General features: G+C 52.0%; 108 protein-coding genes and 1 pseudogene (2 of these 109 running past the window's edge). 47 read left to right on the forward strand and 62 right to left on the reverse strand.

Annotation, left to right across the window (positions count from 1 at the left end; all coding sequences use genetic code 11):
- The 3 genes in view from OU421_RS02150 to OU421_RS02160 are tightly spaced (at most 42 nt apart) and all read right to left on the reverse strand, a layout consistent with a single transcriptional unit that may run on beyond the window.
- A protein-coding gene (locus OU421_RS02150) for a mechanosensitive ion channel family protein (protein ID WP_268186956.1) crosses the window boundary here: on the reverse strand, positions 1 to 528 show its 5' portion. It extends 312 nt beyond the left edge of the window; only the first 528 of its 840 coding nucleotides appear in the window; it begins with the start codon at positions 526 to 528; its stop codon lies beyond the left edge, outside the window.
- Complete coding sequence (locus OU421_RS02155; RefSeq protein ID WP_268186957.1) at positions 529 to 1563, reverse strand: hypothetical protein; 1035 nt, start codon at positions 1561 to 1563, stop codon at positions 529 to 531. It lies immediately after the preceding gene.
- A gap of 42 nt (positions 1564 to 1605) precedes the next feature.
- Positions 1606 to 2289, reverse strand: a complete 684-nt coding sequence (locus tag OU421_RS02160; protein ID WP_268186958.1) for a glycerophosphodiester phosphodiesterase — start codon at positions 2287 to 2289, stop codon at positions 1606 to 1608.
- 85 nt (positions 2290 to 2374) lie between these two features.
- Here OU421_RS02160 and OU421_RS02165 point away from each other — a divergent pair, with 85 nt between their 5' ends.
- Positions 2375 to 2617 (forward strand): hypothetical protein, encoded by a 243-nt coding sequence (locus OU421_RS02165; protein ID WP_268186959.1) that lies wholly within the window; start codon positions 2375 to 2377, stop codon positions 2615 to 2617.
- On the opposite strand, the gene OU421_RS02170 is transcribed toward OU421_RS02165, so the two are convergent.
- Complete coding sequence (locus OU421_RS02170) at positions 2614 to 2859, reverse strand: RNA recognition motif domain-containing protein (protein WP_268186960.1); 246 nt, start codon at positions 2857 to 2859, stop codon at positions 2614 to 2616. The genes OU421_RS02165 and OU421_RS02170 overlap by 4 nt on opposite strands.
- Positions 2860 to 3254: 395 nt before the next feature.
- On the opposite strand from OU421_RS02170, the gene OU421_RS02175 reads away from it, so the two are divergent.
- The 8 genes from OU421_RS02175 (at position 3255) to OU421_RS02210 (ending at position 7296) form a co-directional block, all read left to right on the forward strand.
- Positions 3255 to 3446 (forward strand): hypothetical protein, encoded by a 192-nt coding sequence (locus tag OU421_RS02175; protein ID WP_268186961.1) that lies wholly within the window; start codon positions 3255 to 3257, stop codon positions 3444 to 3446.
- A gap of 450 nt (positions 3447 to 3896) precedes the next feature.
- Entirely contained in the window at positions 3897 to 4556 is a 660-nt protein-coding gene (locus OU421_RS02180; RefSeq protein ID WP_268186962.1) for a class I SAM-dependent methyltransferase, read from the forward strand.
- A 699-nt stretch (positions 4557 to 5255) separates the two neighbouring features.
- Positions 5256 to 5708 carry a hypothetical protein gene (locus OU421_RS02185; RefSeq protein WP_268186963.1) on the forward strand — a complete coding sequence of 151 codons (453 nt, stop codon included), beginning with the start codon at positions 5256 to 5258 and terminating at the stop codon, positions 5706 to 5708.
- Positions 5709 to 5714: 6 nt separating this feature from the next.
- The gene (locus OU421_RS02190; protein ID WP_268186964.1) at positions 5715 to 6116 is read left to right on the forward strand and encodes a hypothetical protein; all 402 of its coding nucleotides are present in this window, start codon (positions 5715 to 5717) and stop codon (positions 6114 to 6116) included.
- Between the two features lie 5 nt (positions 6117 to 6121).
- Complete coding sequence (locus OU421_RS02195) at positions 6122 to 6427, forward strand: hypothetical protein (protein ID WP_268186965.1); 306 nt, start codon at positions 6122 to 6124, stop codon at positions 6425 to 6427.
- A complete protein-coding gene (locus OU421_RS02200) occupies positions 6424 to 6651 on the forward strand; it encodes a hypothetical protein (protein ID WP_268186967.1) in 228 nt (75 codons plus the stop codon). The genes OU421_RS02195 and OU421_RS02200 overlap by 4 nt, the downstream gene beginning before the upstream one ends.
- Positions 6648 to 6989, forward strand: a complete 342-nt coding sequence (locus OU421_RS02205; RefSeq protein ID WP_268186968.1) for a hypothetical protein — start codon at positions 6648 to 6650, stop codon at positions 6987 to 6989. Before OU421_RS02200 ends, OU421_RS02205 begins: the two co-directional genes overlap by 4 nt.
- A gap of 55 nt (positions 6990 to 7044) precedes the next feature.
- Positions 7045 to 7296 (forward strand): hypothetical protein, encoded by a 252-nt coding sequence (locus OU421_RS02210; RefSeq protein ID WP_268186969.1) that lies wholly within the window; start codon positions 7045 to 7047, stop codon positions 7294 to 7296.
- 198 nt (positions 7297 to 7494) lie between these two features.
- Here OU421_RS02210 and OU421_RS02215 read toward each other — a convergent pair whose 3' ends face one another.
- From OU421_RS02215 to OU421_RS02250, 8 genes are all read right to left on the reverse strand, one after another.
- Positions 7495 to 7851 (reverse strand): tetratricopeptide repeat protein, encoded by a 357-nt coding sequence (locus OU421_RS02215; protein WP_268186970.1) that lies wholly within the window; start codon positions 7849 to 7851, stop codon positions 7495 to 7497.
- 251 nt (positions 7852 to 8102) lie between these two features.
- Positions 8103 to 9800 carry a response regulator gene (locus OU421_RS02220; RefSeq protein ID WP_268186971.1) on the reverse strand — a complete coding sequence of 566 codons (1698 nt, stop codon included), beginning with the start codon at positions 9798 to 9800 and terminating at the stop codon, positions 8103 to 8105.
- Between the two features lie 267 nt (positions 9801 to 10067).
- The gene (locus OU421_RS02225; RefSeq protein ID WP_268186972.1) at positions 10068 to 10778 is read right to left on the reverse strand and encodes a hypothetical protein; all 711 of its coding nucleotides are present in this window, start codon (positions 10776 to 10778) and stop codon (positions 10068 to 10070) included.
- Between the two features lie 221 nt (positions 10779 to 10999).
- On the reverse strand, positions 11000 to 11221 hold the full coding sequence (locus OU421_RS02230) for a hypothetical protein (protein WP_268186973.1): 222 nt from the start codon (positions 11219 to 11221) through the stop codon (positions 11000 to 11002).
- A 131-nt stretch (positions 11222 to 11352) separates the two neighbouring features.
- Positions 11353 to 11925, reverse strand: coding sequence for an MPN domain-containing protein (locus tag OU421_RS02235; protein ID WP_268186975.1), 573 nt, complete (start codon positions 11923 to 11925; stop codon positions 11353 to 11355).
- 507 nt (positions 11926 to 12432) lie between these two features.
- Entirely contained in the window at positions 12433 to 13341 is a 909-nt protein-coding gene (locus OU421_RS02240) for a response regulator (RefSeq protein WP_268186976.1), read from the reverse strand.
- A gap of 719 nt (positions 13342 to 14060) precedes the next feature.
- Positions 14061 to 15269, reverse strand: a complete 1209-nt coding sequence (locus tag OU421_RS02245) for a peptidase U32 family protein (RefSeq protein ID WP_268186977.1) — start codon at positions 15267 to 15269, stop codon at positions 14061 to 14063.
- A gap of 420 nt (positions 15270 to 15689) precedes the next feature.
- A complete protein-coding gene (locus OU421_RS02250; RefSeq protein WP_268186978.1) occupies positions 15690 to 17330 on the reverse strand; it encodes a GAF domain-containing protein in 1641 nt (546 codons plus the stop codon).
- Positions 17331 to 17555: 225 nt separating this feature from the next.
- Between OU421_RS02250 and OU421_RS02255 the strand changes: the two genes are divergently transcribed.
- The 3 genes from OU421_RS02255 to OU421_RS02265 are packed head-to-tail and all read left to right on the forward strand — an operon-like array spanning position 17556 to position 19422.
- Positions 17556 to 18236 carry a DUF169 domain-containing protein gene (locus OU421_RS02255; RefSeq protein ID WP_268186979.1) on the forward strand — a complete coding sequence of 227 codons (681 nt, stop codon included), beginning with the start codon at positions 17556 to 17558 and terminating at the stop codon, positions 18234 to 18236.
- Positions 18237 to 18241: 5 nt separating this feature from the next.
- Positions 18242 to 19081: a DsrE family protein gene (locus OU421_RS02260; RefSeq protein WP_268186980.1), complete on the forward strand. Its 840-nt coding sequence runs from the start codon at positions 18242 to 18244 to the stop codon at positions 19079 to 19081.
- Positions 19082 to 19092: 11 nt separating this feature from the next.
- The gene (locus tag OU421_RS02265; RefSeq protein WP_268186981.1) at positions 19093 to 19422 is read left to right on the forward strand and encodes a DUF5400 domain-containing protein; all 330 of its coding nucleotides are present in this window, start codon (positions 19093 to 19095) and stop codon (positions 19420 to 19422) included.
- Between the two features lie 100 nt (positions 19423 to 19522).
- Here the strand turns inward: OU421_RS02265 and OU421_RS02270 are convergent, their stop codons facing one another.
- The 4 genes from OU421_RS02270 to OU421_RS02285 form a co-directional block, all read right to left on the reverse strand.
- Complete coding sequence (locus OU421_RS02270; RefSeq protein ID WP_268187853.1) at positions 19523 to 20065, reverse strand: MFS transporter; 543 nt, start codon at positions 20063 to 20065, stop codon at positions 19523 to 19525.
- Between the two features lie 21 nt (positions 20066 to 20086).
- Entirely contained in the window at positions 20087 to 20704 is a 618-nt protein-coding gene (locus tag OU421_RS02275; RefSeq protein WP_268186982.1) for an MFS transporter, read from the reverse strand.
- A 94-nt stretch (positions 20705 to 20798) separates the two neighbouring features.
- Positions 20799 to 22619 (reverse strand): hybrid sensor histidine kinase/response regulator, encoded by a 1821-nt coding sequence (locus OU421_RS02280; protein WP_268186983.1) that lies wholly within the window; start codon positions 22617 to 22619, stop codon positions 20799 to 20801.
- A 513-nt stretch (positions 22620 to 23132) separates the two neighbouring features.
- Positions 23133 to 23711, reverse strand: a complete 579-nt coding sequence (locus OU421_RS02285) for an NCS2 family permease (RefSeq protein WP_268186984.1) — start codon at positions 23709 to 23711, stop codon at positions 23133 to 23135.
- Between the two features lie 410 nt (positions 23712 to 24121).
- Between OU421_RS02285 and OU421_RS02290 the strand changes: the two genes are divergently transcribed.
- Positions 24122 to 24601 carry a hypothetical protein gene (locus OU421_RS02290; protein ID WP_268186985.1) on the forward strand — a complete coding sequence of 160 codons (480 nt, stop codon included), beginning with the start codon at positions 24122 to 24124 and terminating at the stop codon, positions 24599 to 24601.
- Positions 24602 to 24776: 175 nt separating this feature from the next.
- On the opposite strand, the gene OU421_RS02295 is transcribed toward OU421_RS02290, so the two are convergent.
- The 5 genes from OU421_RS02295 to OU421_RS02315 form a co-directional block, all read right to left on the reverse strand.
- Positions 24777 to 26075, reverse strand: a complete 1299-nt coding sequence (locus OU421_RS02295) for an NCS2 family permease (protein WP_268186986.1) — start codon at positions 26073 to 26075, stop codon at positions 24777 to 24779.
- Positions 26076 to 26834: 759 nt separating this feature from the next.
- On the reverse strand, positions 26835 to 27683 hold the full coding sequence (locus OU421_RS02300; RefSeq protein WP_268186987.1) for a DUF6544 family protein: 849 nt from the start codon (positions 27681 to 27683) through the stop codon (positions 26835 to 26837).
- A gap of 175 nt (positions 27684 to 27858) precedes the next feature.
- A complete protein-coding gene (locus OU421_RS02305; protein WP_268186989.1) occupies positions 27859 to 28857 on the reverse strand; it encodes a radical SAM protein in 999 nt (332 codons plus the stop codon).
- 125 nt (positions 28858 to 28982) lie between these two features.
- Positions 28983 to 29249, reverse strand: a complete 267-nt coding sequence (locus OU421_RS02310) for a hypothetical protein (RefSeq protein ID WP_268186990.1) — start codon at positions 29247 to 29249, stop codon at positions 28983 to 28985.
- 103 nt (positions 29250 to 29352) lie between these two features.
- Positions 29353 to 29619, reverse strand: coding sequence for a hypothetical protein (locus OU421_RS02315; protein WP_268186991.1), 267 nt, complete (start codon positions 29617 to 29619; stop codon positions 29353 to 29355).
- 181 nt (positions 29620 to 29800) lie between these two features.
- On the opposite strand from OU421_RS02315, the gene OU421_RS02320 reads away from it, so the two are divergent.
- Genes OU421_RS02320 through OU421_RS02335 form a run of 4 tightly spaced genes read left to right on the forward strand, consistent with a single transcriptional unit; the run spans position 29801 to position 32801 of the window.
- Positions 29801 to 30499 (forward strand): energy-coupling factor ABC transporter permease, encoded by a 699-nt coding sequence (locus tag OU421_RS02320; protein WP_268186992.1) that lies wholly within the window; start codon positions 29801 to 29803, stop codon positions 30497 to 30499.
- On the forward strand, positions 30496 to 30807 hold the full coding sequence (locus tag OU421_RS02325) for an energy-coupling factor ABC transporter substrate-binding protein (protein ID WP_268186993.1): 312 nt from the start codon (positions 30496 to 30498) through the stop codon (positions 30805 to 30807). The genes OU421_RS02320 and OU421_RS02325 overlap by 4 nt, the downstream gene beginning before the upstream one ends.
- An 18-nt stretch (positions 30808 to 30825) precedes the next feature.
- The gene (cbiQ, locus tag OU421_RS02330; protein ID WP_268186995.1) at positions 30826 to 31629 is read left to right on the forward strand and encodes a cobalt ECF transporter T component CbiQ; all 804 of its coding nucleotides are present in this window, start codon (positions 30826 to 30828) and stop codon (positions 31627 to 31629) included.
- Positions 31626 to 32801, forward strand: a complete 1176-nt coding sequence (locus OU421_RS02335; RefSeq protein ID WP_268186996.1) for an energy-coupling factor ABC transporter ATP-binding protein — start codon at positions 31626 to 31628, stop codon at positions 32799 to 32801. The genes cbiQ and OU421_RS02335 overlap by 4 nt, the downstream gene beginning before the upstream one ends.
- Before the next feature lie 155 nt (positions 32802 to 32956).
- Here OU421_RS02335 and OU421_RS02340 read toward each other — a convergent pair whose 3' ends face one another.
- The 8 genes from OU421_RS02340 to cbiT are packed head-to-tail and all read right to left on the reverse strand — an operon-like array spanning position 32957 to position 38649.
- Positions 32957 to 33538, reverse strand: a complete 582-nt coding sequence (locus tag OU421_RS02340) for a cobalt-precorrin-7 (C(5))-methyltransferase (RefSeq protein ID WP_268186997.1) — start codon at positions 33536 to 33538, stop codon at positions 32957 to 32959.
- Entirely contained in the window at positions 33535 to 34545 is a 1011-nt protein-coding gene (locus OU421_RS02345) for a cobalt-precorrin-5B (C(1))-methyltransferase (protein WP_268186998.1), read from the reverse strand. Before OU421_RS02345 ends, OU421_RS02340 begins: the two co-directional genes overlap by 4 nt.
- 3 nt (positions 34546 to 34548) lie before the next feature.
- Complete coding sequence (locus OU421_RS02350; RefSeq protein ID WP_268186999.1) at positions 34549 to 35181, reverse strand: precorrin-8X methylmutase; 633 nt, start codon at positions 35179 to 35181, stop codon at positions 34549 to 34551.
- Positions 35159 to 35935, reverse strand: coding sequence for a precorrin-3B C(17)-methyltransferase (cobJ, locus tag OU421_RS02355; RefSeq protein WP_268187000.1), 777 nt, complete (start codon positions 35933 to 35935; stop codon positions 35159 to 35161). The genes OU421_RS02350 and cobJ overlap by 23 nt, the downstream gene beginning before the upstream one ends.
- Positions 35919 to 36794 carry a cobalt-precorrin 5A hydrolase gene (gene cbiG, locus OU421_RS02360; protein ID WP_268187002.1) on the reverse strand — a complete coding sequence of 292 codons (876 nt, stop codon included), beginning with the start codon at positions 36792 to 36794 and terminating at the stop codon, positions 35919 to 35921. The genes cobJ and cbiG overlap by 17 nt, the downstream gene beginning before the upstream one ends.
- Positions 36791 to 37507, reverse strand: coding sequence for a cobalt-precorrin-4/precorrin-4 C(11)-methyltransferase (locus OU421_RS02365; protein ID WP_268187003.1), 717 nt, complete (start codon positions 37505 to 37507; stop codon positions 36791 to 36793). The genes cbiG and OU421_RS02365 overlap by 4 nt, the downstream gene beginning before the upstream one ends.
- A 5-nt stretch (positions 37508 to 37512) precedes the next feature.
- Positions 37513 to 38121, reverse strand: a complete 609-nt coding sequence (locus OU421_RS02370; RefSeq protein WP_268187004.1) for a cobalt-factor II C(20)-methyltransferase — start codon at positions 38119 to 38121, stop codon at positions 37513 to 37515.
- Complete coding sequence (gene cbiT / locus OU421_RS02375; RefSeq protein ID WP_268187005.1) at positions 38122 to 38649, reverse strand: precorrin-6Y C5,15-methyltransferase (decarboxylating) subunit CbiT; 528 nt, start codon at positions 38647 to 38649, stop codon at positions 38122 to 38124.
- A gap of 218 nt (positions 38650 to 38867) precedes the next feature.
- On the opposite strand from cbiT, the gene OU421_RS02380 reads away from it, so the two are divergent.
- The 4 genes from OU421_RS02380 (at position 38868) to OU421_RS02395 (ending at position 45800) form a co-directional block, all read left to right on the forward strand.
- Positions 38868 to 39584 (forward strand): DUF2162 domain-containing protein, encoded by a 717-nt coding sequence (locus OU421_RS02380; RefSeq protein ID WP_268187006.1) that lies wholly within the window; start codon positions 38868 to 38870, stop codon positions 39582 to 39584.
- Positions 39584 to 40201, forward strand: a complete 618-nt coding sequence (locus OU421_RS02385; protein ID WP_268187007.1) for a MotA/TolQ/ExbB proton channel family protein — start codon at positions 39584 to 39586, stop codon at positions 40199 to 40201. The genes OU421_RS02380 and OU421_RS02385 overlap by 1 nt, the downstream gene beginning before the upstream one ends.
- Positions 40198 to 40560, forward strand: a complete 363-nt coding sequence (locus OU421_RS02390; protein ID WP_268187008.1) for a DUF2149 domain-containing protein — start codon at positions 40198 to 40200, stop codon at positions 40558 to 40560. The genes OU421_RS02385 and OU421_RS02390 overlap by 4 nt, the downstream gene beginning before the upstream one ends.
- Before the next feature lie 188 nt (positions 40561 to 40748).
- Positions 40749 to 45800: a cobaltochelatase subunit CobN gene (locus OU421_RS02395; RefSeq protein ID WP_268187009.1), complete on the forward strand. Its 5052-nt coding sequence runs from the start codon at positions 40749 to 40751 to the stop codon at positions 45798 to 45800.
- A gap of 398 nt (positions 45801 to 46198) precedes the next feature.
- Here the strand turns inward: OU421_RS02395 and OU421_RS02400 are convergent, their stop codons facing one another.
- A complete protein-coding gene (locus OU421_RS02400) occupies positions 46199 to 47518 on the reverse strand; it encodes a cobyrinate a,c-diamide synthase (protein WP_268187010.1) in 1320 nt (439 codons plus the stop codon).
- A 131-nt stretch (positions 47519 to 47649) separates the two neighbouring features.
- Between OU421_RS02400 and OU421_RS02405 the strand changes: the two genes are divergently transcribed.
- A complete protein-coding gene (locus OU421_RS02405; RefSeq protein ID WP_268187011.1) occupies positions 47650 to 48369 on the forward strand; it encodes a hypothetical protein in 720 nt (239 codons plus the stop codon).
- Between the two features lie 142 nt (positions 48370 to 48511).
- On the forward strand, positions 48512 to 50011 hold the full coding sequence (locus tag OU421_RS02410) for an MFS transporter (protein ID WP_268187012.1): 1500 nt from the start codon (positions 48512 to 48514) through the stop codon (positions 50009 to 50011).
- 56 nt (positions 50012 to 50067) lie between these two features.
- Here the strand turns inward: OU421_RS02410 and OU421_RS02415 are convergent, their stop codons facing one another.
- The 4 genes from OU421_RS02415 to OU421_RS02430 all read right to left on the reverse strand — a co-directional run bounded on the left by OU421_RS02415 (position 50068) and on the right by OU421_RS02430 (position 54805).
- A complete protein-coding gene (locus OU421_RS02415; protein ID WP_268187013.1) occupies positions 50068 to 50919 on the reverse strand; it encodes a hypothetical protein in 852 nt (283 codons plus the stop codon).
- Between the two features lie 199 nt (positions 50920 to 51118).
- A complete protein-coding gene (locus tag OU421_RS02420; protein WP_268187014.1) occupies positions 51119 to 51991 on the reverse strand; it encodes an META domain-containing protein in 873 nt (290 codons plus the stop codon).
- A gap of 363 nt (positions 51992 to 52354) precedes the next feature.
- Entirely contained in the window at positions 52355 to 52834 is a 480-nt protein-coding gene (locus tag OU421_RS02425) for a HEAT repeat domain-containing protein (RefSeq protein ID WP_268187015.1), read from the reverse strand.
- A 111-nt stretch (positions 52835 to 52945) separates the two neighbouring features.
- Positions 52946 to 54805: a PAS domain S-box protein gene (locus OU421_RS02430; RefSeq protein ID WP_268187016.1), complete on the reverse strand. Its 1860-nt coding sequence runs from the start codon at positions 54803 to 54805 to the stop codon at positions 52946 to 52948.
- A 318-nt stretch (positions 54806 to 55123) separates the two neighbouring features.
- Here OU421_RS02430 and polX point away from each other — a divergent pair, with 318 nt between their 5' ends.
- Positions 55124 to 56881: a DNA polymerase/3'-5' exonuclease PolX gene (gene polX, locus OU421_RS02435; RefSeq protein ID WP_268187017.1), complete on the forward strand. Its 1758-nt coding sequence runs from the start codon at positions 55124 to 55126 to the stop codon at positions 56879 to 56881.
- 176 nt (positions 56882 to 57057) lie between these two features.
- Here the strand turns inward: polX and OU421_RS02440 are convergent, their stop codons facing one another.
- On the reverse strand, positions 57058 to 57528 hold the full coding sequence (locus tag OU421_RS02440; protein ID WP_268187018.1) for a hypothetical protein: 471 nt from the start codon (positions 57526 to 57528) through the stop codon (positions 57058 to 57060).
- 1068 nt (positions 57529 to 58596) lie between these two features.
- On the opposite strand from OU421_RS02440, the gene kamA reads away from it, so the two are divergent.
- The 4 genes from kamA (at position 58597) to OU421_RS02460 (ending at position 62951) form a co-directional block, all read left to right on the forward strand.
- On the forward strand, positions 58597 to 59910 hold the full coding sequence (kamA, locus tag OU421_RS02445) for a lysine 2,3-aminomutase (RefSeq protein ID WP_268187019.1): 1314 nt from the start codon (positions 58597 to 58599) through the stop codon (positions 59908 to 59910).
- Positions 59903 to 60745: a putative beta-lysine N-acetyltransferase gene (gene ablB / locus OU421_RS02450; protein WP_268187020.1), complete on the forward strand. Its 843-nt coding sequence runs from the start codon at positions 59903 to 59905 to the stop codon at positions 60743 to 60745. The genes kamA and ablB overlap by 8 nt, the downstream gene beginning before the upstream one ends.
- Before the next feature lie 50 nt (positions 60746 to 60795).
- Entirely contained in the window at positions 60796 to 62142 is a 1347-nt protein-coding gene (locus tag OU421_RS02455) for a deoxyribodipyrimidine photo-lyase (protein WP_268187021.1), read from the forward strand.
- Positions 62143 to 62261: 119 nt separating this feature from the next.
- Positions 62262 to 62951: a MarC family protein gene (locus OU421_RS02460; RefSeq protein ID WP_268187022.1), complete on the forward strand. Its 690-nt coding sequence runs from the start codon at positions 62262 to 62264 to the stop codon at positions 62949 to 62951.
- A gap of 81 nt (positions 62952 to 63032) precedes the next feature.
- On the opposite strand, the gene uvsE is transcribed toward OU421_RS02460, so the two are convergent.
- Positions 63033 to 64040, reverse strand: coding sequence for a UV DNA damage repair endonuclease UvsE (gene uvsE / locus OU421_RS02465; protein ID WP_268187023.1), 1008 nt, complete (start codon positions 64038 to 64040; stop codon positions 63033 to 63035).
- 38 nt (positions 64041 to 64078) lie between these two features.
- Here uvsE and OU421_RS02470 point away from each other — a divergent pair, with 38 nt between their 5' ends.
- A complete protein-coding gene (locus OU421_RS02470; RefSeq protein ID WP_268187024.1) occupies positions 64079 to 65497 on the forward strand; it encodes a HEAT repeat domain-containing protein in 1419 nt (472 codons plus the stop codon).
- A 38-nt stretch (positions 65498 to 65535) separates the two neighbouring features.
- On the forward strand, positions 65536 to 66297 hold the full coding sequence (locus tag OU421_RS02475; protein WP_268187025.1) for an MBL fold metallo-hydrolase: 762 nt from the start codon (positions 65536 to 65538) through the stop codon (positions 66295 to 66297).
- On the opposite strand, the gene OU421_RS02480 is transcribed toward OU421_RS02475, so the two are convergent.
- Together OU421_RS02480 and OU421_RS02485 are read right to left on the reverse strand one after the other, a co-directional pair.
- The gene (locus OU421_RS02480) at positions 66291 to 66692 is read right to left on the reverse strand and encodes a SpoIIAA family protein (protein WP_268187026.1); all 402 of its coding nucleotides are present in this window, start codon (positions 66690 to 66692) and stop codon (positions 66291 to 66293) included. The two genes, OU421_RS02475 and OU421_RS02480, sit on opposite strands and share 7 nt — an antisense overlap.
- A 221-nt stretch (positions 66693 to 66913) precedes the next feature.
- Complete coding sequence (locus OU421_RS02485) at positions 66914 to 67183, reverse strand: winged helix-turn-helix transcriptional regulator (RefSeq protein WP_326493516.1); 270 nt, start codon at positions 67181 to 67183, stop codon at positions 66914 to 66916.
- A gap of 61 nt (positions 67184 to 67244) precedes the next feature.
- Here OU421_RS02485 and OU421_RS02490 point away from each other — a divergent pair, with 61 nt between their 5' ends.
- The 5 genes from OU421_RS02490 to OU421_RS02510 all read left to right on the forward strand — a co-directional run bounded on the left by OU421_RS02490 (position 67245) and on the right by OU421_RS02510 (position 76571).
- On the forward strand, positions 67245 to 67637 hold the full coding sequence (locus OU421_RS02490) for a hypothetical protein (RefSeq protein WP_268187027.1): 393 nt from the start codon (positions 67245 to 67247) through the stop codon (positions 67635 to 67637).
- A 934-nt stretch (positions 67638 to 68571) separates the two neighbouring features.
- Positions 68572 to 69366: a polyphosphate polymerase domain-containing protein gene (locus OU421_RS02495; protein WP_268187028.1), complete on the forward strand. Its 795-nt coding sequence runs from the start codon at positions 68572 to 68574 to the stop codon at positions 69364 to 69366.
- Positions 69360 to 69959 (forward strand): DUF4956 domain-containing protein, encoded by a 600-nt coding sequence (locus tag OU421_RS02500; protein WP_268187029.1) that lies wholly within the window; start codon positions 69360 to 69362, stop codon positions 69957 to 69959. The genes OU421_RS02495 and OU421_RS02500 overlap by 7 nt, the downstream gene beginning before the upstream one ends.
- 14 nt (positions 69960 to 69973) lie before the next feature.
- Positions 69974 to 71881, forward strand: a complete 1908-nt coding sequence (locus OU421_RS02505) for a carbohydrate-binding domain-containing protein (protein WP_268187030.1) — start codon at positions 69974 to 69976, stop codon at positions 71879 to 71881.
- Positions 71882 to 72506: 625 nt separating this feature from the next.
- A complete protein-coding gene (locus OU421_RS02510; protein WP_268187031.1) occupies positions 72507 to 76571 on the forward strand; it encodes a PEGA domain-containing protein in 4065 nt (1354 codons plus the stop codon).
- An 89-nt stretch (positions 76572 to 76660) separates the two neighbouring features.
- Here the strand turns inward: OU421_RS02510 and OU421_RS02515 are convergent, their stop codons facing one another.
- The 14 genes from OU421_RS02515 to OU421_RS02575 all read right to left on the reverse strand — a co-directional run bounded on the left by OU421_RS02515 (position 76661) and on the right by OU421_RS02575 (position 99633).
- A complete protein-coding gene (locus OU421_RS02515; RefSeq protein ID WP_268187033.1) occupies positions 76661 to 77548 on the reverse strand; it encodes a cupin domain-containing protein in 888 nt (295 codons plus the stop codon).
- 134 nt (positions 77549 to 77682) lie between these two features.
- Positions 77683 to 88386 (reverse strand): PEGA domain-containing protein, encoded by a 10704-nt coding sequence (locus OU421_RS02520; RefSeq protein ID WP_268187035.1) that lies wholly within the window; start codon positions 88384 to 88386, stop codon positions 77683 to 77685.
- A 652-nt stretch (positions 88387 to 89038) separates the two neighbouring features.
- Entirely contained in the window at positions 89039 to 89506 is a 468-nt protein-coding gene (locus OU421_RS02525; RefSeq protein WP_268187037.1) for a hypothetical protein, read from the reverse strand.
- 580 nt (positions 89507 to 90086) lie between these two features.
- Positions 90087 to 90518: a hypothetical protein gene (locus OU421_RS02530; protein ID WP_268187038.1), complete on the reverse strand. Its 432-nt coding sequence runs from the start codon at positions 90516 to 90518 to the stop codon at positions 90087 to 90089.
- A gap of 256 nt (positions 90519 to 90774) precedes the next feature.
- Positions 90775 to 91095, reverse strand: a complete 321-nt coding sequence (locus OU421_RS02535; protein ID WP_268187040.1) for a hypothetical protein — start codon at positions 91093 to 91095, stop codon at positions 90775 to 90777.
- A gap of 184 nt (positions 91096 to 91279) precedes the next feature.
- Complete coding sequence (locus OU421_RS12995; protein ID WP_326493531.1) at positions 91280 to 91402, reverse strand: hypothetical protein; 123 nt, start codon at positions 91400 to 91402, stop codon at positions 91280 to 91282.
- 165 nt (positions 91403 to 91567) lie between these two features.
- Positions 91568 to 91795 (reverse strand): type II toxin-antitoxin system HicA family toxin, encoded by a 228-nt coding sequence (locus OU421_RS02540; RefSeq protein WP_268187042.1) that lies wholly within the window; start codon positions 91793 to 91795, stop codon positions 91568 to 91570.
- Positions 91792 to 91995: a type II toxin-antitoxin system HicB family antitoxin gene (locus OU421_RS02545; RefSeq protein ID WP_268187043.1), complete on the reverse strand. Its 204-nt coding sequence runs from the start codon at positions 91993 to 91995 to the stop codon at positions 91792 to 91794. The genes OU421_RS02540 and OU421_RS02545 overlap by 4 nt, the downstream gene beginning before the upstream one ends.
- Before the next feature lie 383 nt (positions 91996 to 92378).
- Positions 92379 to 93599 carry an ABC transporter permease gene (locus OU421_RS02550; protein ID WP_268187044.1) on the reverse strand — a complete coding sequence of 407 codons (1221 nt, stop codon included), beginning with the start codon at positions 93597 to 93599 and terminating at the stop codon, positions 92379 to 92381.
- A complete protein-coding gene (locus tag OU421_RS02555) occupies positions 93596 to 94270 on the reverse strand; it encodes an ABC transporter ATP-binding protein (RefSeq protein ID WP_268187045.1) in 675 nt (224 codons plus the stop codon). Before OU421_RS02555 ends, OU421_RS02550 begins: the two co-directional genes overlap by 4 nt.
- A gap of 12 nt (positions 94271 to 94282) precedes the next feature.
- Positions 94283 to 95545, reverse strand: coding sequence for a COG1361 family protein (locus OU421_RS02560; RefSeq protein WP_268187046.1), 1263 nt, complete (start codon positions 95543 to 95545; stop codon positions 94283 to 94285).
- Between the two features lie 94 nt (positions 95546 to 95639).
- A complete protein-coding gene (locus tag OU421_RS02565) occupies positions 95640 to 97979 on the reverse strand; it encodes a protein kinase domain-containing protein (RefSeq protein ID WP_268187048.1) in 2340 nt (779 codons plus the stop codon).
- 21 nt (positions 97980 to 98000) lie between these two features.
- Positions 98001 to 98861, reverse strand: a complete 861-nt coding sequence (locus OU421_RS02570; protein WP_268187050.1) for an FHA domain-containing protein — start codon at positions 98859 to 98861, stop codon at positions 98001 to 98003.
- The gene (locus tag OU421_RS02575) at positions 98854 to 99633 is read right to left on the reverse strand and encodes a PP2C family protein-serine/threonine phosphatase (RefSeq protein ID WP_268187052.1); all 780 of its coding nucleotides are present in this window, start codon (positions 99631 to 99633) and stop codon (positions 98854 to 98856) included. Before OU421_RS02575 ends, OU421_RS02570 begins: the two co-directional genes overlap by 8 nt.
- 197 nt (positions 99634 to 99830) lie before the next feature.
- Between OU421_RS02575 and OU421_RS02580 the strand changes: the two genes are divergently transcribed.
- A complete protein-coding gene (locus tag OU421_RS02580; RefSeq protein WP_268187053.1) occupies positions 99831 to 99995 on the forward strand; it encodes a hypothetical protein in 165 nt (54 codons plus the stop codon).
- A 117-nt stretch (positions 99996 to 100112) separates the two neighbouring features.
- Here OU421_RS02580 and OU421_RS02585 read toward each other — a convergent pair whose 3' ends face one another.
- The 3 genes from OU421_RS02585 to OU421_RS02595 all read right to left on the reverse strand — a co-directional run bounded on the left by OU421_RS02585 (position 100113) and on the right by OU421_RS02595 (position 102951).
- On the reverse strand, positions 100113 to 101309 hold the full coding sequence (locus tag OU421_RS02585; protein WP_268187054.1) for an ammonium transporter: 1197 nt from the start codon (positions 101307 to 101309) through the stop codon (positions 100113 to 100115).
- A gap of 232 nt (positions 101310 to 101541) precedes the next feature.
- A complete protein-coding gene (locus OU421_RS02590; protein WP_268187055.1) occupies positions 101542 to 101859 on the reverse strand; it encodes a P-II family nitrogen regulator in 318 nt (105 codons plus the stop codon).
- 384 nt (positions 101860 to 102243) lie between these two features.
- Positions 102244 to 102951, reverse strand: coding sequence for an HAD family hydrolase (locus OU421_RS02595; protein ID WP_268187056.1), 708 nt, complete (start codon positions 102949 to 102951; stop codon positions 102244 to 102246).
- A gap of 446 nt (positions 102952 to 103397) precedes the next feature.
- Here OU421_RS02595 and OU421_RS02600 point away from each other — a divergent pair, with 446 nt between their 5' ends.
- Positions 103398 to 103898, forward strand: coding sequence for a hypothetical protein (locus OU421_RS02600; protein ID WP_268187057.1), 501 nt, complete (start codon positions 103398 to 103400; stop codon positions 103896 to 103898).
- Between the two features lie 167 nt (positions 103899 to 104065).
- A complete protein-coding gene (locus OU421_RS02605) occupies positions 104066 to 104575 on the forward strand; it encodes a putative immunity protein (RefSeq protein WP_268187058.1) in 510 nt (169 codons plus the stop codon).
- 96 nt (positions 104576 to 104671) lie between these two features.
- On the opposite strand, the gene OU421_RS02610 is transcribed toward OU421_RS02605, so the two are convergent.
- Positions 104672 to 105511, reverse strand: a complete 840-nt coding sequence (locus OU421_RS02610) for a M23 family metallopeptidase (RefSeq protein WP_268187059.1) — start codon at positions 105509 to 105511, stop codon at positions 104672 to 104674.
- Positions 105512 to 105743: 232 nt separating this feature from the next.
- On the opposite strand from OU421_RS02610, the gene OU421_RS02615 reads away from it, so the two are divergent.
- From OU421_RS02615 to OU421_RS02630, 4 genes are all read left to right on the forward strand, one after another.
- The gene (locus OU421_RS02615) at positions 105744 to 105971 is read left to right on the forward strand and encodes a hypothetical protein (protein ID WP_268187060.1); all 228 of its coding nucleotides are present in this window, start codon (positions 105744 to 105746) and stop codon (positions 105969 to 105971) included.
- A gap of 146 nt (positions 105972 to 106117) precedes the next feature.
- Positions 106118 to 107071, forward strand: coding sequence for a Fic family protein (locus OU421_RS02620; protein ID WP_268187061.1), 954 nt, complete (start codon positions 106118 to 106120; stop codon positions 107069 to 107071).
- Positions 107072 to 107430: 359 nt separating this feature from the next.
- Positions 107431 to 107643, forward strand: a complete 213-nt coding sequence (locus tag OU421_RS02625; RefSeq protein ID WP_268187062.1) for a type II toxin-antitoxin system HicB family antitoxin — start codon at positions 107431 to 107433, stop codon at positions 107641 to 107643.
- Positions 107624 to 107860, forward strand: a complete 237-nt coding sequence (locus tag OU421_RS02630) for a type II toxin-antitoxin system HicA family toxin (protein WP_268187063.1) — start codon at positions 107624 to 107626, stop codon at positions 107858 to 107860. The genes OU421_RS02625 and OU421_RS02630 overlap by 20 nt, the downstream gene beginning before the upstream one ends.
- Positions 107861 to 107967: 107 nt before the next feature.
- Here the strand turns inward: OU421_RS02630 and OU421_RS02635 are convergent.
- Both OU421_RS02635 and OU421_RS02640 read right to left on the reverse strand, forming a co-directional pair.
- A pseudogene (locus OU421_RS02635) lies at positions 107968 to 108222 on the reverse strand (HepT-like ribonuclease domain-containing protein); the annotation flags it as partial.
- The gene (locus tag OU421_RS02640) at positions 108206 to 108508 is read right to left on the reverse strand and encodes a nucleotidyltransferase family protein (protein ID WP_268187064.1); all 303 of its coding nucleotides are present in this window, start codon (positions 108506 to 108508) and stop codon (positions 108206 to 108208) included. The gene OU421_RS02640 and the pseudogene OU421_RS02635, both read right to left, overlap by 17 nt.
- A gap of 501 nt (positions 108509 to 109009) precedes the next feature.
- On the opposite strand from OU421_RS02640, the gene OU421_RS02645 reads away from it, so the two are divergent.
- The 3 genes from OU421_RS02645 (at position 109010) to OU421_RS02655 (ending at position 110285) form a co-directional block, all read left to right on the forward strand.
- Positions 109010 to 109426 carry a hypothetical protein gene (locus OU421_RS02645; RefSeq protein WP_268187065.1) on the forward strand — a complete coding sequence of 139 codons (417 nt, stop codon included), beginning with the start codon at positions 109010 to 109012 and terminating at the stop codon, positions 109424 to 109426.
- A gap of 117 nt (positions 109427 to 109543) precedes the next feature.
- Positions 109544 to 109804, forward strand: a complete 261-nt coding sequence (locus OU421_RS02650) for a UPF0175 family protein (protein WP_268187066.1) — start codon at positions 109544 to 109546, stop codon at positions 109802 to 109804.
- On the forward strand, positions 109785 to 110285 hold the full coding sequence (locus OU421_RS02655) for a DUF3368 domain-containing protein (RefSeq protein ID WP_268187067.1): 501 nt from the start codon (positions 109785 to 109787) through the stop codon (positions 110283 to 110285). Before OU421_RS02650 ends, OU421_RS02655 begins: the two co-directional genes overlap by 20 nt.
- A gap of 390 nt (positions 110286 to 110675) precedes the next feature.
- Here the strand turns inward: OU421_RS02655 and OU421_RS02660 are convergent, their stop codons facing one another.
- The 4 genes from OU421_RS02660 to OU421_RS02675 form a co-directional block, all read right to left on the reverse strand.
- Positions 110676 to 111653 (reverse strand): hypothetical protein, encoded by a 978-nt coding sequence (locus OU421_RS02660; RefSeq protein WP_268187068.1) that lies wholly within the window; start codon positions 111651 to 111653, stop codon positions 110676 to 110678.
- A 108-nt stretch (positions 111654 to 111761) separates the two neighbouring features.
- Positions 111762 to 112493 (reverse strand): hypothetical protein, encoded by a 732-nt coding sequence (locus OU421_RS02665; RefSeq protein WP_268187069.1) that lies wholly within the window; start codon positions 112491 to 112493, stop codon positions 111762 to 111764.
- 33 nt (positions 112494 to 112526) lie between these two features.
- Positions 112527 to 113453, reverse strand: a complete 927-nt coding sequence (locus tag OU421_RS02670; protein WP_268187070.1) for a restriction endonuclease — start codon at positions 113451 to 113453, stop codon at positions 112527 to 112529.
- Positions 113454 to 113770: 317 nt separating this feature from the next.
- Positions 113771 to 114472 carry a uracil-DNA glycosylase family protein gene (locus OU421_RS02675; RefSeq protein WP_268187071.1) on the reverse strand — a complete coding sequence of 234 codons (702 nt, stop codon included), beginning with the start codon at positions 114470 to 114472 and terminating at the stop codon, positions 113771 to 113773.
- A gap of 302 nt (positions 114473 to 114774) precedes the next feature.
- On the opposite strand from OU421_RS02675, the gene OU421_RS02680 reads away from it, so the two are divergent.
- Positions 114775 to 115260 (forward strand): hypothetical protein, encoded by a 486-nt coding sequence (locus tag OU421_RS02680; protein WP_268187072.1) that lies wholly within the window; start codon positions 114775 to 114777, stop codon positions 115258 to 115260.
- Positions 115250 to 115343 carry the 5' portion of a hypothetical protein gene (locus tag OU421_RS02685; protein WP_268187073.1) on the forward strand. The gene runs 266 nt beyond the window's last position, so only the first 94 of its 360 coding nucleotides appear in the window; its start codon is at positions 115250 to 115252; its stop codon lies beyond the right edge, outside the window. Before OU421_RS02680 ends, OU421_RS02685 begins: the two co-directional genes overlap by 11 nt.

A 115343-nucleotide genomic window follows, 5' to 3' on the forward strand; every position in this document is an offset into this window, starting at 1 on the left:
TCCAGCGTTCTGACTTGCTGTAGCTTCCTGAAAGATGGCATAATTCGGGATGGAGACAACCGAATCGTCCGGTGTTACAACGCGGGTTGCCCGCAGGCCTATATCAGTGACCTCACCGTAGGTGCCACTCACCTCTATCTTGTCACCAATCTGGTAGGGTCGTTCAAACGCGATGACAATACCCCCGATGATATCAGCAAAGATATCCTTGAGTCCAAAACCAATTGCAGCGCCAAACAGACCGGAAAACAGGGCAAGTTCGGGGAGTCCGGGATCAAAAATGGTCAGGATAATGAAATACACCGCTGAGACATAGACGATAATCTTCAGAAGAGGAATAACCATCGTGACTGTTATGCGGTATCTTCCGGCACTCTCAGATATCCTGCGTAACAGGAAATCAGCGATTTTTACGATGAGATACGCACCAACCAGTATCAGAACGATGGTAATTATCTCGCCCATCTCAGGGATAGCCGATGCAATCTGTGAGGCATCGGTGCTGAGTGTTTCATTCAGAACCGCCATCTACCACACCATCCTGATACGTTTCAGATACCCTTTCACACAACCAAGTGCCTCGGGTTTGATCCCGAAATATCCCTTCTTCTCAAACACAAGCCCCTGATGTGTCAACCGAAAGAGCGTTTGTTTCAGGTTAATCTCGGGCCCTGCGATCTCTGCCAGATCAACGATACTAACCGACTCCATGGAAAGGATGATAGTGAGCAGGAATGATTCATTGATATCAAGACTGATTGCACAGGGAAGTTCCGGAATTTCTGCCACACGCAGAGTATTCCCGTCGAGAGAACCATCCCATATACGCTCGGCCACCCCATAATTGCCATCTGCTATCCGGATAATCTTATCAAATGCAATATCTTCTGCATCTTCCGGATGTACTCCGGTTCTTTTACCCGACTCTCCGTTTCCCCCAAAAAGATGCGGTAGTGAAATGGAATATTGTTTTTCGCAAAAAGGGAGTTTCACTATCCGGGCAGAATCTGTGGAGAGCAAATCATTCCCGGAAGGTTCTCCCGCAACAAATTCTATTTCATCCGTATATCGCGACAGCATGAGTTTTTTCAGGGTTTTACTATCAATTTCAGGAATAACAATAACAACCGGAAAGAATGTTTCAATATGCCGGGTGGCTTTGAGATATGACCAGGTAAAACTGTTCCACTGTGTGATAAAAAGACGCTCCGATGTTGAGAGATGATCAAGAAAGGCATCCACCATCGCAAACCCGCCAATTTTCCTCGTTGCAAGAAAATGGCAGTGATCCATCACCACAATATCCTTGTGCCCGGTGATCTGCGTCAGAAAATCTCTGCCTTTCACGACTGAAAAAAAGGGAAGATGAATCACACGGTCAGAATACCGCCGCAGGAGCCCTTTCATCAGGACATCCTGACCGGCAAACGGATCTGCAATGACAGCGATATGAGCTGGTCGTTCATTTTCAAATGCATCAACGACAGCTGTGATCCGGTTCCATTCATCTTCATGGAGAATCGGATGAGAGAGATCAGCTGCAAAGTCCGGTTCACTGCCCATATATCAGATAACGATAGCGAAGATTATATTCTTATGGTATTATTATTCCTCCACATGAGTCAGCCACGCCCGGAGACCACATGGATCATCGGTCACCCATCCGTCTGCACACGACGATCTGGCCCGCCGGTAGGCATCCGGAGCATTAAGGGTCCAGACGATCACAGAGAGTCCCTGCTGATGTGCCTCGCGAACCATCTCTGATGAGACCCTGTCGGTACGCGGGAGGATGGCATCCGCTCCCGCATCGCGGACGGGAGAAAAAGGATCACTGCAATCGGTAGAACAGATAAGCCCTGCCTTCACAGAGGGAAGCAGACGCTTTACTTTTCGGACGCTCTCCGGATGGAAGGAGACAATCCAGAGAGATACGGGATCATAATTACCAAGTATTGCACAGACAGCCTCTTCCGACCCCGGCTCTTTAATCTCGGTTACGATACCACAGGACGGCAGACAGAGGTCACATACCTCCTGCAATGTCGGAACCGGGTGGCCGTCCCCCGCATCAAACTCCCGCAGTTTCAGCAGAGTCATGCTATCCACCGGCCCGCTGCCGTCTGTCGTGCGGTCAAGGGTGGCATCGTGCAGAACCACCGGGACGCCATCCTTCGTCAGATGTATATCAATCTCCACAAAATCAGCGCATTTCATCCCTTCTTTCAGAGCGGTGATGGTGTTCTCCGGAAAAACGGCACATGCCCCCCGGTGTCCGATGATAAACATATCATTCCCTCTGTGTTTTCAGGCAATATGAACCAAACGCCTGAAAATCGATTGGTAATCGCGGACAGATGATAAGAGAGAAAAAATGCGGGCATCATGTCGGGGACTGATTGTAGAGAACCGGAGAAAAAAGCGGCCAGACAGCGACAGTACATCCGGTAACCTCCGGAAGAATGTATTTCTGAAAACCAGAGAAAGCCTTCGGCTCATCACCGGGGGGGGTTACAAATACGTTCCACACAAGCCGGTAACGCCTCTGCCGTGTTCGCCTGATGATATCCGCGATATCAGTGTCCCGGATACCAGAACGGCAAAAAAAGAAGATTAGTATCTTCTGTATTCGGTACGCGGCCTCTGAGGACGTGCTTCATCAATTCTAAGAGTGCGGCCTTCAAATTCGGTCTCATTAAGAGCTTCCATTGCCTTCTCCGCCTCTTCTACATTGCCCATCTCGACGAACCCAAATCCTTTGCGCTCAATGACACGGACGTCCTTTACATCGCCAAAATCTTCGAATAATTCTCTCAGCTGAGCTTCGGTAACTGAATACGTAAGATTGCCAACGTACAATTTGCTGCTTTCCATTTAAGTACTCCAATCTGAGATATAACCCAGATAGTATCTAACCTATTGGCTCTCATCTATTATATTATGTCGTGCCATAACCCGGTCCGACAATTTCGCAGGAAAAAGATACCGTGTGTGAATACTGACAATGAGACGATGTATCTCACGGCATACCAATCATCAAAACCAACAGGGGTAATCAATACACACCATACTTCATTGATATTCACTCCAAAAATGATGTAATACCGGCAATACCAATCGGAGATCGCTGCGGCATCATTATAGATCCCGCCCTCACTCTGATGAAAATTGAATCCGGTGCACATCAGGATTCTAAACCCCATTCCAATAATAGATAAATATGATGAGCCCCACAGAGAGGCATGGTGAAAACGATGATCTGTATGGGATATGCAAACCTCTCTGCCGGCGACATTGAGAAGGTAAAAACCATTGAAAAAGAGATGAACATAACTCTGCTCGCCTATGAAGTTCCAACCTACTCGAATCTGAAAGATGATGACCTGAAAAAGATCAAAGACCTTGAGAAAGATCTGGGTCTTTCCCTGGTTGCATACGAAGTGTAACCATAACGATTTACCAAAACGACTTTTTTTGATAATTCGGCCCATTCACTGAGATGATTATTCTCACAATCATGCGAACTGCCCGGAATACTTAGCGGCGCTGATATAACACAATAGAAAAAGCAATGATGCCATAACCAGGCAGTACTGAATTCCTTTCCGGCATCCGCACGCGACACATTTGGGCATCGAGAGATGCAATATCCATACCGGGCACTACCGATTACCGTTCAGGTAGTCAGGAAACTGCGATGAAACCGCATGCGTATGAAAATAGTCCTTCACAACCCACTTTCGGCGATTCCCATTCAGCAGTAATTCATGTTGTCCAAATCGTTATGCTTATGCCGCCCCTCCAACAATCCATCAGTTACCTGTATCCAATGTTAACAGCAATTGGTGTCTCACACTCAATCCCATGCAGAATACCTACACAAAGGGACTTGATTCATGCCAGATACTAAGAAAAAATTCGAAAAAAAAGGTTCACGCGGTATGGATGAGATTGCAAAAACCCTCTTTGCACCAATATATCCGGTCATTGCAGAAAACCTCATCCAGAAATTCGGGATTACCACAGGCACCTGCGTTGACCTTGGCAGCGGACCGGCATCACTTTCCATTGCTGTCGCACGCCAGTCATACCTTACTGTTATCGCACTCGACTACTCTCGCGACATGCACGAGGCAGCAGAACGCAATATCAATGAAGCAGGGCTTTCTGAGCGGATTCGTCTCCTCTGCGGCGATGTACATGCCATACCACTTGATGATGACTCTGCCGACCTAATCATCAGCAGGGGCTCCATGTTCTTCTGGGACGACATCCACACCGCCTTCCGGGAAATTTACCGCATCTTAAAACCCGGCGGGAAAACCTATATTGGCGGCGGATTTGGTAACAAAGACCTGCGGGATGAGATCGCAACAGCCATGATTAAAAAGAACCCGGATTGGGAGGAGTTTAACCGGAAGAACATCTCACCGGAGAATGTGGAACGGTTCCGCACAATGCTCGATGAAATCGGTGTGCCGGATTATGAGATCATTCTCGGAGATGAAGGATTCTGGATTGTAATCTCAAAGAAAGAACCCGGAGCTCTCCTATGAAATACCAGATTTGCGAGTACGGGTGGCTGCCATATCTCCGGACATTCCACTCCAGGTGATGCGGTTTGTGCCATTCGGAGAAGCGGCACCCGACCCTGAACCGACCATTGCCTCATCAGAGAATATATCCAATCATCTCATAAGGTGCTGCATCATGTCTATCTCTTCAACTCACCCGGACAGGCAATATATTCAATGTCCCTGGAGGATGGGATTTCGGCAGTCCCCGCTGGATACTGGGATTCATGCATATCGCAAACACCATCCATTCAGAGATATTCTCATTTGATCCGGAACAGGAAGAATGGGAATTCTACCGGAAAATTCTATGGTATCACGTCGGGTGAGATTTTGCAGAACCGTGATTTTCCCAACCGACTGTTGGGAAATTCCTACCTTTCCCCCATCATTTTTTATTTCTGCCAAAAAGAACTGCGGAAAAACGGATTCAACGGATGCCAAATACCATAAAAATTACCAATTAAACCCTATAATGCCATTTTTTTAAAAAACACAGTGAAATTCATCTTTCTTTGAAGAGTGAGATACAGAAATACCAACCGGAACTGCAAAGAAAATAAAACGATTGATTATGGCCCATTTCAGCACAGAATAACGAATTTTATAGCAGATATCCCCATTCAACACGCATTAACCCCGCATACATATAAATAGAATTGTCCCTTCATCCGTCACCATATGGAAGGAATTGAGTTAGCGATACAGACACGGTCATTCCCCAGCCACGGGCGGGCACGTGTCCATGAATCGATACTGCCTTTTCTGGAGGTTAAGGAAGGAGACGCAATTGAGGTAGAAAAACTGCCTCTGACAGAGGATGAAAAACCAAAAAAGATCACCGTCAGCATCTACGCAGATACCATGGTGGAAAAAGGCAGAATCCGGATGAGTCCCGAAGATATTGCCAAAATTGCTGCTGCAGAAGGTGAGACGGTAAACGTGCGGAGAAAAGTGCCCTTCACGGAAACTCTCGGAAAAAAGGCATCCGAGACGGGGAAAGCCGTCCAAGAAGGGGCGGGCCATATGGGGGAAACAATCCAAAAGGGTGCAAAAGACGTTGGTGCAAAGATCATGCCACATAAAGAAACAACGGAACACGAACCTGAGCCTGAACAAAAAGCCGGGGAGTGAACAGCAATGGCCACAGGATCCCTTGTTCTTGAATGGTGGACATGGTTTCAGTCTTTGTTATGGGTCATTCTCATCTTTATTGGTCTCATCATTCTCTATTACATCATCAAGGAGATACACGACGCCAAAGTGACACCCCGACTTGCAGAGATTGAACTGGAGAAAGAAAAACTACAGTTGATGAAACTCGATTATGCCCACAGGGGTCAGCCGTTTTTCCGCGTCACCCCCGAAAAAATCGAAGAGATCAACACCCTTGACCAGGAAAATATCAGACTTGAGGCCGACATCTTCGCGAAACAGAGCGCAGTTGATCGCAGAATTCAGCGGCTCGAAAATTCGGTAAAGAGCACAAAACTGGATCATATGGTCGAGAAAATAAAGGAAGAGGAACGTAAAATCCGGTGATGAATATGTATGAAACAAATGTACCCAAAACACAACGGAAATCTTCATTTACCCACTCACTCTCATCTGTGCCGCACACAATAGACAATACGCTGCCATCCATGGATAAGCGGCTTGGTCAATACTTTGATGCCCATATGACATCAATTATTTCTGAATGGGGGCTTGTCGCACGCTTTACCCTTGAAGACCTTGAACACCGCCTTGATGTAGTCAGCACAGAGATCAGTATCCTTGAAAAGGAGAAGGGTGCACTGGAAGGACGGGCATCTGCCCTTGATCTGGCCCTGCGTGAGTTGGAGGAGAAATGATGGCAGGATTTGACGATTACATGAATTCCTACCTCGACCGCAGAATGAAGCACATCATTGATGAGTGGAATCTGGGCACGATGCGGGATTTCGGAGATTATCATATCCGTTTGCAGTCAGTCGAATCGGAAATAACAAAAATGAGGCGATTCACCGAGATTGCCGGCTCAAAGCTTACAAATATGGAAGAGAGGGCTGAGAAAGTCAGGGAGGAGAAGCAATGACGACAGGTGAAATTCTCCTGATAATCATCGTTATCGCACTCATCGCATTCATCCTCTATTACTACCTCAAAGGGTCATCCGGCCATGTGTCAATACGCCGGCCGATGGAAAGCCGGGTGGATGAGTATCTGGACCGCCACTTTGAACAGATGGTTGACGAATGGTCATTGATGGATAAATACCAGGTATGGACCTTCCGGGAAAACAATGATCCGGCACTCGCCGAAGAAGAAAAACGGATGAATACACTCAAAGAATTCCGGCACGAGATGACGGATACCCTTGCAGGTCTGGAGGAACGCCTGAATGTTCTGGAAGCAGAAATCAACAGAGAGTAACAGGGGTCGGGGACCTGACCTGTTTTACTCACAGTTGAAAGGAAACATTCCATTGGTGAAAAAACAGGGGGAACCTCCGGAGAAAGACCCATCCTCTTTTTCAAAATACTACTGCGACCTCTGTAATGAGACCTTTTTTCTTACCAGATTACGCCAGTGCACGCTCTGCGGCAGATGGGCTTGTACTTCCTGCTGGACACAGGATTACTATGTCTGCAACTCCTGTCTTGGCATCTACAAACTTCATCTTCAGCCGTTTGTGCATTCAGATGTTGCCAATTCAGATACAACCGAAAACAATGAATAATGAATTGATAAACACGAAATTCCCTTCTTTTGCATAATTACCGATGGGAATGCCGTCATATTATCATGGCATGGGCTACCCTCCCAAAAAGATATCCCGTCGTCCCCAAAAAAGGACAATATTCATTCAAAACGCGAATAGTCCCGTACTCAGTCCCGACCAGTACTGGTCGGAATAATGCATCCGGAGAATTACGATCTATTCCCTCCCAAACGAAAGTGCAACAGCCTTTTCGATAAGCTTGTTCCCCTCTTCGGTTCTTCCGAGCCGGTTCAGCATCTCCCCTTTGTAATACCAGGCCTTCGAATGGTATGGATCGGCCTCGATTGCCTGCGAATACTGCTCAAGGGCATTTTCATCCAGACCCAGCTTTTCACTGCAGTGCCCCATCAGGCAAAAAGCGGAGGAAAAATTCGGCGTGAGACGGACAGCTTCGTTCAGGAGTTCAAGTGTCCGTTCATACTCTCCCTCATTGAAAAATTCATTTGCCTTACGGTAGAAATTAATCGATTCTGGGCGTATCCGAATCTGTTCTTTAGGTATAATCTGTTTCACCCCCCTCAACCAGACAGGTAATTCCATGTCACGGCGAGACACCGTTTCGTTTTCATAGTATGGAAAATATAATTAAGCGCTGCAACTCTGCATGGCAACAAAAAATGCAACACTGCATTTCTGATTTACCGATTAAAGGGATTTGATATCATTTCGATATCAAACCAAAATTCAATTCCGTCTCACTCTCCGGGACAGAAGTGCTTCCGAACAAACACAAGAACAGCACCCGAACGTCATCAGATTCAGATTTATACCGACAGAAGATTAAACCGTATAGCAGCGCCCTCTTCAGGCACTCCAGGCACCCGATCCTCCGCCTGAATCGAGCCACCATATTCTTCTACAAGTTTGTGGGTAATGAAAAGCCCCAGCCCTTTCCCGCTTCTTCTGCTGCGTCCCTTACAAAATCGATCAAAGATCAGAGATTTCATCTCATCCGGAATTCCCGGGCCATTATCGGCAACACAGACAAAAACATCCTGACCGACACGCTCCACAGCAATGGTGATCTCCGGATGAGGAGCAGCAAATTTAGCGCTGTTTCCTATTAAGTTCATGAATATCTGTCCAATCAGATCATCGGCGAGTACAACCTCATCGGTGCCGGAATAGGTAAATCTAACATTTTCATAGCGTTCCATCTCCATACGGATGACATCATCCAGACGAACTGGTTGGAGCGCAGTCGTTCGTTCCCGCATCATCCTGATGGTGGAGACATTCGCAATAATATCTATGCTCTGATTCACTGAAGAGAGAGAATTTTCTGCATACGTCTTCTCCTTTCCCTCCAGTTCCTCTGAGAGAATCTCCAGATAACCCAGTGCCGCAGCATTGGCATTGTTGATGTCATGCGTCATAATGTCAAGGTAGAGATTTGTCTCCTCGTTTGCTATCTCAAGCCGTTTGAGTAGTAGCACCTTCTCTACCACAGTCCCAATTTCAGAACAAACGGTTGAGAGGAAGGATTTCTCATCCCCCAAAGTCGGATGTTTTTTCCCATTGAGAAGGGTAATAACCCCAATCACCCCTCCATTACTCACCATCGGAAGAATCGCACAGTTTTCTATCTCCGGTCTCTGAATGATCACGCCACCCAGATCGTCGCCATCGCTATCAGATGAGAGAAACAGAGGGTCGCCACGAGTCAATGCAGCACGGATATGTTGATTTCTAAAATCAATTGGCCCGGATGTCTCGATAATTGCCCGGTCCTCCAGAGTAATTCCATAGGTATACCGAAGGTCTGCTGAATCTCTGTCATCATCCTTCCGTAAGAATATCCCCCCCATCCGGTATCCCAGCAGATTTACCGTCTTTTCAAGGAGCAAAGAGATGGTCGCATCCGGATCATCTGCATGATTCCCAATACTTATGATCTGATTGAGGGTATTGAGATTCTCATTCGAATGATGCAGACTTTTCTGTGCACGCTGGAGTTCGTTGTGCTGCATGATGGCTGCTTCATATGCTGAAAGGAGAAAGTCAAACACCTTCATGTGGTCGGCCGGGAGATGATATTTCTCACCATCATGAGAGAACGGGATGGATTTCAAATTATTATCTGTATTCGAGCGCCTCTTGGGAGCGGACAAAATGGTATTAACACGACCAATAAGATACTCTTCCGGATAGGGCTTGGTGATGAAATTGTCTGCCCCTGCCTGAAGAGCACGCGCTACATCCCTGGTATCATATAGAGCGGTAAGAAGGATACATGGAATATCCCGTAATCCGGGATCATTTTTCAGAGTGCTGCAGAGCTCATAACCGTCCATTACCGGCATAATAACATCACTGATGATCAAAGACGGATTTCTTACCCTGACCAATTCAAGAGCTCTTTTTCCGTCTTTGGCTATCACTGCCTCATATCCATGCTTCTTTAACATATCCCTCAGGACTTCGGCCTGAGTGCGGCTGTCTTCGACGATTAAGACATACATCTGTGCATCACATTTTTTCGCGTAAAAAACCAGAAATCTGGTAGATCATTTGAATATGCCGATATAAGTCAATTATGTATTCTGCATCGCAACTGAAATCCCATTTACTGCCAACATGAACAAATAAAACGTATTTAATGTCATTTATCGAAATATAAAGTCATATCAACTGAATTATCGGCAGAAAGGAAAAGGGCACAACAGAGAGGCTGAAGATCTGTTTTCACAGACCGTTTTGCGTCCGCCACCGGGTGATGGCACCCGTTCTCACCCGGCATATACACAGAGCAGTTCGCAATTTCTGCAGTGCTGAACCGACTTCTTCTCTGTCGTATCAGAATTCTCTGATCTCACAGCTGCCTTATCTGCATCCATACGGGACAGACACCGTTTGCGGCTGAAACGACCTCCGGGAAAGGCATCCTGCGGGCAGTGAGTCTGGCACGGCCTGCTGCATCCGGTGCATGGCGACAGGCATTCGGGAACACATTTTATCCCCACTTCAAGATCAGCCCATAATGCCCGAAACCGTATTCTCGAACCAAAACCAGGCACAATGACCAGATTATTTTTCCCAAATACGCCCAGACCGGCAAGCACCGCCGCATCTTTCAGATAGATCCCGCCTTCGGTGACATCGTATGGTATGTCGTGCGCAACCCTTCCGTGTTCGTCACCAAGCCACCGTGAGAGAGCAGTAGTAATTCCATAGAGAATTCTGTCACCTGGCGTACTTCTCCCCTCCTCCCACCAGTCCATTTCCGGGCAGGCTGGATCGTGATAGAGTCCAAGCACAATGACTGTACCTGAATTGCGGGCAAGTCCCTGCGGCCCGGCGCTCCGAACAGAGGGACAGTCTGCGAGCAGAGATACCGGAACATAACCTGCTACGCTTGCACCGAGAGTGAGAGCTTTTGCAAGGACGGCATTCATAATCCATTGATCAGGATCTCCCTCAGCTCCCCCTTCCCGTATCATATGATTCCCTCCATTGAACTCAATATGCAAAAAGTATGTATGGTACTGAAAAGTGCTATAGGAGCGCCGGACCACAGTTCTCGGAATGAACGTCCGGGAGATTCCTGCGATATAATCAGGAATCAAATCGATTTGCACCGGACCTCATACCAGAGTAATATAAAAAACAGACCTGCCTGATGCCAATCGCGATTTAAAGGGGGGATAATCGGATCTAACGATTAATCAGACCCGCCAAGGTCTTCAAAAAATTTCATTCCTGCCGGTGCGTGTTGCCCTACTTCTGCATAGAAGTATTTCACATATTCCGGGTCTGAGTCCTCAATTGACTGCTGTATTGTGCGTACAAGCCAGCTGGGAAGAATATCCTTTTCATCCAGCGAATTCATAACCACAACAACTGCTTCATCAACATCAGTCTTATTTCTCCATCGGTATCCCATGACACATCACCTGATATCCTGAGGGGGTATAATGTGATGGCTCTATAAATAGGTAGCGGCGGAGCGGAAGAAAATGGAGGCAGAAGAAATGAACGGGTATTTATCCGTGATTGTCCGGCGGTCAGAACCGTCTAGGCCTGAAGCACGGTATTGCCAGTATCTCTCCGGATAGATCTTCGATATGTCAGGTTCAGTGCTGTTGCAACCCGTTCGCAGAGAATGTCAGACAGGATTCTTTCGATGCCTGAAACGCTACCCTTTGCATACCTGAATTGGTTGGTCCGGAAGCGGAAATTATCAATCTCCGCCTGAAAATCCGGGTCATCTTCAATCGAAGTAAAAGCCTCCGCTATGACCCGCGGGGCGGGCCATCCCACTCCACCGGGTTTCATGGAGTAAATACCGAATCTCCCGACAACACGGATTTCCGCTAATGCGAAAAAGGAAGCCTCTTCCAGATCCCGCTTGGTAAAGGAACGGCCTGACGGATGATTATGCGTCAGAATGCATCCCTGAATCTGCTCTTTCATCTCAACCGGGATCACAGTAAAAAATCCCACTCCGGTATCGACAGCATGCAGGGTCAGAATATGTATGCCCTCCATGGAGAAAATGCCTGTTATTTCCGCATCTGTCAGGTTCCGGATGGTGCGTTCAAACTGGAGAACCGGAAGAGGAACAGAAAAAACAGTATCAGTATTCACGTGCTCCTCCAACGAATCACCGTCAGGCAGGTGCACTGCACAGGCATGTCTTTTCCGCGAATAATTCCTTTTGCCGAAATGAATGCTGCCATCATATCACACCACATACCCATACCGGGCTATTCGGCAATACTATCAGGCTCATGATATACAATGTTTGCGAGGACGCCAATGGTGTACAATTATGCACATCCCACACAACAAAAACGGAATCTAGAGCCAAACTGCTGTGGATCTTCCGGTTTCCGGGCCAGATTAAGAATTCACAGATTATACGGGCACCAGACATATCACCATACGGGATTTTTCCGGAATATGGCCCCGAAAGAACAGATTGTCGTATTCAATAACGGATATCTAATCTTTACAGGAGTATCCAGCACACCTGTCTCCTGAGCACTCATCTGGTTGTCTTCGAAAAACGTCATTTTTGGGCAAAAAGTGATTCCATATGAGAAAAATCAAACGTTTCTTTCCATCAAGGGGACCCGAAATCCCCGGATTTCCTTAATCGGAATTACCCTTCTGATCACCGGCAATAATCTGAATGGGAGAGTTCTCCGTAAGGGAACGGCAGTATTGTCCAATTCTCTTCAATTTCTCATCTGCACGCTTTCTTTGGGTAATATCCCGGGATACACCCAGTATTCCGGATATCATACCTTGTCCATCCCGCAGACAACGGACGGAATTTTCCACCCAGATCGTCGATCCGTCTTTACAATACTCTTCCGTCTCAAAGATTATTTCCCGGGTGGGGTCAGCAGTACCGGTCGCCTCAAGTGCCAGTTCCTCTTGAAACCGTTTTATTACCAGTTCACAGGACGCGGGTGTCATTTTCTCTTCAAGAGTCTGGGCGAGATCCTCTACAACCGTAAACCCACGCATCCTTTCGCCAGCAGGATTGACATATGTCAGTTTGAACTCCATATCAAACATCCAGATATTGTCTGCAACATTATCCGCGATGAAACGATATCGCTCCTCACTACGCCGCAAATCCTCCAGTGCACGCCTGCGGGAGACCGCATATTCTATTTTATTAACGAGTTCAGCAAACTGTGCCCGGGGAACACCACCTTTTTGAATGTAGAAATCAGCACCATTGTTGATCGCTTCAATAACCACCTCCTCACGGCTTTTGCCGGTGAAAATCAAAAAAGGAATTTCATTTCCCTCTGCCCTGATATGTTTCAGAAATTCAATCCCATTCATCTCCGGCATCTCATAGTCGGATACAATGGCATCAAATGCATTTTCTGCAAGTATCCGGATTGCCTCCGGTGCGCTGGATGCAATAGTTACGGCGAAGTTTCCATAATGCTCCAGATACCGCTTGCTCAGTCCAAGAAGAGCAGGTTCATCATCCACATATAGGAGTGAAATTGTCTCTGACTGAGCACCTGCAGATGTCATACCATATCTATTTTCAGTATAGTCAATAATTGTTTAGTATTTATCATCGGGATGCACCGTCCACACAGTGGTTTTTTAATTCATGCATAAATACACAAGAATACCTCTATTCCCAGTGCAGACCCCATCTAAAATATTCGTGTCATCATTTGGTGATGCACAGAGAAGAAGGTCCGATTGTCGGCTCATAATATTACTACCATACTAGAAAGGGCTATTCTGTGTGATATGCTCCGGCCTTCCCGCTGCCAGTGAACCATTGTTTACAATGAATAGCATTTTGAGGACCAAACTGTGACTTCTATGCACCCGTTTGAAAAGATTAATACAATTTATTCCGCAATCTGACAAAACCTGCGGGGATATAACAGAAGTCTCAGAGGAAAATCCGGATATCACCGTACAAAGCAGCGCTTCCGCTGAAACGATGATTCTGATACGTGATGAACTTACAGAAAACGAGAACATCACTGTAGCACTGCTCGTCCTTGAAGACCGGGCTGACACGGAAACCATGCCCAGCCTCAATGCAGAAGTCTGACATCGACAAGCGTGACGCACGGGATCATCTCGGATCTGAAGAAAGGATTTCCGGCCGGAACGAAATGGAATTATTCTTTTCCATCCCATTTATCCTCATCTATATTGCGACAATACACGCAATATAATCGGAAAACGGGTCGGAAAATAGAACTGCCCGCTGAAGTTCACAGTCACTGTCAGTCAGTTATCCGGAAGAGTTTGTCTCCGGCCCGTACCTGAACCGGAATTTTAATCCCGCAATTCTCCCCTTTCCCGACCGAAGGAACAGACTCGTGATGGACTTGGATTTCCTCGATAACACTGTAGTGTGCAGGGGTTTTTTTGCCGTAGATTAAGATTTTATCGCCGACGTTCACCTCATCCGCACGAATGGCGAATTCTGCCACATGAATTTTAGAATAATAATTCACCACCTCACCGCAGTAGCACTTTGTCGCTTTCGTTGCAGGCCCGCTGCTGATCCAGTCGGTGTCGAGACCTTTGTAAAAGCCCTCGGAAAAACCCCGGTTGTAGGTTTTTGAAAGGTCTTCTTTGAGCGCAGCACCAAGTTTTTGAGTGAACTCTCCGGATTCTATTGCGTCCAGGGCTGTTCTGTAACAGGAAACAGTCGTCTTTACATATTCGGGAGGCCGGATTCTCCCTTCAATCTTAAACGAACGAATGCCTGCTTCGATGAGTTCAGGCAGGAGCTCAATCGAGCACAGGTCCTTTGGACTGAGGACATAATTCCGGCCCAGAATATACGCATTGTCTTCGTCCTCCACATCGGTAATTTTATAGAGCCGCCGGCACGGCTGGATGCACTGCCCCCGGTTTGCAGATTTGTTAAATGTCTCCTCCGAGAGGAAACACCGCCCGGATTCACTCACGCACATAGCACCGTGGACAAAGGTCTCTATCTCACAGTGCAATCCATCGTGGATTGCCTGCCTGCTGATCACAGCAATATCCGCGAGAGAACATTCCCGGGCAAGGATGATACGGGATGCACCCATTTCTGCATAAAACCGGAATGCCTGATAATTTGCGACACTGGCCTGGGTGGAGAGATGAACCGGAATGCCTGCCTTTTTTGCAAGAGAAAAAACAGCCATGTCCCAGCAGATGATGGCGTCCACCCCGGCACTGTTTGCAGCCGATACAACCCGTTCCACTTTGTCCAGTTCATGGTTGTAATATATGGTATTGAGAGTCAGGTACCCCCTGACCAAGTGCTCCTTTAGATAGTGCATCACGCGGGGCAGTTCATTCAGCTCAAAATTGCCAGCGTTATCCCGCATATTCATATGTTTTATGCCGAAATATACAGCATCCGCTCCGTTCTCCACTGCAGTTTTCAGGCAGGACCAGTTACCGGCAGGCGCCAGCAGTTCCATTTTATTCATACCTTTGTTCACACACACCTGGAAAGATAATTGTCTGTATATTCGCTCAGAGGGATTTGAGAATATGTCTCCCCCCGGCCCTCTTTCGCCTCCGCGGGGAACCGTTCTGATTCTGTACCGGAATCCACCCGGCGAGCCGGATTCTCATTCTGAACTCTCTGCAATGGTGATGACCGGTGGTTTCAGATATCCACGCAACCCCCGGCTTCATGCACCATTATATTCCCACACTGGGTTATTCCACATGCATAATCAATGCTGTCCATCCGGCCGGATGATTCCTTAAAACCGGGATCCACCCGCGTAGCATTCCTACGGTCTGAGAACACCGGATTGCCGGGAATTCGTCCCCACGTTGCAGAAGAATTTGCCTTGTAACACCGGAAACCCCCCTCCGGACACCAAAAAAAAGATAGATGATCAATCACCATTCTCAGACCGGGACTCCAGTGCCCGGGCAAGTCGCGCCCGCTCGAGGGCAACTCCCAGCTGGAGGCCAATCGAGGAGATATTGACCAGACTTGTTTCCAGATAATGTTTCACATCCCTGCTGCCCATATTTAGCAGGCCGACAACACGACCACCGGTTTTTATTGGTAGAATGAGCAGCGTGCTCAGTCCGTTTGCCCTCATCGCCGGGTCAAGCATAGCATACTCCGTCATCTCTGAGGTGATGTAGATGAGATTTCTCTCCGTGAACGCCCGTTCAAAGAGACCGTCAAACATCCCGGAGATACACATATTCCTGAGATTCTCCGGCATGTTCCTGTGCACCCTCGCTGTCATCTCGTCCTTATCATCCTTCAGATAGACACAGCCCATCTCGAAACCCAGTGAAACCATTGCGGATTCAATGGATTTTTCCAGAATTGAGGACTCATCCCTCGTGTCATTCAGGATGGTGGAGATCCGGTTCATGGCAAGGAGTGTATTGACATACTCTGCACGTTCCCTGTCCAGCCGCTGCATCTTCAGGGCGCCTGAGATCTCGTCAGCCACGATCTCCACATTTTCTATCTCAGTGGTGCTCACATCAGACTCAAGAACCAGTAATATTGCCCCGACTGCATTCTCCTCCTCAATGATAGGGAGTGCGACAGCACATTTCACCGGAGCCGTGCCCGTCCCCGCAGCCAGAAGACCAAGGACACGATCGCCTTCACCAGCTGAGACGCTCTCAAGCGTTGTCATACAGCGGGTTATGAAGGGCAAAATTCCGGTCTTCATCTCGTCCGTAACAGCAAACGTACTGTATGCCGTACGCATGTCGGAGAGGAAGACTGCACAGTGAGCATACGGCAACAGCTTCTCTCTGACACCCGTCATCGCCTCTTTCAGGAGGTGCATCTCGTCCTTTGCATTGCCAGCGGCCCGGATGATATACAGCAGGGCTTCCAGATGCCTGCGGCTCTGTTTTCTGACGGACAAATCTTCCCCGACGATGACAGTACATCCCGTCTGCACCCCCGAGGGGTGCGGGAAGAAAGAGAACTGATATGGTCGGTATATACCGGCCTTCTCCATCAGATCCAGTTCAATGGAATGGAAAGACCCTGTCTTTGTCCCCCTCATCACCCCCGCGATCTTCACCGTGTTATCGGGACGGATGATCTCGCCAAGAGTTACGGTATCAGGAAAACGCGAGAGGAACAGATTATTTTTGAAGATAATCCGCAGATTATCATCCACAGACAGCACAATCAGCTCAGGATGATTCAGCTTATCTTTCAGTTGTGTTTCCCGCAAGGCAACATCATTCAGCTCGAATGCCATGGAGGCCAGCATATGGACTTCGCGGGTCAGTGAATCAGCGTCAGACGTGAATCCCGTATCCTGTTCCGGCTCAGGAGAGTGCTTCAGCATCCACAGTTTATTCCGTCCAATGTGACGGAAATCAAGAATCTCCTTTGCATGGAGCATTCCCAGATATTTGAGGACTGTTGCCCTGCTCTTCCCGATGCCCATTGAGATCTTGTCGAGCATGCATTCTTCGGGCGGATGGGACTGAATATATGAAATGATCAGTTTTTCCGTGTCTGAGAGACCAGCTATTGGTGCCATACGAATCTATACTATATAGTCTAACGCCCGCTCATCATATTAGTCTAACGGATCTTCCAGCTTAATTAGAATATGAACATTTTTCTGAGAATCTACTGATATCCAATAGAATCCGGAAATCAGACAAAAGTATAAATACAATTATACTATATTGTATAGTATAACATCGAAGTATATTTGCCATATTACAACGGCATTGCGCTTTGACAGATGTGAGGAAGAATCATGACATACGAGACCAACGCAAAGGAACTCAAAGAACTTCTGGGACTGAAGGGCAGCCCGGTTGCCGTCAAACTTGTACACTCCGGGGATGAAATTCCTGCAGGATATGAGAAGGTTCCGGAGAAGAGTCGTCATTGCCAGTTTGTACAGGATGCTCGCCTGAATGGAATGAAAGGCTATGCAACTCAGGATGACCACATGTGCAAAGGCGGTGCCGGCGTCATGGGTATTGAGACACTCCCCGAACAGGTGGCCAATGGAAGCACCTACCATAAGCTCGGCAACTTCAAAACAGCAGAAGGGGCGCTCGATACGGTAAGCGCCATTCCAAAAAGCACAGAGAGCCACTATGCATCCCTTTACTCTCCGCTGGAAACTGCAGAATTTGAACCTGATGTTATAGTTATCGTTGCCACACCACGTCAGGCGCTGAGGCTCAGTCAGGCATACCTCCATGAAAAAGGCGGCAGAATATCCAGCGATTATTCCGGCATTCAGTCGCTCTGTGGCGATGCCGTTGTTGCCGTGAAAGAGCGGGGCGTACCAAACATGACACTGGGCTGCAACGGCTCACGGAAGTTTTCCGGAATTGCAGAGGATGAAGTCATCCTCGGAATTCCGCCCAAAAATCTTCCCGCCATCGTTGAGGCGCTGAAAGTATTCAAAGAAAAGTGGGGATAAACACCATGGTAAAGACCATCAATGCGCAGGGGATCCGTTCCCCCAATGCGGCCATCCTCGCAGACAATGTCATCAAAAATCTGGATGACACGAATGAGGAAGTCCGCTTCATTCTCAGTCCGGGTGCGGAAGAGGGGATGGAGAATGTCGCCCATAAACACGGATATACACTTGAAGTCACGAAATCCGGCAACCTGATTGAGGCCGGGATGATACCATCAGGAAAGACAATGAAAGAAATTAACGTCACCGGGGACGTCTGCCCGGGCCCGGTTATCACCGTCGGCAACATCATCGCAAACCTTACCGTCGGGGAGAGAATTAAGGTGATAGCCGCCAGCCAGGAGACACTGGACGACATCACCATGGCGATACAATCCTCCGGGTCCGGAGTTATCGGGCAGGGCACCGAAGGTGAACTCCATTACCTGATCGCCGAGAAGGCCGAAAAACAGGAGGCCGCCTCCTCAGCCGTCGTGAGCAGAGACCGTGTGGTAATTGCACAGAGCAACGGTATTGGCAACGCAGAGCGGGCATATGCGACGTTCCTCTTCTCACAGGTCGCCCTGAGCATGGGCAAAGAGGTCACGATATTCCTCCTCATGGATGGTGCGGGCATTGGAAAGAAAGGAAACGCCAAAGGCGTGAAGCATCCCGAATTTGAGCGCCTGGACCATCTCATGGAAGATGTCATCAAAGCAGGCGCAACGGTCTATGTCTGTGAGCTGAGTGCAAAATTCCGGGGTATCGGTGCGGACGATCTGGTAGAAGGGGTCCGGCTTGCAGGCGCAGCAACCTACCTTGAACTTCTGAGCAACCCGGCAAACGCCGTTGTGAATTTCTGAGGTGAAAAAATATGGAGATAACATACCAGGTAATCGCTCTTGCGGTTCTGTTCAGCGGTATTGCGAGCGGATTTATCACATTCAGGATGCTGGGGATGAAACTTGCACCCCATTTCGGAGCACTCATTCTGGCGCTGCTGGTCACCTTCGGTGCCATACTGACCGGAAATATTCTGGTTGCCTATACCGCGGCACTGCTCCAGATCGTGGCCACTGTCACGGCATACACCCAGATGTGGGCGACACTGAAGTACAGTTTCCAGACATCACCGGGATACGGCCCTCACCTTGCACTGGTGACACTGCTGCCAGTGCTGGCGGTGGCAGGAATACTACTATAATTGCTTGCCAAACTAAAACCAACCCCCGAAACACACCACCCATTTTTCCCCTACCTCTATCAAACCAAATGACAAGAATGGCACACCCGCCGGGGGGGCTCTAACAGTTCACGCCGCCTTCCACTGGCCGCTTCCTGCTCCTGACCACCAGGAGCCAGAACGGTATCAGGGCTGCGAGGGAGAGGAAGGCGGAGATAATAAAGATCGCATCGACGCCCCACCACACCAGAACCACACCGAATATCAGGGGCGGGATGGTGATCCCCAGGCTGGCCACCGTATTAAAGGCCCCCATGGCGACACCCTGTCCGGTCGCCCGTCCATCGATTGCCACCACTGCCGTTGCCGCAGCGATGGCCATCGCATTCCCAATACCGATGCAGAGTGCTATGATAGTGACACCAAAGACATCCCTGACGAACGCAAGAGCGAACGTGGCAACCGCCACCAGCACCGTTCCCCCCACGACAAACCAGAATTTTTTGTGCCGGTCGACCAGTCGGCCAAAATATCCGAGGCTCATCCCCATCGACACCACCTCGACTGCGATGATCAGTCCAATGACCGTGGTCGAGAATTTGTCCTCGTTTGCGGCAAGAACCGGGAGGAAGACCATAAAGGCCGCATACGGAAAGCAGTTGATGAAGCGATAGAAAAGTGCGGGCTACATATGCCGGTGGCAAAATGCCTTCCAGATACAGGGAGGAGTGCGGGACTGCGGCTTTGACTCGGGGAGATAGCGGATACAGAGCAGACACGGGATGACAGACAGCCCGGACATCAGCATGAAGACCGCATCCAGCCCAGAGAGATGGTAGAGGGCACCACCGATCAGCGGGCCCGCCCCCATCCCGAGATAGAACGCATTGGAGAGTTTTCCCTGGTACATTCCTTCCATACCGGGTGGTGTGATATCACCGACATATGCCATCGCAACGGGGCCGATCATGGCAGAGGCAATCCCGTGGATAAACCGAATGACAAAGAGAACACCCACCGAGGCAGCGACAATATACGAGAGTGACACCACAGCATAGATGGCAAGCCCTGCCGTAATCAGCCATTTTCTGCCATATTTGTCGGAATAATTCGCGATGAGCGGCGTGAAGATGATGCGGGAGAGACCGTAGCCTGCAAAGAGTGCACCAACCCAGAACGGGCTGGCCCCGAAATTTTCAACAAAAATTGGTAGCAGGGGAATGACGATCCCAAGCCCCAACATGCCAAGAAATACCGCCACGAGGAGGATGTACATTGGCCCCCGCACCAAACCCTCAGCCATAACAAATCACTTTTTATTTTTGGTGCATGAAGGTTTTGATGTAAAACCAGCGGGAGAGATCCCCTCACCTCCCCACAGGCCCGTCATATCTCACTCAGGATTCGTCCATGAACCGGTATCCACCATCCGGAACCACGATCTCAAAGCGGGTGCCGGTGCCTTCTTCCCCGGTCTCAGTAATGGCAATCCCGGAGAGGGAGAGAATCTCCCGGACAAGGAAGAGCCCGAAACCGGTATTTTTCCCAAATCCCCACTCGAAAATACGTTCCTTTTCATCGGGAGCGATCCCAACCCCATTGTCTTCCCACACCACGACCAGATCCATGCCGGACTGGTGATAGGATACCCGGATTTCCGTTACACGCTGGCCGTGTCGGACTGAATTGTCAAGGAGGGAGAAAAACACCTTCTCAAGCATCGGATCTGCAAATACCACAACACCTTCCACGTCATCAGTCAGGGTGACTGTTGCAGGCACATAATCACGTGGCATGATGGTGGCAAGACCAATCCACTGTGGGTCATGGGCACCGATATCCTCATATATTCGGGTAAATTCGATCTGCGATTCGATATTTATGATGGCAGAATCAGTCCCCTCGAGGCAACGGAGCAGCTCCGGGTTCCCGGTGTTCATCTTCGCGACTTCCATAAATCCACTGGCAATCGAGAGATTGTTGAGAATATCATGCCGGGTCATGCGGGAAAGGAGACCCAGTTGTCTGTTTGCATGACGGAGAGCTTCCTCCTCTTTCCTTCGTTCGGTGATATCAACGGCCATCCCACGGAATCCAGCAGGTATCCCGTCAGTACCGGCAATAGAGGGGCGGATCTCGAGGAACATATCATGCCCATCCCAATGGCGGGCGGGAACTTCAAATGGTACGAGAGGACCCTCCAGATTAATGCAGCGCATCAGAGCCTGCTTCGCAACAGCGAACTTCTCCTCAGGGACCAGACATAATACCGATTTCCCGATGACTGCTTCCGCCGGATACCCCATAACGGTCAAAATCTGGGGACTTACGTACCGGAAATTTCCCTGCATGTCGATCTCCCAGATCATGTCGGGTGAGGTTTCCACGATTGCCCGGAACCTCTCCTCGCTTTCGCTGAGAGCCTCCTGTGCCTTTTTCCGTTCGCTGATATCCCGTATAACACCAACCACTCCGACCGGACGTTTCCCGGGTCCGAAGATCAGCGAGATTACCATCTCGGTCCAGACCGTTGAACCATCTGATTTATAGAATTCCAGCTCTTGGAGATGGAAATCATCGATCGGCCCCCCGCTCTGCATCTTGCGGATTCCTGCATCGCGTTGCTTCATGAGTTTCTGATAGGATTCGGAGGTCATGACACCTTCGATGGATTCATTGAGGGCCTCTTCAGGCGTCACCCCCCGAAGCGCGGTGACCGACGGAGAGATATAGGTGAGGCGCATATCCATGTCAGCGATCATGATCACATCACGCACATGTTCTGCAAGCAGACGGTACCGCCGCTCGCTCTCAAAGAGCGACATCTCCGCACGCCGTCGTTGCACCGCCTGACTGACCTTATGGGCAAGTTCCGCAAACATTGCCTTTGGCTGACCTCCTTTCTGGAGATAAAAATCAACACCATTGTTGATTGCCTCGATCACCACCTCCTCACGGCCCTTTCCGGTGAAGAGGATGAACGGTACGTTACTCCCTGACTCTCTTACCTTTTGCAAAAATTCGATGCCATCCATGCCAGGCATCTGGTAATCGGAGATGATGACATCATACTGCTTCGTAGAAATACAGGTGAGAGCCTCCGTGGCTGAAGTGAGGGTATCAACGGAAAAATTATTTACTTTTTCAAGGAATGTTTTGCCAATCTCAAGGAGGACGGGTTCGTCATCGACATAAAGTACACGTATGAAGTCGTGCATCACCCTCCCCCCCGGCTCTCCCGCCATGGTACATCTGGTACTATAACCGTACATCTGGGTCTGGAAGTATGAATGATAATTCTGTGAGGGACCATGTTTGTCCTGCCTTGCCGGATATTCCCCACCATGCACGATAGTGAGAGAACTCCAACTGATTTACTGTACCTATTTGTAGAGAGACCTGTCATGAGGGAGCGAGCTGAGAGAGGCAGTACCTTCCCCAGAATGGACAGGTACGAAATCGCAGATCATTTCCTCCCTGACGTTAGCGAATACGTTGGTTCATATTACTTATGAGAATTTCTATCATCCCCCATTTCCACAAGGATATGCTCCCGAGCGGATCACGAATTCATGACGATCGTTCTGGTCCAATAAATTACTTCCGGCGGGGAGGGGCATTATAGAAATTCACTGCAGATATTTGATATTATCCATAAAGATACCAAAATACAGCCCATTCTGATTTCGTCCGTACTGCCTGTTTATTAAAACAGGGTTAATAAGGAAAAATCAGTAGGGATAGAACACAAAAAAGAGCAGGCAGAGAAGAAACAGCCCCCATCCTGCAGGATGGACATCCCCGGCCCGCCCTTTCATCACCTTGAAGACAGGGAAGAGCACAAATCCGGCACACAGCCCAACACCCAGATTCCCGGTGAAGATCATCATCACGATGACGGCAAATGCGGGAATGAGTTCGGTGTAATCGTGATAATCAATCTTTGCAAGCGGGCTGAGCATCAGCATCCCTACCGCGATGAGTGCCGGCCCGGTCGCGGCAGCAGGAATGGCGGCGAAGAGCGGAGAGAAGAAGAGCCCGAGTGAGAAGAGGCCCGCCACTGTAAGCGCCACCAGACCGGTCCGCCCTCCGGCAGCCGTCCCGGCACCGGATTCCAAAAATACCCCTGCTGTTGTCGTTCCGAAGAGAGCCCCTGCGATGGTGGCAAGTGAATCCGCTGCAAAGGTCTTCTCGATCTCCGGCAGGTCACCATTCGCATCGGTTAGTCCTGCCTGTGTGGCAACCCCCAGTGCCCCGCTCATCGTAAAGAACAGGTCCATCGTAAACATTGTCAGGAGAACAGAGAACATCCCCCACGGCCGTTTTTAAGCAGGACCAGTCACCGGCAGGTGCCAGCAGTTCAGTTTTTTCCATGGATGGTATCATCTAGAATTATGACTCCATTAGGATCTATTATATAACGAATAACAGATTTCACTTCTTCCCAAAGAGATTTGAATCAAAAATCTTTTTAGATAAAAACCTCGTTATTTTGTCATGACCGATTGAATAATCAAGTCATTTTGAAAGTCATTTTGCTGTTGTTTGCGAAAATGATGCAATTGGATACTCGGTAAAGAATTCGAATAAGTTTTTATCCATATATCTTTCCTTTCGTATTTTGATACACTTAGAATAAATTAATTATTGAGATTTGTCAATTGCTGTTTGCCTAGCATAGATTTTTTTTTCATAACAACTATTAGGGGGACGAAGGCATATGGAAAACAAAGAAGTAACCGATCAAGCATATAACCAAACTATCGAAATGATCCGGGAGTATGCTGAGAAGTACCCGGACGACGAATTTGTAACGGCTAACCAGCATATTCTTGGGGGTGTTACCGAAACTTGGAGCTGCGGTGGTCCCATAGAGATGTCAGGATTCCTCTGGTGGGCGTATAGTGCTCAGGTTATCTGTGACATTTCACAGATGAAGGGTTTCATTTTCTCCGCAACAGGAGGACCTGACACCTGTGTGTCCGCCTTCGCGGGTCCGCTCTTTGGAAAATTCGCTGTTGACCCGAGGACTATAAAAGATGGGAAGTATAGGTTCTCTTTAACTATGGGTGGTACAGGAGCAGGCTCCGTGACTCTCTCCTTATATGAGATGAATAAGAAGTACCTTGGAACCTTGAGCGGGGTAATTGCAGGGGCAGGGATGTGTAATATTTCCGGTACGGGGAAGATCACTCACTAACTCATATGCCCCGCTAGCCAAAGGCGGGGCATTGATCCAAACTGAGATTTCGAAATTGATGGAATGTGTTACGGCCCTTTATAGTATTTTTAGCTCAGGACCAGCAGGAAATCGAATCAATTTCTGAAATACACGCTGTATCAGAAAAAAGAGAGAACATTTTTTTTAATCAGGATCAGTAGGGATAGAACACAAAAAAGAGCAGGCAGAGAAGGAACAGCCCCCAGCCTGCAGGATGGACATCCCCGGCTCGCCCTTTCATCACCTTGAAGACAGGGAAGAGCACAAATCCGGCACACAGGCCGACACCCAGATTCCCGGTGAAGATCATCATCACGATGACGGCAAATGCGGGAATGAGTTCGGTGTAATCGTGATAATCAATCTTTGCAAGCGGGCTGAGCATCAGCATCCCGACCGCGATGAGTGCCGGCCCGGTCGCGGCAGCAGGAATGGCGGCGAAGAGCGGAGAAAAGAAGAGCCCGATTGCGAAAAGACCCGCCACCGTAAGCGCCACCAGACCGGTCCGCCCTCCGGCAGCCGTTCCGGCACCTGATTCCAAAAATACCCCTGCTGTTGTCGTCCCGAAGAGAGCACCTACGATGGTGGCAAGTGAATCCGCTGCAAAGGTCTTCTCGATCTCCGGCAGGTCACCATTCGCATCGGTTAGTCCTGCCTGTGTGGCAACCCCCAGTGCCCCGCTCATCGTAAAGAACAGGTCCATCGTAAACATTGTCAGGAGAACAGAGACCATCCCCCAGGACAGGACACCAACGATATCAAGCTGCAACAGAACGGGGGCGGGATTTGGAGGCAGCGAAACGATTGCATCCGGCAGCGGCGCAATCCCGGTGAAAAACGCGGCTGCGGCAGTTGCAAGAATCCCTATCAGGATGGCACCCCGCACCCCGCGTACCATGAGAATACTGATTAGAAGAAATCCGCCGATGGCGAGAAGAATAGAAGGAGAAGTGAGCGCTCCGGCCTTCAGGAGAGTCCCACCTTCCCCACCCACCACAATGCCGGATGTGGTCAGCCCGACATAGCTGATAAACAGCCCGACACCCACCACAAAACTGTATTTCAGGTTCTTCGGCACAGCCTGCGCCAGAATGGTGCGCCCGCCGGTGACCGTCAGCAGGAACAAAAGAACGCCTGAAATAAAGACCGCACCCAATGCGGTCTGCCAGGAGTAGCCAAGCACTCCCACAACCGTATACGCGACAAAGGTATTCGTCCCCATATAGGGTGCTACGGCAAAGGGGCGGTTTGCATAGAGGCCCATAAATGTACACCCAAAGACTGCGGACAGGATCGTTGCAACCATCGACGGCCCGAACGGCATCCCTGCAGCCTGGAGGATCGCAGGATTGACGACGATGATATATGCCATTGTCATAAACGTCGCAGCACCGGCCATTACTTCAGTGCGTGCATTGGTCCCGTATTCATCAAATTTAAAATATTCTGCCATTCCCATGTATGTTTCCCGTGCCTGGAGCGTCTGTCGGAATCAGAAGATATTTGTTCGTATTTAGTTGAGTAAGGACAAAATTATTGGAACATTGCACAAGTGAACCTGGTATTATCAGCCAGCAGAATAATCTCGGGAAAAACACGAAATATCCGATAGAAATCCATACAACCACAAATCTGATACTATTTAAAATCTCAAAATCCTTGCATCCGCACGCTGTTGATGACCATCTGCACCATTGTGTAACAAATGCACGCAAATATTCTGGAAATTTTATCTATGCAGGACAGGACATCCACCCCACGTCAAAAAAATGACAGAGAAACGTCTCAGTTATACAACCCTATCGCCAGATTATCGTCATCACACTATTTGCCCTCACGGACTTCTCCCTCCTTTTCCGGATTCCAGCAGGGAAAGAAATTTCTGATAGGTAGTTATGGTGCGAAAATACGATTTGGCAAGAATGAATCCACAGATCAGAACAAATATCAAAAGGTCACAAAATTCGAGCACAATGAAGGTGAGAATCCCAAAAATGAACAGTATGACATCTATCACTGTGCATTTCCGGATGAGAGTAGAAACCATATTTATACCGGATACCTATTCCGAAAAACACAGATAAAATAATCATGTATCAGAAACGGGCTTCGTTTTACATAGGAACTTTAAGAATAGTCTCCTGTTCTCAGGGAGGGAACCATTTGCAGGCAGGAAAATTCAGGAGTTCACTAACGCTATAAAAAACGGGATCTAATATCCCGAGAACACATCATACTCTATCTCCGTCACTCTCAGCCTGACATAGGAGAAATCCCCATCGGGAAGATTCCATTCCGCCGCAATTTGCATCGGGACTCGAAACCCACCGATCTCCTGATAATCATCATAATATCCGGTCCACGTATCCTGGAAAAACCGGTCGCCAACGGTCCGGTATCGCTCATCTGTTGTGACCAACGTTATCCGTCCCGCTTCATCAAAGGAGAACTCAACGGTTGCCGTATTTTCTCCATCCGCAATGATAGCCCTGGCACGGGAGGAATCAACGGGCTCCCATGTGATATGCTCCTCATTCAGGAACGTAGTGGGAAACCATGGCATCTCGCCGATATACCGGTGCAGGCTTGAGACATCGATCTCCGGGCCCATGGCATCTGCAACAGGTACCGTTGAAAGGAGTTTCACGAGCATATTTCCCTGGTTTCCAACATATTTATCCCTGACATCTATCCAGAACAGGGAATTAGCCCGAATCTTCGCATGCCAGATAAAGCCGGGAACACCTGCAGAGAAGTATTGTTCAGCTTCAAGCGGCATCCATTTCCCGCCAGGTTCTGTTCTGAACTCACCGGTCTCCTTCATCCTCACGAAGCGGACAGGCTCTCTTCCCTCAGGTATCGCATACCCCAGATATCGCCGGACGGGTTCCGGGAGTGACTCAATCTTCTCTGCGGGGATTGGTTTTGGTACCGACTGCTCTGCACCGCGTGAGAGACCGGAGATCTCATCCTCCACACTCCTCTGAAACGAACTTCCGGAAACGAGAATACATACAACAGATCCAATGACGATGATGCCGAAAATCAAGAGCACTATCATATACTGCGACATTCCCAAACCCTCTCTCTACACCTTTCTTCTACAGGCCGGTGATGGACATTTATCCGGAAGTTATATAATCTGATTGATGGGAGGGTATTCTACTGACTGCCTGTCCTTCCCCGTCACTCTCCTCTTCTCTGAGATAACAGGGGATGAAACAGTGAACATTTCGCTATCGTCCCCGCCACGGCTCCCGCAGGGTTGCAGGACAGCGTTCACGAAGCGGGCAGGCGCCGCAATCACGCGGATGGGTGGGACACCCCGTTACCGCTGCATAGGCGGCAGTGAGTGCAGCGGCATCGTCTCCCCCATATGTACTCCTCAACCGGGCCGCCTCGGTGGCCACCTCGTCCGGGACCGCCTCCGGATAATAGCCGCTCCACGCCACGTCGGTGAGCCCCGCATCCCGGCAGACCTCACAGAGTCGCTCCATCTCATCGCGGGACGGGCCGGGATGATAGTAGAGGACATTATTGGGCCGAAATCCGATGAGGCGGTAGGGCACGGTCTCATCCAGCGATGCAATGAACCCCGCGATGGACGCGATCTCGCCGTCTGTCATGCCGGGAATGACCACTGTTCTCATCACACGGATCTTTTCACGCCCCTCCCGCACCAGGTACGCGGCATTCCGGAGCACCGGTGCGACGGGAGCACCCGTGAGGGCACGGTGAACCCCGTCGGAGAAGGCCTTCACCTCGAGGGTAGTGACATCACAGAGACGGACAATCTCTGCCATCGCGTCCTCTGTTGCAAACCCACCTGTCGAAAGACCAATCCCGCATCCAAGCCCCTGCCGCTTCATTTCACGCGCCACCTCCTGTAAGTAGGGCAGATGGATGATGGGGTCGCCCCCGGTGAAACTGATCGTGTGGATGGATGGCCCCGCAAAGGCAGCAATCCGCTCTTTCGCCTCCGCCACCAGGTGCGCCGGCGGCACGTAGCCGGCATAGTACCAGCCGGGGTCGGGATACTGGGAGATGCGGTAGGCGTTGCAGTGCAGGCAGCGGTAGCAGCACCCGGTGAGTGTCACAATATAACTTCCCAGTGTTGCAGAACACATCGTCGCCGCCACCTCCGCCCTGCCCACCCGGCAGACCCCCTGTTCTCCCTGCAGGCGGTCAACGCCGCAATGCCACTCGCAGAGCCGGCATTCACGATATCCTTCCATACCCTTCGATGGCATGCACAGCATCATGAAGGTATGGGAGAGGTGAATCGGGGTGCATTAAGACAGAACAGGGGGGACGGTGGTAGTCCCCTGCGCGGGAGCGTTTTCCAGATCAGGCACCCAGGTCAGTCATACAGCCCGGTGGCAATGCCGTCATCATCGTCATCCCAGTCATCCCCGTCATCCCCGTCATCCCCGGCGCCGGGAGGGCCATGCAGGGCACAGACCGAAAAAACCCCACGACTCCTGAGGTATGCCTTCCCCAGGATAAATATGCAGATCAAAAAGAGAAACCAGAGGACCGTGGTACCGGCGAACAGGAGCACGAGGAGACCAAAGATGAATAAGAAGAGATCGGGAATCGTGCAGTGCCGCAGGAGGTGGGATGTCATCGACATGGGTTTTTCTGGCCCTTGCATGATAACAGTATGGGTGCAAACAGACGACCGGCCAGTCGTGCAGGGAGGAGAATCCCTCCCCTGAATTATTTCTGCCTCAGAGACAGAACCGGCGTACGAGAGCTGCCACTTTTTTATCTGTCCCGTCAGCACGCCCCAACCAGACAGTACCACCGTTCTTGTCGATCATACCATCAAGAACCTGTGCAGCCCCGGGGAGCGTAAGCGGTGGCGCATCACACCCACACTCACAACAGCCCAGAATACTGAATACCTTGCAAATCTCCGGGACATCGAGATTGTTCTCTTCCAGAAGACTGACCTGTGAGAACAGGTCAGTAGGTGTACCGTCAGCAACAACCATTTTGTTCAGGATAATCTGACCATATTACAATCAGGCAGATCCTTTCCGCATCTATCATTTTGACTGCATAACCGGTGCCGTATCAAGACACAAAAATAACTAAAAATAAATAGACTTAATGCCAAATTATTTTACTCAATATTATTTGAGTTATCTAAGATATTGTTGGAGTAATTGACATATGCATATAATGGAAGGTTTTCTGCCCAGTCCGTGGTGGCAGATATGGTGGATTCTGGCACTTCCGTGCCTGATATACGGTTTATACAAACTAAAGAAAATTATGGAGGAAAACCGTGAAGTGCTCCCGCTTCTCGGCGTTGCAGGCGGATTTATTTTCGTTCTGTCCGCTCTGAAACTCCCCTCAGTAACAGGGAGTTGTTCCCACCCGACAGGGACAGCACTGTCAGCAATCACCTTTGGCCCGTGGATTTCTGCGGTGCTGGGCTGTATTGTTCTCCTGTTCCAGTCCCTGTTTCTGGCACATGGCGGTCTGACCACCCTTGGTGCAAACATGTTTTCCATGGCTATTGTTGGACCATTCATTGGCTACTATGTCTACAAGGGTCTCGATAAGCTGAATGTAAATTTCTTTATCAATGTCTTCATCGCAGCATTCCTCTGTGATCTGGTTACCTACTGTGTAACCGCACTTGAACTGGCACTGGCATTTCCGGCAACATCAGGAGGGCTCATTCCATCTTTTGCAGCGTTCCTTGGCGTCTTTGCCGTTACACAGATCCCCCTTGCGATCATTGAAGGTCTGGTCTTTGTCGTCATCTTCAAGTACATCGTCATCCTGAAGCCGGAACTTCTGGTAAAACTGAAAGTGCTGACTGCAGAAAAAATGGAGAAAGTAAAAGGAGGACTGGAAGAATGAAATATCTCTTTGAAATAATTACCGTGATTGCGCTTATCCTCTTTACCGGGGTTTTCCTCTATACCGACACCATCGTTCAGGCATCAGGGGAAGAAGGCTGGGGAGGAACTGACGGTGTCGGTTCCGAGATGGTTGAAGAACTCGGCTATGAGCCATGGATTGACAATTCAGACTATACCTTCACCCCTCCGTCAGGCGAAATCGAATCCTGCCTGTTTGCTCTTCAGGCGGTATTCGGCGGTCTCCTGATTGGATGGATATTCGGGTCATGGGCCACAGAAAGAAGGATCAAAAAGAACCCAAATTAATTTTTTTACGATACGTCGATGAATTACGAATTATTTGAAAATATCGCCCAGACCAGCGGACTCAGGGATGTACATCCGGCGGTAAAGCTGATATTAGGACTGGGTTGTATCCTTATCTCCGTTTCCTCGAACAGTTTTCTCACACCAGTTATTATCGCAGTTTCTATCAGTCTCATAACAATTGTTCTGGGGAAAATTCATCTGATGTTTTATCTCAGGCTGCTTTTCATCCCCCTTGGATTTGCACTCCTGAGTGTGCTGGTGATAGTATTCATCAGAAACAGTGGAGATGTCCTCTTTTCGGCATCCGTCTTCGGATGGCTGACTCTGACCATTACTACAGGGAGTGTCAATGAAGGGATGCTCATACTATCACGAATTTTCGGTGGGATGTGTTCCCTTTTTTTTATATCCCTCTCTACACCTGTTACTGAGATATTCTCACTCGCAAAAAAATGCCGTTTGCCGGACTGTTTTATTGAGCTGGCCATGCTCATCTACCGGTATATCTTCATTCTCTTTGAACAGGCGGAGATGATTTACCAGGCGCAGGTAATGCGTCTGGGGTACATGAAACGAAAAGGTTCTGTTGAATCATTTGGATGTATGGCCGGTTCACTTTTCATCCATTCATGGGAATCGGGAGAAAAACTCCTTGGGGCAATGGACTGCAGATGCTATAACGGAAAATACGCATTGCTTGGGGAACAGGGTGTGTTCTTTGGCCCCGCTCTTTTCCTGACGATACTCTTTCTGGCATCCCTTTTCAGAATTATGATCCTCTCCTGTAATATACAACTCTTTGGTGGTCTGATCACGTGAACTGTATCCTTGAACTAACCGATCTCGAATATCATTATCCAAACGGACCAAAGGCGCTGGAAAGTGTCAGTCTGCGTCTGATGCAGGGTGAGAAAATCGCTCTTGTCGGGCCAAACGGGGCAGGGAAATCAACTCTGCTCCTCATGCTGAACGGAATGCTCAGACCGGATTCCGGGACCGTCCGTTTTCGGGGAGAACCGATCTCATACTCGCGCAAAGCGCTGATGAACCTGAGAAAACAGGTTGGGTTCGTATTCCAGAATCCGGATCACCAGATCATCGCCCCTACCGTATTCCAGGACGTGGCATTCGGGCCGGTAAATCTGGACTACACCGAAGAGGAGACGAAAACGTCAGTGGACGAAGCCCTCATGTATGTAGGCCTTACAGAATTCGGGAGGCGTCCACCCCACAATCTCTCCGGCGGGGAGAAGAAAAAAGTGGCCATGGCGGGCGTGCTTGCGATGAACCCTGATGTGCTGGTATTCGATGAACCCACCAGCGCTCTTGACCCGGACAGTGCCCGGAGCATTATGGAGCTACTGGATGAACTCCATCATGCAGGAAAGAGCATCATCATCTCAACCCATGATGTAGAACTCGCCTATACGTGGGCCGACCGGATCGTCCTCATGGATCAGGGGAAGATAATTCTCTGCAGCAAACCAACAGATGCATTTTCTGACAAGGAATTACTGGCTGAAGCCAAATTATCAAAACCCGTTCTTGTCGAGCTATATGATGCACTGTGTGAACTGGGGATGGCAAAATCAGAGAAAATTCCCCGGTCCGTCCTTGATATTGTGGGGATACTTGGCATGGAGCATCATTGCTGCCGCGGTTGCAAAGCCCCGGGGTTCATTGTCCTTGAAGATGCTGATTTCCTGAACGAAGATCTGGCAGAGAGAATCGTCCATGATGAAGCAATACAGATTATTGGAGGAATGGGCTCTGTTGCAAAGAAACAGGCAAAAGATTACGGGATACCTCTCACCTACACGCATGGCGTTATTGATAAATGCCTTCTGAAAGCAATTTCGGGACAAAACTGCCTTATTATCACAAGCGGAGGCATGATAAAAAGAGTTCTTAGTCGTGTTGAAGAATTTAATGCCGAAAGCGGGAATACTATTGAAATTGTCACATTTGATAATTATCTGCACAACAATTGACCATTATCAATCATATTCATGATTCAGATAACCACAGCACCGTAACACACAACCTACAAGCACTCATCCCAATTTTATGGGTTGGATTTCCGGAGATGGTGCAATTACATCTCCCCGATACCCATCATTTTTCTAATTACTATGGCAAATGGACGCTAAAAATCGCCTGCCATAAGCACAAACAGGTCTGATCCGGGAACAGGCGGAGTATCCGTATCACCAATAGCAATTCTTTCATCCGGATACCCCAGCCGCTCACAGATGGCGATCCTGCACTGCAGGGAATGTGCCTTCAGTGCTTCTGCAGGAATTGAGGGAACAAAGGCAGGATCTGCAATGACAAAGGCAGTCCTGCCTCTCCTGATTTCAAAAATTATATCCAGAATGGCCTGTTCATGATCCTTCGCATGGGCGTTCACGATGGCAGTCTTCGTCAGGGGAATGTGCAATTTTGCACAGGCATACTGGTATGACGAGATGCCGGAGATGACATCACCCCCAAGATACCCGAGCCCTGCAAGCATCGGGTCTCCTGTGGAGAGCACAACCGCCGTCTCCGGGAGATCCCGGAGCGCCTTATAGTCCGTGATGACATGGACGGAGCAGCAGGCAGGGATCTGCCCTGCAGCCCGTTCAATTGCCCGCTCGGAACCATAGATCTCTTTCGCATCCCGGATGGCTGCAATCGCCGCTTCGGTGAGCATGCCCGGCCCGCACCCGACACCGACGACCTTCATTGCGAATCCCCCTGCACATGCCCCTCACGGTCAACAATGACCACCCGCATATTCGGCATTCTTCGTTTGTAGTCCAGGAGATTCTGCTCCAGTAGTCTTGTCCAATTTTCTGACATCGTCGACTCCTCAACCGTTTCATACCCGCTGCCATCCAGAATATCCGGATTGATAAATTTCAGGATAAGCGCCGGAAGACCGCAGAGAACTGCTTTCCCTCCAGCCGCTTCAATCCCCTTTCCCATAAATTTGCCCACCAGCACCACCTCACTATCCGGAAAGAGCATCCTCGCATACCGGAGGCCCACTCTCCCGGTGGTCAGGACCGGCCTTTCTGCACGACGAATTCTCTCAAACACATCATCTGAGAGATGGTCATCCCACGGTTCAACAAGCCCGGTCGACCCCAGAACAGAAATCCCTCCGATAACACCTACTTTCGGGTTGAGGGTCTCTCTTCCAATTGCTGCACCGTCCGGGATGGTGAGTTTAACCACAACCCCGGGGAGGTGCAGCTCATCTGCCGCCTCCTTTGCTGCACCCCGGATTGTCGTCCACGACGGCGGGCTGACGGCGGGATCACCGACAGCATATCGCGGTGTCTCCCGTACAAACCGCCCGATGCCTTCCCCCACATGGATGGTGATGCCGGATGCCGTTTCCTGCGCTTCTGCACAAAACAGCATGTTGGCCGTGATATCATCCGTATAATCCCCGGAATATTTCCTCGCAGAACCAGACCCGTCCTTCCCGACTGCAGCGACTTCGCACCGGAGGCCACAGGGAAGAGTGATGAACACCGACGATACCGGTTTCCGCAGGGAAAGCACCGCAGCCTTGCAGGCGGCAGCGGCGGTTGTCCCGGTGGTAAACCCCCTTCTCAGGATCGTGCCCCCCGATGTGAGAACGGCAAGCCCGTCTACCACCTGCCTGCGGGCATCTGCATCCGTGCATGCCAATACCCATCCTTCGGGATACTCATAGCCGGTAACCGGGTCTCGGATACTCATATGCTATCGCTGGTTTTCAACGTACATGGTGATAATCTCATTTAGGGAAGAGACCGCAGGAGGGGTCCCTCCCCGTGTTCCTACGTTTGATATTGATGGAAGGTCCTTTGTCCGGAGAACCTCTTTTGATTCCTTTGCATTGACAAAACCGACTGGCGTGCCAATAACAAGCGCAGGGCGGACACCTTCGTCGATCATCCTGCAAACGGTGAGAAGGGCAGACGGAGCATTGCCGATCACAATGATTGCATCTTCAAGAGTATGCCGCAGTGACATAAACCCTGCTGAAGTCCGCGTTATTCCATATTCCTGAGAGAGTGCGGCACCGAAATCCAGAGCACAGATCACCTCGGAATGATGTTCAGTCTTCCGGATTCCCGTCTGGACCATCCTGATGTCCGTAATGACCGGTCTCCCTGCAGAGAGGGCACGAAGCCCCGCTTCTATCGGATTGTTTCTGAACGCCATCAGGTCAGCCATGATGAAATCCCCGACGGATATGGCGCAACGCTGTCGGATTCTGTCCTCGGGGGTCTCATTGCCGACCACCATGCGGGCAAGCCCCCTGCTTGTCGAAGATATCTGGTATCCTTCTTTTGTGTCCGCTCCCGGATCAATATACGTATTTTCTGTCATAACCCCTCGGTGTGATCATCATATCTTTTTCGCCAATGGTCCCGATGCGTGACTCATCTCCGCCGATGATGACAATGGAGCGCATATCAACAAAGCTGTCATCCAAAAACAGCGATTTCAGGGTAAAGAACCGGACCTCCTGTTCGTCACGGAATGCGTTTTTAACCACGGTTACCGGCACGTCGTCGTCCCGGTATTTCAGCGCAATGGTGAGCGCCTGTGCAAGGTTATCCGGCCGTCCTCTGCTCTTCGGGTTGTACACGGCAACCGGCACCCCCATCTGAAAGGCACAGTCCATCCGTTTACAGATCACCTCCCATGGGGTCAGAAGGTCTGAGAGCGAGAGAGTGACATAGTCTCCCGAGAGGGGAGAGCCTGCAAGGGAAGCAGCCGCAGTCGCCGCGGTCACCCCGGGCACCACCTCATAATCGATCACGGACGCATCATGCTCAAGCACTTCCAGCACAATACTGGCCATGCCATATACACCCGGGTCCCCGCCGCTCACCATGCAGACCTTCTTCTCTCTGGCAAGTTCAACACAGCGCCGGGCACGCTCAACCTCCCTGCCCATCGAGCTCCGGATGACCTCCTTTCCCTCAGCAAGGTCCTCAACAAGGCGGAGATAAAAATCATTTCCGATGATAATATCCGATTCAAGAATGGCTTCTTTCGCCCGTCCGGTAAGCTGTTCGGTTCTTCCTGGGCCAATACCCACAATGAAGAGTTTTCCTCTGTTATCTGATGACGGCAATGGTCACTCCTCCATATTTTTGTTTTTTCATGATGACTTCCTTCCTCTTCGAGAGAGCCATTGCGGCGGGTTCTGCCACCCCCGGCAGTCCCAGTTTGTCACGGGCACGTGACGGCGAGGGGGGGTTTTCCGCCCGGATGAATGCATCATCCACAAAGATCAGGGTCCCGCCCAGTTCCCCGATCGCCTGAATGAGACCGCTTTCATCTTTTTTTATCTCGGCTGTCGCATATGCGAGGACATCCTCTTTGGTGATGCCTGCATCAGCATATGCCGATGCAAGTGCGTGGAGAATCTCCTCTTTACCCGCCCCTCTCCTGCAGCCGACGCCGACGATATATTCACCGTTCTTCAGGAGCACCGACACGCCGGGGGGTGCAATGGCGATGGCCGGCGGCTCAATCAGGTGCACGGCGACATCACCGTTGAGAATTGCCGCATTAACCGCCCGTGTCGAGTCCTTGTTAATGATTTCAAGCCCCCGTTCCTGTGCTGTGGATTCCACCGACGGCAGTCCACGCGTCTCGGTTGCGGTCGTGATCACCGGATGCAGCCCAAACTCTTCCAGACGTTTTGCCGTATCATTTCCTCCGTGATGGCCACCAAGGACGGGGATCGCGTACCGGAAGTCCGGGCTGACGACCACCAGACAGGGGTCGGTCCATTTGTCGCGGAGATGCGGGGCGGCGGACCGGACCGCAATCCCCGTGGACATCACGGCGATGATGGTGGTGTAATCTTCAAACGCCCGGCGGAATGCGTCTTTGGAATATGCAACAACGTCGGCATCCATCCGGTCAGCGAGCTCTTGTGCCCGTGCATCCGGTTCGTTCAGGGTGATTACGACAGTGTCTGTCATCCGTAGAGGTGGGAATGGGTATAGGACGGCCCATCGGGATTCACCACTTCACCGATGATGATGAGTGCGGTTTTCTCAATGCCCGCGGCCCGTGCCTTCTCTGCGATATCAGCGACCGTCCCCCGCACAATCTTCTCGTCGGGCCATGTCGCGTGATAGATGACCGCCGCAGGCGTCTGGGGGGGGCACTGCACCTGTTCAAAGATCTTCTCCATGTGCTCTGTCCCCAGAAATACGACCATCGTCTGCCCGAGTCCAGAGAATTCGCGAATCTGGTCCTCGTCCAGCGTCTTTCCAGCCGGACGGGTGATGATGACCGATTCCGAGACACCTTTCAGGGTATACTGAATGCCAAGCGACGCTGCCGCTCCGAAAAAGGACGAGACGCCCGGAACCCGAACGACCTCGATCCCCGCATTGTTCAGGATCTCCACCTGCTCGATGATTGCACCGTAGAGTGCCGGGTCTCCGGAATGGAGGCGAACGACCGTTTTGCCGTCCTTTGCCGCCGCAATCATGATCTCTGTCATCTCCGCCAGTTTCATCCCCCAACTGTCATATTTTTCTGCCGCAGGGCAGGCATGAACAAGTTCCGGGTTGACAAGAGACCCGGCATAGATGAGGACATCGGCCCGGTCCAGGATCTCTTTTCCCTTTACCGTGATCAGGCCCGGATCGCCGCATCCGGCCCCGACAATGAATATTTTCTGCATCTCTCTCACTTCCCGGCATATAATATACTAAAATACGGACTCTCTTCCGGGAGTTCGTCTGTATGATAGATCTTCTGGCCGTCCATATACATTTTTTCAGCCAGAATAAAGGTAGTATATCCTGATTTCTTCAGTTCGTCTGCCGTTTCTCTGGGCCTTCGTACCTTCATCCGGAGCAGTGCGGTATTCTCAGACCCGTCTGAGATCTCAATACCCCCGGAGAGGGAGAGACCGGTAGCAGCAGCGAACGCCGTTATTGAGCTGACACCGGGGACAGTGCTATACTCAATATCCGGATATTTCTCATCCAGCACCGCACAGAGCCTGCCAAATGTCCCGTAAAAATTCGGGTCACCCAGAATACAGAATACGGCAAGACCGTTTTCTGCAGCCGGTGCGATTGTGTCAGCGTTTGTCTCCATGCATTCTGTGATGTAGCCTTCATCAGCAGTCATGGGAAAGGAGAGCACCACCGGGTCCTCCCGGTATGGTGCAATAATCTCCTTTGCCACATTTCCGGGTACAAATACCTGATCGGCTTCTTCAATCAGTTTCACTGCCTTTACGGTCAAAAGCTCTGAGTCTCCTGGGCCAATACCAACAGCAACAAGCATCTACTGCTTCACCTCTCCAACGATAATAAAAACAGGATGAATCGGTTTGAACATCAGATCACCCACCAGTTCATAGGACCGTGACACCTGAAGATGTACGACTTCAACAAATATACCAAGCTCTTTCATTTTTGCAACCGCCCGTGAGACAGTGTCCAGAAGAACAGCATTTACCACGATTCTTCCACTGACTTTCTCTGCCAGTTTGTCGAGGACTGTCTCGATGTTTCCCGAACCACCAATAAAGGCACAGTCAAGGGCACCGATCTCATCTAAGGCATGGACAGCATCTCCATGCAGCAGGGTGATATTCTCTGCTCCCGCGTTTTCAATCTCCCGCTTTGCATAATCAATTGCTTCAGCACGCCGGTCAATCGCGTATATGTGACAGCAGATGCCGGACGCCTGAATGGAGATTTTGCCGGTCCCGCACCCTACGTCAGCCATGACATCCCCGTCCTGTATTCCGAGTTTAAAGAGGGATACTGCCATCACCTCGTCCTGTGTCGGTCCGCCTTTGAGTCGCATCAATATAGAATTTATTTGTTTTAATTCAAATAAAGTTTTAATTGTTCGTGGGCGAATTTGAGGTGCCATAAAAATGCACGGATGATAAACCGCTAAAATCGCGTAATTGGAATAAACGGAGGAAAAAAGGAATACACTCCCCTGTAGAAGAATTCAGGATACTTTTCTGTCGCAATAAATTGAAAAGTTATTAAAGTTATCTTGTTATAAATCAAGTAATGCAGGACATCACCATAATCCTCACAAGCGGCACCCTCATTGGAATCGCCATTCTTGCGATAAAATCAGGCCTCGGGTGCGGCCTGTCAGGACTGAATAATAAGGAAATCATCGGTTTTGCCGCTGGATACGGCATAATTGCATTCCTTGTCGGACTGGTTGCAACCATGGTATCTCCCGACGTGACCGATATGGTATTAGGCGCGGGTATTGGCATGCACCTAATCATTGCTGCCGGACTGCTCTATTTCGGAATACAAACACGAAAACGATGGTTATCCGGGAAAAAAGACATCTCAAGAAGAACATTTCTCTGGGTATCCGTTCCGTGTCCGGCATGCATGACCGCAACCTTCCTCGCCTGTATTGTCCTCATCGATACGACCGGCATTTCAGGTATCGCCATTAGTGTTCTGGTATCCCTGATCCTTGCAGCTGGCATTGTCATATCAGCGATCGGAATTTCCCTGGCATCCACCCGTGGCGGATGGAACAATCCGTCCAGCCTGGGAAGCGCCATGATTATGCTTGGCCTCTTCTATTTGCTCTGCCCGCTCTTCATCCCGGCATACATTGAGGCGCAACAGATCAAGGGTCAGATCACCATGTCATTCCCGACAAACACAGGAACCGGACTCCTCATTCTCTTCATACCCATCTGTGCCGGGTTCGTGATCAGTAGAATACAGCGAGCACGGTCAGGAGGGATATTATAATGGAAGTCGCATCATCCGTCATGGAAGTACTGTTCCTCTTCTCTGAAGCACTGCTGTATCCGGCAATCCTGCTTTTAATCGCCCTTGTCATCTGGGCACTCGTCATGATTGGCCAGGTCGTCTCCGAATATTCAGGAAGAGTCAGGGACATCGGAAAGATTCGGGAGGCAGGAAAACAGGCACACAAAGAGATTACTGCGGATAACCCCGCCGGTGCAAGAAAGGCATTTACAAACATCCCCCTGAACCCGATGGTCAGGAAATTTGTCACCGATATCAGCGGCTTCTTTGGAGATAGCAAATTGCCCATCGAAGCAGAAAAACTGCTCCAGGACTATGAACTCATCATCGGAAAGGAATTACAGCACCTGAAGATCCTCACCCGTACCGCCCCGATGCTTGGCCTTATGGGAACACTCATCCCGCTTGGCCCGGCACTGATGGGACTATCCTCAGGAAATATCCAGGCACTGGCATCCAATCTGGTCGTTGCCTTCAGCACCACGGTGCTGGGCCTGCTTGTTGGTGGAATCGCCTATGCTATCATGGTGGTCAGGCGTGGCTGGTATTTCCAGGACTTCTCTGACATGGAGTACATTGTGGAGGGACTTGAATGAGAAAGAGACAGAGACAAAGACAAAGACAAAGACGCTATCTCACAGAAGAGGAGGACGATGACCCCCTTGCAGGCATGGCCAACCTCTTTGATGTTGCCATGGTCTTTGCCGTCGCTCTCCTCGTGGCACTGGTACTCTCCTATAATATGCCCGAGATGCTGGACGATCAGTCCACCGTGACTCTCGTGAAAAACCCCGGCACACCCGACATGGAGATCATCGTCAAAGACCAGAATGAGATCACCGTGCTGAATATGACAGATCAGGTGTCAGGCGGACAGGGCACCAAAATGGGCACTGCCTATCGTTTGGAGAATGGTCAGGTCATATATGTACCTGATACCGAAACAACCGAATAATAGTGCATTATTTCACATTACAACAACCCCCCCTTCACGAAGGGGGCATCTGTTTTGATCCATGTTTGTCTATCATTTTATACCCCCTCAAACAAGTTAAGTTACAAATAGACAATTTAATTTACTTTAACTCAAAATAATTTTCAGTTCGGTCGGCCAACCCGCCACACCGGATAATTGAGGTATACATGAGATTAAACGAAAAAAACCGATGGGAGTGGCTCTGTGCCATGATGCTCATTGTTTTCCTGATCGTTGCACCGGCAGCAGCAGAGGAAATGGGCAATTCGGGAATGAATGTGACAACACCATATGAATCTGTAACAGAAGAGATTCAGGAGAACGTCACAGAAGTTGAAATACCGGTACCGACAGCAGAAACAACACCCGCACCGGAAGCACCGGTGATGGAACGCCACAGACTGGCGATCGTCACAGGAGATCCCTGCAACACAGACGATCTGAATAACGCCACTCTGGATGCACCACTGGACGTAACACTCCTGAATAATTCCGAAGCGCTCACATACGATTTTTCTTCGGAAGCACTCATCTTTGCCGCGTCCGTGGATGAAGCAGCACTGGAACAGATCTGTGCTACGATGAAACCGAATGTGTCAGTAGTGGTCTACGACCTTCCCGACGGGATGGATGTTGGAACACCGGCAGATGCTACCATTACAGCATACTGGACCAACTGCTGTACAGAGAACTTCCACAATATGATTGTCTACATGGACAATATCTACTTCGAAAATGATACCCCTGTAGATCCGCCTGTCATACCGGAATGTGAAACCGAACACGTCATTACCATCATTACCAATGATCCGGAAAGACAGAGTTCGGTTACCAATGCAACCGGCATGACAGATCTGATTGTCACACTCTGCAATGAAACAGAAGCAGGACTTCATGACTTCAGTGCAGATGAACTGATCTTTGCCGCATCTGTCAATAACGGAACGCTGGCACTGATTGATTCGGCCATCACTGAGAACACGACCCTTGTGGTGTATGAAGCACCGGTCAATTCCACCATTGGAACTCCCGCAGACGAGACGATTATTCAGTTGTGGGAAGAAGGCGGCGATGAAAACGTCCTGAACCTGCTCCGGCATATCGAGGAGACCTACTTCGGAAATGAAACAGCGCTCCTCCGGCAGCAGGCAACACTCCTCGCAGAAGCAGAAGGGGAAGAACTCTCGATTGTGATCATCATCGGTGGAGAAAGCTATGTCCCGATGTATCTTGAAGCAGGAGAGAAGTGCCCCGCAAATGTCACGGTCTATTCATCCAAACTCCTGCCGGATGATCTTAACCTTACCGGATATGACCTGATCTTCATGGAGATGTTTGGTGCAGGTATCGACATCATTGAACCTGCGGTGAACAACGCAACCGCTGCAGGCGTTCCGGTAGCGGTCATCCATGCAGGGACATATGAGTACCTGGGGACCGTCAATATGACTCCCCATGCGTATGTGGAAGAATACTGGGAGAACAGTGGACCAGAGAATGCACAGAGACTGATTAATTATCTCAGTGCCGCCATCTGTGGTGCCGATATCCCCATCGAGGATCCTATTCAGACCCCTTCAGAGTGTATTTATCACCCTGACTCGGAAGAGCTGTTTGAGACTCTGGACGCCTACATGGAATGGTACGCCACAAACGGCACCTACGATCTGACAAAACCAACGATTGGCATCATCTTCTATGACAGCCACTACAAATCAGGCGATCTCGCTGGTGACCATGCGATCATGAGAGAATTCGAGGCACAGGGCGCAAACATCCTTACTGTCTTCCTGGATTATAATAATCCACACGTCATTGACCGCTTCTTCGTCAAAGACGGAGTTCCGGTCGTCGACGCCATCGTCAACACCCGATGCTTCAGGTTCTATGGCTCAGGGTCAAATCCCGAGAGAGGAATTGAGGAGCTCACCACCTACAACATACCAATCATCAACGCTCTGGTGGACTATTCAAAAACACCGGAAGAGTGGGTGAACTGCACGGACGGCATCACTTCCTCAAAGGTCGGTTACTCCATCGGAATGCCGGAACTGGACGGCCAGACTGAGTTCATCTGGACCGCTGGCAGAGGAATTGATCCCCGGACAGAGGCTATCGGATTCCGCCCCATCACCCCTGTCGCAGAACAGATCAGCTGGCTTGTAGAAAGAGTCATTGCACTCTCAGATCTCAGAAACAACGCAAATTCCGGGAAAAAAGTCGCCATAGTCTACTATAACCACGGCGGTGGCAGGGACAATCTTGGCGCCAGCTACCTTGACATCGTGCCGAGTCTGACCAATCTCCTGGATGCCATGGAGGATGAGGGCTACGCAATTGATGGCGAGGTCCCAACCGAGGACGAACTCCTTGACCTGATGCTCCTTCAGGGAAGAAATGTCGGTACATGGGCTCCCGGAGAGCTTGACAGCATGGTAGAAGAAGGGGACGTGGTCCTGCTTCCTGCCGAACAGTATGCTGAATGGTTCCACGAGCTCCCGGCAGACAAGCAGGAAGAGGTGATCGCGAAATGGGGAGAGCCACCTGGCGAGATCATGGTCTATAACAACGGCGGACAGGACTATCTTGTGATTCCCACCGTCTCCTTTGGTAATGTAATTCTTACTCCACAGCCTACCAGAGGATGGCTGCAGGACGAGGCAGTACTGTACCACGACACAGATCTTCCTCCCCACCACCAGTATATCGCCTTCTATCTCTGGCTGCAGAATCAGTTTGATGCTGACGCCATTGTGCACTTCGGAAGACACGGCACGCAGGAGTGGCTCCCCGGAAAAGAACGTGGACTCTCCGCAACAGACGACTGGCCACCGCTCCTCATTGGTGACATTCCCAACATCTACCCATACATTATGGACGGACTCGGTGAAGGAACACAGGCAAAGAGGAGAGGCAATGCCGTCATTATTGACCACCTGACTCCGCCAATCGTTGCGGCAGGTCTATACGGTGACTTTTCGACTCTTCACGAAAAGATACACGCATACAGTGCAACAAACATCACCGTGAAAGAGGAATACCGGAAAAGCATCACCACCCTGTACCAGGAGATGAATATCAACGCCACCCTCGACTGCTCCGTAGATGAGATTGAGGCGATGTCGGATGACGAATTCAGCGAATTCATCAACGGTGACCTCCACGAGTACCTGCACGAACTCGGTGACGAGTTCATCCCCTATGGACTGCATATTCTCGGGGAACCGCCGGAAGATGGCGATCTTGTATCCCTCGTCAGGGCGATGCTCGGTGAGGAGTTTGAGGAAGATGTCGGAACCATCTATCCGGAACCGGATAGTATTTCAGCGGCACACGGCAACTGCACGGTCATTGAAGCCCTCCTTACAGAAGTGCTTCTCAATGGAACCGACCCTGCAGCGGCACAGGAAACCGTTCTCGGCGATTCTTCAGCTGCTGTAACCGCAGACCTGAACACGGCAATCGATTATGCCGCAGACATCGAAGCGTGCTCTGTTGAAATCCCCGCAATCATCAATGCGCTTGGCGGCGGCTATATCCCACCCAATACCGGCGGCGATCCGGTCAGAAGCCCTGAAAGTCTCCCCACCGGCAACAATTTCCACTCCTTTGACTCACGACTGATGCCCACAGAGGAGGCATGGAATGTCGGTGTGCAGATGGCAGAGGAGATGCTCGAGCAGTACGGCGAAGCACACGACGGTGCCTATCCTGACAAGGCAGCATTTGTCCTCTGGGCATGTGAATCGATGCGTCATGAGGGTGTGACAGAATGTGAAGCACTCTACCTTCTCGGGGTAAAACCTGTATGGAGCAAAGGGAAGGTCAAAGGCGTGGAACTCATCCCGTCCGCTGAACTCGGACGGCCCAGAATTGATGTGGTCTTTATCGCATCAGGACTCTACAGGGATACTTTCTCGGATAAAATTGAACTGCTCGATGATGCAGTACGCCTTGCAGCACAGGCCGAAGACGACCTCTATCCGAACTATGTGTCAGAGAACAGCGAGGAGCTGTATGCAACGCTCATCACCAACGGATATGACGAGGAAACCGCCCGGCGCCTCTCAATGTCAAGAATATTCTCCGCCGCACCGGGTGCATACGGCACCGGCCTGTCTTCTGCGATTGATTCCAGTGACACATGGGAGAATGAGGACAAACTCACTGACCTCTACCTCAGTAAACTGGGATATGTCTATAATGGCGAAGACTGGGGCGAACCAAACAAAGCTCTCTTCCGGGATAACCTCGGGGATGTAGATGCAGCGGTCCACAGCCGGAGTTCCAATCTCTACGGACTTGTTGACAACGACGACTGTTTCCAGTATTTCGGAGGTCTCTCAATGGTGATTAAGTCAATCTCAGGCACAGGGCCTGATATGTTCATCACCGATCTCCGGTCCGCCGGCAAACCGCAGACCACAACCCTCAGTGATTTCATCCTGAAAGAACTGGATGCACGTTATTTCAATCCGAAATGGATTGAAGGGATGATGGAACACGGCTATGCAGGGGCACGCTACATGGACAAAAAATTCCTGGAGAACCTCTGGGGATGGAGTGTGACAAACCCTGACATCATCTCGAGCGATGTCTGGGACAAGGTCTTTGATGTCTATGTCAATGACAAGAACAATCTCGGTCTCGATGAATTCTTCGCCGAGAACCCCTACGCATACCAGTCCATGGTCGGACGGATGATGGAAGCCGCCCGCAAAGGCTACTGGGACGCTGACAGTGAAGCACTGGAAACACTTGCACGTGAATACCAGGAGTCTGTCCGGACGAATGGTGTTACATGCTGCCACCACACATGCGGTAACCTTGCACTTTCAAGCTATATTCAGGGTGTGATGAATGCCTTGGCGCAGAAAAACGCTGATGACAGCTCTGATGACCCGTCAGCAGAAGTGCTGAAGCAGACTGCAGCGGCAGCGGCACCAACAACGGAGATACCGTTGGCAGTGGAGGACGACCAGTCCGGTGCGGAATCCATGACCAACACGACAGTCACCGGCGGATATGGTGAAAACGCACAGGAACCCGCTGCTCCTCAGGTGGCACCACCCGATGTCGGTGTCTCCGGACAGGTGATGGAGAAAGTTACGAAAAATAACGCGGACAGCGGATCAACCAGCACACCCATTGCACCGATTATCATCGTGTGCATTATCATCGCTGCCGTCTTTGTAGGTATCCGGTGGAAGAAAATATAATACCGGACTCCAAATCCTCTGACTCCCCTGAAATGACCGGATGTCAAAAGGGGGGATAAACAGAGAACACGGGCACGGATTTCCGCTGCCCCAACCCTTTTTTCAGACCTTGTTTTACCGAGAGGAAAAACCCTGAAATGTTTTCGTAAAGTGCGACACTGTGTACCGAATGGAAAAAACGAAACCATGAATTTGGCAAATTCATAAAAAAAGGACATTACATTAAAGGTTAGATTTGGAAAAACGCTCAGGAGAATACAAGAGACAGGGGGGGCAGAAGAGAGAAAAAGAGAGAATGAGACCGATACCAAAAATCAGAACTGCTCAGGGGTAAAAACAGCCCAATTCCCATACCCTGCGACGGATTTGATATCCGGATCAATATCCGGTTCAGTACCTCATTGCACAGACTGAATGGTATGCACCAGCCCGGATGCCATTTTTTCCGTGAAATATGCATGGGTATACCCTGCCAGCACATTCTGAAGATAAATCCCGTCTTTGCCGTCTTCAATACCACGGCCACGCTTTAATTCAAGGGCGAACCGCACATCTGCGGCGGCATCCACTTTGGTATAATGGAATTCATGCCCCCGGTATGAGGTTCCTTTCGGAAGGAGACAGTCTTCTGCCGTGCACGCTGCATCCACATATCCCAGTGCCTGAAACCGCCCCATCTTCACCGTCTCCGCCGGTATGACACCGCACATCTTTGTGCGTATGCCGTCCATCTCGATACTCTCCGTGAGATAGGTAAGCCCCCCGCATTCTGCATAGATGGGAAGTCCCCTGTCTGCTGCCCTCTTCACCTCTGCCCTGCAGGGCGATTGTTCCAGTTCTGTGCGGTGAAGTTCGGGATATCCGCCGCCGAAATACAGTGCATCCACATCAGGCAGGTGCTCTGTGAGGGGACTGAAGAAGACCAGTTCTGCACCCGCATGTCGTAGCCGGTCAAAATTATCCGCGTAATAGAAATTGAAGGCCGGATCATAGGCAACCCCAATCCGGACCGCATGTGCCGTAAGAGCACCATCAGGTTCACCGTCCCGGACAGCAAAATTGCTCTGTGCAATTCCTATGATTGCATCGACATCACAGTTCTCCTCAAGAATATCCCTGAATTCAGAAATTGAACTGGTTTCATGTGCCATCTGGAGACCGAGATGCCTGCTCTCAACACTTTTCTCCCTATCCCAGGGGACATACCCGAACGCAGGTGCGGCAAGAGACACCGCAATCATCGCTGCGTGTCGTTTACTGCCGACCCGGTTGAAGATGGCACCACCGATGTTCACATTCCGGTCAAATGTGGCAAACCCCAACACCTGCGCATTAACACTGCGTGAGGCACCTTTTGCATCAACAACCAGAACAACCGGACAGCCAAGAATCTTTGCCACATGTGCGGTGCTGCCGGTGTCCTCCCCTTCAAGCCCGTCAAAAAGGCCCATGACTCCTTCAATCACGGCAATATCGGCACCGGCAGACGCACGCGTGAACGTGTCAATGACCCCGTCCTCTCCCATCATATAGGGGTCAAGGTTCCGGGACTGTCTCCCGCATATAGCGGTGTGATGGGTGGGGTCAATAAAATCCGGGCCGACTTTGAACGGCTGGACGATGAGCCCCCGTTTCACGAGAGCGGACATCAGTGCACCCGAGATGGTGGTCTTTCCGCACCCGCTGTGGGTGCCGGCGATGATGATGGTGGGAATCATTGAAACATAAATTGTATCTTAACCATTTTTGTTGTTCTGTTTTATGGCACCATACCGGTGACCCCCTGCCCACCCAATGCAGATGGCTTATGCGGCTTCACTGACAACCACTCCGCAGAGGGAAAACAGAGATGGACGTAATCATCGGCGGCGGCAAATACGGCGAGCATGCCTTTCAAAAACTCCAACAGGACAAGACTCCCGTGGTCGTTCTGGACACAGACCCTGCATGTATACTCCGGACACACCGGCAGATCCCTTCGATTACGATGGATGAACTTGCGGTTTCAGGCCTCCCCCCGGCAGGTGCCGGGTTCATCCAGGGCGGCATCGCAGAAACAGCGGACGTGATCGCCCGCTGCCGTCCGGAGCGGATCTTCCCCACCGTGCCCGTCCATGTCGCTGCCGGCATCATCTCCGCCATCACAGGACTCCGTCCCGATCCGGTCGGCGCCGCCGCAATGGACAGCTGCATCCCGGACAAGCTGGTGGTCGGCCGCAACGGTGCTGACATCTATTGTTCCCTCAACCGCGTCGGCCGCTGCCCGGACCACTGCCCCGCACCACCTGCTTGTCCGGTGACCGGCGTTCGGCGTGCAGAACCCCTTTTTGCCCTGCTCCGCGAATCCCTAACCGCGTGCCCCGGTGATGATACAGAAACACGACCCACACCTGCCGTGATCATCGAAAGCCGGCAGTTCGGCCCCGGTCTGGGATATATCCTGACAGAAGACCTCACCTGTGCCATCGCAGACCTCCAAAACACAGGTGCGGATACGGCATGGGTTGCGACTGCGTGCCGATGCCACGGGGTTGCAACCGCACTCACCTGCGGGAAGCCGGGTGACTGAAACGGACTATGCCGCCGGCCCATCCCATATCTGTATAGACAATTATTGGCCGTCAAATATCCATGCCGCTGAACCAACCGGTTGACTCATTACAACAAAAAAATGCAACGGCTATAAACCACAACACCCTTATCTCTCTACTATGGATGAACCGACCCCACCGCCATCGGACACCGGTTTTGGCCTTCTGATTCTCGCCATCTCGCTTGCCACCTTCATGTCCGCACTGGACGGGACTATCGTAAACATCGCCCTCCCCACCATCTCCCAAGCCTTTGACGTCTCGTCGAGTACGGTCAGCTGGGTCGCGACCGCCTATCTCCTCGTCATGGCAGGCGCGGTTCTTATTGTCGGGAAGATCTCGGATATCATCGGGTTCAAACGGATCTTTCTTTCGGGGTTCGTCATCTTCACTCTCGGGTCGTTCTTCTGCGGATTTCTGCCGGAACTCTTCGACTCCTTTATCACCCTTATCGGTTCACGGGTCTTCCAGGGCATCGGCGGTGCGATGATCACCGCCATCGCACCTGCCATGGTGACTGCGTTCATTCCCATGGAACAGAAGGGCAGGGCGATGGGAATAATCATGACCATCGCTGCGCTGGGTACCGCCATTGGCCCGACAGTGGGTGGTATGCTCACCCAGTACATCTCATGGCACTGGATCTTCTTCATTAATGTACCGGTCGGCATCATCGCCGTCATTCTCGGGCTGAAAGTCATCCCCGGCGGTGCAACCGGAAGCATTCGAAACCTGACCGACTTCGACCGGTCGGGGGCAGCTCTTATCTTCATCGGTCTTGCAACGCTCCTCTTCGCCGTATCGGAGGGGCAGGATCTCGGGTGGACGTCTGCCCCTATCCTTCTCGCACTGGGCATCGCAGCGGTCTCCCTGGGGTCTTTCGTGGTGAACGAACTGCGTGCAAAAGAACCTCTTCTCGAGCTCAGGCTCTTTGCAAAGAGGAACTTCCTCTTCACCAATCTGATCATGGTACTCGTCTTCCTGAGTTTTGCGGGCATCAACTACCTCCTGCCGTTTTACCTCCAGTATGTGCAGGGATACGACTCTTCGACGGCAGGCCTCATCCTCACGTCTCTATCCATCGCGATGATGATAGCAGGCATTCTTGCCGGAGCGCTCTTCAACAGGACAGGAGGACGGCCCCTCTGCATTGCAGCAGCGGCGGTGCTCGTAGTCGGATACTATCTCCTCACCCGCCTGCACACCGAAACCGGAACGGGATACGTCGTCCTCTGCCTGCTTCTGGTCGGATTCGGGCTTGGGCTTATCGTCACCCCTGCCTCCAATATGATCATGAATTCTGTTGCAAGGAAATACCAGGGCATGGTCTCCAGCCTGACCAGCCTGGAGCGCTTTGCTCCGATGACAATAGGCATCGCGCTCTTCAACCTCATCTTCATCCAGGGGATGCTGCTGGTGGCCGAACACCGGCATATCACAAGCGAGGCGCCCGTCAATATCAAACTGGAGATTCTCACGGCAGGATTTGACATCGCATTTCTCGCAGCACTAATTCTCGGAATCGCGATTCTCGTGCTGACCCTCATTGCAAAACAGGAAGTTCACCCGGATTATCGCGAATCAGATGGAGAAAGTACAGACCTGCCCGGGATGATCTGACCATACGGATACCATTCACCACCCAATTCATTTTTGCCCCCCCGGCCTGACATGAATCAGTACACTCCATCCCCGGTTACCAGAACACCTTTCACCCAATATGTCCCGTTCGCCTCCCCGGTAAACTCATGGGATATTCTCTCATGGTATGAATTCGACTGCCATCCCCCAACCCACCACTGGTTTATCCCCTGGAACTCAGTGGAAATAGTGAGGACATTGTGATCATCAGCAGTATATGACAGGATAAACGGCACCTCGATGAAAGAACCGGCATCACCTTCGCTCAGATAGGAGCCATCATACATCCCTCCTTCAGCACCGTGGAAATTTACCTGAATACGGTATGGCATGAAGAGCGGCTCATTTCCGACCGGCGATTTGGTATCAATCTCATGCCCGGCATCACTATCATACATATGCAGCTCCAATTCAATCAGGAGAGGCGTTTCTTCAGAATAGCTGTCTGAATAGATGTGCGTTGGCTGTGGAAGTTCGGACTCGTTTTGGCCCGGCAGAATCGCAATTGGTTCAATCCGGTTTTTATAGAGAGGAGTTATTCGGTCAGCCGATATGTTCAGCATGGGAACACCGTTTACCGGCTCTATTTTCGTCGATATACTGCCGGCATGGTCAACATTTTTGAAACTGACACTGGACATATTGATGACCGTCTCATTTTGTCCGGTTTCCGGATTGTAATACGAAGGAACCGGAATCAGAAGGGTTACATTGTCAATCGGCTCTGATGTGGAGAATTTCAGTTCGTAGATATACACCGATTGTGCACTCTCCGTTGCAGTGAAATGAAAAAATCCCATGATAATTACAGAGAACATGATCAGAACGATAATCAGAACAATGATCGCAAGATTTATTCTCCCCGCATCATCCGGAAGATTCAACATAATAAAATATCTTCGAACAGAGGAGGGATAAATACGTTTTTATCTGTTTTCAGGAAGGAAAACTGTTCGATGTAAAATGTCTGCCCGGTGTTTTTGATAAAAATGGAAGATATCAGGATATCTTTGCCGGATATTCGATATTTCTTCCGCGGTTTTCGTTTCGTCACAGAAATGACGGACAAACAGGTGGGCTCATGTTCTAAACTGTCGCGGTGAATGTCAGTATGGTCTTCCCTGACGAGTCCTGCACAGTTAAGGAATCTCGCTCAATTACGTAGCCTGCTGCCGTGTTCAGGAGGTTTAGATAGGTAGTCTCCTGTGCCATGATCCCTTCAGGTTCTTCGCAGAACATCTCGGTTGAACCGATCATTCCAAACGAGAGTGCATTGCCATCAGTTTCGTAAGAAGCGAAGTACGTGTTGCACCCGGCAGAACCTGCGATTTCCCCATCTTCATCAAGGTTCAGGGTGATCTCCGTTCCCGCGATGACAGAGACAACTGCTTCATTGCCGTTATTGTATGAGGTAAGCATCCACGTGGTTCCCGTCAGAGGCACGGCTGCCGGCGGCACGGCCCTCTCAAAGACAAGCAGGACGTTTCCGTCTGAATCGCAGAGGTTCAGTTCATCTCCGACACCACTGAAGGAAACGGTTTCGTTGAGCAGTGTGAGGTAATCCGTCTCCTGCGTCATCAGGTCTTCAGGCCCGGCCATCATGGTGCTCCCGATGAGCCCGAATGAGAGTGCATCGCCATCAGATTCATAAGATGCGAAATACCGGTTAACACCGGCAGAGCCTGCGATACCACCGTCTTCATCGAATTCAAGGGTAATCTCCGACCCTTCGATGACAGAGTTCATTCCCCCTGTCACAGTATCATAGGATGTCAGCAGCCAGTGGGTTCCGTTTAATCCCGGTGCACGATCTGTTTTGGTATCTGTTCCATTCAGGGCGTCACCATCCGTGCCGGGGGATGCAGAAAGGCACCCTGCACTGAACAGACAGATTCCCAGAACAAGGGCTGTTCCAAAGAGGATTGATATGCCTGTTTTCCGGCTGTTCTTCGTTGTCATACACTATCTCATTGTCAAACAAACAGCATAAACAAACCTTTGACTTCGAATAAATTGGAAGTCAATACACCAACAAATATTAAAAATATAGCCATAATGACCTTTTTTGATCCACCACACAACGCCTTCAAAGACACCGAATAACCATCTCTTTCACCAAGAGGAAAAAGAGACAGCATCGAAACTATCACGATGGTCGTATCTGCAGCTGCTTGCAGGAGCCGGGTGTAACCTGAGAGGTACAGAAAACCGGGCAGACATCCACAGGATGAACAGGAACCAGAAAAGAACGAAGGCAATCGATTAAACACATGAACTCCTGAAAGACTGATGCAGGAATCTGCAAAAAAATGGAAAATTCGATTATGACCCGACAAAGGCCTCAGTCACCATTCCGTGGAATTCCTCACCGGAGCGTTCGATCTCCCGGTTCACCGCATCGATACCAGTGGGATGGTCAATCTTCAGCAGGGCCGCTGCCGTCAGGACACGGCAGCACTCGGAGGACTCCTGCTCCAGGATGCGGACAAGCGGTTCCACCGCATGGGGACTTTTAATCTCGGCAAGCGCCCAAATGGCAGGATTTCTGACCGTATCATCCCGGGTAGTCACTATCTCCAGCAGGGGCCCGACGGACGGTTCGCCCACATGGGCAAGTGCCATAGCAGCCCGCCAGCGAAGGTTCTGGTCTCCACCTGAGAGCAGTTCTATAAGGTGCGGGATCGCATCTTCCCCATACTCCCGCAGGGATTGCATTGCCTGCAGGCTCGCATAGGTATCCGGCCCCTGCATCTGCTTCACAATGCGTGTCACCCCTGTCTCGTTGGATTCTTCTTCTGACATCACATTCTCCCCCCTTGTATGTCATATCCCGCATAGACTTCTGTAACAATAGTAATTTTCAATGCAGCTTTGCCTCCCTGAAAGCAGTACAGTGCCGTATTGCATACCATTTTATAATTGTAAAGGGTTGGAACCCGTATCATGTTCTTCCGGGACCGTAGCCATATCCTGGAAGAGGAGCACGGTCCCCATCATCACCCCGTCGGTGTTCCGTACAGGGGCAGGAATTGCAACCACATAAAAGGTGGACCCATTCCGTCTGTGGGCTGTCAGCACCGCTGCTTCGTCACTGACTTCTGCTGCCGGGTACATTTCATTGCTGTCTTCATCACCCTTGGTCCAGAAGTCTTCCACCGGACGTTCTGCCAACTCTGCAACCGAAGAATATCCCCACCGCATCAGAAATGCCGGGTTTGCATATTTGATCTCACCACCGTTCGTAATAGCGACCGGCGCACCCAACGCAAAGAGAGCTTTGCTCTGCAGGCGCAGGTCATCAGAGGCATGCATTAGGTTGGCAATATCGGCGAGAAGAACAGAATGTGCCCGTCGCAGTTCGGTGATATCTTCGAAGGTGAGGAACTGCGTGGCATCGCAGAGAGTCATCGCCCGGATCAGGATGCTCCTCATATCCCCGTCTTTGCACTGTACCGGCAACCTGCGGGTCCGAACCTGATTCACCTTCGCCTCCCGACAGTCCGTCCGCCATCCCGCGATCACCGTGCTCCGCAGCACCGGGTCAGGGAAGGCCAGTTCCATCCACTCCCTTTCAGTCCGGATATCTGTGACCTTATACCCAAACATCCGGGTGAATGCATGATTGATGAAGGTGAAACAACCCTTTGCATCGAGAATGGCTGCCGGGAAGGGAAAATGTTCAACGACCTCTCGGAACCGCTCGTTGCTCCGCCGGAGCCGCTCCTCGGTCATCCGCCTGCTGATGGCGATCGAGGCCTGCCGGATGAGGGACTCCAGCGCCCGAAGGTCACCCACATCTTCATCCTCCGACACAAAGATGCCGACATCTCCGAGGAGGCTGCCCTTCCATACAAGAAACGCCACATAGACTGTTTTCAGGTTCATTGAAGATACAATGCGATCACAGATATCTGCCGGAATACAATGGAAGGCCAGGTCATAGAAGGAGAGAGACCCGTCCCCGGACGTGGACCCCAATGTGATCTTGCGAATGCCCCGTTCAATCGCTGCAGGGTCATCAAGAAAGGGCGAATGTAATACCTCTCCCAGAGGGAAGACCATCCCCACCGGATCACGCTCGATGATGGTGGCGAGGGTGTCGCGGAATGCCTGATCTTCAACCGCCCGGATGACGAACTGATTTGTCTTGTCGTCATAGGACTGAATAAAAACCCGTCCATACGGAACAAATTCGCGGATCATACCTGCAATACGCGTGTAGATATCCGTCTCCTCAGGAAGATCCACAAACTCCATCGCCGTTTCTGCGAGAAACGCCATATTTCGAAGACACCTCTGCTTATCAGTGGTGTCCTCCAGAACGACGGTATGACCCTGTCCGCCGTCCGCAAAGACGGTGGGGAACACCTGCATCCGGAAGAAGAGCTCGGAATTCCGGTGGGGATACCGGATATCTTTGACACACTGCTCACACTTGACCCCTTCAATGAGAGAGAGCGTCTCTTCAGCAGATATAATGGGGAGCGCAGTTTCCCGGACATTCTTTCCGATGACGTCCGCTTTCTCAAGGGCGGCGAGACCGAGCAGGCGATCATTTGCCTGCAGAACCGTGCCATATTCGTCAAGTACTACAATCAGGTCACGGGTAAAACAGAGAAAGGCGGAGAGGGGAACTCGCTGGGCGAGAGAGTAGACCTTTGCGTTGCCGACTTCATGCATATCCACCTGTCCTCCCATCCGCAATACCTCGAGGTACTTGGCAACAGAATTTCGGGTGATGCGGGTCGCTTTGGCAATCTCAGTAATTGTCATCCCCCGTGGCCGAAATCGGAGGGTATTCAGGATGCGATCCGGGGAACCTTGCTCCCGCTCCATGACAATTGAGCGTCTAATACCATCCTGCTATAAATTACTGTGCCAGTCAAAGAAGGATGACCATTTCTGTAGAAATATGGAGTGTTACCGCCTCACGGAGCTATTCCGGGTGATGTGTTCCCGGAGACTTGCCGTACCCCGCAATTCCTGCTGCAGGGCACAGTCCGGTGAGCAAAAAGAGAGGAGGGGTGTCTTTAAGAGGTTCCCTGTTCTACGGAGAGCAATACCAACTTCCGGAAAAGGGGTGAAACAAAGATGCAGCGGCAGGATCACAGGCGGACCGGGACGGGTGGAACTATGGTGACAAACAAAGATGTAGCCGCCATCTTCCGTGAGATGGCCGATCTCCTCACCCTGGAAGGAGTGGCATTCAAACCACAGGCCTATCTCCGGGCGGCACGTGCCATTACGGCTTTGGATGAGGACATAACAGCCATCGCCGAACGCGGGGAACTTGAGGCAATTGCCGGCGTGGGAACAGCTATCGCCGCAAAGATTACGACGATCATCGACGAGGGACACCTCCCGGCACTCGACACGCTTCGAAACAAACAGCCATCCGGTCTACGGGACCTGATGAAGATCGAAGGGATCGGGCCAAAAACAGCCCGCCGGCTTTCGACCGAGCTCGGGATCACCAGTATCGAAGAGCTCGAGACGGCCGTCGATCAGCACCGGCTGCGCAGGATGAAAGGATTTGGCGCACAATCAGAGAAACAGATAAAAGAAGGGATTGAAGCCCTGAAGGGACGGACGAACCGATTTCTCCTCGGGTACATTCTCCCCGATGCAGAGACAATAGAAGCACAGCTTCGGGGACATCCGGCGGTCCTCAGGGTCTGCCTCGCGGGCTCTATTCGGCGCCGCAAAGAGACCATCGGGGATGTGGACATTCTTGTTGCCGCCGACGACCCGGATGCTGTCTCTGCGTTCTTCTGCTCCCTGCCGGAGGTGCAGCGGGTGCTGATGCAGGGGCCGAAACGCTCCTCCGTTGTGCTCGCAGCGGACCTGCATGTCGACCTCCGCGTGGTGCAGGAAGAGGCATTCGGCGCCGCCCTTCAGTACTTCACCGGTTCAAAGGGCCACAACATCCACCTGCGGCAGCGGGCCATCGAACGGGGATGGAAACTGAACGAATACGGTCTCTTTGCACGCGAGGGGGAGACCTTGATCGCCCGTACCCATGAGGAAGAGATCTATCGGGCGCTTGACCTCGCCTTCATCCCGCCTGAACTGCGTGAGAACAGGGGTGAGGTCGAGGCCGCAGCAGCGGGAGCCCTCCCAACACTCATCGGGTATGATGCGGTGAAGGGTGACCTGCACGTACATACCCGCTGGAGTGACGGGGCCCATACCATCCGGGAAATGGCAGAGGCGGCACGGGAACGGGGGTGCGAATATATCACCATCTGCGATCACTCGGCAGGGCTCGCCGTCGCCCATGGCATGACAGACGACAGAATCCGCGAACAGGGAAAAGAGATCGCAGACCTGAACCGTGACCTCAATGACATCACCATCCTGCACGGCATTGAGGCGAACATCGACCGCGACGGCAACCCGGATGTCAGAAAGGAGATCCTCCGCGATCTCGACTTTGTCGTTGCGAGCATCCACTCCGGGTTCCGGCAGACGAAAAAAGAGATGACCGAACGGATGCAAACCGCCATCCATAACGACCACATTGACATGATCGGCCACCCCACCGGCCGGCTCATCCAGAAACGGGAGCCATACGCCCTTGATATGGACGCAGTCTTTGAAGCGGCAGCGGCAGCCAATGTCCTGATGGAAATCAACGCATTTCCCTCCCGACTCGACCTCTCCGACGTTCACTGCCGCCGGGCACGCACATTTGGTGTGATGATAGGTATCGGGACGGATGCCCACCACACCAACCATCTTGGGTATCTGGACTTCGGTGTCGCAGTGGCACGGCGGGGATGGCTGGAAGAAGCAGATATCCTCAATACCCGGACGCTTGCGGGGCTGCGGAAGTGGCTGGAAACGTAAGGATATTGAACACACAGCCAGTAACAACGCTGATGAAAGTATGTGAACACAAGTATATGCACGGTGAAGTTCCCTGCTTCCCTCTTCCCAATGGAAATACCCTGTCTCTCAAATAACGATAAAGTAGTGATAACTATCCAAAAATCAGTATATGAAAAATAGAACGATTGGGATTATTACGTTGCTTCTGATAACCGTACTTGTGCATTACCGCTTAATATACCGCAAAAAATCGTATCGCCCTGTGAATTCGCGAAACATACATGGTCATCCCCAACCATCTTTGAACCTTCTCCATGATCACAAACAAAGAGGGCGTATCCGTCTTCCAGAGAGAGAACGGCATTGGTATAATACCCGCCATCTAAGCACCAAATGATCTTCTCTACGTCTAACTTTAATTTTTCTTTCGTATCGTGGTAGACGATTGTAACCTGTCCCTTTACTTCGCTATCCGCTCCGTTCGTATCTTCTGTGCAGGGCCCCTGAGCATGAAAGGCAATCGTAACATCACCGATATCTTCATCATACACCTGACCTCCGCCATTAACCTTGCAGTAATTCGCTTCACAGCTCATTACCGGTGCGACACATGTTATCGCAAACAGAAGGGCACATGCAATCAACCCCACATAAATCCTCTTCATTTTCTCTTACCTCCGTTTACCTAGGGCATTTCCCCGGGTACCATCCTTACGTTGACACCCTGGAGAAGGTTATACTCAACATATACGGCCTGATGAAAATCAGAATTCGTGCATACGAAATAATTTTTCATCAGGCTCTCACCCAACGCATCCCCCCCCAGAGATAATCCCCCAAATACTCCTCAAACCACATATATGTTTTGGCGACAGAAAATCCACCGTTCGGCATTTAAATCAATATTTAACACCCGTTTTAAATTTATAATTTACATAAAATAGCAATTTGCACACGATATTTCATTCGAGCAATTATTGACCGTATTAAAGAATTATCTGGAACAATTGGTCATCACATGACCAGATTCAAAATTGGGATCTGTCACGTTCATCTGCTGCAACACCCTGCTGATCCCCTTCCATATACCGATCTTTTTGCAGACAATCGTCATGACCGTAGATTCTATTTTATTTCTCAATAACTCCTCCCAATGCGAAAAAAATGTCCAAAACAATGATACACCGGGCTATCTGCACATATCGACCGGAACATACGAGGGAATAACAAAAAGAGCCCTAAAATATCGATGATCTCTGCCAAAATTTAGGAAAATCCGCAGATTATACCCATAATAGTACAAAATCATCCAAAACAAACACCACATCGCCACCAAAATCAGATAAAATGGGTAATATTCACTCAGATTCGGACACACCCGCCAAAAAACGGACAAAAATCCAATATTTTCCTAAATTATCGATAAATATCAATTATTTGTACGATACCCCCGCCAATACAGCAATGGCCCCTGTAGATCAAAATATAACCAAATTGAAGCGCATTTCTCCAATTAAGGCACAAATTGCCGTTTTTTCCACAACACATATATGGGGTGAACAAGAGAGGTACATGGGCAGGGGTGCAATACCTTCAAATACGGCACCGATTGCGTTGATATGCCTATCATGCAGATTACAGAAGAGGGGACCCTATGCTTCGCGAAACGATTGCTCCCTTCATCACCTGCAAAATCAATTCCAATCAGATAATCCAAACCGGACTGAATATTCATGACCATTTACTCATCCAATCAGCAGCAGATTGCTGCCAAAATCGATCCTGACTCACAACTCTCCCAATGGAAAGACTGGCAATGGCAGATTCGTCATGCCATTAAAGACATTGCAACCGCCGAACGGCTGCTGGGCATCCGGCTTCCTCCCGAAAAACGGGCCCGACTTGAAGAGACGATTGACACATTCCCTCTCAGCATCACCCCGTACTACCTCTCGCTCATCGAGGCAGAGGACTACGAAAACGACCCCGTCTTCATGCAGGCCGTCCCCTCTGAAGCAGAGCTCATCATCGAGGACTGCGACATGCCAGACCCCCTTGCAGAAGATACCGACAGCCCCGCCGCCTGTATCACCCACCGCTACCCCGACCGGGTACTCTTTCTCGTCAGTAATGTCTGCGCCATGTACTGCCGTCATTGCACCCGTAAACGGCGGGTGGGTGACATCGACTCCATCCCGGACCGGGACGCCATCCGCGAGGGGCTCAACTACATCGCCGAACACCCTGCTATCCGTGACGTCCTCCTCTCCGGGGGTGACCCCCTCATGCTGCCCGACGAATACCTCGACTGGATCCTTACCGAACTGCGGGCCATCCCGCATGTCGAAGTCATCCGGATCGGCAGCCGTGTCCCCGTGGTTCTTCCCTACCGGATCACCTATGACCTCGTCCGTGTCCTGCAAAAGCACCATCCGCTCTATCTCAACACTCACTTCAACCACCCACGGGAGATCACCGCATCATCCCGCGAGGCCCTCCGGAAACTCGCCGATGCAGGCATCCCCCTCGGCAACCAGACGGTGCTCCTTGCAGGCGTCAACGACTGCCCGCGAATCATGAAGAACCTCATGCACAAACTCGTCCGTGAGCGGGTCCGCCCGTATTATCTCTACCAGTGCGACCTCTCCGAAGGGCTTGCCCACTTCCGCACCCCCGTGGGCAAGGGTATCGAGATCATCGAGAGCCTCATCGGCCATACCAGCGGATTTGCGGTCCCGACCTATGTCATCGATGCCCCGGGCGGCGGTGGCAAGATCCCGGTGATGCCCAACTACCTCCTCTCGTGGTCAACGAACAAGGTGGTGCTGCGCAACTACGAAGGTGTCATCTCCACCTACCGGGAACCCGACTGCTATGAGCCGGTCTACTGCGACCGCAACTGCGAGGCCTGCACCCTCCAGCTGAAACTGGATGACGCCGATGAGTCGAAGGCGGTCGGCCTTGAAAAACTCCTCTCGGATTATGATGACACCTACATGCTGATCCCGCAGGACACCGAGCGTATCGACAGGCGTTCCGATGAATGACCAGATTGCCCGTCTCGGTGCCTCCCTCATCCAGCACGGCCCCTCCAATGACCGCGTCTACCTGATGCATCTCGCACCGGGGGAGACGGAAACCGTCATCCCGGCAATCGAAGCACTCGCAGAAAAACACGGCTACTCAAAACTCTTTGTGAAGGTTCCGGACGCTGCCAAAGAGAAGTTCACGGAAGCCGGATACCGCATCGAGGCACATATCCCCGGCATGTACGGCGGTACAGAAGACGGCTGGTTTCTGGCCCGCTACCCGGACCCGTCACGGGCCGACGCCGGAGAGGCAAAAACAGCCATTAGTGATGTGCTGACGGCTGCAAAAAAGACAGCTGCAACCCCCACGACATGTCCGCTCCCGGACGGGTACGAGATCGCTGAAGCAACCCCGGATGACGCACCGGCACTCGCTGCACTCTACCGGGAGGTCTTTGCAACCTATCCCTTCCCCGTTCATGACCCCGCCTATCTCCGGGATACAATGGACGATGATGTCCGCTACTTCCTCATCAAAAACGGGGACACAGTGGTCGCGGCCTCGTCAGCTGAGGTTGACCACGCAGGCCAAAACGCGGAGATGACGGACTTTGCGACCCATCCGGCCGCCCGCGGCAGGGGGTTTTGCCCGGTGCTGCTGCAGACCATGGAAGAAGAGATGCGGCGGGCCGGTATCTGCACCGTCTACACCATCGCACGGGCCGCCTTTTATCCCATCACCATCACCTTCGCCCGTGCCGGGTACCGGTTCGGCGGGACACTCATCAACAACACCCAGATCTGCGGGGCGTTCGAGAGCATGAACGTCTGGTACCGGTCGCTTGGGGAATGATTTCTGCCCCACCCCATCCCTTTTATCATCTTCCCGCCTGAGAATACGGCATGGAACGCCACCTCACGCACCACGACATCGGGCGGGGTGACTATGTCCTCTACTGGATGCAGGCATCCCAGCGGGCAGAGCGGAACGCTGCGCTGGACGCCGCCATCCGGGAGGCAAACCAGCTTCATAAACCGGTTTTGGTCTGTTTCTGTCTTGACCCACGGGGTGAGGGGCGGCAAATCCGCCACCTCAGGTTCATGCTGGAAGGACTCACCGAAACCCAACATCTGCTGGAAGAGCAGGGCATCACATTTATGCTCAGGAGCGGCCCGCCGCATGAAGTGGTTCCCGTCCTTGCAGAGGATGCATGCCTGGTGGTCACCGACCGGGGATACCTGCGGGGCCAGCGTGAGGACCGCTCCCGCCTTGCAGAACGGCTGGACATCCCGTTCATCGAAGTCGAAGGGGACGTCATCGTCCCGGTGGAGGTCGCCTCCCACAAAGAGGAATGGTCAGCGGCAACCTTTCGGCGGCGGATCACTCCCCACCTCGACCACTTCCCAATGCAGTCACCAACACCAGCGGTGACGGTCAGGGGAGCTCCCACGGAATATGAAACGCTCCCATTGGACCGGCCGGAAGACCTCATACGTTCCCTCAACCCGCTTGAGGACGCCGGGCCTGCTGCTTTCGCGGGGGGACTCTCCGAAGCCCGCCGTCTCCTTGAATGGTTTATGACCGGGAAACTCAGCCGATACGCAACAGGACGGAACGACCCGAACGCGGATGTCCTCTCCTGCATGAGTCCATACCTCCACTTCGGGCAGATTTCACCCCTCGAAGTCGCACTCCGGGTCAGGGGACACAGAGGAAATGGAGAGAACGCCGCCGCATATCTCGAAGAACTCATCGTCCGCCGTGAACTCTCGATGAACTTTGTGCACTACGACCCCGACTACGCAACACCTGCCTGCCTCCCGGACTGGGCGAAGAAGACGCTTGCAGAACACGCCCGTGATCCCCGCGAATACGTGTATACCCTCAGGGAACTGGAGGAGGCATTGACCCATGACCCCTACTGGAACGCCGCACAAACCGAGATGCGGATGACCGGGAAGATGCACGGCTACATGCGGATGTACTGGGGAAAGAAGGTCATCGAATGGTCACAAACACCTGAAGAGGCATATAACACTCTCCTCACCCTGAACAACCGCTATGAACTGGACGGGCGTGACCCGAACAGTTACGCGGGCATTGCCTGGTGTTTCGGAAAGCATGACCGGGCATGGAAGGAGCGGCCCGTCTTCGGGAAGGTGAGATACATGAATGCCAAAGGGCTCCGGCGAAAGTTCGATGCCGGCCGGTATGCGGCCCGGTTCGGTGATACATACAAAAAAGGATGACACGCTGCACAGGGGGGAGATTCCGGCATTCTCTCTCCCTAATAAGGGCAGGGAGCAGAACGCGTAATGCGTCAGCGTGATTTCCAAAGATTCATCAGCCTGTCAGGTTTATGTTCAGCATGGATCAGACGGCCTTCTTCGTCGCCTTCTTTGCGGCCCTTTTTGCCATAGCAAACCCTATCGGCAATCTCCCGTTTTTTATCATGTACACTAAAGATGCGTCCAGTACACGCATCCGCCAGGCCATCGCTATCCTTCTTGGCCCGGTCATCTTTGCGACCATCGTGCTCTGTATGTTCTTCGGCTCCTCTGTGCTCTCCTTCTTTGGAATATCACTGCCGGCATTCCAGATAGCAGGGGCTATCATCCTTGTAACGATTGCAATGTCCATGATCAGTGGAACCCATACCGAACAGGTGCATGCAGCCACCTCATCCGAACATGCGACTACGCCGTGGAAGGCAGCGGAAGCCTACATACCCACCATACTCGTCCCCCTTGTCATTCCGATCTATGTCGGGGCGGCGACGATCACCGTCTCTGTCCTCTATGGCCATCAGGCAGTTGCCAATGGGTGTCTCATCGGTGCCATCGGGGTCGTTGCCGTCATCTGTCTTATGATCGTCCTCTGTAACCTCTCCTCAGACCCTATCATGCGGGTATTGGGACCACAGGGACTTGAGATCGTGGTGCGGGTGTTTGGCATCATTCTCCTTGGCATTGCGGTGCAGATGTTTGCCGAAGGGGCAGGGGATATGGTGGCAACCTTCATTCACACCAATATGTCCGCCACGGCGGCAGGGACATAATACGCCCCCCCTATTTTTTTACCCGGCCGTCACCATCTTCCGGCAGGAAAGGAATGCCTATCATCCGCCATACCGTCACTATCACCGCCGGATGAGTCGTACATCTGATTTTAGCGCCGCAAGGGCCCTGAGAGCACTTGCTTCCTTGTCCTTTATTTCAAGCATGATATCGACATCCAAAGGGCGGATCTCTCCTGTGAACCGGAGAAGATCGTCTATATCAATTGTGGCTGCATGCTTTCCCGGCCGCCCCTTTGTGTCCTGCGTGCTGTAGTCCACCATCGGGATGCCATCCGAAGGCCCCCATGTCGTCGCCACCTCCGGGAAGATATCCGCCACCGGTTCCTCACCCGAGGCGTTCACCCGGTGATGAAGGGTGTCGAATATGACCGGTATCCCGGTCTCCGCATGAATCCGCAGACACTCGCGGGACGTGTACCGGCGATCATCGTTTTCGATCACAAGACGGCGGACAATCGGCTCGTCCAGGGAGAGATACCGGTCAATGAACCGGCCAATGCTCTCCTCCCGGTCACCATATACCCCCCCGACATGGAGCTGGATCTTTGCGGTCGCGTCAAGGCCGAGGAGGTCAAGCACCTCCGCGTGATAGGCGAGTTCAGCAACGCTTCTCTCAAGCACATCCGGGTCTTTTGCGTTGAGCACAATGAACTGATCCGGGTGCATGGAAATCCGCATATGATGGTCGCGGATATACGTCCCAATCGCAGCGAACTCCTCTTGTAAGGACTCCTGCCAGTCCGCGGTGCAGACCGGGTGCGAAGCAAACGGAACAAGGTCTGAGGTGATGCGGAAGAAGAGAATCCCGTTAGACGCATTATACCGGAGTATCTCTCCCAGACACCGGAGATTCCCCTCCACCGTCGAGAGCAGGCGCTCGTCGGTGTATGACCGGAGGCGGAATGTCCGGCTGCTCCGGCAGGGGAGCGACTGGTTGATGCAGGGGTACCCGATCTTCATGGTCAGACGGGAGAGTGTTCGCCCCCATGGGTTATATCTGCCGGTGTGAGCAACTCCCGCTTCCTGAACAGATATCATAATGCCGTCGGGGACAGTACCCTCTCCCACACTGCACCGGGAACCACAATCCTGCAGTGAGAATTCATATGGCGATATCACCAGAAGCTGAGGAAACGCTCCGCAGACTGGAAAGGACAGGAGACAGGGAGATCATCCAAACGGTCATGATGATGATCGAGACGGAAATGATACAGGACATGGGTGAAATGGTCCACCTGCTGATGAAATCGGAGTGGGAAAACCGACATTCCCTGAATACAACCGGGCAGGCTCTGGTCGCCCTCGGCGCAGAGGCAGTTCCCGCCTGCATCGAGGCGTTCTCCGACGCCTGCTGGGGAATGTGCTTTGAGCTTCAACGCATACTCACCGTTATTGGTCCCTCGGCAGAACCCCTGCTCATCACGGCACTTAAATCGCCGGACCCACGGGTCCGGGGTTACGCTGCAGAGACCCTCGGCGAGATGCGGGCGGAAGCTGCACTGCCGGACTTGCGGGCACTCTTCACCGACCCGGAAAGATCTGTCCGCCGTGAGGCCTCCCGTGCCATCGGGATGATGGCCCACACACCGGCGGGGTCAACACTCATTGCGGCCACCCTTGCGGACCCCGATTCCCGTATACGCAGGAGCGCAATCCGGGCGGTTGGTATTTCCGAAGACCCCCTCTGGTGCTGGTACCTTGCAACACTCATCACCACACAGGACTGCACCATCCGGCATGCAACCACTGCTGCACTGGGTAAACTGGGCCCTCCCGCAGTACCTCTCCTTGAAAAAGCCCTGATGGACTCATCCGGCCGTGTGCGCCATACAGCGGCGAAAGGACTCGGGAACAGTGCACTCACGTCTTCCATTCCCGCTCTTGCCGCAGCGCTCGCAGATACCGACCCGGACGTACGGGAGGCGGCGGCGTGGTCACTCCACCGTATCGGCAGACCGGCAACGACAGTGCTTATCCGGGCCCTCTCTCATCCTGACAACAATGTCCGGCGCATCTCAGCAGACAGCATTGGAGAGATGAAAGAAGAGCGCGCAATTCTCCCCCTTCTCCGGACGGCAGCATCCTGGCCGGACTCACGGTGCCGTGCCTTCACGGCACTGCGGCGTATCGGCGCCCCCTCAGCCCTCCTTATCTGCACAGCCATTGCAGATGGGACCATATCTCCGTCTCTTGCAGAGAACGCCCTCACGTCCATCGGCCTGCAAGCAGTTGACGTTCTCTGCCTCGCCCTCTGGAACCCCGATGCCACGGTGCAGCTGACAGCGGTTTCGTCACTCATCAGAATCGAGGAGAACAAACGCAAACCGCACTGTGTCTGTGATTATATCGGTCCCATTCGGGTGCAGAGGCGGGTGGGCCCTCCGCAGCCCGGTCTGGGTTCGCGTCTTGCCCCGGCGGTGCCGGCCCTCATCATTCTGCTCCGTCATACCGACCCGGCCCTTCGCAGGCGTGCGGCGGAGGCGCTGGAATTGTTCATAGATACCCCACCCGCACAGACAAATTGAAGTGCAGGCCGGAGATTACGTACAGAGGAACGAACATTATGCCAGTCCATGACATCAGGATCATCAAACCGGGCAGCATCCTCATCGATGCCTTTGAAGTGCCCGCATCACAGACCATCGCGATGAAAAAACGGACCGGCATCGGCGGTGGGTCGACGGTCACATATCTTGCGTCCGACAAGACCGTTCTTGTCGACACCGGCTATGACTACGAGGAGAACACCTCTGCTGAGAACCGGGATGCGAACAGACAACGCCTCATCCACTGCCTCATGGATGCGGGCCTGACGCCTCAGGATATCGATATCGTGTTCATCACCCACTGGCATGCTGATCACTTCATGAACCTCTCACTGTTCCCCGAAAGCGAGGTGATCTGCTCAGAGGCCGTGGTGCAGCGCCATGGTCTGGCATTCACCGGGGTTGCAGACAAAACAGAGATTGCAGACGGCATACGGGTTTGCTGCACTCCAGGCCATACCGTTGACCATGCCTCCCTTCTTGTCACAACCGAACCACTCCGCTACCGGGAACGGACACAGTCAGGGGGCAGTATATCCGGCATCGGGAGCGTAACCGTCGCTGTCGCAGGGGATGCCATCATCGATGCGGCGTATTATTGCACGGAAAAATTCTGGGACTATAACGCGGACTTTTATTCCCATGAGGCAGCACGGACAAGCAGTGAGACTCTCAGCGCACAGGCGGATTTCATCATTCCGGGTCATGGGACACTTTTCCGGAACATCCGGAAAGATGAATCCATGATAGCACGCAAAGAACAAGACCCAAATCAGTGAGAAGCCGCCCGCATGACAGGCAGCTGCTCCACGCCTTCGCTGACCCAGTTCCACGCCTCATCCTGACGGCAGAACGGGAAGAACCGGACGTCGGTATTCGGGAAGATGAAGAAATGGTCGACATAGGTCAAACGCCGTTCCCAGTCGCGGTCACCGATTATGGCCTCCCGCTCGACATAGAGCAGCCGTGAATCCTCCCGGACATCATCATCCATCGCCCCCATATCCTCGCTCTGGAGATCTGAGATATCAATAAAAAGCCGTATCAACCCGAAATTCTTAATCGTCCGGCGCAACGCCGGCAGGAAATCTTCCATATAATCCTCATCCGTGATCTCGCCAATGAACCGGAACCCCAGTATTGGTCCATGGCTTTCCGGCAGTCGTTCAATCATATCTTCTTTACCCCCATCGCAACACCACCGAACCGATGCACGCACCCTCTCCGGATTCCCGTCAGTGGGACAGTGCATCACAACGTGGTGTCTGTGGTGTGGCGATACTGTGGTGAAACGGATACATATACTTTGCTGCACGGGTGATTCGCAGGGGTGCGGGCGTCTCTCACAGGTTACATTCCCGGCATTTCTGGCACCGGCAGTCGATGTTGTCAATCTTATCGGTGAGCGCCCACTGTTTGAGATGCTTGATCACGTCCATCAGCCCAAGCCCCGCTCTCTGTCAGGAAATACTCACTCTGCACCGGAAAGGTTTCTGCATCAACCTGTTTCCCCACGAGCCCCTCTTCCTCCAGCTCGCGCAGCCGCTGCGAGAGTACCTTCGCAGTAATACCGTCAGGAGCCCCTTTTAATTCCGAAAACCTCCGGGTATAGTCATCTCCCTTATAGAACTCAAAAAGGACCAGAAGGACCCATTTTTTCGTCATATGGTGTGAACTCCCATTACCACAGGTGTAATATATACACTCCAACCCCCCATCATTTTCAATGGATCTTTCCCTTTCCGCATCCTCACACCACACTGTTCTTGCCCGCACCATCGCGGCTCTCGCGAACAGCGGCGGAGGGCGATGCATCATCGAGGGTGAACCGAAGGTAGGAAGAACGCTGCTCAAAACTGCCCTGCAGGAGATCCTGCCATCTCCTGACTATTCCGACACCAGCGGCACCCCCTCACCGAAATCGGCGACGGCGGGTACGGTCATCATCGTACGTCCGGCAAAGGTGGCAGTCAGAGAAGAGGAAAAACGAATAATTGCTACGGTCACACCGGGGGACTCGCTCTGCACCGTCGGGGGAACGGCTGTGGTCTATGAAGACGGGGCAGTCCGGCCCATCACTCTCACCGAAGTCGTAAGAAGGGCCGGTTCGGGGGGATAGGACCACGCTGCACCGATTACAACAGGATTGGAAGAGGGGAAGGAGAATGCCAGAATAATCCACAGCCACCTCATGACAGCGGGTGCGTATACTCTTTTTTGATGCATGTAACCCCCCGGTTATTCGATGTTCATCCTCCTATTTTGATCATTTATACCCTACAGGATGGATGTATGTTCAGGGAGCGGGGGGCGCCTGAGGCAGCCGGTCCCGCAACCGACAACGAGAAAGGAGTGATCCACCAAGTGAAAATGTGTTCAAAGACAGAGAAATGTCAGGCCCTGAAAGGGGCTCCAGATTGATGTTTTTAAGGTTCGGACCGGGTTTTTCCCGCCGTCCGGACCCCGAGCCATCAGATGAGTGATAAATTACAATATCCCGTGTATACCAAAAACCCCTGATACTACCAACCCGGGAAAAAAACCTGCTGACGTACATGATGTTCACCAGACCCAATCACACTAAAACCAATCCACCCCACAGCAGGGAAAAAATCCCGGAAATCAGGACTATACCGGTATGCCGGAAAATATCTCACACCTTCTTTATTCCGAGAGTCACCCAAAAAGATATCAATCAAACCGCGGGCTGACTCAGGATACTCATTCAGGAGAATTACCGATGATTGGCACATCCAAAAAAACCCGTCTGTTTTCTGCAATTATCATTGCAGCGTCATACAGGCTGAACTGCGGGCGTGTAGTCAACGGTAATGACACATCTGTCGGGCAATCATTTTCAGCCAAAAACCGGTTCATAACCGGCACATATCACGTTTGGGATAGCAAAATTCCCGAAATATCGATGCCGGAACACCAGAGAGGTGCAATATGAAAATACCGATACAAAACAGGCAACACATACAGAAAAAAAACGGCAGGAGTATACGCCCATACACGTTAGCGGCGTGCACCTGCACGGAGGTATCCTCACTATGAAGATTTCACATCATGGCATCCGCAGCCTTGCAACAGAACTTGCACCATTTGAGGGAATTACCCTTGAAGAGCTGAAGAACTCAGATGCCCAGCTCCTCAACAGAAAAGAGCGTAAATTTCTGATGACACGGGACCAGTTCTCAGACCTTCTCACCCGTCTTACCGGTTCATACCGGGTGGTTGAAATAGAGAATGACAGAATGAGCGGGTATTCGACCGAGTATTATGATACCGATTCATTTCTGACATACCTGCAGCACCACAACGGCAAAGCCAACCGCTTCAAACTGCGGGTCAGGCATTACCTCTCATCGGGAGATTCCTATCTTGAGATCAAGGAGAAACGAAACACCGGGCGCACAACGAAGCAACGTATCCAGGTGGCAAACGATGCGACATTATCGGAACCAAAACCCAGGGCATTTCTGACCTCGGCGTTTCCGTATGACTACCGGGCGTTTCACCCGGTACTCACGACCGACTACACGCGAGTCACCCTTGTCTCACGGAAACACCCGGAACGTATCACGTTTGATGTGAACCTCTCATTCCACACGGATGTTTGTGAATATTCCTATCCGGATGTCGTTGTGGGAGAAATAAAACACAACTGCCCCCTGCGGCAGTCACCAGCGGGTGCGGTGCTGCATACCATGGGAATCAGGAATACCAGCTTTTCAAAGTACTGCACCGGGATATCTCTGAACTATGCAGAGGTGAAGCATAACCGTTTCAAGAAAAACCTGCTTCTCCTTGAAAAACTTTCCAGAGGAGGGAACAGCGTATGCTGAGTGATACAAACCTTATATTTATCCTGGGGTTCTTCATCAATCTCCTGTTTGCGTTCATCATCATACGCTTCGTCTACTACCCACGCCAGAGCCAGCATACGTACCTCTTTACGTTCCTCGCTTTCAACACGGTGATCTATTTCATCATGGGTCTCTTCACGAGCGTGGAACTCTCCATAGGAGCCGGATTCGGGTTGTTTGCGCTCTTTTCAGTGTTGCGCTACAGAACAGAGACAGTCCCGATTCATGAGATGACATATCTCTTTCTCATGGTCGCACTCCCGGTTCTGAACTCCATTCTCATCAGCAGCTCCCAGTATGAGGAGCTGATCCTCACCAATGTGCTCATAACCGGAGTCATCTGGGCGCTCGAGAATGGCTGGGGTTTTACCAACCGGATGCACAGCAAAGAGATCGTCTACGAAAAAATCGATCTGGTGCACCAGGATAATAAGGAAGAATTGCTCGCGGACATACGGGAGAGAACCGGCCTGAATGTCGTCCGGTTTGAGATTGACAAGATCAATTACCTGCGTGATACCGTGAATGGACGGATCTTCTATCTGGAAGAATCCGGTCGAAGAAAGACATAAAGAGGAAAAACGACATGAAAAAAATCATTGCAATACTCGCGGGACTGATGGTGGCAATAGCGCTCATCGTTGCCGTCCCCGCTATTTTTGGGAATACGAATTCAGACAGTGTAACGACAGGGGTTATTTCAGACACCGCGTCTCAATCGGGTGTGGCATACACTCCGATTTCCGTTGAATATGATGCAGATGACCTGAATGCAGGCACAACCGGCACGGGAATGTCCTCTATTATCCTGGAAGGCAATTCCATCACATTCGATGGCAGCGGTGCAACCGTTGATGGAACAACAGTAACCATCACATCTGCCGGTATGTACAACATCTACGGATCCCTGAATAACGGGCAGATAATCGTGGATACCGATGACAAGGAGACGGTCAGGATTGTCCTGAACGGAGCGGACATCTCGTGTTCGACGAGTGCACCCATCTACGTTCTCAATGCGGAGAAGACCGTAATTACCCTGGCAGACGGCACGAAAAATTCAGTAACGGACGGGAGCTCCTATATCCTGGAGGATGCTGAATCAGACGAGCCCAATGCAGCAATCTTCAGTAAGGATGATCTCACGATCAACGGCGGCGGAACGCTCACCGTCACGGCAAACTACAATAACGGTATTCAGAGCAAAGACGATCTGAAAATTACCAGTGGCATCATCACCGTAACCGCAGTGAACGATGGCATCAAGGGCAAGGATTCCGTTGCAATCAGGGATGGAACCATCACAATAGAAGCAGGCGGCGACGGGATGCAGTCCACCAACGACAGTGATCCCGAAAAGGGATATATCGCAATTGAAGGAGGCACCATCGACATCGTCTCCGGAACAGACGGTATTCAGGCGGAAACAAGTATCTCCATCAGTGGCGGTGATATCACCATTGCATCAGGCGGCGGAAGCGGCACCAGCAGCACCAGTGACGCCTGGGGCAGATGGGACATGCAGACCACAGCTGCTGACAGCGATACGCAGGACAGCGCCAAGGGCATCAAGGCAGGCGTGGCAGTAATCGTTACGGGCGGCGCAATCACCCTCGACTCGTCCGATGATGCCATCCATTCGGGTGACAGTATCACGATTACCGGTGGAACGATTGAGGCCGCATCCGGAGATGACGGTATGCATGCCGATTCATCCCTGACGATCAACGGCGGAGAAATTACGATCACAAAGTCCTACGAGGGTCTTGAAAGTGCCACCATTACGATTAATGACGGGACGATTCACATTGTCGCAAGCGATGACGGGATTAACGTCGCCGGAGGGAATGACGGCTCCTCGGTGAACGGCCGGCCGGGCCAGAATGCCTTTGACACTGTCGGGAATTACTTCCTGTATATCAACGGCGGCTACACGGTCATCAACTCCGGCGGTGACGGGCTTGATTCTAACGGGTCAATCGAGATGACCAGAGGCGTAGTAATTGTGAACGGCCCCACAAACAACGGGAACGGAGCACTGGACTGTAACGGTGCGTTCGCAATTACCGGCGGATATCTTGTCGCAGTCGGCAGTTCCGGCATGGCAGAGACCCCTGACACATCGTCCACCCTCAATTCCGTGAAGGTGACATACGCATCCACACAGACTGCAGGCACGATGGTTCACATCGAAACCGAAGACGGAGAAGATGTCCTCACCGTTGTGCCGACCAAGGCATATCAGTCGGTCGTGTTCTGTTCTGCCGAACTGCAGGATGGAGTGACCTATGTCGTCTACTCCGGCGGAAGTTCGACCGGGACAGCCGCAGACGGCCTGTACTCCGGCGGAACATATACTCCCGGCACCGAGATAACGACCTTCACGGTCTCGGGCAGCGTGACCTATGCCGGTTCATCAACTACAGCCGGAGGTGCACCCGGCGGCGTTGCGCCCGGCGACGGGGGATTCCCCGGCGACAGGCAACCACGATAATAGAGCCATAGGGATGTGGCAGGAGAATACCTGAATCCTGAACCAACACCGGATAGAAGGAGGAGAATAAACGCGAAGACCAATTTCGTTCCATGAGACGGGATGGTACAAACGACAGGGAACGGGAATATCCCTCACCCCCTTTTTTGAGCAAAATGCTCCCAATATCAACAAAAACGATTAATAACCCAACCAAAATGAGAATACTCATCCGGTGCACAGTGCGGAACCCGTCGCAACAATTCCTGGACCGGGGATACATCGGAAATATCCCGAAGGCAACAGGCCCTATATCGTGGGGCATTCACTATTGGCAGACTCGCGCTTCTGGTATCAGCCGTCAGAAAATGAAGCAGTCTCCCTGCGGGAAAGACGTTGTGAGGCATTCCGCAGAGAAAAGCGTGAGTATGGAGAGAGAACAGACAGACCATTGGATGAATAAGCGTTCCCGATTCGGGGATGAAATCGCTGATTTGCCATTCTGCTCCCATTATCACAAATTCACCCATATACTTATTGCCACTGCGGTTTTTTTCCTAATTGTCAGTAATGAGTGATATCTATGAGAACAATTTCGAAATATTCAGCCCTTAGCATTTTTCTGCTGTTTCTCCTTGTCTTGCCGGTGTCGGCGGTATACGTCTGGGAGAACACCACCATCGATACCATCGATGCCGACCCGTACCAGAGCTCGTTCACCTCGCTTGCGTTCGACGCCAACGGCAACCCGGCGATCAGCTACCAGTACCGGAACGGTATCTATGACCTGAAGTATGCATGGAAGGACGCAGGCGGATGGCACAACACCACTGTCGATGCCGAAGGAGCTGTCGGCTACAGTCCCTCTCTCGCGTTCAACGGAGACTACCCGGCAATCAGCTACCAATACGGAACCGAACGGGACCTGAAGTATGCATGGAAAGACGCAGGCGGATGGCACAACACCACCGTCGATGCCGCAGGATTTGTTGGAGATTATACCTCGCTTGCGTTCAACGGAAGCTACCCGGCGATCGGCTACTACAACAATACCCAATCCTCCCTGAAGTATGCATGGAAGGACGCAGGCGGATGGCACAATACCACTGTTGATAACTCAGGATGGGTTGGAACATACCTTTCGCTCGCATTCAACGGAAGCTACCCGGCGATCAGTTACCGGGACGGCCCTACCAATAACAATCTGAAGTATGCATGGAAGGACGCGGGCGGATGGCATACCACTACCGTCGATGACGCAGGAGACGTTGGTATATTCACCTCGCTTGCGTTCGACACCGATGGCAATCCTGCGATCAGTTACTACGACCTGACCAATAAGGTTCTGAAGTATGCGTGGGAGAACGGAGGCGTCTGGCATACTATCACCGTTGATGAGACAGGAGACGACGTTGGCAAGTACACATCGCTTGCGTTCGACACCGACGGCAATCCTGCAATCAGCTACCATGATTCCTCTCCCAACAACAACCTGAAATATGCATGGAGGGACGAAGGCGTATGGCAGACCACCACCGTCGATGCCGCAGGATACGTTGGCCAATACACATCGCTTGCGTTCGACACTGACGACAATCCGGCGATCAGCTATTTCGACAGGACCAACGGAAAACTGAAGTATGCATTCCGCATACCCGTCGGCACCATCACCGTCACATCAGCGCCGACAGGAGCGACGGTCTGGCTCGACGATGTGGAAACCGAGTCTACAACGCCCGCGGATCTTACGGATGTCCCGACAGGCATGCACAACGTCACGGTCCTTCTGGACGAGTATCAGCCCGGAATTAACAACTCAGTTGAAGTCCTCTTTGATCAGACCACCGTTGTCACCTTTAGTCTTGTGCCGGTTCCCGGCAATCTCACCGTCACTTCCCATCCTGAAGAGGCGTGGATCTGGCTCAACGGGGTGAACACCACCGAGCAGACGAACACCACGCTTGAGGGCATTTCCCCCGGCACCTATGACGTCACCGTTCAGAAACAGGGGTACGAGACGCCGGCAAACGAGACAGTGACAGTGGTGAGCAATGCAACGACTGCCATCTCCTTTGACCTGATCCGTCAGACGGGTATTCTGCAGGTAAACTCAACTCCGTCCGGAGCAAGTGTCTACCTGAACGGCACCGACACCGGCGCCCTGACAAACGTCACACTCAGTGACAGACCGGTTGGCACCTATAATGTCACCGTTGTAAAGGACGGATATGATTCCGCCAGCCGGATTGTCACCCTCACAAAGGACGAAACGGAGGACATCAGTTTCACGCTGGTACAGCAGGTCGGGACATTGCAGGTCAACTCGAATCCGTCCGGAGCAGGTGTCTACCTGAACGGCACTGACACCGGTGCCCTCACGAATGTTACCCTCTCTGACACCCCGGTGGGGGTTTACAATGTCACCGTCGTAAAGGATGGCTATGACACAGCAACCCGGATTGTCACCCTCACAAAGGACGAAACAGAGGACATCAGTTTCACGCTGATACAGCAGGTAGGAACACTGCAGGTAAACTCAACTCCGTCCGGAGCAGGTGTCTACCTGAATGGCACCGACACCGGCGCCCTGACAAACGTCACACTCAGTGACAGACCGGTTGGCACCTATAATGTCACCGTCGTAAAGGATGGCTATGATTCCGCCACCCGGATTGTCACCCTCACAAAGGACGAAACAGAGGACATCAGTTTCACACTGGTGCAGCAGGTCGGGACACTGCAGGTCAACTCGAATCCGTCCGGAGCGAGTGTCTACCTGAACGGCACCGACACCGGCGCCATCACGAATGTTACCCTATCCGGCAAGCCGGCGGGGGTTTACAATGTCACCGTCGTAAAGGATGGCTATGATTCCGCCACCCGGATTGTCACCCTCACAAAGGACGAAACGGAGGACATTAGTTTCACGCTGGTACAGCAGGTCGGGACACTGCAGGTCAACTCGAATCCGTCCGGAGCAGGTGTCTACCTGAACGGCACCGACACCGGCGCCATCACAAACGTCACGCTCAGTGACAGACCGGTTGGCACCTATAATGTCACCGTCGTAAAGGATGGCTATGATTCCGCCACCCGGATTGTCACCCTCACAAAGGGCGAAACGGAGGACATCAGTTTCACGCTGATACAGCAGGTCGGGACACTGCAGGTCAACTCGAATCCGTCCGGAGCGAGTATCTACCTGAACGGCACCGACACCGGCGCCATCACAAACGTCATGCTCAGTGACAGACCGGTTGGCACCTATAATGTCACCGTCGTAAAGGATGGCTATGATTCCGCCACCCGGATTGTCACCCTCACAAAGGGCGAAACGGAGGACATCAGTTTCACGCTGATACAGCAGGTCGGGACACTGCAGGTCAACTCGAATCCGTCCGGAGCGAGTATCTACCTGAACGGCACCGACACCGGCGCCATTACGAATGTTACCCTATCCGACAAGCCGGTGGGGGTTTACAATGTAACCGTCGTAAAGGATGGCTATGACACAGCAGCGCAGATTGTTACCCTCACAAAGGACGAAACGGAGGACATCAGTTTCACACTGGTACAGCAGGTCGGGACACTGCAGGTCAACTCAACTCCGTCCGGAGCGAGTGTCTACCTGAACGGCACCGACACCGGCGCCATCACGAATGTTACCCTCTCTGACACCCCGGTGGGTGTTTACAATGTCACGGTTGAGAAAGAGGGATACGAACCCGCAACCCGGATTGCCCCTGTGACAGAGGGCACCACCGAAAATGTAGCCTTCACGCTCACACTTCTCCCCCCTGTCGCAAACTTCACTGCAGACCCGACCGCCGGCAGTGCCCCTCTTACGGTGCAGTTCAATGACACATCAACCGGCATTGGCGACACATGGCACTGGGACTTCGGCGACGGTACGAACTCAACCGAACAGAACCCCTCCCACACCTACGCCACAGGCACCTACACCGTGGCACTAACGGTCGCAAACACTGCAGGAAACGACACCGTCGTGAAGACCGACTGCATCACGGCAGTGTACAGGAGAACTCCGAGCGACGGAGATGACGACAATGCGTTACTGGTATTCGACAGAAGAACGAGTACACTCCTCACGTCTTCAGCGGGTAAGATCCTGCGGACAACCGAAATCACATCGGATGACGACATTGCCACCCTCACCCTCCCACTGGGCACAATCGCCCTCGGAGGGGACGGGAATCCCCTGACGAATATCACCATCAGAAAGATCAGCTCATCCGATCTCCCCCCGGCAACTGACAAGGCGACATTTAGCTTCGCAGGGTTCACCTACGAGTGTAACCCGGCAGGTGCGACGTTTGCCCCACCGATCACGCTCACCTTCACGCTCTCCGCGGAAGAATGGGAGATGCTCAACGGCGACGTAAGCGTACGGTTCTATGACGATGCGACCGGCACGTGGGTGAACGTCCCGGTGACGGTTGATGCTTCGGCACACACGGTGACCGCAACGGTCGCACACTTCTCCATCTTCGCTCTCTGTGTCGAGGCAGCGGACGATACCTTACCTGAGGCAGGAACAATACCGGTAACAACCGTTCCCACGGCAACAGAAGAAACAAATGTAGGGGATGACACAGACACGCCAGAGCCAACGCCCACCCAACAGTCACCACTCGGTTTTGCACCAGTGGCGGCACTCGGTGCGTTGCTGCTCTTGAAAAGAAGACGGTAAAGATTGAGGCCAGTCCTCACAGTCCTGGATTCCACAAACCACTATCTTTTTACTCCCTTACACGCCCAACAAAAAAATAGAATGTAGGGTTATTCCACCGGAATAGTCCGCTCCGGCGTCCACGCCGGGTCGACAAAACTCAGCATGGTCGCATTCACCTCTCCGGCATTCCTGTAGCCTTTCTCCTGGTCCGGCGCGATGTATGCGACATTCCCGGCAGGTACCTGTATCATCGTTCCACCGGGGGTGAATACCTCAACCTCGCCTGTGATCACGTAAATTACCTCAGACGCCCCGGCGAGCTCGTTGAAATCCGCAGACCCGCCCGGAAGGATTTCGGCGTATGCGACGCTGTAGTCAACCGGGAAGTGCTTATCCGGCATCAGCACCGGATTTGCCAGGGTGTAGATCATCATGTCAGACCCGATGTCCCATTCGATGCCCTCACGGGGATCGGGGATGACAATCGGGATACCGTTTGTTGCGCCACCATCCGTTCCCGGTGCATACGCTGCCAGTTCATCTCCGGACAGCTCAACCCCTGCTGAAAACGGCGGCTGAATGACGTCAATATAGCGGAGGGGCACATCTCCGGCCGCGGTGATTGTCTGCAGGACACCCATCGGCAGGACGACAATCTCCCCTTCCCGGGCGGTCACGGTTGTGGCATCGCAGTGGATCTCCGCTTCACCTCCAATCACACAGACCATCTCTGATGTCCCTAAAAGCCGGTGGGGGAGTGTCCCGTTGCCCGGCGGAAGAGTCACACATCCCATGCTGTAGTTAATTGTTATATCCGGCGTTTCTTCACCGATGATCCCGGAATAGTGTCCCTGCCCGTCAAAGATGGAGAAGCCTTCATCCGGCGTAAGCAGACGGATGTCCGCATCCTCTGCCGGAGACGGACTCTGGGTAAGACATCCGGCAGAGACGAGTGTGAGCGTTGCGATTAAGATGAGACAGACGACCCGGTGCATGGATTATGAATATGCGGGAGGGAGTATAAATCCGCTTATCTGCATCCGTAAGGGAGAATAAAATAGAGGGATGAGAGAGGGTTTGGTGGTATGACCGGGTGCATATGGCCGCTCCCGGTATCTTCACCGGAGGTTTAGTCCTTATTTTCCCTTCTTCTGCTGATGGAGAGAATTCCACCTGCCACCACAACGGCAGCGATGAGAATTCCCCAGGGCCAGAGGGCAGGCCCGTCCGATGATTCTGCTGGCGTCAGGGTCACATCCGGCACGGGCACTGCAGGCACCGTTTCGGCAAAGAGTGCGTAGGTGCTGAAATGACTGACCTGAATTGTGATGGTTCTCTCGTCTGCATCCGGAACGCCCGCGATACGCTCCCATGCACCGCTCGTTGTGTTGAACCATGCCGTTTCCGCCTCATCCCCATAGAGGGCCCATTCGTCCTCTGAAAGCGTGAATGTCAGGGTGATTGGTGGAGTGAATGTCACGCCGTCCGGCATGCAGTCATAGGCGTAGAGGGAGACCGGACGCTCTATTGCATCAAACACCCCGGATGCCGGTATGGTGGTGACAGGCACAGCGACGATGCTGATATTCTCCTGAAGAATACCTGATACACCCCGTGCGGTGACACCGGCATCGATGGTGAGGTAGCCGGTAATATCATCCGCCCAGATGGTTACGGTTCGTTCAACCGCACCGCTGGGCCCTACCGGGAGCTGTGCCGTTTCAATAAATTCGTCGGGGTTTGTCATCGCAGGCGTTGACACTACGGTCGGTTCCGCGGTCGGCACAGCCGTCGCCGGCACCGGTGTCGGGGTCGGAGTTATTGCGGGGGTTGGCGTGTCATCGCCATCGCCGCTCGTCTGGGAGGTGACTCCAATGTAGCGTGCCTTTTCCATGATGAGGGCGCCATATGCATTCGTCGCCGTGAGGGAGACCGTGTAGAAACCAATACACTGGTAGGTGTGCACCGGGTGCTGTTCTGTGGAGGTCGCTCCGTCGCCGAAGTCCCAAAGCCAGGCGGTCGGGCTGCCGGTGGTCAGGTCGGTGAACGTGACCATGAGCGGGGGATATCCGGCAACCGGTGTTGCGGTGAAGTCAACGGTCATCGGGTTCGTGACGGTGATGTAGTCCGCCTCTTCCGCCCGGTTATCTCCCGCCGGGTTCGTGATCGTGAGAGCGACGTCGTAGGTGCCGACGGCAGTGTAGGTATGGACCGGGTTCTGTTCGGAGGAGGTTGTTCCGTCGCCGAAGTCCCAGCTCCAGGTCTCGGGGTGGCCTTCGGAGTAGTCGTAGAACTGCACCATGAGCAGGGCATTCCCGGTGAGCGGGGTCGCGGAGAACTTCGCCACGGGTGCCTCGTTCACAGAGTACGCGACGAGTGCCTTGTAGGAGAAGCCGTCCGGCGAGAGCGCAGTGAAGGTGTAGATGCCGTCTGCGTAGGTGTAAGTCGTTGCAAGGTGGGAGACCACCCCGTCATGGGAGAGGCTGAGGACGGTGAAGGTGTCCGCCCCACCCCAGGCATCCACGTATGCAGCAGATGCACTCATCACGATGACCGCATCGGAGACATTAATCCCGCCGAATGCGGATTTGTTAATTTCCATCGTGTAGGCCACTTCTTCGAGTTCGGCACCCATCTCACCCTGTACACCGAGCTGGAAGAGCCGGCCCATTGTCTCGTTCACGGCGCCCCGGGTAATCGTGACATCAAGGCGGGTGTCGGGGTCTGTCAGGCCGGATAGGGAGCCGGAGATGTTCGCACTGATACCGGTGTTCACAGCGCCCACGTCTCCGCTGAGGTTGACGGCGTTCGTGATGTTGCCAATCGACGCACCGGTGCAGTTACCCGTCCAGTCCGAGGAGCGGTTCTCGAGACCCGATGTGTGGATGGTGATGTCAATGCCGGGGTTATGGACAAGGATGGTCGTGTTGTCGTCTGTTATAGTGGCATTGTGATTCCCGGTGAGGTTGATGGATACCTGCTGGGTGGCATCGTCAAAGGTCATGTTGGCAACGGTGACGGGCAGGGTGTCGTTGAGAGCGGTCTGCTCCGGCGTGATGATGATCCAGCCGGGACGCATGTCGTCGAACCGGTAGGTGGCGTTGGTTCTTGTCCACTGCGGGTTGATGAGCCGGAGTTCGCATTCACACGGCAGACCATTCGAGTGCACCTGCATGTCGATGAGGGAGACCGCGTCCTCGCTCGTGATTGCGTCCGGTGCTGCTGCCGTGACCTGGAGCCAGCCGTTTTCATTCCGGACGTCGGAAGAGACAACGAGACCCGGGATGGTCGCGTTCGCACGGATATCCATCACGCTCATGACAGTCCGGTTGAACTCCATGATGAACGAGAGGGTGGTGACTTCATTGAGTCCGCCGGCGGTGACGGTGAGATACCGGGACGATTCTACCGGCAGGGCACCCGAGGGTGCGTCAACAGAGGTGCGTGCTTCGACCGCGATGGCGCCGTCTTCCAGGACAACCGGGCATGGGCAGCCTGCGGCATACACGGATGCGTCTGTGATGGTAAGGGATGCGGTCTGCCGGAGCCCTTCGATCTCCGGGGCGGACCGGAAGGTGAGGTTGGCAACCGCGGCGGTGTCATCAGAGGTGATGCCGGTGTCATCCGTGATTGCAATCGTTACAACGCCACCGGTATTATCGATGGTCGCCTCGAAGACGGCGTCCTCGGTGAGGGGTGCGGGGGCAGCGTCATCCACCGTGACAAGCGCCGGATCGTAGGCGAGGGTGAACGTAAGCTCCGTCACATTGTCCAGTCCGCTGGCGCTCACCAGGAATCCGGCACTCTCGTTTGCGGGGAGCCGGCCCTCAGGAGCAGTGAGGGTGACTGCCGGAGTGCTGCTCACACAAATATAGTCCTCGCGGGTGAGGGTGTCTTCACCGTATTCGCTTGCGACGGTGAGGGTGACCGTGTACGTGCCTTCCTCTTCGTAGGTGTGCACCGGGTCGGTATCGGATGAGGTGGTGCCGTCTCCGAACGACCAGTTCCAGGTCTCCGGCCCGCCGGTGGAGGTGTTGGTGAAGGTGACCTGGAGCGGTGCGTCACCGGTCCGGGGTGCTGCGGTGAAGGAGGCGACCGGAGCGGTTCCCACCGGTGTGAGGGTAAACGTGGCCTCACTGGTTGCGTCCAGGGTGACCTCGATGGTCTGCGCCGGGACGGGGGTATACCCGGATTTCCCGACGGTGACCGTGTGACTGCCGACCGGGATGTCGGGGAGAGTGGTGTTCGTGAGGAAAGTGGTGTTGCAGCCGTCCAGCCAGATCCAGGCATTGTCCGGTGAAGAGGTTACATGGATGGCACCGCTCTCCTGGGTGAGGCTGAAGAAGACTTCGCTTGTCTCATCCGGCACAACCGTTACGCTCCGGTTCGTCGGGCGGAGGTAGCCATCTTTCTCGACCGTAAACGTGTGGGTGCCGGCGGCAATACCGGTGATGGTGGTGTTCGTGAGCCGGCCGGTGTTCTCGCCGTCAAGCCAGATGGTGGCGTTCGCCGGACTGGAGGTGACGCGGATGGAACCGGGGTGGGAAACGAGGGTGAAGTCCACCGTTTCTATGGTGCCGGTTGTGACGGTTGCAATGCCCGTTGCGGGTGCATAGCCGTCCTTCTCGACAGTGACGTTGTACGTGCCAACCGGCTGGTCAGCGAAGGTGAAGTTCGTGAGAACACCTGTGTCAGTACCGTTCAGGGAGATACGGGCACCGGAAGGAGTGGAATTTACCTGTAACGTCCCGGTCTGGCCGACGAGGGTGAACTCGACGAGTTCGGTTGCGTCCTTTGTAAGTGTGACTGTCTCGGTCTGGCTGTCATAGCCGTCCCTGACCACAGTCACATTGTATTCACCGACAGGCTTGTCTGTGAAGGTGAAGTTCGTCAATTCACCCGTTGAAGCGTTGTTCAGGTAGATGCTCGCATTCGTTGGCGTAGAGTTCACCTGCAACGTCCCGGTCTGGCCGACGAGGGTGAATTCGATGAGTTCGGTTGCGTCCTTTGTAAGTGTGACTGTCTCGGTCTGGGAATCGTAGCCGTCCTTCACCACAGTTACATTGTACTCACCGACCGGCTTGTTTTCGAAGGTGAAGTTCGTGAAATCACCCGTGGCGACATCGTTCAGGTAGATGCTCGCATTCGTTGGCGTGGAGGTAACCTGCAACGTCCCAGTCTGGCCGACGAGGGTGAACTCAACGAGTTCAGTGGCATCCTTTGTAAGTGTGACCGTCTCCGTCTGGGTGTCATAGCCATCCTTGACCACAGTCACATTGTACTCACCCACCGGCTTGTTTTCGAAGGTGAAATTCGTGAAGTCACCTGTGGCAACATCATTCAGATAGATACTGGCGTTCGTTGGCGTAGAGTTCACCTGCAACGTCCCAGTTTGACCAACGAGGGTGAATTCGACAAGTTCAGTGACATCCTTTGTAAGTGTGACCGTCTCCGTCTGGGTGTCGTAGCCGTCCTTGACCACAGTCACATTGTACTCACCCACCGGCTTGTTTTCGAAGGTGAAATTCGTGAAGTCACCTGTGGCAACATCATTCAGATAGATACTGGCGTTCGTTGGCGTAGAGTTCACCTGCAACGTCCCAGTCTGGCCGACGAGGGTGAACTCGACGAGTTCAGTGGCATCCTTTGTAAGTGTGACCGTCTCCGTCTGGGTGTCGTAGCCGTCCTTCACGACCGTAACATTGTAAACACCCGCCGGCTTGTCAGTGAAGGTGAAGTTCGTGAAGTCACCTGTGGCAACATCATTCAGATAGATACTGGCGTTCGTTGGCGTGGAGTTCACTTGCAGCGTTCCGACCTGCTGTACTAACGTGAAATCAACCAGTTCGGTGGCGTCCTTTGTGAGATTTACCATCTCCGTCTGGGTGTCGTAGCCGCCCTTCACGACCGTAACATTGTAAATACCCGCCGGCTTGTCCGTGAAGGTGAAATTTGTGAAGTAACCCGTATCTACATCATTCAGGTAGATGCTTGCATTCGTTGGCGTGGAATTTATCTGCAACGTGCCGGTCTGACCGGTGAGCGTGAATTCGACCAGTTCAGTGGAATCCTTCGTCAGGTTTACCATCTCGGTCTGGCTGTCGTAGCCATCCTTCACGACGGTCACATTGTACTCACCAACCGGCTTGTTTTCGAAGGTATAGTTCGTAAACTCACCTGTTGAAACCTCATTCAGGTAGATGCTGGCATTCGACGGTGTGGAGTTCACCTGCAGGGTCCCGAACTGCTGCACTAACGTGAAGGAAACCCATTCAGCGGAATCCTTTGTCAGCGTGACAGTCTCAGTCTGGGTATCGTAGCCATCCTTCACGACCGTCACATTGTATTCACCCACCGGTTTGTCCGTGAAGGTGAAGTTCGTGAAATCGCCCGTTTCTACATCATTAAGATAGATACTTGCGTTTGATGGCGTGGAATACACCTGCAGAGTTCCGACCTGTTGCACCAGCGTGAAAGAAACCCGTTCAGTGGCATCCTTCGTCAGGGTAACGGTCTCGGTCTGGCTGTCATACCCGTCCATCACGACCGTGACGTTGTATTCTCCCACCGGTTTTTCCGTGAAGGTGAAATTCGTGAACTCGCCTGTAGCAACATCGTTCAGGTAGATGCTCGCGTTCGTTGGTGTCGAATTCACCTGCAGGGTGCCGACCTGCTGCACTAACGTGAAGTCAACCAGTTCAGTGGCATCCTTTGTGAGGTTTACCGTCTCAGTCTGCGTGTCATACCCGTCCTTGACCACCGTTACATTGTATACACCAACCGGTTTTTCCGTGAAGGTGAAATTCGTGAACTCGCCTGTTGAAACCTCATTCAGGGAGATGCTGGCATTTGTCGGAGTCGAATTCACCTGCAGAGTTCCGACCTGCTGAACCAGCGTGAAGGAAACCCATTCAGTGGAATCCTTTATCACCGTGACAGTTTCCATCTGGGTATCATAGCCGTCCTTCACGACTGTCACGTTATAGTTACCTGTGTCAAGACCGCTCAACATGGTATTGGTCACCGAGGCATTCAACACTCCGTCAAGGTAGATGCTCGCTCCGGAAGGAGTCGAGTATATTTGCAAATCGCCGGTCTGGTGAACGAGGTCGAACGTGACCAGTGTCGTTGCGTTATTGGTGACGGTGACTGATTCGTTCACAGCGGTCTCGTAATCGTCCAGGACAACCGTCACATTGTATATACCCTCCGGCATATCCGGGAAGGTGGTATCCGTTACCTGTACCGTGTCGACACCGTTGAGGGTGACGGATGCACCATCCGGTGTTGAGGTTACGGAAATGGTACCGGTACCAAACGGCTGGCTCTGGAAGATCGGATACTGACCTTTGTAGGTAAATACCTTCCAGATCTTTGATGAATCAGCTTCAGTGCTGATTATGCCTGCAGACCATGCAAGACCGCTTCCTTCTGCGCCGGTCAGGAAATCATAATCCCTGAACTGCGTCGTGTCAGGAACCAATATACCAAGACCGGAACCTCCGGCTGTGGCACGGTAACAGTTCGTATAGGAAGCAGCATCGTTGTGTCCAAGGAACCCGCCAGCGGTCCCGACCACCGCCGCAACCGCAGTACCCGTCGCAAAACTGTTCGTGATGGCGGCACTATACCGGTTTAGGCCGACGAGACCGCCGGCATCACCGATTGCCGCAGTTGCATTGCCGGTCGCATAACAATTGACAATGGTCCCGCCATTCTCGTTCGTCCCGGCAAGACCACCGACATCGTAGGCATCACCGCTGGCATCTCCGGTTGCATAACAGTTGATAATATCGCCGTCATTATTCCAGCCAACAAGACCGCCATTTGCATACGACGGGGCATAGGCATCTCCTGTTGCGTAACTGACAGAAATGGACCCACAATTCTGGCCGACAAGACCACCTGCGTGTTTGTCACTGCCGGTCACACCGGTTGTTGCAGAACAATTCTCTATAGTGCCCGGATTATACCCAACAAGACCTCCGGTGTTCATCACACCGAATACCGTTCCTGCCGCATGACAGCCGGAAATTCTACTTCCCGCATCATTCTGACCGACAAGTACACCAACATGGTTGTTCCCCCGCACGCCGTCATCCGTTGTCTCAACCGAGACATCCACGATCACGGCACCGGCACCTGCCCGACCAAAGAGTCCAACAGAATCAATTCCGCTCTGTGCGATTGTGAGGTTCGTGATGGTATATCCGTTCCCGTCGAACGTACCGGCAAAGGGAAGTGTGCTGTTACCAATGGGGCCGGACGGCTGACCGGAGGAAAGACAGATGTCACTACCCACGGCAAAGTGCTTCCCGGTCCAGTCCTCAGAAAATGTGACGAGTTCCTCGATATCAGAACTGGTGTTTATCCAATAGGGGCTTTCTGCAGTTCCGTTTCCGCCGCTGTAGCGGGGAAACGCAAAGAGTTCTTCCTTTGTTTCACCGGCAGATAGTATCACATTCCGCGAGAGTGGGGCAAGACCCGTGCGTTCGACCGTGACGTTATAGGTGCCGGTATCAACACCGCTTAGAGTCGTGTTCGTGACACCGCTTGCAGTGCCGTTCAGGTAGATGGTCGCTCCGGACGGCGTGGAGTTGATCCGCAGATTCCCAGTATGGTGAAGGAGGTCGAACGTGACCAGCGTCGTTTCGTTGTTCGTGACCGTGACGCTCTCGTTAACTGCCGTTTCGTAGTCGTCCAGCACAACGGTCACATTATATGTACCGGTATCAAGGTCACTCAGGCTTGTATTCGTGACACCACTCAAACTGTTATTTAGGTAGATGCTCGCTCCGGCAGGCGTGGAGTTGATCTGTAACCCACCCGTCTCATGGGAAAGCGCAAAGAACACATCCGTTGTCTCATACCGGGAGACGTTCACCGATTCATTCAACGCGGTATAGTACTTGTCCAGCACTACCGTCACATTGTGATCGATATCGGGGGCAATACCTCCCACCGTGGCATTCGTCTGCACCGACCGGTTCACGCCATCGATCCAGATCCACCCCTCGGACGGGGTGGTGTTTATCTGCAGCGTTCCGGTAACATTTGCAAGCGGTGCAATGGTCTGACTGGTAGAGAGGCCCTCGAGCCGTGCATAGACATACTTCTCCGCCGTGTTCACGCCGTTCGTGCCTGCCACCTCACCCCACGTATCGTCGTTAGTGTGCCACATACTCAGTTCCGACGCATTGACCGCTGCCACATCGTCATCACGGTAGCTGATATTCAGGAGCATCCAGTTCGGTGCTGTGACATTCACGAAGTGGCTGATATTCGCGTACCCCGAGGGAGCGGCCAGCGGGGTGCCGGTGACCCCGGAGATCTGCATGGCGCCCGCGAAGGTGAAGGAAACAGACGTGTCCACATCTTTCCTGAACGTGAGATTAGTGAAGGTGACGCCGGTGCAGTCTGCCTGTACTGAGAAGTCGTCACCCGAACTGTCTTCCGCACTGATGTCGGTAAAGGCCGCGTCATCGGAGCCTGAAACCAGATAACACCCGCCCCCCTCAGTTGCAGCGGTGTTACCCGTGTAGGTGGTATCCGTGATCACGGCATTGTCCGAATTGGAGAAATAGCAGGCACCGCCCCGATTTGTGGCAGTATTCCCGGAAAATGTCGAACCGGTAATTACTGCATTCGCTGAACCGGTGAAACAACTTCCTCCACCATAATTTGTGGCCGTGTTGTCGGTGTATTCTGTATTGGCAATTTCAGCAGATCCGGAATTGTAGAATTGAGACCCGCCGCCGACCGTCCCCGTATTGCGGGTAAATGTCGTATCCTGAATGTCAGCAAATGATGAACTGATGAAGTAGCATCCTCCGCCATTATCATTCGCCGTGTTTTCGGTATAGGTGGTGCCGGTGATCTGTGGTGAGTCGGACTGTTCAAAGTAACAGCCACCCCCATAGTTTGCATTATTGTTCGTGAAGGTCACGTCTGTCACGGCAGCATCGTCCGATCCATAGAATGATACTCCGCCACCAAAGGTCCCTGCCGTGTTGCCGGAAAAGGTGGTATCCGTGATGCTGCTGTCGTCGACATAAGTGATACTCACTGCACCGCCGCTGTCCTCGGAGTCGCCTGTGGACACTTCATTCCCGGTAAAGACACAATCGTTGATGTTCAGGCCCTGCAGGTGCGAACCGACCGTCCCCAGCGCCTGAACACCGGCACCGGCGCCGGCATAGGTGTTTCCATAGATGTGTAACCCCTGCAGGGTGGTATTGTCCGCACTGATGGTGATGGCAGGTGCGGTTTGTGAGGTGTTCGTCAGAAGCGGCCGGACGGGGGACCCCTCCCACTGCCTGATGGTCACATTTGCCGCATTAATCGTGAACCCGCCTTCATAGGTATGACCGTTCATACCCCAGATACGCACGGTGTCGCCATCACTGATCGCAGGAATCTCCAAGACCTCCGAATAGTTCCCGGCGCCGGAAATGGCAGAGACATTCCAGAGGGTGATCTCCTGCAGGGTGACATCGACAAGTGTAGTCTCATGGTTCACGACCGTTACATCACGGAGTACAGGATTACACCCTGCACGCACAACAGTGACAGTATACTCTCCTCCTGCCGGCTGACCGGTAAAGGTAACGTTGGTCGTCTCTTCCGTGTTAACGCCGTTCACATAGACTGTCGCTGAATCCGGAGTGGAATTCACCCGGAGGTCTCCCGAACCCTGTCTCTGAAATATTGGATACTGGAATTTATAGTCGGATACACGCCATACTTTTGATACATCCTCAGTAGCAGCAATACTGCCTGCAGACCAGTTCAGGCCATTACCAGTTGTTCCGGTAATGAAACCAGAGTCCATGAATCTGGACCGGTTTGATTCGTAGATACCAACATCATTATCACCTACAGTATAGCGGTAACAGTTCCCGATAGAACCGCTGCTGTCTCCAACAAGACCACCGTAGCCTGAACCGCCGGAGACTACCGTTCCGGCTGCAAAACAATCCCACAATGTGGTGTCGGAACCTGCGATAATTATTCCTACAAGACCGCCAACGCTGCTCGCTGATGATGAAGCCGCATTCACATCACCGGTAGCATAACAGTCAACAAGGGTGCAGGTGCCTGATGAATGACCTACTTCACCGGCGAACCCGCCAACACTGCTGCCGGAAGCAGTAACATCTCCCATTGCATAGCAGTTCACCATGTTGCTGTTATAGGCCCAGCCGGCAAAACCTCCTATGGAATTACTGGAAGAAGAAGAGGAGCTGACATCGCCCGTCGCATAACAGTTCAGGAAATTACAACTTCCGGGCCTTCCGACAAGACCGCCAATTTCACTTCCGCCGGTAACATCGACATCCGCAGAGCAGTTTGTCAAAGTACCGCTATTGATATATCCTACGAGGCCGCCAAGTTGATTCGCTCCTGTTATACTACCGCTTACAGAACAATTTGTTATGGTGATTTGTCCGGCATACCCGGCAAGAACACCGATATATGAATATATTCCTCCCGTTACACCCTCCGGACCAGTTTCGATTCTCAGGTCCTTAATTTCTACACCGGACCCAACGTAGCCAAAGAGACCGGCATAATTGCCGTCCCTGGCCATCGTGAAATTGCTGATGGTATACCCCTGACCGTCAAAATTTCCGGTGAAATAATACCCAGATGTGGAGTTCCCAATCGTCTCAGTGGGACTGCTCGCAAGGGCAATATCATTCGTCAGGATGAAATACGTACCACTGACCCAGTTCGCGGAATCGGTTGAAAGATCTATGAGATCATCTTCTGTACTGATTTTGTAAGGATCATCCGACGTTCCGCTGCCACCGCTGTACGCGGCGGCCGGCATTACCAGTAATAGACAAAAAATGAGCATTCCAAGAATAATTATACGAAATATTGACCAATTATTGCATAAATCATTTAAATCTATAAATATTTTTCTCAAACGGGGGTTTAGAGACATTAAATCGTATTTTTACAGACCACACATATATATATTTGCAAATAATACTCTCATAAAAAGTGTGGGTTAATATACCACCATTACAAAAAAGGGACGCCGGGATATCTGCAATCTGGCCGGGGGTTTCCCGGCACGCTGGTTTTCCGGTTGAACTACCGGAACAGTTGTTCAGGATATTGGGGATATCCATTTCAACGGATCTTCCCGTACCAATACCAGAACAATCATCTCTTCTGCCCGAAGAGAGATACGAAAAAAATGTTCCACCCCCTAATGGAGGCGGGCGGGGCAAGAGGTAGTGTAGATGGGGATTTTTTCCTGCCCTGCCGATAATGCCGGTCCGCAAGACACCGGCCCTGTAGTGTGTGTGGTCTGGGGGGGCCGGGTGTCTTCGGATCGCTATTCTGAGAGTGTATATATATTGATGGGATTGATGGAACTGAGGGGGAAAGGTGCCACTCACCCCCGGTCCTGGTGACACAGGGGGTGAGTGGAATGTTCTGGTCTCTACGATTTCCGAAACGTTCGGCGGTTTTTACTCAGTGGAAGGGCCGCCATGATGGAGGCCGGTGCCGGCATCAGCGGGCCGGTTTGCCTCCATGAATGCACGGACAGCTTCATGGTCACCGTTCTCAAGTGCGGTCTCAAGTTCGGTCGTGTCAACGCCGTTTGCCTGCATTTCCGTAATCATCTGCTGCATGCGTTCTTCGTTCATTGCATGCCTCTGCCCTTCGCCCATTTCAGGAGCATCTGTGGGACGGTTCTCCTGAAGGAATGCTCGAACAGCCTCACGGTCACCGTTCTCAAGTGCGGTCTCAAGTTCGGTTGTCTCAATACCGTTTGCCTGCATCTTTTCAAGGGCGAACTGTGATATCGTGCCGTTCTTCATCATGCCCCTCTGTCCGGATTCGTCATCCGTGGCAAGTGGTGATGCCATGGCGGCGCAGACACAGAGCACGGCAAGGCCGGCCAGTGCACATACAAGTTTGGTACCCGTCTTCATTTTCACCTCCGGTTTTTTCGAGTCCGGGCAGGGGGTGGAACCCTCCCCGGTCCTCTGATCATAGAGTTCACCCCGAGAGGGATAAATGCATAAAATGGAGGAGAGAGAACGATGCAACCACGAGGTTGCACACTGGTCATATGCGATACCAACAACCCCCGTTGCCCGATCCGCTCGGGACAGCACAGAAGGTGTTTCCAGGCGTATGTTCAGGATTTCCAAACGATACCATATACAACCGTTGTGACGGTTTCCCCGAATCATGAACAGGAATCGCGGCAAATACAATGCCGGCCCATCCGGACCCTGTATGAACAGGTACCGGAATCAGGAATGTTCTCTCCTCTCTGTGCTGCGGGTATGCGACAGCAACAGAGAATCATCTTCTCAGAAAATTCAACAAAAAGGGAAAGAAAAATGGGATCTGGTATGCACCGTTCCCGGTTGTGTTTCAGGTCCGGTGCTCTCCCAGCCTGCAGGGCCTGTGACTACCGGAACCGAACCGGTAAACCCCCCGCCTTTCGCTGGCGACAACGGGGTTTATCCATCGGATCCTGGCATTCACAAACCGATTCAGCACCTACTGTTCTGCGGGAGGCTCTCCATCCGGTCGTTCTCGGGGACCGCCGCCTTCTGGCATATCTGCGGCCATGTTCTCCTGCAAAAAGGCGAGAACAGTATCCATATCACCGTTTTCAAGGGCCAGTTCAGCCTCTGTGGTGTCGACGCCATTCTCCTGCAGCATCTGAAGCATCTCCAGGGCATGTTCACTGTCCATCTCCGGTGTGCCATCCGGTGGCATGTCATCCCGGACAGAGCCATTCTCCATCGTGTTCATCACAGGTGCATCATCAGGCATCTCTTCATCAGGGAAAGGAGCAGCGCTCCCGGTTTCTGCAACAGGTGTTGGTGTCTCTCCTCCTGCTGTTTCAGTCGTAGTGCACCCTGCCGCATAGATACAGAGCACAACAAGCCCGGCTACTACAATAATCATTTTTTTACTCTTATCCATTCGATGTCTCCTTTCAGGTTTCCGGTCCGGGCATGCACTGAACCTTTGCCCTCATATACCAGTCCGCATACCGCGTGATAAATGCGGAGAATAGCAGGGATTCTGTGTATTAACCGCGGGGTTGCATGACAAAACCCCCGATAGCCGGATTCCGGCCGGGAGTCACCGGGGGGAACGGCTTTTCCTGCTGAAACGGATGCAAACCGCACCACCATGTGCGGTGATAAAAACGCCCCGGAACCGTGGTGTGAACCGCTTATTCCGAAGATGAATCCGGGGACGCCGGTCCGGGGAATACATCCCCGTGATGAGACCCTGCGCCTGCACCGGTGGGCCGGATCTTTTGGAAGAATGCATGGATGGCAGGCAGATCGCCATTCTCAATAGCCGCCTCGAGTTCAGTGGTGTCGATGCCGTTTTCCGCAAGCATCCGGAGGGGAGACGGCATCATACCCCTCTTTTGTTCCATGCCATCCCGCTCTGTGCGGTCCCCCGTCGGGAGCCCTGCCGTAGCAGAAATGCAGACGGAGGGCACAACAGGGCCGTCCGGTGCCTGTTCATGGGGAATATTCTTCATCTGTTTCTCTCACATCTCCTGTCTTCTCAGGGCAGGGGTCAGGACAAAGAGTGCCATACCTTCCCGGACCTCTTAACAGATGATTCTCCGGAGAAGGATAAATGCATAAAATCGGAGGGATGGCATGATGCAACCATACAGTTGCATGGTGGCCGTCCCTGTCGTTCACTCCGCCCGGAGTGCCTCAATCGGATCGAGTTTCGATACCTGCCCCGATAATGCCGATGAACCCCGCTTCATATACAAAATTCCGCAGGATTTCGCCATTCTGCGTTCCAATACTGCGGAAAATGCCGATCTCATGTATCCGTTCCGGGCTTTTTGCTCATAGATCTATGCAGACGGATATACATGCATAAAATGGAAGAGACAGGACCGATGGAACCACAGGGCTGCACGATGATCGCATCCGGATGGAGAGACCAGACACGGAGAACGATAATATTCCGGATTTGATGCACCAAAAACCATTTCACAAGAGTTTGTCCAGCTCTTCGACCGTCAGGTGAGCCTGTTTTAATATATGAGACAATGTTGAACGTTTGATTGGTTTATGTGCAGGGATGGTCAGTTTCAGGGTTTCTGCCTGCATGTGTTTTTGCATGCGGATATGACTGCCCTTCTGACGAACAACAACCCAGCCATCTCGTTGAAGAGCATTGATGAGCGCACCATAATTGATGCCGGGAATTTTTGTCATATCGCAATCTCAACCTGTTCGGCGGCATCACTGAAAATCCCGTCATCTTCAATTGGCTCCAGATAGAGATCAATCGCTTCCCTGATATTGCGCAAGGCTTCTTCACGTGTATCCCCCTCACTGATACAACCAGGAAGTGCCGGTACAAATACGGTATACCCCCCTTCAACACTGGGTTCAAGAATGACACGTAATTTCATAGAATTATTTCTCCCCCTATGACCACTTTAAAGTACGGTTCAGCACCGCAGCCTTCGGGCCGGTCACCTGACAATACCTATTTGCCGACTGCATCTGCATTGGAACCCAATCGTAGACACACTGAATAACAATCCAGAAAAAAGAACCCGCAATCAGGATCTCAAGAGAAGGATTCTTGCGTTGCATACAACATCAAGCGCCTCCGCAAATCGAAAGGAGGCACATCGGGACCACATCAACCATTATTCTCTGACGATGCGGGAAATCAGGGAACAAACCGCTCTATGATAGGAGCTATACCTTCGAGAAGTTCAAGGAGGAAAAACTGAAATAACGGGAAGGTATGCCGTCAGTGAGACAGAAAAAATGGCATGGGGTGTTTTCACTCCGCCCGGAGTGCCTCAATCGGATCGAGTTTCGATGCCCGCCATGCCGGGTACACACCCGAGATGATACAGATGACGGCGCCTATGATCATGCCTTCCGGGACGTTTACGAGACTGCCCCAGGCAAAGAAGTACTCGGTTGTTCCGACCATCCCGAAGACCACCACATAGCCGATCACAAGGGACAGAACCGCCCCGATACCTGCCCCGACAATGCCGATGATCCCCGCTTCATAAACAAACATCCGCAGAATCTCACCTTTCTGCGTTCCGATACTGCGGAGGATGCCTATTTCGCGTATCCGCTCGGTCACAGACATCATCATCACATTGAAGATGGAGACCGCCGCCACGAGAAGCGAGATGCCTGCGATAGCAAGGGCAAAGGTGGTAATTGTCCCCAGTGTCGAGGAGATGGTCTCAAGCATCCGGCTGGAGTCCTGCACCCGGACTTCATCATCCTTCTTGTTCAGGGTCTCATCGATGCTTTCCGAGACCGCATCAATTTCATCAATGTCATCGACAATGACATTCACCTGGGCATATTCATCCTCCCCGCCGTAGCGGCCGGTGAAGAACTTCTCTGTCGTGATGATCGCATTGTCCGAGCTGATGTCCATCGACATGCCGCGTTCTTCGAGGATGCCCGTTACCCGGACGGTTGTCTCACCTTCGTCGTCGTCCTCATCGCCGATGGTGATCTTGCTTCCGACTTCGATACCATAGCGTTCGACCATGTCCGGCCCGATGACGACCTGTGATGTGGTTGAGGGGAAACTGCCCTCGGTAAGGGTGAGAACCTCCTTCATCGCCTCGTCATCCATCGCATATATCGTGGTCCGGCCACTGCTGTCGCCGGTCTCAATACGATCGCTTTCCGAGTAGAGGTAATAGACATACGAGGAGCCCGCGGCCTTGCGGATGTCGTCGAACTGGTCGTCTGAGATGTAGTCATCTTCATCATCGTCGTCACTGCTGCTGCCGCCGCCCGGCCCGAACATGCCGCCGCCTCCGCCGCTGTCAGGGCTGACGACAAGAACATTGGCCGTTGCCGAGAGCTCTTCAGTGACCGAGAGGGTCATGTTAGCCGAGATCATGCCGATGGATGCAATCGCAACGACGCCGATAACGATGCCAAGCGCCGCAAGCACGGATCGCAGGAGGTTCAGACGTACACTCCGCATCGAGAGCTGAAAGATAATATCGGGTTTTTTCATGCAATCCTCCCGTCCTGTATCCGGATCGTGCGGTCGGCGTACTCTGCCGTCGACTCGTCGTGCGTGACCATGATGACTGTTCGCCCCTCACGGTTGAGGTCTGCGAGCATCTCCATGATCTGGGTGCTTGTCTTCGAGTCAAGGTTTCCCGTCGGCTCATCGCAGAGCAGGATGGCCGGTTCATTGATCAGTGCCCGTGCGATGGCCACCCGCTGCTGCTGACCGCCGGAGAGTTCTGACGGCCGGTGTGCAGCAAGCGCCGCATTGATTCCCACCCGGTCCAGAAGGGTCTGCACCCGCCCGGTATCGTCATATTTCCGGTACCTGAGGAGCATGGGATATTCGACATTCTCATAGGCCGTCAGCAGGGGAATGAGATTGAATTTCTGGAAGATGTATCCTATCGAGTCTCTCCGGAGTGCTGTTAAGTCATAGTCACTGAGAGTACCGATATCCTGCCCTTCGATACTGACAGTCCCTGTCGTCGGAACGTCCAGACAGCCGATCTGGTTCATGAGAGTCGATTTGCCGGAACCTGAGGGGCCCATGATTGCGACGAACTCTCCTTTCGTAATCTCAAGAGAGACCCCGTCGAGTGCATGGACGTCCCCGGAAAGGAGGGGGTATATTTTACGCACATCATTGAGCGCAATAACCGGTGTGGAGCCCATTTCAGGTTTCCCTCACTTCTCTTTGTGCAGGCGGGCACGGATCGTATCACGTGCCTGTGCAAGGTGGCCGGTTCTCCAGGCGATCAGGCCGCCTCCAATGATGAGGAGCACGAAGATGATTGGGATGACGGGAATCTGTGCAAACCCGCTCCCCATGGAGCCAAGTGGATTCCGGTCACCGCCCGGACCGCCTGCGGCGAAGTCCGGTGCGGTGGAGGTTCCATCGCCATCCGTTGTCGCCGTACCGCTGCTGCCGGTGACGTAGAACTCTTCTTCATAGATGTTGCCGTCCTCGTCCTTGTAGGTGACAAGCACCGGCACCTGTCCTGCGCCCTGCATCGTATAGGTCACTTCAAATCCGGAGAAGTCGTCCGGTTCAAGGGCGCCAAGAACCGCAACCGGATTGGGGTTTGCCGGAGTTGCGGGGTCGCCCACGGTTACCATGACGGAGTATGCATCCTCAAGACCGGCATTGGTGACATCACCGGAGACCGTGGCGGTTGAACCGGACGAACTCACGGAGACCTCGTTTACCACGAGAACCGCGCTGGTCTTGTCTGTCCCGAAGGTCATCGGAGTAGAGACAGTGGTGGTGTGTTCGTTCACGCCGTTTCTATAGCTCACCTCAAAGGAGAGGTCACCTTCCTCTTCCGGGGTGATCGCAAAGGTGACCTCTGCGGATTCATCCTGTTCAAGGTTGCCAACGAAGTAGCTGGTCTGATCACTCTTAATCCCGTCTGTGACCGGCGTAATCGTGATGGCGCTCAGTTTGCCCTCACGGGGATTGCCTACGAGGACCGTGATATCCACGGTCTTTCCCTCGGTGAAGGTCTCCGGGACTCCCAGAAGAGAGACCTGCGGCGTGGTATCCTCCACAATCACCGGGATGGACGAGCGCAGGGACCCGGAGGAGCCGAAGTCAATGTAGAAAGCCGGGTAGAAAATTCCCTCAGCGGGCCCTGCTTCCACCATGAAGGAAAATTCCATTGAATTTCCCGCACCGATGTCGCCGACAACGTCGTAGGCATTGTCATTGACGACGGTCAGGTCATTGGTGTAGAGTTTGACCCGGTCAATGGAAGCGCTCTCATCGCCGGAATTTGTAATCGTAACGGTGATAAATCCCTGGTCGCCCGGCATCAGTGTTTCAGGTGATTTGGTGATTCCTGTCACCGATATCTGGGACGAAGCATCCGATACGCTATCAGTCGCCGCGGCTGCAATGCCGCAGAGCGCCGCAAGGACCAGCAGTGCAATACATATTCTGTGGTTCATATCTGTGCCTCTAATAAGTATACAGAGAACCATCTCCCGTGAACAGGTATATATGAAGAAAATAAGGGGGGTGACACCATGTAACCGTAAGGTTTCACGGATGGTTCAAAACCCTGTGCATCGCCTCTGCAAACGCTTCGGCAGACGGGTAGCGGTCCCCCTTCTCCTTTGCAATGCAGCGCATCACAACGTCATCCCACGGTGCCGCCTCCGGGACACGGGATGAGGGGGGAGCGGGGGTTTCACTGAGGATGGCATCCGTCATCTCCCCGAGGCCCCCGTCGTCAAACGGCCGGCGACCGGTTAAAAGCTCGTAGAAGACAATGCCTGTCTGGTAGATATCGGTCCGGGTATCAGCGTCCCCGAAACGGCGGGGAGCGATCTGTTCGGGAGCTGCATACTGGATGGAGAAACCCACGATGGAGGACTCGTGCCCGTCACCCATCACGGCCCCCAGACCCCAGTCCGTTATTTTGGCCGAATTGTCCTCGGTAAGCAGGATGTTGTGCGGCTTGATATCGCGGTGGATGATGCCGTGTTCGTGGGCATACATAAGGCCGTGGACGATATCCAGCACAATCGCCGCCGCCCCGGCGGGCGGAAGCGGCACCGTGACCCCGGCAAGCGACCGGGACACATACTCCATCTCCACATAGGGCACCGGCAGGATATTGACTGAGCAGATGCGGACGATGTTCGGGTGGACGAGCCCTTCCCAGAGTTTCATCTCTTTGAGGAAGATGCGGCCGGTCGTCTCGTCAAAGCTGATAGGGACCTTGACGGCGACGACCGCTCCGTCTTTCCGCCGGACCGCCCGGAATACCCGTGCGAGTCCGCCCTTGCCGATGAACGACACGTCACGGTAGCGGTCCGCAAGCGTTGCGGGGAAATACACATCCCTGAGCTGTGTGTCCATGATACGGGTCTCATCGAAGGGATCGCCCTCATGGACGATGCGGGTCCGTTCGTCTGTATCTCCCGACACCTGCGGGGTGGTGAACCGGGAACGGTGATAGAGCCCGAGACAGACGGCCGCAACACCAAGCACGGCAGGAACAGAACCGCCCGGCCCTCCCTGACTGTACAGTACCAAAGCAGCGGAGATGATCGCGACAATGCCTGCCACGATGAGATAGGCGCCGAGCAGATAGCGGGGCGACCGTTCCGTCGGGGTGGTCGCAGCAAGGATGACGCCCGCCACCGAGAGAAATGACAGCCCGATCAGGACCGGGTTGACGCTCGGCAGCGTCCCGAGGAGGATGAGAGACTGGAATCCGGTCAGAAACATCGCCGAACTGCACAGGACCGCGAGAATGGTGTACCCGGCAGTCAGGAGAGGCACGATGTGCCCGCTCCGGTCCAGCACAGTGCGGTGCCGGGTGCGGCGGTCAGCAACCGTGAGCAGACCTGCCGCAAGCAGGGAACCCAGAAACGCGAATGCCGGCCAGGTCATCCCTTCCTGGTCACGGGGAAACTCAAAGGGGCCGGTTCCGTTCGGCGGCGGGCCCGGCTCCTGGGTATCCTCTATCACAAGCGGGACGGTGACCGTATATGCATCAATGCCGGAGATCAGGGGGGCGGTGTCCTCCACCGTTACAACCCCGGTGAGCTCGTTCATCAGGTCGAGAGTATGGCGTTCAAAGGGCCCCCGGCCCTCCTCTTCATCCCATACTTCGAACTTGTCCGGAGAGGGGGCCAAAACAAGATACGGCTCGTCCCCGATTCCATCGCCCCCGGCATCAGTCCCTACATACCCGCTCCAGTTGTTCCCCACTTCCCCCTCGAATGTGGTGCCCTCATATACGTAGGTCACCACCGGTGAGGTCCATGATGTCTCCGGGGATGACGAAATCGCCCCGGTGACACAGTCAATTTCGTTGAAATATACTGCAGTCCCATCCGATTCACTGACCTGAATACCGATACGCTGCCCTTCGATGAAGTTCTCCGTCACCAGCGTCTGGTCTGCGTCATAGACACAGATACCGACACTCGTGCCGGGAACGGCCGTGATAATCGTGTTCCCGGTGATCCTGGTATTGTCCGCATGGACGAAGATGCCGCAGGGAACCGTCCCGCTGATGACCAGCTGTTCTATGGTGACATACCCCGCCTCCACAAAAAGAGCGGCCTCACCGTCTGTCACCATGATGACCGGCAGCCCTCCGCCGGTGTCCACACCCGTGATCGTCACCGGGATGGTGATATTCAGGTGTTCATAATAGGTGCCGCTCTCAACGAGGATCTCATCCCCCGGCACGGCTGCGGCAAGTGCTCCGGATACACTGCCATACCAGTCTGCCCCGACGGTCAGGGTGGCGGCGCTGCCGATACCGCAGAGCAGGCCTGCGAAAAGAAGGAAGGTGAGGAGCATCCGTACAAAGCCGCTGCTCCTGTCGGTTCGGGTTCCCGTCTGGTGTTCGTTCCTTCGCATATTCATACGCACCGGTATTCGTTATTCGTCTGCTGCATCATCCTGAACTTCTGCAACGGTGAAGAGGAATCTGACCCCGCGGGGGCCACGGGCAAGGTCGATGATATCACCTGCCATCAGCCGCACCTCGTGGTTCGCTTCGCACGGATTGTCATTTACATAGGTCCCGCCGGTGCTTCCCCGGTCGGTAAGGTACCAGCCGCTCTCCTTCCGTTGGATCTCCGCGTGCGGCCGTGATATGCGGGTGACAAGGTCAAAATCCCGGTGGACGACGATCGCAGCGTCACCCGTGAGGGTGCCCGGCGGTGCGTAGCGGATGGCGGAGGGGCCGTGTTCATCAATGAGCGGCCCGAGGCGTTTCTCCTCCCTTCCGATACGGGTCACTTCTTCAGAGAGGGGGAAGGTCTGTCCGTCGGCAGGCCCGCCTAAAACAAAGATAACCGGGGTCTCCCCGGCATATTCACGGGAGACCATCCGCCGGGCCTCATCAACCTTCTCTGCCAGCTCGCTTCCCTTGATATGGACATCTAAGTTCGAGAATAATCCCAGGTTGCGAATGATCTCCTCGATGCCGCCGGGACGGGTGGTATATTTCCATACCGGAAGCGACCCGCGTGAGGTGGCCCGGCCGAATCCCGCCTCCTTTGTGATGATGCCTGCGCCAAGCATCTTCTCAAGATGTTTTTTGGTATTCACATAGGATGTGCCGATATCGGCCGCGATTTCACTGGCCTCTTTCGGCGTGTGCTCTATTATTTTTAGGATATGCAGGCGGACCGGATTGGAGAGGACATTAAGGTACCGGGAAAGATCTTCATAGTAGTCCATATCCTCAGTCATCATCACGGTCTTTGCATTGGCATATTCTTCTGGATCAGTCATGGAAATCACATTCCTCCGGGTGGATGGTGCCGCCCGGTACCCTGACCACAATCAGGGTGATGTTATCGGTTGATGTTTCGGCCGCTTCTTCGAGGAGGAGTGCAGCTGCTTCCTCTGCTGTCCCGACGGTGCCTGCCGCAATCATCGTCTCCCGTGAGACATAGTCGTGCAGGCCGTCGGAGGAGAGCACCAGCGTATCATTGGGACAGAGGACGTGGGTGGTGCAGTCGGCGATGAAATCCCCTCCCAGCGAATGCGTGATGATATTTTTCATCGGATGCGAGGCAGCCTCCTCAGGTGAGAGCACATCCCGGTCCACCAGATCCTGCACGAGAGAGTGATCCTTTGTCAGTGAACAGACGCTGTCGGCACGGATGAGGGTACAGCGGGAATCTCCCGAATTACAGAGGGAGACCGTTTCACCCGTAAACCAGGCGGAGACAAGCGTCGTGCCCATCCCCGAGCGTTTGCCGGTCGCCTCTGCAAGGATAGCAGCGTGGGCATAGGTATGGGCCCGTCTGAGGGTCTCCCCCTCCGGTTCCCGCTCCCCTGCAGTGGCCGCTCTTTCCTGTACGGTTTCGCTAAATATGCGGATCGCCAGAGCGGAAGCGACGTCTCCTGCTTCATGGCCGCCGATACCGTCCGCGACAGCACATACCAGTTCGTCACCAAACCGTGTGGCGCACCATGCGTCCTCATTTACGGACCGTACGCCGGCAACGGAGCGGGCGCTGTACGCAAATTGTGTATGGATTCCTGTATCTGGTCTCATCTCTCCGACTCGTATTGGAAAGTGTATTGTCGCGAGGGGTAATAAATGTGGGAAATGGTTGTGGTTGCATGGTGGCAGAATTTTTGCGGCCGTTCGACCCTTCATCCGCAATCATCCGGCGTGCGGGAGAGGGCTCCTGCATGAGGTATATCCCGGCCATATCCAGACGGTCCGACAGCTCTTCAGGGGTATGAATCATGAAGAGGAGACACGCGAAAATTCCGGTAACCGGCATGCGGGTAATGTCTGTCTCCGGCAGGGATCTCATCCCTCCTGCCGGGGTCAGGAACGAGCCTTCCGCGACCCCCACGTCCGTTGGAATCATTGCAGAATCATCCCTGACACCCGGAAAAAATGAGTGAATCGTATCGTCCGGCAATCATGACCGTTGCAGGACGCCGTTTATGGTTCTGTCCGGTTGCGTTCCCCTAAAGGACCACACGAACTGCCAAAACAAAGGTTTGGTTTTCCCGGAGAACTCAGCTCATTGTCTCGCCATGCTGCGAGATATCAAGGCCGACATATTCCTCATCCTTCGTCACACGAAGACCAAATACCATATCAACCGCTTTTGCAAGGATAAACGTCCCGCAAAACGCGAATGCAATGGCAGCAACCACACCGATTAGCTGAAGAACAATCTGGGAATACCCGCCGGCGATGAGGCCGCTGATTCCGCCGATGGCAGGGATAGCAAATAACCCGAGGGAGAGCGAACCCCATACGCCGCCAACACCGTGGATCGCCCATGCATCCAGCGATTCATCCCAGTTGTGTTCAAGTCTGAACAGAAGCGCCCCGTAACACAGGATTCCGGAAATGGTGCCGATGCATACCGCCGCAACCGGTCCCACAAATCCTGCGGCAGGAGTGATCGCACCCAGTCCTGCGATGGCCCCGGAGATCATACTCAGCGAACTGGGTTTTCCATGCACCCAGGCGGCAAACATCCAGGAAAGGGCACCTGCTGCTGCGGAGATATTCGTTACCACAAATGCATTTATTGCAACTTCATTTACTGCAAGAGCGCTCCCTGCGTTAAATCCGAACCAGCCGAACCAGAGCAGCGCACCTCCCAGCAGTGTCAGCGGAATATTGTGAGGTTCCAGATTGTGTTCCCCAAACCCAAGTCTCGCGCCGATGACGAGCGCAAGGGCAAGAGCGGCAAATCCGGCACCGATGTGAACCACGATTCCACCGGCAAAATCAAGAACCCCCAGAGTCTGAGCCCAGCCGCCGCCCCATACCCAGTGGGCCAGCGGGTCGTAGATGAATGTTGTCCACAGCAGGCCGAAGATGATAAAAGAGCTCAACTTTATTCTCTCGGCAACAGCGGAAGTGATAATTGCAAGTGTTATTGCCGCAAATGACAACTGAAACATCATAAAAAGCATATCCGGCACCGGATCGCCGGACATCTCCACACCCTGGAGCATGCAGTAGTCAAGGTTACCAATGATACCGCCAATATCAGGCCCGAAAGCGAGACTGTACCCACACACCACCCACTGTATGGATACCAGGGCAACTGACACAAAAGACAGTGTCAGCATCGATATCAGATTCTTTTTCCTTACAAGACCTCCATAAAAAAACCCCACTCCCAGTGCCATCAGCATAACCAATGCAGTACAAATGAGTATGAATGCCGAGTTAATCATAATGTCCGTTTCCATATATTTGCATCCTCAATTCGTGGTTCAGGAAGGAAGGTATATTCGATCACAATAAAATCCTAACTCTAAATGGAAGAATGGAGCCCTATAGTCAATATAGAGTGAGATATATCGCTATAGTCACGAACGGATGCGGGGTACCGGACCATTCGTCCGAATACCATTCAGACAGAGAATATAGAGAAAAATAGAAAATATGTTCTGAGAGGTTTCACCGCACAATCGCGGGATATTACTCAGCCCTGATCTGTATGGACTTATCAATATCATAGACAAATATTCTGCCGTCACCGTTCTCACCGGTGTATGCCTTATCCTTAATGATTGCAACGACCTCTTCAGCGTCAGCCGCATCGACAACAATCTCGACTTTGATCTTCGGGATGAGATCGACCATAACTTCCTTTCCCCTGAACTGAAGACGGATCCCGCGCTGTTCTCCCCTGCCATGCACATCAGAGACGGTCATTGCATAATGGCCCTTTTCATTCAGGGCGTCGGACACCCGGTCCAGCTTTTCAGGACGAATTATTGCATCAATTTTCTTCATCTGTTAAACACCTCAGATATTGGTGGATGCACACTCCTGTGCGGCATCCGGTCAGGGGTATCATCACCGCCATCCATCGGCGGGTTCAGAACTCCGACGATATATAATGTATATGGTAGAATATAGGGATAAACATTGTTGTGAATCCGTCGGTTACCAAATCAGAGAATATTCAGACGTTCCCGCAGGATTTCCGGCCACGATGACCACACCCGTACAGAGACAGACACCCTGATACGCCCTCTACCAAAAAACACTGTACAGTTCCGCTGCCTCTATGCGGACAAAACAGACGGGATATAGCCGGTTCCCGTATCGTGGGAATGTCGGGATTCAGGGATTTGGGGGCAGAATCAAACCCGACAGGAAAAGAGGGATGAGATTTCAGCAATCCGAACCTTCAAACACGCTCTCGCCATACTGGCCCAGGCTGTAGTTCAAATCGTTGTACAGCAGGGTCATCGGATTTCGCAGGAACCGGTATGGGGTGCAGTGTTCTGCTGCCTGCGAGTCGGTGATGTCACCATCCGAGTCGCCGTAATAGACCGAGACATTCTCTGCGTTGATGGCGGGCGTCTTTGATGTGCCGTTGGTGAAGATCACTTTGGGATTCTCGATGTCAAAGATTGCACCGATGTAATCTGAGATCCTCTCGTCCGGCGAACTGCGCTTCTTAGTGATGAATACCACCGTGTCACCCCGTTCCCGGTGCATTTCAACAATATCCATTGCCGCATATTTGGGGATATAAAAGCCCACAAACTCGTTATTAACAGCGCTTATGAACGCAGGGTTGTTTTCGGCATCATCTCCGAATATATTCGTGCCGTTCGGGCCGTCGATATTCATCCTTCCATAGTAATAGACCGAATCGGTGTAGAAGGTCGTGCTGTCCAGGTCCAGTCCGGCGGTGATGGGGCCGTCATCTGCCAGACTCTCTGCAATTTCACTTACACTGATGGTTGTATAGGGTTCCACCGGCGTTGCATCCACGGCGGCAGTATCGGTAGTAGTCGTGCACCCGGCACACAGGATCATACAAACGGCCATCCCCAGAATAAGGGAGGCTGTCCGGACACGTATTTTGGACATACTGATACATTCGGCAGGATACAAATTATGGTTTTGATTTCATTCGTCTGGGTATTGCATTGCTGATGATGCTGCAGGACGAAGATTGTTACGGTATATTCCCCCGACAAAAATGCAGATTCAGAATGGGTATGGCCCGGCAAAACGGCAGGCACAGTGCGCATAAACAGATAAATATATCATTCGACATATGAATTATTTGGATGCCTGCATACTTCCCATGTACAATCCACCTTCCACAAATTCACCAGATCACGAATGCATCACTGAATTTAATGCATCATCAGGTGTTTAATCAAACACTACTCCGTCTTTCAGAACTTTTCTTCACCATCGGGCGGGTGAAATGATTCACTCCCGGATACCGGGAGGCTTGAATGCATAAGTACTGTGTGCACAGGTATCAGGGACATCATATGAGTGTGCAAACGAAGTTAAGGTGTGAAGTGTCACAGAAGAGATGGACTTCGAAAATCGGGATCGCCTGCGTCATCCTGATGGTTGCGTTGGAAGTTTCGTGCGGTTGTCTGGACTCTTCAGGGAGCCCGAAATATAATCTGACAGAAGAGGATCGTGCATTCCTGAATGCGACAGACAGTCTGCCAAAAGGAAACTGGGCTGCGTCATCCATGGCAGAATTCGGCTCAGACTATCAGAACATGTACACGATTGAAGAGGAGGAGATGAAACTGTACGATACCAGAATACAGGTGCTCTCCTCGATGCCGGTGTCTGAAGAATTTCAGGAGATAAAGGAGGAGATAATTATGTCAGATGAGTACGGCCGTACGGTCTGTGAATATGAGATGAAGAGAACAATGGCGCTTATCGAGGATAATCTGACCGCAGAAGAGGAATTGTGGCAAATTGAAAATAATGCAATGGATGATTCACTGGCTCATATGTTCGAGGCGGACAGATTGCTGAAAGAAAAGTATGGGATATAGGATTTTTATATAAACCGTTCCAGCCGCAATTATTCCTCCTTTAATAAGAGGGAATAATTATGCATGCCACACACGAATCACCACGGAAATCCGGAAGAGAAGGGTGTCCGGGTTGGGGTAGGGGGGAGGTTTATTTTGGAAAAATCCCCTTATAGAGGAAAGATGATATGAATAAAAAATCCGGATTTACCCTTGCCCGCAAGGATGAGGAAATGACAGACCTTGTGAAGGAAACGGATCACAAAACATTAGCCATCTGGGCAATCGACTGTGTCGAGCGTGTCCTGCCATACTTTGAGATCCAGTGTCCACAGGACAAACGCCCCGGCAACGCTATCGAAGCACTCCAGACATGGATACGGACGGGGGAATTTCATATGGCGGATATACGCAAAGCATCCCTTGATGCTCATGCGGCTGCCCGCGAGGTGGGGAGAGATAATGCTGCCCGCTCTGCTGCCCGTGCCGCAGGGCAGGCAGTTGCAACGGCACATGTCGCCACACATTCTCTTGCTGCGGCAAAGTATGCCTTACAGGCGATTTACCGGGCCGCAAACCCCTTTGATACCGAAGACCCGATAACCCGTGAACGGGACTGGCAATACCAGCATCTTCGTGAACTGAGGGACAGGCAGGAGAGGGCAAACCGTGCTGCAGAGAAGGGGGAGGTATCCTGAGAACGGGTGAGGTCGCCGACGGTTCAAAATCACGGTGAAATAGTACGGGGAATATTGCGGGCCATCCTAAAAGGAGCCGGATTAAGCCCGGATGAATTAGGAACCAAACCTTATCCTGTCTTTATCTGTGGGAATACCATTAACCACTTGTTGCCACTCGCCATCCCGGAATACTTCATACTGTTCAAAAGCACAAGGCAATCCGTTTGCAGTAGCTATGTCGATGCTGTCCATTAGCTGAAAATGCAGATGCGGACCAAGGGAATTGCCTGAATTACCCACTCTGCCAATAACTTCACCTTTTTTTACACTCTGACCAACGGTAACCCGAATAGACCCTGTCTGAAGATGGACGAGCGCAGCGTATGCATTGTCGCCGCATTCCATTATGATGTAATTGCCGGCAACTGATTGTACGTCGTCTTTCCTCGGATCGAAATAGTGAGCATTTTTATAGGTGTTAGACAAATCGGAAAGCAAATTCGTTCGTTCTCGTTCTTCATAACCATCCTCTGCCTGGACAATGATCCCGTCGCACGGTGCATGTATTTCCTGGCCCCAGCAATAATATTCATTTACGGGAACCCCAAAAAGAAGATATTGCGGCAAGCTAACGCGATAAGCGGGCCAGCCCTTTTTTTCCCAATCCACTTGGATAAAGTCATACGCATATCTTGTTCCTAACTGATCTGTACCGTGGCTCGGAATTTTTGTTCCCGGAGTGTTGGGAGAGAGCCATTCTCCCCTCAAAGGAAACTCCACAATTATCGGTTCACGCGCTTCAATCATCTCATTACTCCTATCCGTCCATTCTTCACCTGCATTATTGAAAATTGCAAGTGCTCCAAGGGCAAGTACCAGTACGATACTGATACGTGCAGGCATGTGATTTTTCCCATTCCACACTGCAACTCGCATCTCAAACCCCTTATCCATTGCCTGACGTATGAAACCATTTTCCGAGTTTGTCAAAGACCAGACAGATATTCTCCCCGCTGCCAACCTCCTTTTGGTAGGTGCCGGGCACCGCTGTCACACTACGGGGATGGGTGATACTCACCCATAACAGTATGGCTGATATGATTATAGCCGTGCGAAGACGGGCATTTCTGCATGATTACAGCCATGCAAAAATACGGTAGCTGTACGGCTGCAGGGCAATTCGGATGTGGCACCGCTGTCCGTTGAAACGGGTTTAAAGCATGTATACATCCACGATGCCCTGAAGGAGAAGATATTCCGGCGGGAATATTTCAAGCACACGGGCCTTGGCCGCTTCCTTTCCCGTGAAATTCTCTCGATTACCGGTCTCTCGATTCAGGAGATGGGAGTGGCAGGGCAGGGGGCCCGGTTCGTCATTCATATCCCGAAGGGACTGTTCCGGTTTGCGGAGTAGGGAGTGATTGTGGTCGGGTTTCGCGGTGTGAGATAGCTTCCTGGTATACCGACATGCGGTTTTTTCCCTGATGAGCGGTCTCTGATACATGCCGTCTCTTTCCAATTGCAACAGATTTTATGGTGTGCTATCGGATAATCTACCACATGGGCAATACCGGTACCAATACGATACAGCCAAAGCTGCTGCTGCGTATCGAAGAAAAAAGGGAGCTCTCTTTTTCTATGCCTCCTCTTCCGGCAGATGAGAGCCAAAAACTGCATGAAGAGCAAAAGCTGTTGCATACGTATTATTCCAATGCGATAGCGGGAAATACCCTCACGCTTGCAGAGACGCGTGCCGTTGTAACCGAAGGCGAGACGATCGAAGAAAAATCCCTTCAGGAGCATCGTGACGCGATGAATACGGCAACCGCCTTTGAACGGATGGAGACACTCGCAAACGAGGGGGCAGCGATAGACCATGCCACAGTTCAGGCGATTCATGCGGTTGTTACCGGCGCAGAACCGGATGATGCCGGGAAATACCGGAGGACGAATATCAGGGCCGCCTCCGCCGCAAAGGCCCATCCCAACTGGACGGAGGTAATGAAGCTCATGAACCAGCTCCTGGTAACGGTGCGAAACAGCCGCCTGCACCCGATAGAAACTGCGGCCTATTTCTATCACGGGTTTGGTGATATTCATCCGTTCACCGAGGGGAATGGCAGGGTCGGACGCCTCTGTACCTGCCTGTATTTAATGGAACGAACGTATCCCCCGGTCGTACTAAAAAAAGAGAGCCGGAAACGCTATACCCAGCTCATAAAAGCAGCGGATGCCGGAGACATCGGCCCGTTCTCCGATTACCTCGCAAAAGCTGTGGATGAAAGCCTGACCCTCTCGCTTGCGGCATATGGCGGGGAGGATGAGCTGATGCCGGTAGAGGATATCGCGGAGAATCTTGGAGAGGATTCACCATATTCAGCGTATTCACCGGAATATTTGCGTCACCGGGCAGAACAGGGGGTGCTTGATGCGGTTCAGATGGAACATACATGGTATACCTCACGCCGGGCGCTGGACAGATACCTCGCAGGATATGAAAACGACGAGCGGTGAGTGGGTGATCAGAGCGGCGGGTATGGAGACGGGGGGATGGGGTTCTGATACCAATTGGGGACGTTCCTGCCGTCCGGCGGTTGAGGCAGGGGATACCAGAATCCTCCACAAAATCATGAATGGTAAATATGGCCGGAAAAAGAGAGCATCAATCACCTGAACCGAATATTTCGATTGCAGCATTTCAGGAATGTATCTATGATACCTGAATACAATGCAAAAATTTTCTTTGCGGTTCCGGCATTCTCATTTGCCTGGCATGCTGCCTCCCGAAGGAAAAAATCAATCCAGCCATCCCGGACAAATAGTTCAATCAATATTATCTCTATGAAGGAAGATGATATGATATTGGTGATATCATGAAGACATTCACAGCGGTACTCTACGCGGAAGATGATATGTACATCGCAGAATGCCCGGAGGTGGGTACCGTCAGCCAGGGAGATACTGTGGAAGAGGCCGTAGCAAACCTCAGGGAAGCCACTGAGTTGTACCTTGCTGAATTCCCACTTGCAGAACAAAGACGCCCCATCATAACAACATTCGAGGTTAATGAGTGTGTCAGGGCGTAAACCTGTCTCAGGCGAGACAGTGATAAAAATACTCTCAAAAAAATACGGTTTCGCAGTAAGCGGTCAATCGGGTAGCCATGTGCGCCTCTCAAAACAGACACCCGAAGGAAAGGTCGGGACAGTTGTCCCACTGCACAAAGAGATCAAGGTAGGCACCCTTCGTGGAATCCTGAAACTGGCAAAAATCGATCCGGACGATTTCATCCGACATATCTGATTGTCTGTTCCTGATAGTAACACATGGGAAAAAATTCTGCCGCCAATCCCCCTAGCAGCCTGAATGCCTGTCATTTTTCTTTTTATTCTGAGGGGGATCTCAGTATGCACTCCAAAATATGCATGGATGAGAATATCCCGCAGTCCTGCAATCTTTCTCCATGATATATCCGGATGCTCTTCTTTTCGGGACACCGGAATGAGTTTGACGGCCTCCCCGATGACCATGAGGTTTCGTATCACTGCATCCTGCACAAGGTCATTCTCACTGAAATCTTCAAAGGACATCCCGTGTGTATACCGCTGTATTCTTTCTGCAGCCTCCGGAATATCCTGGAGATAGAGATTATAATCCCGGGGCATATCTGACGCTCCGGAGGATATATGGTCTGAGTGCGGGTTTTATCGTATCACGGTCGACAAGGTCTACTTTTCTTCTGAAGAGATCTTCAAGGAAGAATTTAAGGTCCATATATGTGTCAAAAGAACGCCCTCCTTCAACAAACTCGACCAGAATATCAATATCGCTCTCTTCACGCGCTTCATCACGAACAAAGGAGCCAAACAGCCCCAAACGCCTGACCCCAAGGTCTCTGATCCGCTTCTCGTTTCCCGCGAGTTCTCCAAGGATATCCTCTGCTGTGAGCATTGACTATTCATACTCATCTTATTCCCCATTTCGGATAACGCTTTTCCCGGTTGTGGTTTGACGTTGGGTGTCGATTCTATCCCGGTTCGGATACCTCTGCCCACTATGGATGAAAACCCATGGTGTTTCTGCTTATCCCCGTGGCGTCTTTGCGTCCTTCACGACTAATATGTAATTCTCATTGGAAAACCGATCAATGCCGGAAATCTGTGTATATTATGGAAAAACACCCTTCCGGTGTATATCCGGAACCTCAACAGATTTCAGGGGAGAATCAGGTGAGGGAATGTACCACTCTCCCCAATCTCTTATCAGGTAAAACAACCATGATCTCCATATCTAGTGGCGATACACATGAAAAACCGCCTCAATCCCGCCCATCCTATCGCAGGACTTGAGAATCACACGGTCAGTGATTACTGGTCGTGAGCGTATTCCAATATCCTGACAAACACCAACCGATCTGTCTTCGCTGAGTATCTGGTCGGTGCTGCCCTCGGTGTGCTTGATACCCCCCGGATAGAATGGGACCGCTGTGATCTCTTCTACCATGGGGCTGGAATCGAGGTGAAGTCCTCTGCCTACGTTCAGAGCTGGTATCAGGAACGGCCCTCAAAGATTCAGTTCGATATTGCGAAAAAACTCCGGTGGGACTCTACAACCAATACCTATGTCCCGGACGATCCCTGCCGGTGTGCTGACTGCTATGTGTTCTGTCTTTTTACGGGAGAGGAGGAACGCCATGAAGATGTCCTCGATACATCGCTCTGGAAATTCTATGTGCTTGCGACAGATGTCATCGAGGAACAATTCGGGGAGCAGAAATCGGTGGCGCTTTCGAGGATTGAAGAGGTTTGTGAGGCGGTTTCGTATGGGGATTTGAAACATATGGTAGATTCTGTGTTTGGGGTTGAATGAATGGTGAGATACCGGCTGAATACTATTACCGGGTCCATTTGCCACTGGGGGATTTGTGTCCTGCGCTGGTATTATATGCCCGGTTCACCCATCCCTATTCATCAGGTGAGTGAACCAATGTCAGATATAACGATCATGGTACCTTCCGATATTGTCCAGGCGCTCCGTCTGCCTCCTGATACCGTGCAGGCGGAACTTCAGCAGGAACTCGCCCTGGCACTTTACCAGCGTGGCATCCTATCATCCGGGAAAGCGTGTGATCTTGCAGGGCTGCCCCGGTGGGAATGGGAGGCATTGTTGGGCGATCGGAAGATTCGCCGGCATTATGAAGAGGATGAACTCGAACAGGATATTCTCTATGCCACGAGCAGTCAGTAACTCCTCGCCTCTCATCCATCTTTCATGGATTGACCGTTTTTCTCTCCTCAGGCGGTTTTCATCGGTTGCTATTCCTCCTGCAGTATGGCGTGAAGTCGTTGAAGAAGGAGGTTCACGTCCGGGTGTGTCAACAATCAGACATGCCCGTGAATCCGGATGGCTTACCGTAATAGAACCGAATAACCGTGATTTAGTGAATCTTCTTAAACAGGAATTGCACGCGGGTGAGGCAGAGAGTATTGTCCTTGCCATTGAAACAAAGCCGGACATATTGATACTCGATGAATCGGATGCCCGCCGTATCGCAGGACTTTACGATCTTCCAATCACCGGAATAATTGGTCTTCTGATGCAGGGGAAAAAAGAAGGGCAGATTGATTCTCTCAGGGATGAGATGGACAGACTTAGAAACCAGGGTGGGTTCTGGATTCACGACAAATTGTATGAACGTATTCTCGATTGGGAGCAGTCACTGGATTGAGATAGGTACTGGTCAGGTTCACACCAGGCAGGAAAAGTATCTCTCCTCACCTGATATTATGGGAAAAAGGCCCAAATTGACGTTCTTTCAGACAGTATTGAAATCCATCAGAAATAACTCCATATTGCGCGTTATTTTAACTATTAACTAATTTACAAGGAATATTATGGGAGTGCAAATCACTGCATTTTTGGGAGGATGTATGGGATGTCTGAGGGCAAGATCTGCCCTCTCCGGGCGTCTATGTAGGTGTGTTTTCCCGACCACGAGAGGCGATTTTTGAGCAATTTATGCGCAATTTATGCGACTATTTGCCAAAGCACGGATTTCCCCAAAAATGAAAAGAAGAAAATCGGAATCCGCATATGCAGAACCTTTGCGAGGAATTCACTACTCCCCGTCAAAGACCCTCACTGTGATCAGTCCCTCATCCGTCATCATACCAAAGGAATCGGCAGGAGCAATCGGATTTTCATCATACCGCCACCTTGCAGTGCTCTTCTCACCACAGGTCCACGCGACTCCCGTTGGCCACCGTGGCGGCATCCTTCTTCCATAGAAGATTGCCGTCCCGAATACCGGGCACCCCCACCGCTTTGCAGCCCCGGCAAACCCGTGTTTGGCGAAATATGTCTCCCCGGACGGCCCCTGTCCCTTTGGGTAGAAACAATGGACACAGTTCAGAACGGCGTCCACACCGGGATTCGGCCCGGCGCCATGGCTGATGCCGTAGCTGTCATAGCAGACCGCCGGGAAGTAGGTCTTCCCCCGGTGGGTGAAGGTCCGGGGATACCCTGCTTCCCCGTTCCTGAAATCCTCGCAGAGAGTGACATGCCCTTCTTCCTGCGGTGAGGGAGCGAATTTCCGGGCGACTGCACAGAGGCCATCCCCGTCACGGACAGCAAGGGCCAGCTGGTCACGGGCAAAACCGTCTGCGTCAGCCCCGCCGTCGATGCCGAAACAGATGGTGTGGCCCGTTCCCCGCAGGGCGGGCATGAGGGAATCCGCTGCCCATTTGCAGTATGCTGTATCGGGAATACCATCCCCGGCGTCGAGCCAGCCGCCCGGAAAGAGAATGACCCCGCTGGATGGGTAGCCTTCCGTTGCAAGGCCACGGATCACCTGAGAGACGGTGGCGAGGCGGGTTTTGGGTGAGTAGATTCCTTCACGGGCATTGTCGAGGGTGATGGTGGCAAGCCAGGGAGAGGACGGGTCTTCTGCTGCAGGGTTTTGGGTCTCCTGAGCGACGGGAATCTGGAATGGTTTGGGCGGATGAGGGTTGTTCCGGGTGTCATCAGGGGTGACGGCGGTACGTGAGGGAGGAGAGGGACCTCCAGGGGGTTTGGTATTCTGCCGGGGTTTTCTCATTGATGAGGGATTCAATGGGATGGGTAATAGGGTTTTTGGGTGTTGGTCGGAATGGAGAATTCAGAGGGGATAGTGATACCAAATCCGGGATTTTCTTCCCCAAACAATTCATGCCTTATCTTTCAGCTCTTTCACCACCTGTGATGCATAGCTGAACAGAGCCGTTTCCACGTCTGCCGGGAGCCATTGTCCCTCTTCACGTAGCCCGGATTGCAGATATTGTGGTGGATGGGGACAGAGTATGCTGTCGCTGTTCAGAGTTCTCGCGATATGATTAAGAATCTGAATCCATGTCCCATATTCTCCGGGCCAGACCTTCTGATCCCGGGGAATCTGCCAACGGTTTCCCGATAGAGCAACAGATAAATCAAGGAGTTGATAGCGGCCCCCACAATCGGCATCTCCGGTGCCAAAGACCCTGACGAGGCGTGTATCAATGGCCCCGAATACCTGAGGAACGGCAAAGTGGAGGATCTTACTGCAATAGGTGGGTCCGAATCCACTGACCTGGCATCCAAGGATACATACCGCGTTCTCGGGCTCTTTCTCCAGCCAGAAGGCCGGCTTGCCATCGATATAGAGGGTTATCCGTACCGGGTCCGGGCATGAGATCGTTTTGGTATTGGGAAGGCTCCCCCATTTCGCGATCTCCATCACGTGATTCTCATTGAGCGAGTATGCCTCCGCTGCCTGCGAACACAGTACTTCCAGTCGAAAGAGATCCGGGAATCCTTTTTCCCAGGTATCTCCTTTCCAGGTATATGACCGATAGAGATCAGGCATGTCCTGTTCCTGAAGGAATCTGTTGATGATATCGATGTGATTATGTGAAAGGGTCATGGATTTCCTAAACAAAAAATGGGTAGAAAACTTTTATGCATCGATATTTATTCTGACAATCCTTCGAACTTTATTTTGAGAATATACTGGCAAATCAATGTAGAACTCTTTTGGATTTAATCCGGACTGATTCATTTGTGAATTTAGATTATCAAGAATATAACTTGGAATGCTAAATACTACTTCATCATTTACAAGCATTAAATGAAATGTTGAATTATCAATGAAAGAAGGGGTTTTTTTCTCGGCATTATATATTAAATCACCGATATCTTGTATATTTAGCCTTTTATCCCAACCGCACCTACCAGCAAGAATTACCGGATATGCATTATTTAAAATTCCAATATTCAAACTCACTTCTTCTATGAGGCTTCGTAATTTTTTTTGCCCAGGATAATATTCTTCATATGAATTATCTTCGCTCCATTCTTCGAATAGCATGCATTCTGCATATGTAACCAAATCATTTTTCGAAATATTCGAAAGACTGGGATAATAACATTTAACAAAAGAATCAATTTCTGCTGCGATATTTTCAATCCATGGCACCTTATTGAATGATATCAGGAAAATATTATGTGCCCATGCATAAGTCTGTGCATCTAAAGTGAATTCAGTTGCACTAAAAAAGCATCCAGCATCATTATACCTATTTAAGGAGTTTACCCCTAAACCTGGATTGACGAAATAGTTTTCTGAAATATCCTTTAATACACCTACAAAATTGCGAATATGGTTTAATTTGACTTTATTTTTTCTATAACACTTTACTTCAGATATAATCCTTATCGGATGGACAAATGGAACTGGATATGAAAATATACCATACGCATCAATTTGATGTTTTGCTCCACGTCCTCTTATTTCTCCATTGATAACATTAAAATAATCCGATCGTTCCAACAATCTTTGAATAATTACCTCAAACACATAACCTCGTGCTTGTGCTTTTTCCATAATTCCCTCTTGAAATACAGTAATAAAATGTTAATGGTAGGAAATCATCAACGATTTGCTCTTCAATAGTGGTAAATATGACAATTCAACAAGCTTTAGACAATTACTCTTTTTTGGGTTGTTGTCCCCATTACATTCTGTTTTAGCATACAAAACATGCATAAATGGTTCATCCACCCATTTAAATATGTTAATTTTTTACATTTTATATTATTATGCCGCCCTTACTTCATTACCTCAATTGACTCATCAATTACATATCAATCTGGCTAAATATAGTAATTCTACTGAAATTGTGGGTTATTAAAATCCCATATCTATTCAAAAATATCCTGACAACGCAACACAAGCTCCTTAATCCTCTCCCCCAGTGCCAGCTGCACCTCCACATCCTTCGGGTTCCAGGATCCCATATTGGCACGGGAGGGATGAGGAAGATGATACACCCGAATGCCTTGCCCCACAGGAAGGTCATCCCCCTTCTTCTCAAACCACCTTTTAACATCCTTTCCGAGAGCGATAATAAACCGGACATCTTCACGGCCAGCGAGTTCAATCTCGGATTTCAGCCACCGGTCTGCACAGCAGAAGGCATTTTTCCATTTGAACTTTAATGAATCCTCTCCTCGTTTATCCGTGCAACATTTGTGAAGATGCGTCCAGTAGACAGAATGACAGAGTGTCTTTCTGAATGTTTCCAGCTCACCTTCAGATAGTGCACCATCCATATATTTCCTGTTGAACTCACTAATTCGCTGAAAAGTCCACTGGGGGATGGCATTCGTGGCGAACAGGTGTTCCCGCCATAAAGAGAGATCCTTTGATTGTGCTTCGGTATAATAGGGAATAAATGCGGTGGTCGGGTCCCGTGATATGATGATTCCTGCGAACGGGTGCTTTTGTGGGGGAGGAACCCATACCGTGGGAATATCAATGAGCTCTTTGCATTCACATGTATCCGGGCATGCATCCGATTTGGTTAATTTCGTGAATGCATGAAAATGCTCATCAAACACCATTGCATCAGAGATTGGTATTGGTGAGCATGTACTTTTCCGTCACTCCTATTCCACAATCCTCTGATTCAATCTGATCCCCCCAAAAACCTCTCTCACCCTTCACTTTCATACCAAACGAAAGTAAACCACACATAAAATACCCACAAAAAGCCACCCAATTCCAAATCAAATCCCAAAAATCCAATCTCCCCAACAAAACAAAAAATCCCCTTTCACCACACGTGGTTCTTCTTCATATACTCCTTCGCCAACCCTGTATATGTGCACAGGAAAAACTCGTGCACACGAAAGGTGGTAACACCATGAGAAAAACCGAACAGAACAACAACCAGGAAGGCAGCCCCACCACACAACCCTGCGCCAACAGTGAAATGTCGGGAACTGCCAAAAAACAATCAGCGGCAGGAAATATAAACACCACGGACAATGCGGGAAAGTCCATCAAGGCAGGCCCCGTCCCCCTCTACCTCGTCCCGCAGACCATCTCCTCGGAGATCCACACACACGGCGGAGAGATCTCTGCGATCACCGTCCGCCGGACCGGCCAGCACGTCTACGCGATCACCCTCACAAAGGCGGCAAAAAAGACGCAGAAACGAAACCAAAAACAAGACCCGAAACAGAACCCGAAACAGAACCCGAAACAGGATAAAAAGCAGGGAACTGTGCAGGAACCTGTGCGGGGAACAAGGCAGACTAAAACCACCTCTCCGCAACCGGGCCGGAACGCAGGCGATGCAGGTGCTGAAGGGAATGCACGTGACGCAGGTGAACCCCATGCAGCCTGAACCCGGCACGCTCGCACTGGCAGGAGGCGGGACACTCTCCCTCTCTCTTGCAGAAGAGACCTATTCCCTCACGCGGGACGACA

Source organism: Methanogenium organophilum, assembly GCF_026684035.1.
Lineage (GTDB): Archaea > Halobacteriota > Methanomicrobia > Methanomicrobiales > Methanomicrobiaceae > Methanogenium > Methanogenium organophilum.

Coding starts and splice junctions, on each gene's coding strand:
- OU421_RS02155 (WP_268186957.1), bottom strand. CDS start 1,563: ATGGGCAGTGAACCGGACTTTGCAGCTGATCTCTCTCATCCGATTCTC.
- OU421_RS02160 (WP_268186958.1), bottom strand. CDS start 2,289: ATGTTTATCATCGGACACCGGGGGGCATGTGCCGTTTTTCCGGAGAAC.
- OU421_RS02165 (WP_268186959.1), top strand. CDS start 2,375: ATGCGGGCATCATGTCGGGGACTGATTGTAGAGAACCGGAGAAAAAAG.
- OU421_RS02175 (WP_268186961.1), top strand. CDS start 3,255: ATGATCTGTATGGGATATGCAAACCTCTCTGCCGGCGACATTGAGAAG.
- OU421_RS02180 (WP_268186962.1), top strand. CDS start 3,897: ATGCCAGATACTAAGAAAAAATTCGAAAAAAAAGGTTCACGCGGTATG.
- OU421_RS02185 (WP_268186963.1), top strand. CDS start 5,256: ATGGAAGGAATTGAGTTAGCGATACAGACACGGTCATTCCCCAGCCAC.
- OU421_RS02190 (WP_268186964.1), top strand. CDS start 5,715: ATGGCCACAGGATCCCTTGTTCTTGAATGGTGGACATGGTTTCAGTCT.
- OU421_RS02195 (WP_268186965.1), top strand. CDS start 6,122: ATGTATGAAACAAATGTACCCAAAACACAACGGAAATCTTCATTTACC.
- OU421_RS02200 (WP_268186967.1), top strand. CDS start 6,424: ATGATGGCAGGATTTGACGATTACATGAATTCCTACCTCGACCGCAGA.
- OU421_RS02205 (WP_268186968.1), top strand. CDS start 6,648: ATGACGACAGGTGAAATTCTCCTGATAATCATCGTTATCGCACTCATC.
- OU421_RS02220 (WP_268186971.1), bottom strand. CDS start 9,800: ATGTATGTCTTAATCGTCGAAGACAGCCGCACTCAGGCCGAAGTCCTG.
- OU421_RS02225 (WP_268186972.1), bottom strand. CDS start 10,778: ATGATACGGGAAGGGGGAGCTGAGGGAGATCCTGATCAATGGATTATG.
- OU421_RS02230 (WP_268186973.1), bottom strand. CDS start 11,221: ATGGGATACCGATGGAGAAATAAGACTGATGTTGATGAAGCAGTTGTT.
- OU421_RS02240 (WP_268186976.1), bottom strand. CDS start 13,341: ATGACATCTGCAGGTGCTCAGTCAGAGACAATTTCACTCCTATATGTG.
- OU421_RS02245 (WP_268186977.1), bottom strand. CDS start 15,269: ATGAATAAAATGGAACTGCTGGCGCCTGCCGGTAACTGGTCCTGCCTG.
- OU421_RS02250 (WP_268186978.1), bottom strand. CDS start 17,330: ATGGCACCAATAGCTGGTCTCTCAGACACGGAAAAACTGATCATTTCA.
- OU421_RS02255 (WP_268186979.1), top strand. CDS start 17,556: ATGACATACGAGACCAACGCAAAGGAACTCAAAGAACTTCTGGGACTG.
- OU421_RS02260 (WP_268186980.1), top strand. CDS start 18,242: ATGGTAAAGACCATCAATGCGCAGGGGATCCGTTCCCCCAATGCGGCC.
- OU421_RS02265 (WP_268186981.1), top strand. CDS start 19,093: ATGGAGATAACATACCAGGTAATCGCTCTTGCGGTTCTGTTCAGCGGT.
- OU421_RS02275 (WP_268186982.1), bottom strand. CDS start 20,704: ATGGCTGAGGGTTTGGTGCGGGGGCCAATGTACATCCTCCTCGTGGCG.
- OU421_RS02280 (WP_268186983.1), bottom strand. CDS start 22,619: ATGCACGACTTCATACGTGTACTTTATGTCGATGACGAACCCGTCCTC.
- OU421_RS02285 (WP_268186984.1), bottom strand. CDS start 23,711: ATGTTCTCTGTTCTCCTGACAATGTTTACGATGGACCTGTTCTTTACG.
- OU421_RS02290 (WP_268186985.1), top strand. CDS start 24,122: ATGGAAAACAAAGAAGTAACCGATCAAGCATATAACCAAACTATCGAA.
- OU421_RS02295 (WP_268186986.1), bottom strand. CDS start 26,075: ATGGCAGAATATTTTAAATTTGATGAATACGGGACCAATGCACGCACT.
- OU421_RS02300 (WP_268186987.1), bottom strand. CDS start 27,683: ATGATAGTGCTCTTGATTTTCGGCATCATCGTCATTGGATCTGTTGTA.
- OU421_RS02305 (WP_268186989.1), bottom strand. CDS start 28,857: ATGGAAGGATATCGTGAATGCCGGCTCTGCGAGTGGCATTGCGGCGTT.
- OU421_RS02310 (WP_268186990.1), bottom strand. CDS start 29,249: ATGACATCCCACCTCCTGCGGCACTGCACGATTCCCGATCTCTTCTTA.
- OU421_RS02315 (WP_268186991.1), bottom strand. CDS start 29,619: ATGGTTGTTGCTGACGGTACACCTACTGACCTGTTCTCACAGGTCAGT.
- OU421_RS02320 (WP_268186992.1), top strand. CDS start 29,801: ATGCATATAATGGAAGGTTTTCTGCCCAGTCCGTGGTGGCAGATATGG.
- OU421_RS02325 (WP_268186993.1), top strand. CDS start 30,496: ATGAAATATCTCTTTGAAATAATTACCGTGATTGCGCTTATCCTCTTT.
- cbiQ (WP_268186995.1), top strand. CDS start 30,826: ATGAATTACGAATTATTTGAAAATATCGCCCAGACCAGCGGACTCAGG.
- OU421_RS02340 (WP_268186997.1), bottom strand. CDS start 33,538: ATGAAGGTCGTCGGTGTCGGGTGCGGGCCGGGCATGCTCACCGAAGCG.
- OU421_RS02345 (WP_268186998.1), bottom strand. CDS start 34,545: ATGAGTATCCGAGACCCGGTTACCGGCTATGAGTATCCCGAAGGATGG.
- OU421_RS02350 (WP_268186999.1), bottom strand. CDS start 35,181: ATGACAGAAAATACGTATATTGATCCGGGAGCGGACACAAAAGAAGGA.
- cbiG (WP_268187002.1), bottom strand. CDS start 36,794: ATGACAGACACTGTCGTAATCACCCTGAACGAACCGGATGCACGGGCA.
- OU421_RS02365 (WP_268187003.1), bottom strand. CDS start 37,507: ATGCAGAAAATATTCATTGTCGGGGCCGGATGCGGCGATCCGGGCCTG.
- OU421_RS02370 (WP_268187004.1), bottom strand. CDS start 38,121: ATGCTTGTTGCTGTTGGTATTGGCCCAGGAGACTCAGAGCTTTTGACC.
- cbiT (WP_268187005.1), bottom strand. CDS start 38,649: ATGCGACTCAAAGGCGGACCGACACAGGACGAGGTGATGGCAGTATCC.
- OU421_RS02380 (WP_268187006.1), top strand. CDS start 38,868: ATGCAGGACATCACCATAATCCTCACAAGCGGCACCCTCATTGGAATC.
- OU421_RS02385 (WP_268187007.1), top strand. CDS start 39,584: ATGGAAGTCGCATCATCCGTCATGGAAGTACTGTTCCTCTTCTCTGAA.
- OU421_RS02390 (WP_268187008.1), top strand. CDS start 40,198: ATGAGAAAGAGACAGAGACAAAGACAAAGACAAAGACGCTATCTCACA.
- OU421_RS02395 (WP_268187009.1), top strand. CDS start 40,749: ATGAGATTAAACGAAAAAAACCGATGGGAGTGGCTCTGTGCCATGATG.
- OU421_RS02400 (WP_268187010.1), bottom strand. CDS start 47,518: ATGATTCCCACCATCATCATCGCCGGCACCCACAGCGGGTGCGGAAAG.
- OU421_RS02405 (WP_268187011.1), top strand. CDS start 47,650: ATGGACGTAATCATCGGCGGCGGCAAATACGGCGAGCATGCCTTTCAA.
- OU421_RS02410 (WP_268187012.1), top strand. CDS start 48,512: ATGGATGAACCGACCCCACCGCCATCGGACACCGGTTTTGGCCTTCTG.
- OU421_RS02415 (WP_268187013.1), bottom strand. CDS start 50,919: ATGTTGAATCTTCCGGATGATGCGGGGAGAATAAATCTTGCGATCATT.
- OU421_RS02420 (WP_268187014.1), bottom strand. CDS start 51,991: ATGACAACGAAGAACAGCCGGAAAACAGGCATATCAATCCTCTTTGGA.
- OU421_RS02425 (WP_268187015.1), bottom strand. CDS start 52,834: ATGTCAGAAGAAGAATCCAACGAGACAGGGGTGACACGCATTGTGAAG.
- OU421_RS02430 (WP_268187016.1), bottom strand. CDS start 54,805: ATGACAATTACTGAGATTGCCAAAGCGACCCGCATCACCCGAAATTCT.
- polX (WP_268187017.1), top strand. CDS start 55,124: ATGCAGCGGCAGGATCACAGGCGGACCGGGACGGGTGGAACTATGGTG.
- OU421_RS02440 (WP_268187018.1), bottom strand. CDS start 57,528: ATGAAGAGGATTTATGTGGGGTTGATTGCATGTGCCCTTCTGTTTGCG.
- kamA (WP_268187019.1), top strand. CDS start 58,597: ATGACCATTTACTCATCCAATCAGCAGCAGATTGCTGCCAAAATCGAT.
- ablB (WP_268187020.1), top strand. CDS start 59,903: ATGAATGACCAGATTGCCCGTCTCGGTGCCTCCCTCATCCAGCACGGC.
- OU421_RS02455 (WP_268187021.1), top strand. CDS start 60,796: ATGGAACGCCACCTCACGCACCACGACATCGGGCGGGGTGACTATGTC.
- OU421_RS02460 (WP_268187022.1), top strand. CDS start 62,262: ATGGATCAGACGGCCTTCTTCGTCGCCTTCTTTGCGGCCCTTTTTGCC.
- OU421_RS02470 (WP_268187024.1), top strand. CDS start 64,079: ATGGCGATATCACCAGAAGCTGAGGAAACGCTCCGCAGACTGGAAAGG.
- OU421_RS02475 (WP_268187025.1), top strand. CDS start 65,536: ATGCCAGTCCATGACATCAGGATCATCAAACCGGGCAGCATCCTCATC.
- OU421_RS02480 (WP_268187026.1), bottom strand. CDS start 66,692: ATGATTGAACGACTGCCGGAAAGCCATGGACCAATACTGGGGTTCCGG.
- OU421_RS02485 (WP_326493516.1), bottom strand. CDS start 67,183: ATGACGAAAAAATGGGTCCTTCTGGTCCTTTTTGAGTTCTATAAGGGA.
- OU421_RS02490 (WP_268187027.1), top strand. CDS start 67,245: ATGGATCTTTCCCTTTCCGCATCCTCACACCACACTGTTCTTGCCCGC.
- OU421_RS02495 (WP_268187028.1), top strand. CDS start 68,572: ATGAAGATTTCACATCATGGCATCCGCAGCCTTGCAACAGAACTTGCA.
- OU421_RS02500 (WP_268187029.1), top strand. CDS start 69,360: ATGCTGAGTGATACAAACCTTATATTTATCCTGGGGTTCTTCATCAAT.
- OU421_RS02505 (WP_268187030.1), top strand. CDS start 69,974: ATGAAAAAAATCATTGCAATACTCGCGGGACTGATGGTGGCAATAGCG.
- OU421_RS02515 (WP_268187033.1), bottom strand. CDS start 77,548: ATGCACCGGGTCGTCTGTCTCATCTTAATCGCAACGCTCACACTCGTC.
- OU421_RS02520 (WP_268187035.1), bottom strand. CDS start 88,386: ATGCCGGCCGCCGCGTACAGCGGTGGCAGCGGAACGTCGGATGATCCT.
- OU421_RS02525 (WP_268187037.1), bottom strand. CDS start 89,506: ATGAAGACGGGTACCAAACTTGTATGTGCACTGGCCGGCCTTGCCGTG.
- OU421_RS02530 (WP_268187038.1), bottom strand. CDS start 90,518: ATGGATAAGAGTAAAAAAATGATTATTGTAGTAGCCGGGCTTGTTGTG.
- OU421_RS02535 (WP_268187040.1), bottom strand. CDS start 91,095: ATGAAGAATATTCCCCATGAACAGGCACCGGACGGCCCTGTTGTGCCC.
- OU421_RS02540 (WP_268187042.1), bottom strand. CDS start 91,795: ATGACAAAAATTCCCGGCATCAATTATGGTGCGCTCATCAATGCTCTT.
- OU421_RS02545 (WP_268187043.1), bottom strand. CDS start 91,995: ATGAAATTACGTGTCATTCTTGAACCCAGTGTTGAAGGGGGGTATACC.
- OU421_RS02550 (WP_268187044.1), bottom strand. CDS start 93,599: ATGAAAAAACCCGATATTATCTTTCAGCTCTCGATGCGGAGTGTACGT.
- OU421_RS02555 (WP_268187045.1), bottom strand. CDS start 94,270: ATGGGCTCCACACCGGTTATTGCGCTCAATGATGTGCGTAAAATATAC.
- OU421_RS02560 (WP_268187046.1), bottom strand. CDS start 95,545: ATGAACCACAGAATATGTATTGCACTGCTGGTCCTTGCGGCGCTCTGC.
- OU421_RS02565 (WP_268187048.1), bottom strand. CDS start 97,979: ATGCGAAGGAACGAACACCAGACGGGAACCCGAACCGACAGGAGCAGC.
- OU421_RS02570 (WP_268187050.1), bottom strand. CDS start 98,861: ATGACTGATCCAGAAGAATATGCCAATGCAAAGACCGTGATGATGACT.
- OU421_RS02575 (WP_268187052.1), bottom strand. CDS start 99,633: ATGAGACCAGATACAGGAATCCATACACAATTTGCGTACAGCGCCCGC.
- OU421_RS02580 (WP_268187053.1), top strand. CDS start 99,831: ATGAAGAGGAGACACGCGAAAATTCCGGTAACCGGCATGCGGGTAATG.
- OU421_RS02585 (WP_268187054.1), bottom strand. CDS start 101,309: ATGGAAACGGACATTATGATTAACTCGGCATTCATACTCATTTGTACT.
- OU421_RS02590 (WP_268187055.1), bottom strand. CDS start 101,859: ATGAAGAAAATTGATGCAATAATTCGTCCTGAAAAGCTGGACCGGGTG.
- OU421_RS02595 (WP_268187056.1), bottom strand. CDS start 102,951: ATGTCCAAAATACGTGTCCGGACAGCCTCCCTTATTCTGGGGATGGCC.
- OU421_RS02605 (WP_268187058.1), top strand. CDS start 104,066: ATGAATAAAAAATCCGGATTTACCCTTGCCCGCAAGGATGAGGAAATG.
- OU421_RS02610 (WP_268187059.1), bottom strand. CDS start 105,511: ATGGATAAGGGGTTTGAGATGCGAGTTGCAGTGTGGAATGGGAAAAAT.
- OU421_RS02620 (WP_268187061.1), top strand. CDS start 106,118: ATGGGCAATACCGGTACCAATACGATACAGCCAAAGCTGCTGCTGCGT.
- OU421_RS02625 (WP_268187062.1), top strand. CDS start 107,431: ATGAAGACATTCACAGCGGTACTCTACGCGGAAGATGATATGTACATC.
- OU421_RS02630 (WP_268187063.1), top strand. CDS start 107,624: ATGAGTGTGTCAGGGCGTAAACCTGTCTCAGGCGAGACAGTGATAAAA.
- OU421_RS02640 (WP_268187064.1), bottom strand. CDS start 108,508: ATGCTCACAGCAGAGGATATCCTTGGAGAACTCGCGGGAAACGAGAAG.
- OU421_RS02650 (WP_268187066.1), top strand. CDS start 109,544: ATGTCAGATATAACGATCATGGTACCTTCCGATATTGTCCAGGCGCTC.
- OU421_RS02655 (WP_268187067.1), top strand. CDS start 109,785: ATGCCACGAGCAGTCAGTAACTCCTCGCCTCTCATCCATCTTTCATGG.
- OU421_RS02660 (WP_268187068.1), bottom strand. CDS start 111,653: ATGAGAAAACCCCGGCAGAATACCAAACCCCCTGGAGGTCCCTCTCCT.
- OU421_RS02665 (WP_268187069.1), bottom strand. CDS start 112,493: ATGACCCTTTCACATAATCACATCGATATCATCAACAGATTCCTTCAG.
- OU421_RS02670 (WP_268187070.1), bottom strand. CDS start 113,453: ATGGAAAAAGCACAAGCACGAGGTTATGTGTTTGAGGTAATTATTCAA.
- OU421_RS02675 (WP_268187071.1), bottom strand. CDS start 114,472: ATGGTGTTTGATGAGCATTTTCATGCATTCACGAAATTAACCAAATCG.
- OU421_RS02680 (WP_268187072.1), top strand. CDS start 114,775: ATGAGAAAAACCGAACAGAACAACAACCAGGAAGGCAGCCCCACCACA.